Genomic DNA, 113,386 nt, shown 5'->3' with positions numbered 1-113,386 from the left:
GCGTACATCCCGGCGATGTGCAGGCTGAAGGTCAGGCCGATGAGGCTCAGGGCCGACCCGTGATCCCGCAGGTGGACGGGCGTCATGGACATCAGCGAGACCATGACCGCGTGGCTCAGCGCCACCGTGAAGATGGCCTTCCAGGGCCTGCCTGGGGCCGCCGCAGCTCGGCTCTCGCGCGGCGACTGAGGGCCCGATCCGGCGAGGTCCCGTGCCGCGAGCAGTGGATCGGGGCGCAGCCCCACTAGGTACACGATTGTCGCCAGCAGCTGCGCCGTCGCCGTGAACGCGAACGCTCCGGTCAGCGGCGGCATTCCCACGGCCTCGCCCACGACCTCACCGGGGCTGAGCAGGTTGGGTCCGGTGACGGCCCCGATCGTGGTCGACCAGACCACCAGAGAGAGATCCCGTCCCCGGCTGCGCGGATCGGCCAGGTCCGTGGCGGCGAAGCGCGACTGGAGGTTCACCGCCTGGGCCGCACCCAGCATCAGGATGCCCACCAGCAGGAGCAGCACCGAGCCCAGGGCGGCTGCCGTCACCGCGACGACCGCTCCCGAGGCGGCCGTGACGACTCCCCCGCTCAGGGAGATCCGGCGCCCGCGGGCCTGAGCGAGGCCTGCCAGGGGAAGTGCGAATAGGGCCGCGCCCAGGGTGCTCATGGTGGCCGCCATCCCCGACCACGCCGACGATCCGGCGAGATCGGTGATCAGCAGCGCCCCCAGGCTCAGCGTGGCGCCGGTGCCGAGCCCGGCGAGGACCTGCCCCAGCACGAGCACCAGCAGGATGCGGCGCTGAGCCCTCGACTCGGCTGTCTGCCCGGCGGCCGGATCCTGTGCTGCTGCCATCGCGAGTCCTCCTGACCGTCTTCGGCTGCGGGGTCCGCCGGCCGTCTCCATCCGCTGCATCGCCCGGTAACAGTCCGCGGTGCCGCAGGGCACCATCGTGCCCCGATCCCCCGCTCAGCAGGGCTCTGCGAGCAAATTCGACGGCCGCCGTCGAGCAGATCCTCCACCCCATCGGAACGGACGATCCCAGGTGCCGACGAAGGCCATGACGCACGGGATCGTGCCGCTCCAGCATCAGGAGGTGGACAGGGTGCGCATCGACAGGAAGGCACGGGCTGCCGCGCTCGGACGCCGCCCCGACCAGATGGCGCTCAGCGGACGGGGGATCGCGAGGCCCTCGACCGGCACCCGCACCAGCCGGCCCGCTCGCAGGTCCTCCGCCACGGCGATCGAGCTGAGGGCGCCCGGAGCCGTGCCGGCCATCGTCGCGCCGCGCACGCCCAGGGTCGTCGGCGAGACCACGGCAGGTTCGGCCGTGAGCGGATGACCCGCCCGCAGCAGCGCCTCCTCGAGCGCCCTGCGCGTTCCGCTGCCCGGTTCACGGAGCACGAGCGGCGTCCAGGCGAGCTCGTCAGCGCCCACGGCGGGCCGACGTGCCCACGGATGCGCGGCGTCGACCACGACCTCCACCGTGTCCGAGCCGATCTGCTCGCGACCCAGATCCTGCGGCAGATCGGGCGTCTCGATGAACCCGAGGTCCGCGGCTCCCTCGCGCACGGACTCGACGACGGCGCTGCTGTTGGCCGCGCGCAGCTGCACGAGAGGGCCCTCCTGGCCTCGCTGCGCGCGCCAGCGGGCCACCCACGGAGGAAGCAGATGCTCGGCGATGGTCAGGCTGGCCGCGATGCGCAGGGTGTCCGCTCGAGATTCGCGCAGGGACCGAGTGGCAGCCGCGAACTCGTCGGCTGCCGCCAGCAGAGGGGCGGCCCATCCCACCAGCAGCTCGCCCGACGGGGTGAGATGGGATCCCCTGGGCGAGCGCACCAGCAGGGCGAGGCCCAGCCGCCTCTCCAGGGCGCGGATCCGCAGGGACAGCGCCTGCTGGCTGACGTCCTGCTGCGCGGCTGCGGCCGAGATGCTTCCGTGCTGCGCGGCCAGCGTGAGGGCGCGCAGGGATTCCAGATCGGGCTCCTCCGCCATGCACCCTCCTCGGCTCGAGGCACAACGATAGCTTGTGGCCCGGCCCGCAGATGCCTCTACTGCCGATCACCCGGGGTCGCGACGATGGAGGGATGACCCCGCACCGGACCACCGCAGCACCGGCGCCCACCGGCGCCGTGCACGCGCTGGCACCCGGCATCCTGCTGTGCCTTGCCGCCGCCGGGCTGTCGCTCGGACTCGCAGCACTGATGCCGGGGCTTCCCGCTCTGCTGTGCGCCATCGTGCTGGGGATGAGCGCAGCCAACCTGGGTCTGCTCCCCGCTTCGGCCGCCACGGGCATCGCCTTCAGCTCTCACCACCTGCTGCGCGCGGGCATCGTGCTGCTGGGCCTGCAGCTGGTCCTGGGCGACATCCTGGCTCTGGGGGCGCCGCTGCTGGTCGTCGTGCTCGCCGTCGTCGTGGGCGGGATCGCCGGAACGCTGACCCTGGGGCGTGTGCTCGGCGTGCCGGGGCATCTGAGCCTGCTGGTGGCCTGCGGCTTCTCGATCTGCGGCGCCGCCGCGGTGGCCGGGGCCTCTGGGGCGACCGATCCCGACGGCGAGCGCGAGCAGGACACCGTCACCGCGATCGCCCTGGTGGTGCTGTTCGGAACGCTCATGATCGGCATCGTGCCCGTGCTCAGCTCCGCCCTGGGGCTGGAGCCGGAGACGACCGGGCAGTGGGCTGGTGCCTCGATCCACGAGATCGCGCAGGTGGTGGCCGTCGGAGGGATCGTCGGCGGCGGGGCCCTGAGCGCGGCCGTCGTGGTCAAGCTCGCCCGCGTGCTCCTGCTCGCCCCGGTCGTCGCGATCCTGAGCCTGCAGCGCCGCCGAGCCCTGAAGGCCGAGGATGCCGACGTGTCGCCCGGGGCGCTGCCGCCCGTCGTGCCCTTGTTCGTCGTCGGCTTCCTGGCCATGGTGCTTCTGCGCTCGCTGCTGTCCCTCCCGGAGTCCGTGCTGGCCGGCGCCCAGCTGCTGCAGACCCTTCTGCTGGCCGCGGCGATGTTCGGCCTGGGCTGCGGGGTCCGCTTCCGGGCGCTGGCCGCCGTGGGCGTCCGTCCGTTCGCACTGGCGGCTCTGTCCACCTTGCTGGTCGCCGGCATCGCCGCAGCGGGGATCGCCCTCGCCACCCCCTGACCCCACCCCGCCGAGTGGATACCCAGTTGCGCTCAGAGGCGGAACAGCGCAAGCAGCTATCCACTCGGCAGGGCGAGGGAGGCGGAATCGCTACATACCATACTTATGGTATGGCTTGAAGCATGACGACGAAGCCCCAGATCCTCGACGCCGCTCTCGACGTCCTGCGCGATGGCCGCTCCCTGACGATCGACGCCGTCGCACAGGGGGCGAAGCTGACCAAGCCCGGCGTCGTGCACCACTTCCCCACCAAGGAGGCGCTGGCCTTCGCGGTGCTGGAGCACGTGCTCGCCCGCTGGGAGACCGAGCTGTCGGAGCGGGCCGGCGCTGGCGCGAGTCCCGAGCAGCGGCTGCGCGCCTACGCGGAGCTCACGCTGCTCGGCGAGATGGACACCGCCGATCTCGCGCTGTTCGCCGACCCCCGACTGCGCGAGAAGCTCTCCGTGCGCTGGGGCGAGCGGATGGATGCCTGGTTCGGCTCGCTGAGCCACCCGCGCGCGGCCGCTGTGCGCTACCTCGCCGACGGCGCCTGGATCGACCGCTGCCTGGGGATCCTCCCGCAGGATCACGACCAGCGCGCGGCCGTGCTCGACGTCGCCCTGTCCCTGCTCGAGAAGGAGGCCGACTCATGAGGAAATGGCTCTTCCTGACCCTGGCGATCCTGGTGGAGGTGACCGCCACGCTGTCCCTGAAGGCGGCGCTCGAGGCGCCCGCGCTCTACGCCGTGGTGGTGATCGGTTACGCGAGCGCCTTCCTGTGCCTGTTCCAAGCCCTGCGCGAGGGCTTGAGCCTCGGCGTGGGCTACGGCATCTGGGCCGCCTGCGGCGTGGCCCTGACAGCGTTCCTGTCCGCCGCGATCTTCGACGAGCCCCTCACCCTGCCCATGGGCATCGGCATCGCCGCCGTGATGGGCGGCGTGCTGCTGGTCGAGCTCGGCTCCCAGGAGGCGCACGAGACCTCGTCGAGGGCCCCGCTGGACCTCCTGTCCCCTGACGATCAGCAGAAGGCGGCGACGACCCCGTGACCATGCTCGCGCTCGCATCCCTCGTCCTGGCGATCCTCTTCGAGGTCAGCGCCACGCTCTGCCTGCGCATGGCCGCCGGCGGCTCCCGACTGTGGTGGCTGGCGATCGGCCTCGGCTACGTCCTGGCCTTCTCCATGCTCTCGCTGACCCTCGCCGAGGGCACGCCGCTGGGCGTGGCCTACGGCGTGTGGGCCGCAGCCGGCGTGGCCCTCACCGCGATCCTCAGCCGCGTCCTGTTCAAGGAGCCGCTCACCCGGGTCATGAGCCTGGGGATCGCCCTGATCATCGGCGGCGTGCTGCTCATCGAACTCGGCGCCGCGCACTGAGGCCCTCTCCCGCCGAGTGGATACCCAGTTGCGCTATTGCGCCCGACAGCGCAACTGGGTATCCACTCGGCGGGAGAGGGATGGGGATCAGCTCCAGCCGGTGACCTGGGCGAAGATCAGGAAGCCGATCGAGATCAGCACCCAGACCCCCAGCAGCGGGGCATAGAAGCGCACCCACCGGTTCCACGGGATGCGCCCGACCACCAGCGCCGCCATGAAGTACCCGGAGGTCGGGTACAGCACGTTCGTCATGCCGTCGCCGGTCTGATACGCCAGCACCGCCGACTGGCGCGAGACGCCCAGGATGTCCGACAGCGGCGCCAGCACGGGCAGAGTCACGAGCGCCTGCCCGGAGCCGGACGGGACGATCAGGTTGAACACCGCCTGCATCAGGAACATCCCGACGACGAACAGCACGGGCGGCAGGAAGCCCACGGACTCCCCCAGCCCGTAGACGATCGTGTCCAGGATGTGCCCGTCCTCGAGGACGATGGCCACGCCGCGGGCCACACCGACGATGAGCGCGCCGGCGAGCACATCGCGCATGCCCTGGTCGAACCCCTCGGCCATCTCGCGGGTCTTCAGCCCCGCGACCAGCCCGACGACGATCGCGGTGAGGATGAACATGCCCGCGAACTCGGGGAAGAACCAGCCCTGGGTGAGGATCCCCCACACCAGCAGCCCGGCCAGCACGAGCAGGGCGACGGCCGCCGCGCGCTGGCGCCCGGTGAAGCGCGGGGTGGACTCCAGGTCCAGGCGATCGCGGTCGCGGATGGTGGTGTCCGCATGACCGTGCAGCACCGAGCGCGTGGGGTCGGCGGCCACGCGGCGGGCGTACCACATCACGTAGGCGATGCCCGTGGCCAGGTAGAAGACGTAGAGCACGATGCGCAGCCCGATGCCCGAGAAGGGCTCCAGCCCGGCGATCTGCTGGCCCAGCCCGGTGTTGATCGGGTTGAGGAAACCTGCGGCGAAGCCCGCGCCCGTGCCCAGCAGCGCGATCCCGGCGGCCACCACTCGGTCGTAGCCCAGGCTGAGGATCAGCGGCATGATCGCCGGGATGTAGACCAGCGAGAGCTCGGGCACGCCGATGAAGCTGGCGATCAGCGAGAAGACCGTCATCAGCACGGGGATCACCACGATCCCCCGCCCGGAGAAGGCCCGCGCCACGGCGGCCAGGGCGACGTCGACCAGCCCCGTGCGGCGGATGACCTCGAACATGCCGCCGATCGTGAAGACGAAGAACACGATGGCCCCGGCATCCACCAGACCCCGCGGGATGGCGGTGAGCAGCTGCATAGCGGTGACCGGCGACTGCTCGATGAACGAGAAGCTGTCCGGATCCACGACCTCCTGGCCGCCCGGTCCCGCCATCCGCTCGTACTGCCCTGCCGGGACGATCCAGCTGGCGACGGCGGCCAGCAGAGCGAAGACGATCAGGATGACGTAGACGTGCGGGAAGCGATCCCGCGGGGCGGTGGGATCGACCACAGGGGGCGTCGGCTCGGCGGAGGACGCGTCGCGCGAGACGGGTGGCTCTTCGGAGGATGCGGACGTGGACATGGGGGCTCCCTCGCGGGTCGGGCAGGTTCGTCGCACGCCAGCTGGCAGCGGAGGCGCGCCTGCTTTCGAACCTATGCACCCCGTCGCGGGCACCCCAAGAACGAAGACTCGGGCCGTAACCGGCCTCGCCGACGTGTCACCAACCCGCCGCCCCGGACTCCCGGCGACGAGCCTCCAGTCCCTGGGCGGCCTTCCGAACACGACGAGAAGCACCCCGAACCGAAGAGGGTTCGGGGTGCTTCCGATGCGCTGAGACATCACAGAGTGGGCCCTGTGGGGATCGAACCCACGACCCATGGATTACTGGGTCCGGACGCCACTGGTAGACCGCGCAGTCATCCTCACCTGGTTGTGGCTTGGCGCCGTTGGCATCTCCCCCACGGTTGAGGTTCGCCCCCAGCTTGCTGCGGCAAGCCTCAGCCTGCTGGAAGGCGAACAAAGGTCTGAGCAGGCCGGTCTCAATCCAGAGAGGCCAGCAGATCCGCGCAGGCGATCTCGCAGCGCCGGCACGCCTCCGCGCAGACCCGGCAATGCTCATGCATATCCACGTGCTTTTCGCACTCTTCGGCGCAGGACCGGCACGCCGTCCGGCACGTTTCGAGCGCGGCGCGGTTGACGTCGATGTTGTTGCCGGTCTGGCGGGAGAGCACCCTCCCGGTGGTCTCGCAGAGGTCGGCGCAGTCCAGGTTCAGACGGATGCACTGGGTCAGCTCCGCGACCATGTCCTCGGCCAGGCAGGCGTCGGCGCAGGCGGTGCAGGTCTGCGCGCACTCGAAGCAGGCCTCGATGCATTCGGCCAGTTTCTGGGTGTCGATGCCGCCGAGATCCTTCGGGTACGTCTCCAGCATCGAGCTCACGTGATGAGTCATGGTCTCGCTCTTTCTGTCGATCCGAACGGAGCGGGCTGGCAGGCACCAACCCGCTCCGTTGACCATAGACAGCGACCGGCAGGAGGCGGAAGGGCGAAGCCATGAAGAGTTCGTGAAGACGCGCGGGCCGGGACACCGCCCCTTTCACGCTTACTCGGCGGGCTGGAGCTCGCTTTCGACGAACCACTTGTGGTTGGCCATCTCCATGCCATCGATCGTGGTGTCGACCATGTACACGGTCTCCTCGGTCGAGCTCTCGATCGTCGCCTCGGCGCCCTCCATGCCGGGCATGTGATCGGCCTCCAGCACGACCTCGGTACCCGCCGGAAGAGGCGCCTCACCCGGATCTTCCAGCTCCTCGTGCACGACCCACTTGTGGTCGACGACGGGCTCGCCACCATCTGTGGGCGTGTAGCTCACCGAGTAGGCCGTCGTATCGAAGGCACCGGTGATCGTCGCCTCTGACCCCGCCATGCCGGGCATGTGGTCAGCGGTGAGAACCGCCGTCGAGTCGATCGGATAGGTGGGATCGGCTGCGGCCTCGATGCCCTCGGGCGGGGGCCCGCCCTCGGGATTGTGCCCGGCCATACCCCCGGAACCATGATCCATGCCCATGTCCATATTCGATGACTCGGACGATGTCGACGGCGCAGCCGCCGCCTCGGACGCCGTCTGCGACGGTGCGGGTTGTGCGTCTTCCTCCTCCGCGGTGCCTCCGCAGGCGGTCAGCGCGAGCATGCTCACCGCTGCGGTAGCGGCCATGCTGGTAGTCCAGATGGACTTCTTCATCTCGTCTCCTTCGTTGATGTTCCTTCAGGCGTGGATGGCCTGAAAGTCTCTATGCCAACCCTGCGACAACAGACTGGCGAAGAATTGATGGCCACGCTGACGACCCGGGTCAGGTCTGATTCTTTGCCCATTCGACCGACCCCTCAGCGGTGAGGTCGAGGCCGCGCAGCGTCTGCGCATTGAGCGCGACCACCACCGTAGAGGCGCCCATGAGCAGCGCGCCGATGGCCATGGGCATGACGAACCCGATGGGGGCCAGCACACCGGCTGCCAGCGGCACCGAGATCAGGTTGTAGCCGGCAGCCCACCAGAGGTTCTGCACCATCTTGCGGTAGGAGGCGCGCGAGAGCCGCACGACCGAGACCACCGCGCGCGGATCCTCGGAGGCGAGGATGATCCCGGCCGAGGCGATCGCGACGTCGGTTCCGGCGCCGATCGCGAGCCCGACATCGGCCTGGGCCAGAGCCGGAGCATCGTTCACACCATCGCCGACCATCGCGACCTTCTTGCCCTGTTCCTGCAACTGGCGGACCCGGGCGCTCTTCTCCTCGGGACGGACCTGAGCCTCGATGCGGTCGATGCCCAATTCGCGGCCAACGGCCTCGGCGACGTTGTGGGCATCGCCGGTCAGCATCGCCGTCTCGATCCCCAGGCGGTGCAGGGCCTCGATCGCCTCGCGGGCGGCCGGACGGACCTCGTCGGCCAAGGCTAGGGCCCCGGCAACTCGGCCCTCGACGAGGACGTGCAGAACGATCCGCCCGTCCTGAGCCCATTCGTCGGTGAACAGCGGCTCCGCACCGGCCTGGCTGAGCAGCGCGGGGCCACCGACGCGGATGTCGGTGCCCTCGACGGTGGCCGAGACGCCGACCGCGGTCGCGCTGTCGTGGCCGGTGGCCTGCGGCACGGCAAGGTTACGGTCTTGTGCGGCGGCCACGATCGCCCGCGCCAGAGGGTGCTGGCTCTGCGCTTCGGTCGCGGCCGCGAGGGCCACGAGACGGTCCTCGTTCATGCCCGCCGGGGCGTTTGGTGCCAGCTGCACGCCCAGCAGAGCGGGCTCGCCGAGGGTGAGGGTGCCGGTCTTGTCGAAGACGACGGTGTCGATGCTGCGCACGAGCTCAAGGGCCTTGCGGTCCGAGACGAGGATGCCCTGGCGGGCGGCCCGTCCGGTCGAGATCGAGACGACCAGCGGGATCGCAAGCCCCAGAGCGTGGGGACAGGCGATGACCAGGACGGTGACAACACGGACCAGCGCCATGCTGGGTGTGCCGAGGATCGCCCACACGACGGCGGTGATCGCGGCAGCGAGGAGGGCGAACCAGAACAGCAGGTTCGCCGCCTTGTCGGCCAGGCGCTGGGCGCGGGTCGAGGAGGACTGAGCGTCCTGGACCAGGCGCTGGATACCGGCCAGGGCCGTGTTCTCGCCGATCTCGGTGACCTCGAGGGTCAGCGGTCGATCGGTGGCCACGGTGCCGGCCACGACCCGGTCACCCCGCCCGCGCGTGACGGGCACCGACTCGCCGGTGACCATGGACTCGTCCACGTCGGCCGCACCCTCGACCACCTCACCGTCGGCGGGGATGCGTCCGCCCGGACGGACCAGCACGCGGTCGCCCACGGCGAGGTCCGAGGGCGCGACCGTTCGCGTCGAGCCGTCAGGGTCGAGCACCTCAGCCTCGTCGGGCAGCAGGGCCGCGAGCTCATCGAGCGCGTTGGAGGTGCGGGCCAGAGACGCCATCTCGACCCAGTGCCCCAGCAGCATGATCACGACCAGCAGTGCCAGCTCCCACCAGAACTCCAGGTCCGGTGGCAGCAGCCCGAGGTGGCTGCCCCAGGATGCGAAGAACGCCACCGAGATGCCCAGGGTGATCAGGGTCATCATGCCGGGTTTGCGCTGCCGGAGTTCGTCGACCGCACCGGTCAGGAACGGGCGGCCGCCCCAGACGTAGAGCACGGTGCCGAGGATCACGGGGACCCAGGTGATCAGTGCGTTGTCCGGCAACTGGTAGCCCAGCAGGTGCGCGAAGCTGCCGCTGAGAAAGATCGTGGGGATCGAGATGACCAGGGAGATCCAGAACAAGCGGCGGAACATGGCGACGTGGTCATGTCCACCATGGCCTCCATGGTCACCGTTTCCCTCGTGGCCGCCGTCACCCGAGTGCTCGTCCTGGGAATCGTGGGGGTGATCGGGGGTGGGGGCCTCGCGTAAGGGCGAGGCTCCACCATGGTGGTGGGCGTGCGAATCCGTCATAGTTGCCTCCTCATTCTCGACAGTACCCCCCGGGGGTATATTTGGCGAGGGGTTTCCGGGAAGTTGTGATGCTTCCTAAGCCCACCCCGGCCACCAGGGCGGGCAGGTAGTGGATAGCGGTCAACCCGATCAGAGCCAGCCCCCGAGCTGCGCCGATGCCGCTCAGCCGCTTCCGCGACAGAGCCGCGCCTTCGGCGCTCATCGCCGGGACCATCTCCTGGCGCTTAGAGGCCTCGCTCATGGTCGTCTCCCTGAAGTTGTCTTGTTGCGGTAAGTCCCGCCCGGTGGGCATTCTCGGCCCTGGTCAGCTCACAGCCCAGCTGTCACAGCAGCTGCTGTGTTGTCGCTCCCCCGTCGACCGTGCGCAGCACCTGGTTTTTTGCCATCAGCAGCGCTTCTACGTCACCGTCATCGGTGCGGCTGGCCCCCAGGGCGGTGATCTCCCCGAGGGGTTCTTCACTGGAGGTCCAGTTAGCACCGGCATCGGTGCTGGTCAGCAGGCGCCCGTCAATCCCTGTGGCGGCGATGGTGCGGTCGTCGGCCCAGGCCACCAGTGAGGCCAGCTGGGGGGTGTTCAGGGGGGACCAGCTGGCGCCGTCGTCAGTGGAGCGCAGCACGCCGTTTTCTGTGGCAGCCAGCACCGCTCCCGATTTCGGGGACACGGCCAAAGAAACCGGGGCCGAGGGAATGGCGCGCATCTGCCAGGTGCGCCCGTCGGGGCTGAACCGAAGTTGCCCATCGAAGGCGATGATCCCGGCGGGGCCGGCAGCCAGGGCGTGGAAATCCGATTCCCCGCCGCGAGAGAGCACACTCCAGCTCTGCCCGCCGTCGGCGGACTCGGCCAGCCCCAATGGCTCGGGTAGGTCCACGCCCAGGCCGGGGTGGCCTGAGGCCAGGTAGCGGCCGTCGGCGGCGATGGTGAAGCCCATCAGATCCACGATGGGCCCGGCTCTGGTCAGGTCCCCGTCCTCGAGACGGTAGAGGCCCTCGTGGGTGGCCAGCAGCACGGCCCCGTCGGCCGGAGCGCGCGTGATGGCATGGACATGAGTGATCGCCGTGGCCTCGCCGGCGCCCTCACCGGAGGGGGCCGATGTGGAGGTACCCGGCTGCGGGGAGCAAGCTGCGACCGCCAGCCCGGTCCCTGTGACCAGGCCCAAACCGAGGAGAGCCCGTCGGGGCATGAGCGTCATCGGCGGTATCTCATCTCGATCATCATTCCGGCCTCGCCGTGGTACAGGTTGTGGCAGTGGACCATCCAATCCCCGGGATTGTCGGCTTGCAGTTGCAGGGCCAGGGATTGCATCGGGGCGAGCATGACCGTGTCTTTGCGTAATCCGTTGGGCAGGGCGAAGGTGTGGCCGTGGACGTGCAGCGGGTGGGCCATCATGGTCTGGTTGGCCGCGTCCAGCTGGACGCGTTGGCCTTCTCGGATCATCAGCGGGTCATTCTTGCCGTATGGAGCGCCGTTGAACCCCCACTGGTAAGGGTCCATCTGTCCGGTCAGCGCCATAGGCAGGGCCACTTCGACGTCCCGGGTCTCCAACCGGGCGCTGTCGGCCGGCTCCAGTTCGGCGCCGATCAAGGCCGGGCAACGCAGTTCCTTCGGCGTCACCGTCGGGGCCGGTGCGGCGCCGGAGCCGGTGCGGATCAACGCCATGGCCTGGCCGTCCTTGCCCATGGGGGCGGCCACGAACGGGAAGACCCCGTCAGCTATGGTGACGATCGCGTCGTAACGTTCGCCCATGCCGATGGCCAGCGCGTCCGTCTCCTGCGGCTTCACGGGGAACCCATCGGTGTGGGTCACCTCCATGCGGTGCCCGCCGAGAGCGACGGTGAAGATGGTGTCGGCGGCGGCATTGATGATCCGCAACCGCACCCGATCCCCCGGTTTGGCGGCCAGCACATCCGGGGCCTCCGGCACCTTGCCGTTGACCAGGTAATGCGGGTAGGTCACGTCCCCGGCGTCCTCTCCGTAGGGCGAGTCTCCACCGCCCTTCATCGGCGCGTGATCCATACCGCCCATAGCCCCCGGGGAGCTCATGCCTATGTCCCCGTGGTCCATTCCGGTCATGCCCCCGTGGCCGGCCCCGCTCCCACTGGAGGAGGTGAGCGCCTGGAGCACGTCCTCGGGCGTGCGTCCCGTGCCGTCGAGCCAGTCATCGAGCACGAGCACCCATTCGTGGTCGTAGCACCCTGGTTCTTTCGGGTCATCGATGATCAGCGGGGCGTACAGAGCCCGGTCCAGCTGGAGCCCGACGTGGGGGTGGTAGAAATAGGTCCCCGGATCCGGTGCGGTGAAATCGTAGGTGTAGGTGCTCCCGGTGGCGATCGGGTCCTGGGTCAGCCCTGGCACCCCGTCGGCAGCGGCTTCCAGGGCGATGCCATGCCAATGCACGGTGGTCTCGGCCGGCAACTGGTTGTCGACGGTGATCCGTAACCGGTCCCCGGCCGTGGCCCGGATCAGCGGTCCAGGGACCGTGTCACCGTAGGCCCACGTATCGACCTGCAAGCCTCCCAAGTCCAGGGTCGCCGGCTGCGCGACAAGCGTCTTCTCCACCAGAGCCCGGCCGGGAAGTGACGGTGCCGCGGAGGAACCCGCGGCAGGTGCACCCCCTGCCAGGACACCAGCACCGAGCAGGCCGAAGCCACCAGTCAACATCCGTCTGCGGGAAACCTGATTCATGATTCCTTTCCGAGGCACAGCAGGGCACGAACGACGACAACCATTCTGGATCCGCGCACGGGCGAAGAGACCGGGATTATTGTGAAGATTCAGCGAAGATCACAGATGACCTGCGCTCTCGCGGTCACCCAGTCGCAGCGTGGGGACGACACTGGAGGCATGAACCCAGGCATCGATTCCCCGTCCCATCCGGGACGGGTGCTCGTGGTCGACGACGAGAAGGCCCTAGCGCAGATGATCGCGACGTATCTCTCCCGCGCCGGCTACACCGTGGACCAGGCCCACACCGGCCCCGCGGCCCTTGAAGCAGCCCGAAACCAGCACCCGGATGTGGTGGTCCTGGATCTGGGGCTGCCAGGTCTGGACGGGATCGAGGTGTGCCGTGCCCTTCGGTCTTTCTCCGAGTGCTATGTGCTCATACTCACCGCCCGTGGGGACGAGGACGACAAGCTGACCGGACTGGAGGTGGGCGCCGATGACTACATCACCAAGCCCTTCAGCGTGCGCGAACTCGTCGCACGGGTCCAGGCCGTGCTGCGACGCCCGCGCACCGTCACCGTTCGAGAGGCCCCATGGGTCTTCGGGGACCTGGTCATCGACCTCGCTGCCCACGAGGCCCGGGTGAGCGGGGCCGCGGTCGCACTGACGCGCACCGAGTTCGATCTTTTGGCCACACTCTCGGCCGGCCCCGGACGGGCCTACTCCCGCCGTCAGCTCATCGACATCGTGTGGGATCCGTCCTGGGTGGGCGACGAGCGGATCGTGGACGTGCACATCGGGCATCTGCGCCGCAAACTCATTGAGGCACACCCCGATCTTGACTGCATCAGCACGGTCCGAGGGGTCGGTTACCGCATGGCAAGCCGATGAGCAGGCACCGCCCACGAGGCTTGGCCTCCCGGTTCTTCCTGGCGCAAACCATCGTGGTGATCGCCAGCATCCTCGCCGCGGTCCTCGCCGCCTCCATAGTGGGCCCGGCGATCTTTCACGAGCACCTGCTGCGCGCTGGGGCCGGGCACGACGCCACCCAGCTGATGCATGTGGAACAGGCCTACCGCGACACCAACCTCTGGACCCTGGGGATGGCCCTGGCCACTGCCCTGGTATGCGCCCTGGGCGTCACCTTGGTGTTCACCCGCCGCCTCCAGCGCCCGATCGACGCACTCACCCACGCGGCCCAGGCCATGGCCCGCAGCCGCTACGACACCCGGGTCCCCGCCATGGGCGCCGGCGCTGAGGTGGACGCCCTCGCCGGGGCGTTCAACACCATGGCCGCCCAGCTGGAGCGCACCGAAGACACCCGCCGACGAATGCTCTCCGACCTGGCCCACGAGATGCGCACCCCCATCTCCGTGCTCACGGTCTACCTGGAGGCGCTCCAGGACGAGGTCGCCCACTGGGACGAGACCACCAGCGAGCTCATGGGTGAACAGCTCGCCCGCCTCACCCGTCTGGTGGAAGACATCAACGACGTCTCCCGCGCGGAGGAAGGCCGCATCATCCTGGACCGCACCGAACAACCTGTGGCCGAGCTGGTGCGCGCGGCCGCCGAGGCCTACCGGGAGGCCTACGCCGCCGAAGGTGTGGCCCTGAACATCGACGTCGACGAGACCGCCGGGGACATCGAGGCCGACCGGCAACGCATGGGCCAGGTGCTGGGCAACCTGCTCTCCAACGCCCTGCGCCACACCCCAGCCGGCGGACAGGTCACGCTCAGCGCCAACCGGCAGGGCCCAGGGCGGGTGGCCATCCGTGTCGCCGATACCGGCGACGGCATCAGCCTGGAGCAGATACCTCACCTTTTTGAACGTTTCTACCGCGGTGACACCGCCCGCGACCGCGACCATGGTGGCTCCGGGATCGGCCTGACCATTTCCAAGGCCCTGGCCGAAGCCCACGGCGGACGTCTCACAGCCACCTCCCCTGGTCGCGGGCAGGGCGCGGTCTTCACGGTGGAGCTACCCGCCCACCAGCGGACTGGGTCATCCCCGGCTACGGTGAGCGCACGAAACTGAAGCGCCCTGGGTTTCGTTCCGAGGTCAGGGCACCGCGGGCGCGGTCACCTCGAGGTCAGTGTAAGCAGCCTCGACCTCGACCGGGGTCCGGTACCCCAGTCGTTCGTGGAGCCGAGCCGTGTTCCACCAGTGGACCCAGTCCAACGTCGCGATCTCCACCGCAGTAGCCGAGGGCCAGACGCGCTTGGAGTAGATGATCTCGGTCTTATAGAGACCATTGACCGTTTCTGCCAGGGCATTGTCGTAAGAATCCCCGACCGTACCGACCGAAGCAGTCACACCTGCAGCAATCAGCGCATCCGAGTAGGCCAGCGACACATATTGAGACCCTCGATCCGAGTGATGCGTCAAGCCAGAAGAATCCCGACGGGCACCAGTCGTCAATAATGCGTGTTCCAGGGCCAGCAGCGGCAGGCGATCTGTGTGCAGCGTTGAAGCGACCGACCAGCCGACGATCTTGCGGGTGCAGACATCCGTGATGAATGCGGCATAGCAGAATCCCGACACGAGACGCACATAAGTGATGTCGGCGACCCAGAGCTGGTGCGGGGCCGCGGCCGTGAAGTCGCGCTGGACCAGGTCCGGGCGATGATCATCTGCCTGGGCTGGACGGGTGGTGTTGGGCTTGCGGCTCCGGCGGACCCCGTGCAGCCCGGCGCTGCGCATCAAACGAGCGACTTGATCGCGGCCCAGGTCCCAGCCTGCTCGGCGCATCGCATGCCACATCTTCCGCGCCCCGTAGACACCATAGTTCTGTTCATGGATGCGCTGTATTTCCGGGATCAAGGATTGATCACGCAGAGCACGAGCTGAGGCCGGCCGTGTTTTCGCAGCCCGGTAGGCTCGGGAGGTGATGAACCCACATTCTGTTTCTCGCATGAAGCGGCAGATGGCCTCGACCCCGAAATCGTCGCGGTTCATGTCGATGAACCGGATCATCTCGTCGTGGGGCGGTCGAGTTCCGCTGCGAAAAAAGCCGAGGCCTTTTTCAGGATCGGCGGATTCAAGCGGTGAGCGCAAGGAACTCTGCGAGCTTCTCTGATGGTGTCAGATAGCCCAATGTCTTCCGAGGGCGTCCGTTGAGACTGTCCTGGATCATGTCGAGTTCCCTGCGGCTGAGGCCGCTGAGGTCGGTGCCTTTGGGGAGGTACTGGCGCAGCAGGCCGTTGGTGTTCTCGTTGCTGCCGCGCTGCCAGGGCGAGTGAGGATCGCAGAAGTAGATCGGAATGCCCGTGGCGGTAGTGAACGCAGCATGCTTGGCCATCTCCGCGCCCTGGTCCCAGGTGATCGTTCGGGCCAAGGAGGACGGCAGCTTGCTGACCGCCTCGCGCATTGCTGCCTCGACCTGCTCGGCGCTCTTGCCATCGGGCAGGTGCAGCAGCAATGTCATCCGTGTCGAGCGCTCGACGAGCGTCCCGACAGCGCTGCGGCTGCCCTGACCAAGGATGAGGTCACCCTCCCAATGCCCGGGCACTGCACGGTCGTCGGCTTCGGCAGGGCGCTGGCTGAGCATCACCATGCCGGGGATGCGGCCACGACCCTCGATGGCCCCGCGAGGCTTGCGAGCCGTCCTTCCGGACCGCAGGCACCGGGCCAGTTCACGGCGCAACTCGCCTCTGCCCTGCACGAACAGCGACTGGTAGATCGTCTCGTGGCTCACACGCATCTGCGGATCATCGGCATGATCCAACCGTAGGCGCACCGCGATCTCGTCGGGCGACCACAACTGCTCCAGCCGACTGGCGACCTCCTCGAGCAGTCGGCCGGGCCTGAGCTTGAACGGCTTCGGCCGACGAGTCTGCTGGCGGGCACGTTCATGTGCGCGCCAAGCCGAGTATTCGCAGCGGCCTCCGCCGCGCTTGACCTCACGGCTGATGGTGGACACCGTTCGCCCCAGCTGCCCGGCGATCGCGGTGAATGTGTCGCCACGATTGATCCCCAGAAGGATCTGCTCGCGCTCATCGATCGTCAGGCAGCCCTGGCGTGGTTTCCAGCCGAGCGGTTTGGCATCGAGGTGCCTGCCGCTCCGGGCCATGACCCCGACCATCGGCGCGCTGCAGCCGATCTCCTTGGCGATATCGACCAGCCGCCAGCCCCTCGCGTGCAACCTGAGCGCCAGCTGCTTCTGCTCCCGGCTGAGATGACCGTGCTTGCCCTGCATCCGGATCCTCCTGTGGTCAGTGACTGTCCCATCTCACAGGAGATGTTGCGCTGACCGCTTGAATCCGCCATCTCATTGGCGCGGCGGGCTTCGGCGAGTTCTCGACGCAGCCTGCGATTCTCTTCGCTCAAGGTTTCGTCAGTGGCGGCGGGCGTGGCCTTGCTTGCTGTGATGGCTTGGTTGCACCAGGCGTGCAGGGTCTCGGGGCCGCAGCCCAGCGACTCGGCCACGACTCGGATGGAGGCCGCGCGTGGTCCGCCCTCGGTGGCTTGGCGGTCGAAGACCATCCGCACGGCGCGTTCGCGGAACTCGGGGGTGAACTTCTTGGGCATGATCCGATTCTCCTTCAGGAAGCTCGGAACCAAACCCAGGGCGCTTCACCAACGCCAAGAACCGACACGGCAACGTCTACTGCTACTTCGTGTGCTCCGGCCGGCACTCCAAACGCACCGACTGCACCCGCGGCGCGATCCTGATCGAAGACGTCGAGAAGCTGATCGAGGACTACTACACCCGCGTACAGATCAGCCCCGCCCAGCGCGACGCACTCTCCGGGATGCTCCACCACGAGTTCGACCGACTCATGGCCGCCGAGACCGACGAACTCGAACGCCTCACCACTCACCGAGACCGGCTCGAACACGAACAAGACCGGCTCATGCAAGCCCACTACGCCGACGCCATCCCGCTGCCCGTCCTCAAACGAGAACAAGACCGCATCCTGGGCGAACTCGACCGCCTCAACCGGCGTATCGACGCCCACCACGGCGACTACGCCGACGCCCGCGCTCACCTCGACGACGCCCTCGGACTCCTGGCCAACTGCGCCGACATCTACCAACGGTGCGACGACGCCAACCGGCGCCTGTGCAACCAAGCCTTCTTCACCAAGGTCTACATCGACGAAGACAACGAACTCCGCGTCGAGAACAACCGACCCTTCGAGATGCTCCTCGACCCCGAGGTCAACGCCAATGCCCCCAACTGGACCCAGAACGGCAACAAGGCCCGAACCCCAGCCAACGATTCCATTGGCAAGGGTTCGAGCCTTGTGCGCGGGGTGGGCCCTGTGGGGATCGAACCCACGACCCATGGATTAAAAGTCCCGCCGACACAAGGTGTCGCCGGCTCACGTCCACAGGGCAACCCGCTCGTGCCGTCTGGACGGAGGTCACCGCCGAACGCGAGCCACCACGTGCTCATCTCGCGGCCTGATCGGCTAGGGCGTGTCTCCTACGCGACGAGGCGCCCTTCCTGGAAGCCGGCATCACGCACACCCCCATGATCCTGCGGCGCTGAGCAGCTCTGCGGCCCCACCCTGCACCGGTGCGCGCCCAGATGAGAATCGACTGATGAACTGAGCGGACTCCCGGCGGATCCCTACCTGCGTTGCATCCGCCGTTCACACGCGCCTGCCTATAGTACCGAGATGCTCCCCCGCGCTCCCCGCCAGATCTACCGCTACGCCCAGCTACTCTCCGGCCCCCGCCGAACCCCGCTCTTCGACCGGCACCTGGCCTACCTGCTGGTGGTCATCGCCGGGGCTCTGAACTCCGTCGGCTTCGTGGCCGTGGGTCTCTACACGTCGCACATGACCGGGATGACGGCCTCGGGCGCCGATCACTTCATGACCGGCGACTGGCGCCTGGTGCTGGCGGCGGCCCTGGCCGTGTCCTCATTCATCGTCGGGGCGATCATGTGCACCGTGGTCTTCACCTGGGGCCGACGACGACGGCTCTCGAGCCGCTACGCCAACGTCCTGGCACTGGAGGGCGTACTGATGCTCGTGACCGGTCTGCTGGCCGGGCGATTCGAGGGCCCTGAAACGGAGCTGGTGCTCGTGGCGCCGCTGTGCTTCACCATGGGCCTGCAGAACGCCCTGATCACCAAGATCCGCGACTTCCCGGTGCGAACCACCCACGTCACGGGGATGGTGACCGATATCGCCGTGGAGCTCGGCCGCATCCTCTACCGCAGCCGGGACGCCGCCCCAGTGCGCGGTGACCGGGAGAAGCTGCGGGTGCTCACTGTGCTCGTGGGCCTGTTCTTCCTCGGCGGGATCGTGGGCACGCTGGGTTACTGGGGAATGGGCTTCGGCGCCCTGGTCTTCGGCGCCGCCCTGATCCTGACCGCATCCCTGCCGCCGATCGCGCGCGACTTTGCCGGGCCCGGCACCGGGCCGGCGCGGCGGGGCGGGGTCGCCGCGTGATCGAGTCGAACGGCGGTTGAGTCTGGACAAGCAATGGCGCGGGATCGCCACTAGCGGCCTCTGAGGCGCGTGCGATCGCGGCCAGCATCCACCGCTGGATCACCACCAAGTCCCGCATGTGGGCCGACGGCCCCGCCGTCTACGAAGCCACGTTGTCCACCATCCAAGCGGGACTGCCGCGGAGGCCACCCGCAGACCCAGGGCAAAGTCGAGCGCTTCCAGCAGACCCTGAAGAAGTGGCTGGCAGCCCAGCCCCCACCAGCAGACCTGCCGGGCCTGCAGGCCCTGCTCGATCAGTTCCGCGAGATCTACAACACTCAGCGGATCCACTCAGCGAAGAAGACCACCCCGTACGCCGCCTACATCGCCGCACCGAAGGACACCCCAGGGCCCCTGGCACCGGCCACGACCCGGTTCCGCACCGACAAGATCGACGCCACGGGCAAAGTCACGCTGCGCTACGACGGCCAGCTCTTCCACATCGGCATCGGCCGAGCCCACGCCCGAACCCACGTCGTTCTGATCGTTGAGGACCGCGAGATCACCATCGTGGCCAAGGCCACCGGAGAGATCCTCCGCGAGCTCACCCTGGACCCCACGCGGAAGTACCAGCCACAACGAAAAACACCCCGAACCTGAGGGTTCGGGGTGTTTCCCATGTACTGAGACATCACAATGGTGGGCCCTGTGGGGATCGAACCCACGACCCATGGATTAAAAGTCCACTGCTCTGCCAGCTGAGCTAAGGGCCCCACCGCCGCCCGGACGTGCGGACGACGCCCACCATCGTAGACCAGGCACCGCATGGGCCTCGGCTGAGAAATCGGCATCCGCCGCCCGACCCGGTACCGTCGTCCCGTGACCTCCCACGACAGGCAGCAGCGCCACGAGACCGCCCAGAACACCGACGACGATCAGAGCACCTCCTACCAGCTCGACGAGAACGGCGATCCACTGGGCTGGGCCGACACCCAGCGCCCGAGCCCCGAGTGGTCGGAGTCGGAGAAGCTCTTCGGCCCGTCGCCCATCGAGGGCGCCCTGGCGGCCGTGCTGGATGAGGTCCGCGAGCTGACCGAGGGCGAGCCGTCGTCGTCGATCCCGGCCCTGGCCAACGCGGATCCGGAGAAGCTGGCGGTCGTGGTCGCCACGGCCGGTGGCCACATCTACGAGGCCGGCGACAGCCGCGACTGCTTCTCCATCCAGTCGATCTCCAAGGCCTTCGTCTACGGGCTGGCGATCGAGGACCGCGGCTTCGGGGGCGTGGACGCCAAGATCGATGTGGAGCCCAGCGGCGAGTCCTTCAACCGCATCTCGCTGCATCCGGAGACCAACCGCCCGGCCAACGCCATGATCAATGCCGGGGCGATCACCGCCTCCTGGCTCGTGGACCCGCACCGCGGCATCACCCGCCGCGAGCGCGTCCGGCAGCTGTTCTCGGCCTTCGCCGGGCGCGAGCTGATGATGGATCCCGACGTCTACTCCCAGGAGCACAAGGAGGGCGACCGCAACCGCGCGCTGGGCTGGATGCTCAGCTCCGTCGGGATCATCGAGGAGGACCCCACCCAGGCGCTGGAGGACTACTTCGCCCAGTGCTCCGTCATGGTCGACACCCGGGACCTGGCGATCATGGGCGCCACCCTGGCCGCCGGCGGGCGCAATCCGTTCACCGACGAGCGCGTCATGGAGCCGGTCACGGTCGAGCGCGTGCTGTCGGTGATGAACTCCTGCGGCATGTACGACGACGCCGGCGAGTGGTTCGTGCGCGTGGGCCTGCCCGGCAAGTCCGGCGTGGGCGGCGGCATCATCGCGGTGGTCCCGGGCCAGCTGGCCGTGGCCACGTTCGCCCCGCCGCTGGATCAGCACGGCAACAGCGTGCGCGGCACGGCCGCCTGCGAGCGCATCTCCCAGGCCATGGACCTGCACTTCGCCCGCGGCCCGCGCCCGTCCAAGCGCACCGTGCGCTCCATCCATTCCCTGGCCGACGCCCGCTCCCTGACCCACCGCGATGAGGACTCGCGCCGGGCCCTCAGCGAGCTGGCTTCGGACGTCGCCGTGATCGAGGTCCAGGGCAACCTGCTCTTCCCCGGCACCGAGGAGACCGTGCGCGCCCTGCGCCAGTCGGCGCAGACGGCGAGCTCCGTGATCCTGGACCTGTCCGACGTCGATCAGATCGCCGGCTTCGGCCGCCACCTGATCGCCGTGACCGCCACAGAGCTGTGCGAGGCCGGCCGCGACGTCGCCCTGGTCGTGGGCGACCCCTGGACCGACGACTGGTACGACGCCTGGGACACCGTCTGGGAGGACATCTGGAAGGACGAGCCCGACGACGACTCCGATGGCCCGTCCAACCCCTATACCGACTCGCTGCCTGCCATCTCGGCGGCGCGCAAGATCCGCACCACGACCAAGCCGGAGAACCTCACGGTCTTCGCCACCCGCGAAGAGGCCCTGGCGCACGTGGAGGATCAGCTGATCGAGCAGCTGCGCCGACGCGACGACGACGCCACCGCCTCCGACGCCGACGAGATGCCCGATCTGGACGCCGAGTCCACCATCGAGGCCGCGCGCTCCACCGACCTGCTGCGCGACACCGACGACGAGATCGCCGAGACGATCTGGTCGCGCGCCCAGGAGCTGCGGGTCCGCGAGGGCGAGCCCGTGCTGGACCTGGAGCCCGGCGAGTCCGCGGTGGTCCTGGTGGTCGAGGGCCTCGTGGAGATGATCCCGCACGGCTCCCACGAGGACGGCTCGGTCGTGCGCCGCATGCGCCCGGGCACCGTCTTCCGCTCCTCGGGCGTCAGCGACGAGCGGCTGAGCGTGCAGGCCGTGGCCGGCACCGACCTGGTGGTGCGCGTGCTCGACGCCCCTGCCCTGCGGGCGCTGGAGCAGGAGGAGCCCGCCGCAGCTCTGGAGCTGTGGCGCTCGATGGCCCGGGCCGCCTCGGAGGACCTGGAGACCGCCCTGTGCGCAAACATCGGCTGGGAGCCCGGCGACCACTGGAACGAGACCCCGGTCGAGGCCTGAGCTCTGGTCTGCTCGCACGGGTCTTCGGCTGAGCGCTGATCGGACCCGTGCGGCCTGATGCGACCGGCAGCAGCGGTCGTACGCTGGAGGCATGTCTGCTCGTGATCATCACCGCCCGGTGAAGTTCGACCCCGCCCTCTTCGACCAGAGGATCGGCGGGGTCGATCCCGCCGTGCTCGCCGAGGCCGCCCACGTCACCGCTGCCGCCGTGCTGCACCGCGGTCGGGGGCACGAGGATCCCGAGGTCAGGCGCCGGCTCGTCGAGTTCACGGACACCGAGGGCCTCGACGGCCTGGCCGCCCTGTGGTCGGAGGCCCCTCCGGTCAGCCTTCCCGGGGCGCTGTGGCGGCTCTACGCCCTGCGCTCTGCCGTGCAGGCGGATCCGGTGCGCCTGAGCAGGTGGTTCGAGGCCGGGCGCGACACGGCGCAGGTCTCCTACGTGGTGGCCGGGGTGGCCGACCCGCCCCGGGCCGCGGAGATCCGGGAGATGGCCGACGCGATCCTCTCGGGCGCCTGGAACGGCGACTTCGACGTCGCCCTGGAGCGCTTCGCCGCCTTCTGCCGCGTCACAGCGCTCGGCCGCACCCGTTTGGGCGATCCCTGGGCCTCGGACGACGAGACCCGACGCACCACCGAGCGCCTTCCGAGCAGTCCCGCCGCAGGCGAGCTCGCCGTCGAGGCTGCGGCCGCCGAGCTGGACGGCGAGCGGATGGCGCGCCAGGAGATCGCCGGGGCCAAGCGCCTCGAGCGCACCGCTGATGATCTCGAGGCCGCCGCTCGGGCCTGGCGGGCCGGTTCGCTCGACTGAGGCGCTGCCGGACCGAGAGCCCGGCAGCGCCCGACCGGCGATGGGCCCTCGCCGCCAGGGCAGTGATCAGGACCCTGTCGTCGGGCTCGGACCCACGACGGGATCGCGCGGAGCCGGCGCGGACCCCGGCCCCGTCGGCGGCTTTGACCCATCACCGGGGGCGGCCTCTACAATGGATGCCAGGTGCCGGGCTGCGGCAGCCCCGGGCTCCATCATTCAGCCGCTTCGAGCGGCCACACGCCGAGAGGCGCTCCCGGTCCGGCACCCCCTAAACCATCGATCGGCCACGAGCCGGTCCTTGACCAGGTCCCGCAGCCGCCCCGCTGCGGGCTCATGCGCTCCATCGACCGAAGGCATGGCTCCATGGCACTGCGTGTCTTCCCCGAGGACAGCGGGGTGCTGCACACCCTGGCGCAGCTCAGCGATCAGGTGCAGGAAGCGGTGCGCTGCTGCTCCGAGATGCTTCCCGCCGAGGGTGATCGCGTGGCCGAGCTGCAGGCTCAGATCAGCAGCATCGGCACCCGGACCGCGGATCTGCACTTCGGGGCCATGACCTCGGCTCGCACCACCTACGCCCTGCCCCTGCCCCGTTCGGACATCTACATCCTCAGCAGCCACCTGGCGGAGGCCTCCGAGCACCTCCAGCTGTGCGTCGAGGCCCTTGCCGTCGACCCGCACCGTCTCTCCCACGGCGCCCACACCACGGAGCAGCTCTCCAGCATCAGCCGCATGGCCTCGCTCTCGCGCACTGCCGTGCTGCGGCTGCGCACGCTCGAGGGGCTCGACGAGTACTGGTTCGACATGCACCGCCTCCGCAAGCAGACCGAGCGGACCTTCCTGGTGCACCGGCAGCAGCTGTTCCGGGAGCTGGAGCCAGCAGAGGCCTTCGAGTCGCTGCAGACCGCCGATCAGCTGCACGAGGCCGCCCGCTCCATGACGGCGCTGGCCCACGAGGTCGGGCGCATCAGCATCTCCGAGGCCTGATCCGTGCTGCTCGCAGCCTCCGCCGCCGTCCTCGTCCTGGCTCTGGCCTTCGCCGTCATCAGCTCCGGGCACGACGTCTCCAACGCGATCGCCATGCCCGTGCGCCATCGGGCCCTGACTGCTCGCACGGCGCTGGTGATGGCCGCGGTGCTCAACGTCCTGGGCGTGGCGCTGGTGGCCCTGCTGGTGCCCATGCAGCAGGCCACCGAGAACCTGGAGACGCTGCTCCCGGATCCGCGCACGGGACTGCTGGTGGTCGCCAGCGCGCTCATCGTGAGCATCGCCTGGGCCCTTCTCACCTGGCAGCGCGGCCTGCCCGCCTCCATGGGCGCCACCCTGACCAGCTCCCTGCTCGCAGCCTCCCTGACCGCCGGGGCCCTGGGCCTGACCAGCTATCCCCCGAGCTCGGCCTGGCCCCTGGGCCTTCTGCTCCTGCCCGTGGTCCTGGGCCCGCTGGTCGCCTTCGCCCTGTCCTGGGTACTGCTGATCCCTGTGGTGCACCTGGCCAGTCGGTTCGAGGCCGACCAGGTCACCCTCTCGGCGCGCGTGGTCCTGGCCATCGGCGCCACCGCCATCAACCTCGGCCACGGCGTGATCCACGGACCGCGCATGATCGCCCTGGTCACCGCCGTCGCGGGGCTGTCAGGCCTCTCTGCTCTCGAAGCGCCCGAGGCCGCCGTCGCGATCGACGTCGTCGTGGCCCTGTGCCTGGCCGGCGGCAGCCTGCTGGGCGGCTGGCAGATCGCCCGCACGATCTCCTCCCGCATGGTCCGCCCCGATGCCGTGCGCGGGGCCACCGCCCAGGCCGTGGCCGGCGCCCTGCTGCTGCCCGTGGCGCTGGGCTCGGACGTGCAGATGTCCACCTCGCAGACGACCGCCGCCGCCGTGCTCGGCGCAGGCGTGAACCAGCGCTTCCGCTCCACGCACCACGTGGTCGTCGCCCAGGTCATCGGCTGCTGGATCATCACGATCCCCGCCTGCGCCGCCGCCAGCGCCGTGCTGGTCACTGCGGCCTCCCCCCTGCTGAGCCTCTGAAGGACCCCTGCCTTCCCCGGCTGTCGCCGCTGCGCTTCCTGCCCCCGACGCACGCCGCGGGACCGCTCGATCTGCGCCCGGGCACGCCGTCCGAGCACGACAGCGCCCCCGCTCGGATCCATCCGAGCGGGGGCGCTGAGTGGCGCTGAGGAGCCTGCGCGGGCAGGCCCTGCCGATCAGCCGAAGCGACCGGAGACGTAGTCCTCGGTGGCCTGCTGCTGCGGGTTCTGGAAGATGTTCGTGGTGTCGTTGTACTCCACGAGCTTGCCGGGCTTGCCGGTGGCCTCCAGGTTGAAGAAGGCGGTGCGGTCGGCCACGCGCTGGGCCTGCTGCATGTTGTGGGTCACGATCACGACCGTGAAGTCCTTCTTGAGGTCGTGGATCAGGTCCTCGATCGCGATGGTCGAGATCGGGTCCAGGGCCGAGCAGGGCTCGTCCATCAGGATGATCTCGGGCTTCACGGCGATCGCGCGGGCGATGCACAGACGCTGCTGCTGGCCGCCGGACAGGCCCGAGCCCGGGCGGTCCAGACGGTCCTTGACCTCGTTCCAGAGGTTGGAGCCGCGCAGGGACGACTCCACGAGCTCGTCGGCGTCCTTCTTGGAGATGGCCTTGTTGTTCAGCTTCACGCCGGCCAGCACGTTGTCGCGGATGGACATGGTGGGGAACGGGTTCGGGCGCTGGAAGACCATCCCGATCGTGGAGCGGACGGTCACCGGATCGACGCCGCGGCCGTACACGTCCTCGCCGTCGATCATGACCTTGCCCGTGGTGTAGGCGCCGGGGATGACCTCGTGCATGCGGTTCAGGGAGCGCAGCACCGTGGACTTGCCGCAGCCGGACGGGCCGATGAAGGCCGTCACGGTGTTGGGATCGATATCGATGTTCACGCCCTCGACGGCGCGGAAATCTCCGTAGAAGACATCGAGGTTCTCGACGTCGATTCGCTTCGACATGTGGTTCAGAGCTTCTTTCTCAGTCGGCGGAGGGTTCAGCGACCAGCGGTCTTGGGTGCGAAGGCGTTGGCGATCAGTCGTGCCGCCAGGTTCAGCAGCATGACGAAGACGATCAGCACGAGCGCGGCGGCCCACGCGCGATCCGTGGACGGATCCGGCGTGGTCGGCGAGATCGGGCGCATCAGCTGCTGGTAGATGAAGGTCGGCAGCGAGGACATCCAGTCGTGGAACGGATTCGCGTTCATGGAGTCCAGGAAGCCGATCGTCACCATCAGCGGTGCCGTCTCACCGATCACTCGGGCGATGGCCAGCGTGACACCGGCGGCGATGCCCGAGATCGCGGTGGGGATGACCACCTTCAGAATCGTACGCCACTTGCGCACTCCCAGGGCATATGAGGCTTCTCTCAGCTCATTGGGCACGACCTTCAGCATCTCCTCCGTGGACTTCACCACGGTGGGGATCATCAGCACGGTCAGCGCGACCGCGCCGACGATGCCCATGCGCACGCCCTGCTGACCCAGGATGATCGTGAAGAGGGCCGAGGCGAACAGGCCGGCGACGATCGACGGGATGCCGGTCATGACGTCCACCAGGAAGGTGATGATCTTCGACAGCGTGTTGCCGTTGGAGTACTCGACCTGGTAGATGGCCGTCAGCAGGCCGATCGGGACCGAGATGATCGTGGCGCACAGGGTCACGATCACGCTGCCCACGATGGCGTGCAGGATGCCGCCCTGCACGCCCGTGCCGTTCTCGACGCTCTGCTGATCGTCGATGGCGGTCACGCTGGACATGGTGGTGGTCAGCAGCTCCGGCGACAGGGTGGGGATGCCGCGGAAGAGCACGGTCCAGATCACCGAGATCAGCGGGATGACCGCCACGATGAAGGCGCCGTAGACCAGATAGGTCAGGGCCGCGTTCTTGCCCTGACGGGAGCCCTCGATCGAGGTGACCGCGATCGGAGCGGCGATCAGGAAGATCACGGCCGCGCACACGGCCCACAGTGCGACGCTGAAGCTCACGAGGGCGGCCAGTGCGGCTCCGACGACGATCGAGCCGACGAGGATGGCCGGGATCAGCCACTTGGGGCGCTGACCCGACGTGAGCGAGTTCTGATTCTTGGGGCTCCGGGTCTCGGAGCGCTGCTCAGTGGTGTTGGTCGACATCAGTTTGCCCCCGAGAATTCCTTGTAGCGGGCGGTGATCGCGCGTGCTGCGAGGTTCACGATCAGCGTGATGATGAAGAGCACGAAGCCGGCGGCGATGAGCTCGGTGAACCGGTTGCCGAAGGCCTCCGGGTAGTTCAGCGCGATCTCCGCGGCGATGGTGTTGTTGCCCGTGCGGATCAGCGACCACTGCAGGCCGCCGGTGGAGAGCACCAGCGCCACGGCCATGGTCTCGCCGAGTGCACGGCCCAGGGCCAGCATGACGGAGGAGACGATGCCCGCCCGGGCGAACGGCATGACGGCCTGGCCGATCATCTCGAGTCGGGTGGCGCCGAGGGCCAGCGAGGCCTCCTCGTGCAGCTTGGGCGTCTGGACGAACAGCTCTCGGGACATGGCGGTGATGATCGGCAGGATCATGATCGCCAGCACCACACCCGCGGTGAACATGGTGCGCCCGGTGTTCGAGGCCGGCCCCTCGAGCAGCGGGATCCACCCGAAGTTCTCGGCGAGCCAGTTGTAGAACGGCACCAGCGCCGGAGCCAGCACCGTCATGCCCCAGGCGCCGTAGACGACCGAGGGGATGGCCGCGAGCAGGTCGATCACGTAGCCGACCGGCTTGGCGACCTTGGGCGGGGCGAAGTGTGAGATGTACAGAGCCACGAGGATGCCCAGCGGGGTTGCGATCAGCAGCGCGATCACGGCCGCCATCAGGGTGCCCAGGACGATCGGGTAGACGTACGCGAAGAACCCCTCGCCGCCGGTGATGGCGGAGCCCGGGATCGTCAGGATGTCGGCGGACTTCCAGCCGAGGAAGGTGAAGACCGCAAGCAGGATCACGAAGATCAGGATGCCTGCGGCCAGGCTCAGACCGGAGAAGAGCTGGTCGCCGAAGCGGCCGCCCTTCGAGCCGGAATCGAAGGCCCGGGAGCCCTCCGGCATCTGCTCCGGCCGCCTCTTCTCAGAGACATTGGTGGACATTCTCGACCCCTTCGGGTGTAGATGCTTTCGTCGGCGGGCCGTCGGGCCGCTCGTGGTTGCGCGGCCAGCGGCCACAGCGACGGGCCCGCCCGTGCCCGGGATCTCTCCTCAGGGAGGCCCGGGCGGGCCCGTCGCGGGGCGCGCAGCGGATCAGCCGGCGGCGGTGATCTGGTCGATCGCGTCGTGCGCCTCCTGGCGCATCTCCTCGCTCATCGGAGCGGAGTGCGCGGCGTCGGCGGAGGCCTGCTGGCCCTCCTCCGAGACCACGTACTGGCCGAAGGCCTTGGCCGCGTCGGCGGCGTCCTGATCCTGGTACTCGTTGCAGTAGATGTGGTACGAGACCAGGATGATCGGGTAGGCCCCGTCGGCCTCGGTGTCGCGGTCGAGCTCGAGCGCCATGTTGTTCTCGGCGCCGCCCTCGACGCGCTGGGAGGCGTCGACGGCCGCAGCGGCAGCGTCGGGGCTGTACTTGACGTAGTCGTTGCCCACGCCCACGGCCACGGTGCCCAGATCGCCGACGGCGGAGGCATCGGCGTAGGTGATGGCGCCGTCCGTGTCAGAGGCGGTGGAGACCACGCCGGAGGTGCCCTGGGAGTTCTCCTGGCCGGAGATCGGCCAGGACTCGGAGGCCTCGTCCGACCAGGCCTCGGGAGCGGCCGCGTGCAGGTAGTCGGTGAAGTTCTCGGTGGTGCCGGACTCATCCGAGCGGTGCACCACGGTGATGTTCGTGTCCGGCAGATCGGCATCCGGGTTCTGCTGGGCGATGGCCGGATCGTTCCAGGTGGTGATCTCGCCGGAGAAGATGCCCGCGATGGTCTCGGCGTCGAGGTTCAGGGAGTCGATGCCCTCGAGGTTGAAGCCGACCGCGATCGGGGAGATATAGGCGGGGACGTTGAACGCGCCCTTGTCGCCGCACTGCTCCTTGGAGGACTCGAACTCCTCCTCGTCCATGGCGGCATCCGAGCCGGCGAAGCTCGCGCCGCCGGCCAGGAAGGCCTCGCGGCCGGCGCCGGAGCCGTCCGGCGAGTAGCGGACCTCGACGGCCGGATCCAGCTCGCCGGCGCCATCCGACCAGGCGTTCATGGCCGCCTCCTGCGAGGACGCGCCCGCGCCCTGCAGCGTGGTCGTGCCGCCGCCGCCGCAAGCGGTCAGTGCGATCGCGCCGATGGAGAGAATCGCGGCGCTCTGGCCGATGCGAGAAGCCTTCACGTGGTGCCCCTGTTCCTGTGGTTCTGCTGAAGCTGAAGTGCCGGTGAGGTCCGGCGGCGCTGGACGAAGGCCCCGAATTCCCGGCCAAGTCCACCCACCGCTCACCGACTCTAGGATCGGCACGTAGCCGGACCCCTCTCAGCCCATGAACGGAAGGTGAACTTCCACGGCCTCGCGCCCTTTTTCATGCATGCATTTGTGCATACTTCTGCGACCGTGCCGGAGATGTGAGCGCCGCCATACGGGTCCGGGGGCCTCCGCGCGGCGAGCATCGAGCCGCCTAGGATGGCTCGCATGAGCGAAGCCGAGCAGAGCCCCGGGCTGGTGCGTCGCGCCGGCAGCGAGCTCGGCGAGCGTGCCCGCTCCGGGGGGAGACGGCTGCGCGGCGACATCCTGCAGGCTCTGCAGCTCACGGTCGCCGCGATCGGCGCCTTCGTCTTCGCCGAGACGGTGCTGGGGCACACGGGGCCGATCTTCGCGGCCACGGCCGCCACCGTGGCGCTCGGCTTCTCCAAGGGCGGGCAGCGCTACCGGCGCGTGCTCGAGGTGGCCATCGGGTGCACTCTCGGCATCGCGCTGGCCGAGGCGCTGATCCACTTCATCGGGGTCGGAACCTGGCAGGGCGGCGTCGTCATGCTGGTCTCCATCCTGCTGGCCCGGTTCCTGGACAGCGGCGTCCTGTTCACCACGCAGATGGCTCTGCAGTCGATGCTGGTCGTCGTCCTGCCGCCCTCCTCCGACGGCGCGTTCGCCCGCTCGACCGATGCCATGGTGGGAGGGGTCTTCGCCCTGCTCATGGTCTACCTGGTCCCTTCGGACCCCCGGCGCCAGCCGCGTGAGCACGTGCGCCGGCTGACCGATGAGCTCTCCGCCGTGCTGCGCGAGGCCGCCGAGGCCATCGCCCAGGACGATTCCACGGCCGCATGGCACTGCCTGGTGCGCGCCCGGCGCACCCAGTCCGAGATCGATTCCGTGAAGACCGCGCTGCAGGCATCCCAGGAGATCGCCGCGGCAGCGCCCGTGCATCGGCGCCACCGCTCGGAGATCGAGCAGATCGCGATCTCGGCGCCCTACCTGGACCTGGCCGCGCGCGACAGCCGGGTGCTCGTGCGCCGGGTGGCCGGGGTCATCAACCACGTCACCCTGGCCCCGGCTGCCATCGAGTCGATCTCCGAATGCCTGAGGGACATGGCGGACTCGGCGGACACGGTGGGCAGGGCCCTGGCCGTCCCTCAGCGGGAGTCGCGCGAATCGTTCCTGCGCCAGGCGCGCAACGAGCTGATCACCGTGGCCGAACGCCTGAACCCCCAGGACATGGGCGTGCAGACCCTCGAGGGCCAGACCCTTGTGCTGCTCATGCGGCCGCTGGCGGTGGACCTCCTCGAGGCCACCAACATGGACCACGAGGACGCCATCGCCCACCTGCCGGCCCTCGACGACTGGGATCGCATGTGAGCACCCGCTGTGCTGTCGGACCCGGTTCCTAGCGTGTGGGCCATGAGGTCGACGGCATGAGCACCAGGTCCAAGCGCAGCTCCTCGGGATACCGCTGCACGGAATGCGGGTGGAGCACCGTCAAGTGGGTGGGCCGCTGCGCCGAATGCCAGGCCTGGGGGACCATGGAGGAGGTCGGCGAGCACAAGGCCCGCACCACCCCGGCCCGCTCGATCGCCGATCCCGCCAAGCCCATCGCCCAGGTGGATGCCACCCAGGCCACCAGCGTCCCCACCGGCGTCGGAGAGCTCGATCGCGTCCTGGGCGGCGGGCTCGTGCCCGGCGCGGTGATCCTGCTGGCCGGTGAGCCCGGCGTCGGCAAGTCCACCCTCCTGCTGGATGTCGCGGCTCGCGTGGCCCAGGGCACCGCACCGCGCGGTCCGCGCTCGGTCCTGTACATCACGGGAGAGGAATCCGCGGCCCAGGTGAAGCTGCGCGCCGACCGCGTGGGCGCGCTGGCTGATTCCCTCTACCTCACCTCGGAGACGGATCTGTCCACCGCACTGGGACAGGTGGAGGCCCTGTCGCCGGAGGTCCTGGTCGTGGACTCCGTCCAGACCCTGGCCAGCGCCGAGGTCGACGGCTCCGCCGGAGGCGTGACCCAGGTGCGGGAGGTCGCCGCCTCCCTGATCGCCGCGGCCAAGTCGCGGGGCATGACCGTGCTGCTCGTGGGGCACGTGACCAAGGAGGGGACCATCGCCGGGCCCAGGCTGCTCGAGCACCTGGTGGACGTCGTCTGCCAGTTCGAGGGCCAGAAGCACTCGAGCATCCGGCTGCTGCGCGCCGTCAAGAACCGCTACGGCCCCACCGACGACGTCGGCTGCTTCGAGCTCGTGGACAGCGGGATCCGCTCGGTGTCGGATCCCTCCGAGCTGTTCGTCTCGCGCACCGCGCATCCGGTGTCCGGGACCTGCCTCACCGTGACCATGGAGGGGCGGCGCCCGCTGCTGGCGGAGGTGCAGGCCCTGCTGGATCAGTCCTCGACCGCCCAGCCGCGCCGTGCCACCTCCGGGCTGGACGGCTCGCGGGTGGCCATGCTGCTGGCCGTCCTGCAGCGCCGCGCGGGGGTGGGTCTGGCCTCCATGGACGCCTACGTCTCGACCGTCGGCGGGGTGCGCCTCAGCGAGCCCGCCGCCGACCTGGCCACTGCGCTGGCCCTGGCCTCGGCCGCGCAGGACAAGCCCCTGCCCCAGCGCCTGGTGTGCTTTGGGGAGGTCGGGCTGGCCGGAGAGGTCCGGCCCGTTCCGGGGATCGAGCAGCGCATCCGGGAAGTCGCCAGGCTGGGCTTCACCCACGCCGTGGTCCCGGCCAGCCCGCAGGGGCTCAGCAGCATCCCCGACGGCTTCCGCGTCCGCGAGGTCACCAGCCTGGTGGAGGCCCTGCAGATCTTCTTCCCGCCGTCCTGACCTGTCTCACTTCAGGGTGAACTCGACCGGCTCCGCGGAGTCCTCGCCCAGCGAGACCTCCAGCTCATAGCCTCCGGCCGCGGCGTCCTCGAGATCCTCGGCGCAGCCTTCCGCCGAGCGCTGGCGGTTCCACTGCATCCGGGCGCTCTCCTTGCCCCCGGCCTCGAGCTCGATCGGACGGTCCTGGCCGTCGATCTGACAGTGCTTCGAGTCGAAGACCGTATCTGAGCCGGAGGTGACCGTGAAATCCATGCGCGCGGTGCCGGCATTGACCATGCAGGGGTCCTCGCCCGTGTTCTCGATGGTCATGATCAGAATCGGATCAGCGCCCTCGGCGTAGGTCTCGTGGTCCGTGGACCCCGTGATCTTCAGGGCATCGCCGCAGGCCTGTGCGGCCGGGCCGCTGGCGCCGTCGGTGGTCTCGTCCTGCGGGCGCGCGGAGAAGCCGTCGAAGGGATCCTCCGACTGCGCCGCCTCGGTGGCCACCGCATCGGGGTCCTCGGCCGTCTCCGAGCCGCCGGTGAGCGCGTTCACCGACCAGATGCCCACCGCGATCAGCAGCAGCACCACAGCCGCCGGGACCAGCAGGCGGGTCAGCCGCTGCGGATCACCGATCCAGCTGCGCCACCGCGGCTGCCGAGCCTCCGGTGCCTCCGCCCAGTCCTCGTCGTCCCAGTCTCCGGCATATCCGCGCTCGTCGTCCCAGTCCTCGGGATAGCCGTGCTCGTGGCCCCAGGTGTCGCGATCGTGGTCGTCGTGCCGCCTGCGGTCAGGGCGCGCACCGCCTGCGGGCTGGCCGTGACGACGTCCCGCTGAGCCGCGCCGCTCCTCACGGTCCAGGTCCCCGCCGCTCAGCTCCTCGACACGACCGCTCTGGGGTCGGCGCTGGCGCTCAAGCGCATCGCTGGGAGCGGCCTGCTCCCTCGATGAAGCCGCCCCGGCGGCGCGGCCCGGGCGCCGTCGCGCAGGCTTGCCGGTGGCCCAAGCAGGCAGCAGGTCGTCCTCCGGTGCGGAGGCTGCGCGCGAGGAGCGCGCGGCGGAAGAAGACGAAGCAGCCCCGTCGCGGGACCCTGCACCGGCTGAGCCGCGCGGAGCAGAGGGGTGCGGCTGAGGGGCCCCGAAGTCGTCGGGGACGTCATCGTCGTGCGGCAGCTGGGGACCGCGCGGGCCCGGGCCCACCGTGGACAGCTCCTCGGCGGAGTGCGGGATCAGGTGGTCGTCGTCCTGATCGATGGGGTCGTCGTCGAGGGCCTCGAAATCCAGCGGGTCCTCGGAGGACCGTCTGCGACCGGTGCGCTGCGGCGAAGGCCGCGTCGCGGGCTCGGAGCTCGAGCGCCTCCGGGGCTGCGATCGTTCCTCGGACGGGGTCTGCGGCGCCTCCTGCTGCTCGGCACGGCGGCGGCGCCGGTGATGCTCGGGAGTCGTGGAGGCTCCGAGATCCGGCAGATCGAAGTCCCAGGGGGCGTCCCTGCGCCCGTCATCCGCGTCGTCCCGTGCCATGGCCTCCAGGCTACAGTGGCGCGATGCCCAGCCCGCACATCGCCGATCCCTCACCTCAGGATGCTCAGCGACTCGCGCAGATCCACGACCGGATCGCCGCCTGGTACGCCAGCGACGGCCGCGGCCTCCCCTGGCGCTGCCCCGAGCGCACCGCTTGGGGCGTGCTGGTCTCGGAGATCATGCTCCAGCAGACTCCCGTGGTGCGCGTGCTGCCTCGCTGGCTCGACTGGATGCGGCGCTGGCCCTCCCCCACCGACCTTGCCGAGGCGCCGACCGCCGACGTCCTGCGCGCCTGGGACCGCCTGGGCTATCCCCGACGGGCCCTGCGGCTGCAGGCCGCCGCACAGGCGATCGTCGCGGACCACGGCGGCCGCGTGCCGCGCGAGCACGACCAGCTGCTGGCGTTGCCGGGCATCGGGGCCTACACGGCCGCGGCGGTCTCGGCCTTCGCCTTCGGCGAGCGCCAGTGCGTGATCGACACCAACATCCGACGCGTGCACGCTCGCCTCTTCTCCGGCAAGGGGCTGCCGAGCCGGTCCCTGACGGCAGCCGAGACCCGTCTGGCGCGCTCGCTGCTGCCCGGGCAGCGCGCGGCCTCGGTGGTGTGGAACCAGTCCGTGATGGAGCTCGGCGCCCTGATCTGCACGGCTCGGTCTCCGCGCTGCGACCAGTGCCCCGTGCAGGATCTCTGCGCCTGGATCGCAGCCGGTCGCCCAGAGCCGGAGGAGGCCCCGCGGGGACAGTCCTGGAAGGGCACCGACCGGCAGGTGCGCGGCGCGGTCATGGCGGTGCTGCGCGCCGCGGATCAGCCGGTCCCGGAGAGCTGGCTGACGCGGGACCAGCAGGTCACCCTGCCGCGCGGCGCGAGTGCGGATCTGGCCCGCCCCCTCGAGGCCCTGCTGACGCTGGAATCCCCCGTCGAGCAGCGACAGCGCGCGGTCGACGGCCTGGTCTCCGATGGCTTGGCCCACCGCCGCGGCGACAGGATCGCTCTGCCCGGCTGATCCCGACCGGTCTGCGCGGTCCCCGTCAGAGCGTGAGGATCATCCGGGTGTTGCCCAGCGTGTTGGGCTTCACCCGGGCGAGGTCCAGGAACTCGGCCACGCCCTCGTCATGGGACCGCAGCAGCTCCGCAAAGACGTCCGGGTCGATCGGGCGCTGATCGGCCATGACCCGGAAGCCCTGGCGCTGGAAGAACTCCACCTCGAAGGTCAGGCAGAAGACCCGGTCCACCCCCAGCCTGCGCGCCCGCTCCAGCAGGGCCTCCACGAGCCGCCACCCCACGCCCTGCCCGCGCACCCGTGGGTCGGCGGCCAGGGTGCGGATCTCGGCGAGGTCCTGCCACATCACGTGCAGGGCCCCGCAGCCCACGATCCGGGCCGAGGTCCCGCTGGGCGACGGCTGCCCGTAGGCGATCCCGGACTTGTCGACCAGGGCGGCGCCGGAGGGGTCGTCGTCCACGAGCTCGGCGATGAGGAACTCCTGGATGCCCTCGTAGTACGCGACGGTCTCCTTGATCACCAGCACGCCCTCCTGCGCCAGCGGACCCACGAGGGCCTTGATCGCGTGGACGTCGCCCGTGGTGGCAGGGCGCAGGCGCAGCTCGAGAGTCATCCGGAAAGTGTACGACCGCCCGCGACCCTCGCCCTCGCCGGGGCCCCGGCCGAGCCCGGAGAGCGCAGACGACGACGCCCTCCCCGAGCTGAGCTCGGGGAGGGCGTCGTCGCAGGGATCCAGGCGGATCCGCTCGTGACGGGCGATCAGACCGTGGTCGGGCCCGACTCCGGTCCGTGGCCGGGCTCGGGGGCCTCGGCGCCAGCCGAGCCGGTGTCGCCGTCGGTGCTGTGCGGGACGTTAGTCCCGGACGGCACCTCACCCGGCACCAGGTCGGGATCCTGAGCGGAGCCGTCCTGGTCGTCGTCGGAGAACTCCGTGTCCGGCAGCTCCGACATGGCCACCGACGAGAACGTCAGCTTGGCGTCGTCGCCGTCTCCGTCCACATCCACGGAGACGCGCTCGCCCTCCTTGATGTCGCCGAAGAGGATCTTCTCCGAGAGCGTGTCCTCGATCTCGCGCTGGATCGTGCGGCGCAGCGGACGGGCGCCCATGGTGGGGTCGTAGCCGCGCTTGGCCAGCACCTTCTTGGCGGCGTCCGAGACCACGATCGACATGTCCTGCTCGCGCAGGCGCTCCTGGAGACGGGCGACGAACAGATCGACGATCTGGACGATCTCCTTCTCCTCCAGCTGCGGGAACACGACGATCTCGTCCACGCGGTTGAGGAACTCGGGGCGGAAGTGCTCCTTGAGCTCGTCGTTGACGCGCTGCTGCATGCGCTCGTAGTTCGTGGTCGAGTCGTTGCCCGCCTGGAAGCCCATGGGGACGCTGCGCGAGATGTCCCTGGTGCCCAGGTTCGTGGTCATGATGATCACGGTGTTCTTGAAGTCCACCACGCGGCCCTGCGAGTCGGTCAGTCGACCGTCCTCGAGGATCTGCAGCAGCGAGTTGAACAGGTCCTGGTGCGCCTTCTCGACCTCGTCGAAGAGCACGACGGAGAACGGCTTGCGGCGGACCTTCTCGGTCAGCTGGCCGCCCTCCTCGAAGCCCACGTAGCCGGGAGGGGCGCCGAACAGCCGCGAGACCGTGTGCTTCTCCTGGTACTCGGACATGTCCAGCGTGATGAGGGAGTCCTCATCGCCGAACAGGAACTCCGCCAGCGACCTGGCCAGCTCCGTCTTGCCGACGCCCGTGGGGCCGGCGAAGATGAACGACCCGCCGGGGCGCTTGGGGTCCTTGAGGCCCGCACGCGTGCGTCGGATGGAGCGGGAGAGAGCCTTGATGGCCTCCTCCTGGCCCACGACGCGCTTGTGCAGCTCCTCCTCCATGCGGATGAGGCGGCCGGACTCCTCGTCGGTCAGGCGGTACAGCGGCACGCCCGTGGCCGCGGAGAGCACGTCCGAGATGACATCGGGGGTGACCTCGGCGACCTGGTCGCCGCCCTCGCGCCAAGCGGTGTCCTTGTCATCGCGCTCGGACAGCAGCTTCTGCTCCTGATCGCGCAGCGAGGCGGCCTTCTCGTAGTCCTGGCCCTCGATCGCCTCCTCCTTGGCCTGCTTGACCTTGGCGATGCGCTCGTCGAGCTCCTTGATCTCCGGCGGGGCCGTCATGCGCTTGATGCGCAGGCGGGCACCGGCCTCGTCGATCAGGTCGATCGCCTTGTCCGGCAGGAAGCGGTCCGAGATGTAGCGGGCCGACTGGTGCACGGCGGCCTCGAGGGCCTCATCCGAGATCGACACGCGGTGGTGCGCCTCGTACTTGTCGCGCAGGCCCTTGAGGATCTCGATCGAGTGCGCCTCGGAGGGCTCGTCGACCTGGATCGGCTGGAAGCGGCGCTCGAGCGCTGCGTCCTTCTCGATGTGCTTGCGGTACTCATCCAGCGTGGTGGCGCCGATGGTCTGCAGCTCGCCGCGGGCCAGCATGGGCTTGAGGATCGAGGCGGCGTCGATCGCGCCCTCTGCGGCACCCGCGCCGACGAGCGTGTGGATCTCGTCGATGAACAGGATGATGTCGCCGCGGGACTTGATCTCCTTGAGCACCTTCTTGAGGCGCTCCTCGAAATCGCCGCGGTAGCGCGAGCCGGCCACGAGCGAGCCGAGGTCCAGCGTGTAGAGGTGCTTGTCCTTGAGCGTCTCCGGGACGTCGCCGCGCACGATGGCCTGGGCCAGGCCCTCGACCACGGCGGTCTTGCCGACGCCCGGCTCGCCGATCAGCACCGGGTTGTTCTTGGTGCGCCGCGACAGGACCTGCATGACGCGCTCCATCTCGCGGGCGCGCCCGATCACGGGGTCGAGCTGGCTCTCGCGGGCCGCGGCCGTCAGGTTGCGCCCGAACTGGTCGAGCACAGCCGAACCCGCGGGGGTGCCCTCGCCGGAGGTGCGAGCGCCTGCGCCCGCGGTCTCCTTCTCCTCGCCGCCGGACTGGTAGCCCGAGATCAGGTCCAGGACGGTCGAGCGGACCTTCTGCGGCTCGGTGCCGAGCTTGGTGAGCACCTGGGCGGCCACGCCCTCGCCTGCGCGGATGATGCCCAGCAGGATGTGCTCGGTGCCGATGTAGTTGTGCCCGAGCTGCAGCGCCTCGCGCAGGGAGAGCTCCAGGACCTTCTTGGCCCGCGGCGTGAAGGGGATGTGCCCGGAGGGGGCCTGCTGGCCCGGGCCGATGATGTCCTGGACCTGCTCGCGGGCCCCGTTGAGGGTGATGCCCAGCGAGTCCAGGGCCTTGGCGGCGACGCCCTCGTTCTCGTGGATGAGGCCCAGCAGCAGGTGCTCGGTGCCGATGTAGTTGTGGTTGAGCATCCTGGCCTCCTCCTGGGCCAGGACCACGACCCGTCGGGCCCGATCGGTGAATCGTTCGAACATGGATACTCCTCAGTCGATGTTTGGCACCGATGCTACGCACGCCGGAGGGTCTCGCCGCCATTGTTCGCCACCGGCGAGACGACCCCGCACTGCCTCCCGCAGGATCCTTCTGACGGGCGCCGGAGGCAGCGGCGCTCAGGGCACGGCGGTCCCCGAATGAGGAATCCCCGCACGTCCGGAAGGACGAGCGGGGATCCGCACAGCGATGGAACGGCAATCTCAGATCGAATACCTGCGGGCATCCACCACGAGTTCGTTTCCGAAGCGACCTGAGATTCTCGATTCGGTGATGAATCCCTCAGGCCGCGCGCGCTCACTTGTGAGCGGCGTAGTACGCGTCCTGGACCTCCTGGTGGATGCGGCCGCGATCGGAGACGTTGTAGTTGTTCTCCTTCGCCCAGGCACGGATCTTGGGGGTGTCCGGATTGGCGCGGGTGCCCGAGGACTTCGCAGCGGGGCGGCCGGCCTGCTTGGCCTGAGCCCGGCGGGCCTTGCCCACGTACGGGCGGATGGCCGCGCGCAGCTTGTCCGCGTTGGCGGAGGAGAGGTCGATCTCGTACTGCGCGCCGTCCAGGCCGAAGCGGACGGTCTCGTCCGCGGGGCCGCCGTCCAGGTCGTCCTCGAGAATGATCTTCACGGTCTGCGCCATGTGTGGAGCTCCTTCAGCATCGATTCGATGTGCTCGTGCGGTCAGGAGATCCGCGGAGCCGATTCCGGGCCCGATCACAACGAATTGCGCACTCAGGATCCCCTATTGCCCGCAACTATAGATATCGGATGCCGCTGAAAGCAATTCCCCGGCTCGGAGAAGCCGGGGAATCGGAGAAGAATCAACTGCGCGGCGCATCCTGATGTTCATCGGATCCGCTCCGAGCGGAACCGCGTCCGCCGGATTGCCGTGCCTTCAGATCCTGATACCACTTCTCGGCATCGGCCTGATCGCGATTCACGGCCTCCTGCGCACGGCGCTCACCGCGATCGGCCCGGAACAGGGCCCGCATGGTGAACCAGAAGATCAGCCCCACCCCGATCGAGGGCAGGAGCACAGCGATGTATTCGCCCATGGCGGATCAGTCCTTCTCGGGCTTCATCAAGGGGAACAGGATCGTGTCGCGGATGCCCAGATCCGTGAAGAGCATGATCAGACGGTCCAGGCCCAGCCCCAGTCCGCCCATGGGCGGGGCGCCGTGCTCGAGGGCGCGCAGGAAGTCCTCATCGAGCTGCATGGCCTCGTCGTCGCCGGCCGCGGCCAGGCGGGACTGCTCGGTGAGCCGCTCACGCTGCACCACCGGGTCGATCAGCTCGGAGAACGCGGTGCCGCGCTCCATGCCGCCGATGATCAGGTCCCAGGCCTCGATGACGTCCGGCTTGTCGCGGTGCGGCCGGGCCAGCGGCTGGGCCGCCGGCGGGTAGTCGCACACGAACGTGGGCTGGATCAGCGTGGGCTCCACGATCTCTCCGAAGAGCTCGATCACGAGCTTCTCGGCACCCCAGGCGGGATCCACCGAGACGTCGTGCTCGGCGGCGATCGCCCGCAGCCCCTCGGCGGGGGTCTCGGGCGTGATCTCCTGTCCCACGGCCTCCGAGAGCCCCGGGTAGACGCTCAGCCACGGCCACTCGCCGCGCAGGTCGATCTCGCCCTTGGCGGTGCGCAGCGGACCGTCGACCCCCAGGGCGTCGGCGGCGGCCACGATCATGCGCTGCATGAGCTCGGCCTGCGAGAACTGATCGCCCCAGGCCTCGTAGACCTCCAGGGTGGTGAACTCCGGGGAGTGCGTGGAGTCCACGCCCTCGTTGCGGAACACCCGCCCGATCTCGAAGACCCGCTCCACCCCGCCCACGACGGCGCGCTTGAGGTAGAGCTCCGTGGCGATGCGCAGGGTCATGTCCTGATCGAACGCGTTGAGGTGCGTGGCGAACGGACGGGCCGTGGCGCCGCCGTGCACGAGCTGCAGCACGGGGGTCTCGATCTCGATGTACCCCTCGTCCTCGAGCGTGCGGCGCACCGCGGAGATGATCGCGGCCCGCTTGTGGACCACGTCGCGCGCCTCCTGGCGCACGAGCAGGTCCAGGTAGCGCTGCCGGACGCGGGTCTCCTCGCTGAGCTCGGACCCCTCGTAGAGATTGGGCAACGGCCGCAGGGCCTTGGAGGCCATCTGCCAGGAGGTCACCATGACGGAGAGCTCGCCGCGGCGGGAGCGGATCACGGTGCCGGTGGCGGCCACGAAGTCGCCCAGGTCCACCAGGGACTTCCACTCGGCCAGCGACTCCTCGCCCACGACCGCCTTGGAGAGCATGAGCTGCAGCTGGACGCCGTCGCCGTCCTGCAGGGCCGCGAAGCACAGCTTGCCGGTGTTGCGCACGAACACAACGCGCCCGGTCACGGAGACGACGTCCTCGGTCTCCTCGCCGGTCTCCAGATGCTCCCAGCCGTCGCGGACCTGGGGCAGCGTGTGGGTCCGGGGGACCTCGACCGGGTAGGCCTGGCGACCCGTCTCGAGCAGCGCGGCGCGCTTGTCCATGCGGAACTGCCGCTGCTCGTCGCTGCGGGCGGCCTCGACCGCGGCGGACGAGGACTCGGATGCGGGGCTGGCTGCGTTCTCGCGCGTCTGATCAGTGGTCACAGTCCCCCAGGATAGCCATCGGCCCGGGCGCCGTCGCATCGGCACCGGGCTCCGCACAGCGGTGAGAGCCGTCTCACGGACGCGGCGCCGCCTCGATCTCCCGGTTGTCGATCAGCCGCGTGGTCCCCACCCGCGCCGCCACCAGGGCCAGGGCTCCGGGGCGCGGCGGGATCTCGCTCAGGGTCTCAGGCTCCACGACCACGAGGTAGTCGAGCTCCACCGTGCGCCCGGTGCCGATCGGCTCCTCGTCGATCCGACGGCGGGCCTCCGGCAGGTCGATCTCCCCGAGGGCGAGCTCCCCCAGCGTGCGGGAGAGCACGAGCCCGGCCCGACGCTCGTCGTCGTCCAGGTACGCGTTGCGCGACGACAGCGCGAGCCCGTCCGGGGCCCGCACGATCGGGACCGGCCGGATCTCGACGTCCAGGTTCGTGTCGCGGACCATGCGCTGCACGATCAGCAGCTGCTGGGCGTCCTTCTGCCCGAAGTAAGCCCGCAGCGGCTGCTCCGTGCGTCCTGAGACCAGGCTCAGCAGCTTGTTGACGACGGTGACCACGCCGTCGAAGTGGCCGGGGCGCGAGGCTCCGTCCAGCACCGTCCCGAGCCGCCCCGAGCTCACGGTCACCAGCGGGTCCCCGCCCGGGTACATGTCCTGGAGGCCGGGAGCGAAGACCAGATCGACGCCCAGCCCCCCGAGCAGCTCCAGGTCTGCCTCCAGGTCCGACGGGTAGCGCTCGAAGTCCTCGTTCGGTCCGAACTGCAGCGGGTTCACGAAGATGGAGACGATCACCAGGTCGTTCTCCTCGCGGGCCCGGCGCACCAGGTGCGCGTGCCCCTCGTGCAGCGCGCCCATGGTCGGCACGAAGCCGATGGACAGCTGCGCTCCCCGCCGGGCGACCTCCCGCCGCACGGCGGCGCGCAGCTTCTCCGGCTCGCGCACCACGACGGGGTCCGACGATTCCGCGGAACCGCGCGGCGCCGAGGCATCGGCCGCGGGGAAGCCGCCGAGAGCGGCGGCGCCCTGCCCGACGGCCGCGTGGGCGCTGCCGGATCCCTCGCTCCGGCTCAGGTCCAGCGCCTCGAGGACCTGCGCGTGCTGGGCCTCGGTGAGCATGCCGCGGTCCCGGGCTCGGTCAGCCGTCAGGGCCGCAAGCGCCCGGTAGGCCCGGTCGATGTCCTGCTGACCGGTGCCCAGGGCGTGCTCGGCAAGGGTCTGGCGGTGCTCGGCCAATGTGCCGGCGTCGCCGCGGGCCACCGGGCCGGTCAGCGCCGACTCCCCTGCCGACAGCGCATTGTCCAGGGTGGCCCGCGCCAGGGGTCCGAGCACGCGCTCCGGCTGCTCGAGTCCCAGCTCGCCCAGCAGCTGCAGGGCCTGGCCGGTGATCGTGGTGAGGTGGTTGGCGCCGTGGGCGAGGGCCGCGTGGTAGATCGGGCGGTCGGCCTCGGCGATGACCACGGGCTCGCCGCCCATCTCCATGACCAGCGCCTGCGCGATGGGCAGCACCGCCGCCGGGGCGGTGACGCCGAACGCGCAGCCGCTGAGCCGCGGCAGGTCCAGACTCAGCCCGGTGAACGTCATGGACGGGTGGATCGCCAGCCCGATGGCTCCGGCCTGCCGCGCCGGCTCCAGGACCTCCACGCCCCAGCGGCCGGCGGTGTGGGCCACGAGCTGCCCGGCCTGCCAGTGCCCGGTGGCGGCCAGTCCGCTCACCAGGTCGGCCAGCTCATCGTCGGGAACGGCCAGCAGCACGAGCTCCGCGCGCTCCACGATCTGCTGCGGGGTGAGGATCGGGACCTCGGGCAGCAGCAGCTCGGCACGCTCCCGGGAGGCCTCCGAGACGGCGGCGACCCCCACCACCCCGTGCCCGGCGGCACGCAGCGCGGCTCCCAGCACCGCCCCCACTCGCCCGGCGCCGATCACGCCGACTCCCAGGCGCCCGGGGCGGTTGGCGGCTTCGCTCACGGTCTTCTCCTGTGTGCTCTCGGGTCTGCGGGTCTCTGGGCCGACGCCCGCTGCGGCGGTCCCGACGGCTCCTGCGACGGTGCTGCTGCGACGCTCCGGCGCAGCGCCACCACCCTAATGACGGGCGGTGGCGCTCGCGCGCACGCTCAGCCCCTGGCGCCCACGAGGGTGTGCCTCTCATGCGCCCGCAGCGACTGCTCGGACACGAAGCGCTCGGCGACCTCCCGGTCCATGGCCATGATCATGGGGCTGACCGGTCCCTGGATCGAATGCAGGCTGACGTCCGAGAGATCCAGCCAGCGCGCCAGCGGCCCTCGCGAGATCTCCATCGACTGGATCTTCCCGTGCGGGACCAGGCAGGCGGTGCGGGAGAGCCTGCCGTCGATCGTGACGACCTCACGCCGCGTCACCGCGAAGCCCCGACGACGGCGCACGACCCAGGAGATGCGCGCCGCTCGGCGCGGCGAGATCGTGAACCGGGACTCGGGATCCTCCACGAGATCGGCCGTGAGGCCGTAGCGCGCCGTCTCGAAGGCCTCGCGCGACTCGTCGGCGCCCAGCGCCTCGGCGAGCATGATCGCCAGGTGCTCGTCGGTCGCCACCGGGATCAGCGTGGTGCGCCCCGAGCCGTTCATCTCCTCGGCGGGATCGCCGTAACCGGCCACGTTGATCGCCACGCGGCTCCAGCCCGGGCGCCGCCACAGCATGGGGCGGTTCACCTTCAGCGCCTGGATCCGGCCCGTGGGCACGGTCTGGGAGACCGTGCTGAGCAGCCCGTAGCGCAGCCGCAGACCGCTGTCGGTGCGGTAGGCGCTGAAGCCCCAGGTCTTCTCGAGGCGCTGGAAAAGCGAGACCACCAGTCCCACGACGACCGGGATCCAGCCCGCGAAGGCCGCGCCCATGAACTCGGGGAAGAAGATCAGCGCCGCGAGCGCCGCCGCCCCGACGACCAGGAGCATCACCATGGACGGGCTCAGGGCCCAGGACAGCAGGACGCGGCTCACGGGAACGCGCAGCAGCAGCTGCTCTGCGCCGTGGTCCTGAGCCGCGGCCGGGACAGCGGCTCGCGCCCAGGGCAGCGCCGCCTCGGCATCGCCGGCCTCCGCAGGGGCCTCCGGCTGCGGACGGCTGCGCGAGAGCAGCTGGGAGCGCAGCCGTCGTGCGTGGGCATGGGTCAGGTAGCGCAGCACGACGGCCGACTCGCCGGCATCGGCGACCTCGAAGCTCAGCTCGGCCAGGCCGAAGATCCGCGCGCCCAGGGGCCGCCGGATGTCGAGGGCCTGGACGCGATCCAGGCGGGTCTGGCGCTCCTGGCGGGCCAGGGCGCCCTGGCGCAGGCGCACGTGGGTGTCGGTGATCTGATACGTGGTGAACCACCAGGCGACCAGCGAGAACAGTGCCACGACCACCAGCAGGCCCACGACGACGAGCGCACCCACCAGCAGCAGCACGAGCCACAGGACGGTGCCCTCGAGCATCGAGGCCCAGCCCGGCAGGCCCTCCGCGGAGTCGTTGAGACCGGGGCCGTCGCCGCGGAAGAAGCCGTCCATGACGTTGGACAGCAGCACTCCCAGGACCGCGAGCACCACGATCCAGCCGCGTATCAGCGGCGAGAGCGGGTGGAGGCGGTGCCAGTCCTCGGCCGAGTCCGGCTGATGCGCCTCCGCCGCCGGGGAGGCGCCCGTCGGCTGGGCCTCCGAATGCTGCGCAGGGCTGCGATCGGACATCTGCTCGCCCCTCACAGCTCGATCAGGCGGGCTTCCCCGCGCTCGGTGAGCCTCTCGCGCAGCCGCCTGGCCTCTTCGGCGGTGATCCCCGGCAGCTCGGCGTCGGTCTCCGCCGAGGCTGTGTGCAGGGTGATCGACGACAGCCCGAACATCCGCAGGATCGGTCCGCTGCTGACGTCCACGTACTGCATGCGGCCGTAGGGCACCACGACCAGCGTGCGGACCAGAAGGCCCTTGCGGACCATGAAGTCATCCGCGTCCTCGCGGTAGCCGTAGGAGCGTACGCGCCGCGGGGTCAGCAGGACCTGCACGAGGCACAGCACCGCGACCCCGAGGGGCCACGGCAGCACGGCCCACCACGAGGCCTCGCCCCACACGCCCACGAGTTTGAGCACGAGCGGCCAGCCCACCGCCGCCGCGAAGATCAGATAGCCGATCACCTCCGAGATCACGCGCACTCGGATGTACCTGGGGTCCAGCCCATTCCACTGTCCGTCCTGGGGGCCGGGGGCCGGCAGGGTGGCAGGATCATCAGCGCGCAGCCTCGGAGCGCCGTCGGGCTCATGGGTCATGATCGAGATGCTCCTGATCGAGAAGATGACGGATCAGCACCCCACAGTAAGGGGCCTGCCAGCGCACGCACATCCTCCGTGCGAGGGATCCCTGCCCTCCGGAGGCACGAGGCTCAGTCGCGCCAGCGGGCGAGCCCGCCCTCCTCGGCCGTGCGGCCCCGACCGCGCTCGGCGGCGCCGTCGGCCTCCGCGTCCGGGTCCTCCGGCGGGATGCGGCAGAAGCGCTCGACGATCCACCCGACGACGGCCAACGCGACCCCCACGCCCACCTGGAACAGGCAGCGCCACAGCGGCCCCTGATCCGTGCGCAGGGAGATCAGCGCGGCCTGGTCCACAGCGAGCATGGCGTGCCAGCCCAGGCACAGGGCGCCCAGCACGGCCACGGCCTGCGCCAGGGCGGCGATCACGGTGCCCCAGGTGCGGTCCATGCGGATCTCGCGGTCGCCGTCGCGCAGCCTGCGCACGCGCAGTCCGGCGACCAGCAGGATCGCGGCGAAGACCAGCAGCGCGATCCCGGAGGCCACCGGCAGGGCCAGCAGGGGCCCGTGCAGGCTCTCGGAGACCAGCTGGGCGATCCAGCCGCCCATGAAGGCGACCGCCGCGAGCACCGCGAGCAGCCGCACCGTCAGCCCCTTCACCATGTTCCTGCCTCCGTCCTCGATCCTGTCCGCCGCCGGCTCAGTCGTCCGCGGTCTCGTCCTCGCCGGGGGCGTCCTCCAGGCGGAAGGTCTGCGCCCGTACGCCCCGGGCATCCGAGGCCTGCGCCGCCAGCTCGGCGATCCTGCTCCCGGCGAGCTCGGCCTGGGGCTCGAGCAGCGCCCAGGGGAAGAGCACGAAGGCCCTCTCGTGGGCCCGCGGGTGCGGGATGGTCAGCTCGGGATCATCCATCACCGCGCCGTCGAAGTCGATGATGTCCAGATCCAGGGTGCGCGGACCCCACCGCTCCAGGCGCACGCGGTCGTGATCCGCCTCGATGCGCTGGCACAGTGCGAGCAGTTCCCTGGGCGAGAGCTCGGTGCTCAGCCGCACCACGCCGTTGAGGAACTGCGGCTGGCCGGGCGGCCCGCCCACCGGATCGGTGATCGCGATCGGGGAGACCGCCTCCACGCTCACCCCGGGGGCGGCGCGCAGCTGCTCGGCCGCCGAGCGCAGCAGCTGCCCGCGGTCCCCGAGGTTGGAGCCCATGCCGATCAGCGCCCGCGGCATCAGGACCGCCCCCTCAGCACCGTCACGGCCACGTCCCGGAAGGCCACCTCGATCGGGGCGTGCGGCTTGTGCACGGTGACCTCGACAGCCTCCAGAAGGGCCTGCTCCCGCAGCAGCCGGGCCGCGATCCGCTCGGCCAGAGCCTCGATGAGATCCACCGGCGGGCCGACGATCTCCTCGTGGACGGCCTCGGCGACCTCTCCGTAGTGCACGGTGCGGGTCAGCTCGTCCGAGCTGCCCGCAGGACGCAGGTCCAGGTGCAGCACCAGGTCGACCGAGAACTCCTGGCCGTCGCGGCGCTCGTGGTCGAACACCCCGTGATGGCCCACCGCGGTGAGTCCGCTCAGCGCGATCCGATCTGCGCTCATGCGATCCCCTCCTTGCCGACGGGGCGGTTCCAGGCCCCGGCCACGGCGATGGCGTCGACGCTCGAGGCAACGTCGTGCACGCGCACCGCCCACGCCCCGCGATCGGCCGACAGCGCCGAGATGGCCGCCGTGGCGATATCTCGCTGATCCGCTGGACGCGGCTCGGTGCCGTTGCCGAGCAGATGGCCGATGAAGCGCTTGCGCGAGGCCGCCACCAGGATCGGATAGCCGGTGGCCACGAACCGCGGCAGGGCCTCCAGCAGCTGCCAGTCCTGCCGCCCTCCCTTGGCGAAGCCGAGCCCCGGATCCAGCACGAGCTTGGAGGGATCCAACCCGGCATCGAGGAAGCGCTGGGCGACCTCATGGATCTCGCGCAGCACATCGCCCACGAGGTCGTCGTAGACCGCCAGCGAGTCCATGGTCCCGGGGGTGCCGCGGGAGTGCATGCAGATGTACGGTGCCTGCCGCTCGGCGACCAGCGGGACCATCCCGTCGCGCACAGCCACGCCGGAGACGTCGTTGACGCAGTGCGCCCCGGCGTCCAGGGCGGCCTCTGCGGTCGACGGGTTGAAGGTGTCCACGGACAGCACGATTCCGGCATCCGACAGCTCGCGGATCACCGGCAGGATGCGCCGGCGCTCCTCCTCCGGATCCACGCGCTGCGAACCGGGGCGGGTGGACTCGCCGCCGACGTCGATCAGATCCGCGCCCTGGGAGGCGAGCTCGTGCCCGTGGGCGATCGCGGCCTGGTGGGAGTCGTGCCGGCCGCCGTCGGAGAAGGAGTCCGGCGTGACGTTGAGGATGCCCATGACGAGCGTGCGACCGGAGGGCAGCCCCGCCCAGTCCCCCCAGCCCAGCTCGCGGCGGACGGCAGCGGGCTGCGGGGCGACGGCCTCCGGAGGGGTGGGCTGCATGGTCGTCTCAGCCTCCCAGGATCAGGCTCATGGCCTCGGAGCGGGTGGCGGGCTCGCGCAGCTGGCCGCGCACCGCGGAGGTCACGGTGGACGCGCCGGGCTTGCGCACGCCGCGCATGGACATGCACAGGTGCTCGCACTGCACCACCACGATCGCCCCGGCGGCGCTGAGCTCGTCCATGAGGGCGTCGGCGATCTGGGTGGTCAGCCGTTCCTGGACCTGCGGGCGGCGGGCGTAGACCTCCACGAGCCGGGCGATCTTGGACAGGCCCGTGACCCGGCCCGAGGGCCCTGGGATGTAGCCCACGTGCGCGCTGCCGTGGAAGGGCACGAGGTGGTGCTCGCAGGTCGAGTAGAACGAGATGTCCTTGACCAGCACCAGCTCGGAGTGCCCGATGTCGAAGGAGGCGCTGAGCACCTCCGACGGATCCTGGGCGAGCCCGGAGAACATCTCGGCATAGGCGCGGGCCACCCGGTCCGGGGTCTCTCTCAGGCCCTCGCGATCGGGGTCCTCCCCGATCGCGGACAGGATCTCCCGGACCGCGTCCCGGATGCGCGGCTGATCGACCGGGGCTAGATCGCCGGGGCCGCCGCCGACCTCGTGGTGGTCCTGCTGCTGCATCGCTCAGCCACGCTCCCTGTCATCGGGGGCGTCCTGGTCCCAGGGGGCGTCGTCCGAGCCCGCCGCGGTGGAGCCGGAGCGCCCGGAGGGCGCCTGCCCGTCGCCGGACTCGGAGCGGTCGTCGCGCCCGTCGCGATCGGGGTGCTCGGCGTCCGGCTCGTCGTCGTGGCGGCGCCTGGCCTGACGCTGCTCGGGGTCCTCGCCCTCGCCGGGCATGGCCTCGAAGCGCTCGCGCTCCTCGGGGGATGCCTCGGCCAGCTCCTCCTTCTCGCGGGAGGTGGTCACCGGGGGCAGGTCCGACTGCGGGCGGCCCTCGGCGGAGATCCACTGCTGCCGCTCGGGCTGGCGGACCAGATCGGCGAAGATCTCGGCGATGTCCGCCTCGAGGAGGGTCTCGCGCTCGAGCAGCTCCAGGGCCAGGCGGTCCAGGATCTCGCGGTTGGCCACCAGGATCTGATGGGCCTCGTTCTGCGCGTTCTCCAGCAGCGCGCGGACCTCGGCGTCGACGATCGCCGCCGTGGCCTCCGAGTAGCCGCGCACCTCCGAGCCGCCGCGGCCCATGAACGGCTGGCTGTCGTCGCCGCCGAGCTTCATGGAGCCCACGCGCGAGCTCATGCCGTACTGCGTGACCATCTTGCGGGCCGTGTCGGTGGCCTTCTGGATGTCGTTGGCCGCGCCCGAGGACGGGTCCTTGAACACGACCTCCTCCGCGGCGCGCCCGCCCATGGCATAGGCCATCTGATCGAGCAGCTCGTGGCGGGTGGTCGAGTACTTGTCGTCCGCCGGCATGACCATGGTGTAGCCCAGGGCCCGGCCGCGCGGCAGGATCGTGATCTTGGTGACCGGATCGGTGTTGCGAAGCGCCGCCGCCACCAGGGCGTGGCCGCCCTCGTGGTAGGCGGTGACCTTGCGCTCGTGCTCCTTCATGAGCCGCGAGTGCTTCTGCGGTCCGGCGATCACGCGGTCGATCGCCTCGTCCACGGCGCGGTCGTCGATCAGCTGGGCGTGCGAGCGCGCGGTGAGAAGCGCGGCCTCGTTCATGACGTTGGCGAGCTCGGCGCCGGTGAAGCCCGGCGTCCGCTTGGCCACCGAGCGCAGGTCGACCGACTCGTGCAGCGGCTTGTCCTGCGCGTGCACACGCAGGATCTGCTCGCGGCCCTTCATGTCCGGGGCGTCCACGCCGATCTGGCGGTCGAAGCGGCCCGGGCGCAGCAGGGCGGGGTCCAGTACGTCCGGGCGGTTGGTCGCGGCGATCAGGATGACGTTGGTCCCGGCCTCGAAGCCGTCCATCTCCACGAGCAGCTGGTTCAGGGTCTGCTCGCGCTCGTCGTTGCCGCCGCCCATGCCGGCCCCGCGCTGGCGGCCGACGGCGTCGATCTCGTCCACGAAGATGATCGCCGGCGCCGACTCCTTGGCGGTCTGGAACAGGTCGCGGACTCGCGAGGCGCCCACGCCCACGAACATCTCCACGAAGTCCGAGCCGGAGATCGAGAAGAACGGGACGCTGGCCTCCCCCGCCACGGCCTTGGCCAGCAGGGTCTTGCCTGTTCCGGGAGGGCCGTAGAGCAGCACGCCCTTGGGGACCTTGGCGCCCAGGGCGGTGTAGCGATCGCGGTCGACCAGGAACTGCTTGATCTCGTCGAGCTCCTGCACGGCCTCGTCCGCGCCGGCCACGTCCTTGAACGTGACCTGCGGGTTGTCCATATCGAACTTCTTGGCCTTGGAGCGGCCGAACTTCATGACCTGGGAGCCGCCGCCCTGCATGCGGGCGAACACGAACCAGAAGATCGCCAGGATGATCAGGAACGGCAGCAGGAACTGCAGCAGGGACAGGAACCAGTTGGTCTGCACCGGCTGATCGGTGTAACCCTCGAGCCCGGCGTCGTCGATGGCCTGCACGACCTGCTCGCCGCGCGGCTCGACGTAGAAGAACTCGACGTTGCGCCCGTAGTCGCGTCCGTCCGCGGAGTAGTCCTCCGCCAGCGTCAGCTCGACCTTCTGATCGCCGTCGTAGATCTTGGCCTCGGTGGCCTTGTCGTCCTGCAGCAGCTCCAGGCCCACGTTGGTGTCCACCCGATTGCCTCCGCCGGAGGTCAGTGTGGACAAGACGGGGATCAGGACGAGCAGAGCCAGCAGGACCCAGATGAAGGGTCCCCTCAGGAAGCTCTTCTTCTTCTTCTCAGTGGCCAAGGCCGTGGGTCCTCTCTTCGCATTTCCCGTCCGCGATGCGTCGCGAGGCCGCCGGACGTGCCGGAGCCTGATGTGCAAGGGTATCGCCCGGTCCGCTCGGCATCGTGCGGCTGACCGGGCGTTCACCCCTCGGCGGACACCCTCAGGAGTAGACGTCCGGGGAGAGCACCGCGATGCATTCCAGGTTGCGGTACTTCTCGTTCCAGTCCAGGCCGTAGCCGACCACGAACTCGTTCGGGATGTCCCACCCGACGTAGCGGACGTCGATCTCGACCTTGGCGGCCTCCGGCTTGCGCAGGAGGGTGCAGATCTCGACCGAGGCGGCGCCCCGGGACTTGAGGTTGGCAAGCAGCCAGGACAGGGTCAGCCCGGAGTCGATGACGTCCTCGACGATCAGGACGTGGCGGTCGGTGAGGTCGGTGTCGAGGTCCTTGAGGATCCGCACCACTCCCGAGGACTTGGTGCCGGAGCCGTAGGACGACACGGCCATCCAGTCCATGGGGTACTGCCCGGCCAGGGCGCGGGACAGATCGGCCATGATCATCACGGCGCCCTTGAGGACGCCCACGAGCAGGACGTCGCTATCTCCGTAGTCGGCATCGATCTGCGCGGCCAGCTCGGCCACCCGCTGATCGATCTCCTCCTTGGTGTGCAGGACCTCGGTGAGGTCCCCCTGCGCATGCTCGGGCTTCACGGCTCTCCTTGTCCGCCTCCGTGCCGCTGTCGTCGAGGAACGCAGCGGCAGGCCTGTGGCCGGGCCGTCGTGCGGTCGGGGCCGGTGCGGGAGACGCGGAAGCCTGCGGCTGCATGCCGCTCAGCGCGGCTGGAGGACCAGCTCGAGCGTCCCTGCTCGGCCGCCGCCGCAGCTGGGTCGGCGCCTGTACGCGGCCACCCTACCCGCCATCTGCACGGGCCCGGCCTCCCCGTGCCCCGAGGCGAGCTCGTGCAGGGCGGTGAGCCGCTCGTGCGTGGGCCGCTCCCCTCCGGCGCGCATGCAGGCCTGCGCCAGGACGCGGCGCACCAGCGGCTGCGGCTCGCAGCGCAGGACGTCCAGGGACAGCACGACGACGGCCCCGCCCCCCGCGCCGCTGGGCGCTTGCTCCGCCTGCCCGGCCTGCGGCACGCCTTCCGCATCACTGTCCGGGACGACGATCGCGCGCTCGAGCAGCTGCGCCGAGAGCCTCTCGAGCAGCTCGGCATCCGGGCCGAGGATGGCGGCGGTGCGGGCCAGGGCCTCGGCCACCCCGGGACCCAGCTGGCGCTCGAGCTCGGGAAGCACCGCGGCCCGGACGCGGGCGCGCAGCATCGTCTCGTCGGCGTTCGCGGGATCGTGCCAGGGCTCGAGCTGCTCGGCCGCGCAGATCGCCTCGGTCTGGCGGCGGCGCAGCTCGAGCAGCGGGCGCAGCACGGGGACGGGGCCGTCGTCGCGCACGCGAGGCATGCCGGACAGCGAGCGCGTCCCGGAGCCGCGGGCCAGCCCGAGCAGCACCGACTCGGCCTGGTCGTCGAGGGTGTGCCCCAGCAGGATCGCTCGGGCGCCGTGGGCGGCGGCGATCTCGTGCAGGGCCGTGTAGCGGGCCGCGCGCGCGGCGGCCTCGGGCCCCTCGCCGCGTTCGCGGACCTCGACCGCTCGGATCTCCACGGGATCCAGCCCGAGCTCGCGGGCCTGCTCAGCGGCGCGCTCGGCGACCAGGGCGGAGCCCTCCTGCATGCCGTGATCGATCACCGCGGCCCCCACGCGCAGTCGGCCCCTGCGCGCCCAGTGGGCGGCGGCGGCGGACAGGGCCAGCGAGTCGGGTCCGCCGGACAGGCCCACGAGCAGCAGGCCCGGGGCCTCCGCGCGATCCGGGCTCTGCGCTGCGACTGGGGCCGGCGCGGGCGGGAAGGCGGTCTCGACCGTGCTGAGCACGGCTCGGCGGGCGAGGGCGACGTCCTGCGACAGTCGGCCCCGCCGTCCCCTCTGGGTCAGTTCAGCCCCGCCGCCGACTCGTGGTGGCGGGCCTCCCGCAGGGCGAGCTCGAGCACCTTGGACAGCGTGGGCGTGGTCTCGCCGAGGGCGCTCAGCGCGGATTCGAGCTCGGCGACCGGAACCACCGAGGCCAGGGCGGACACGGCGTTGGACTCGCCGTGGATCCCGGTCTGGATCTGGGTGGTGGTCAGCACCGGCTGGGACTTCTCGACCGTGCTGAGCACCTCTTCGATGTCCGAGGTGCCGGCGCGCTGCTCGAGCATCACCAGGCGCTCGTAGACCGCCGGGTTGCCGATCTTGATGCGGCGTCCGGAGTTCAGCTGCGAGAGCATGGGAGCGGACAGCCCCAGGACCTCCGCGAGGCGGCGCTGGGTGATGCCGTACGCGCCCACGACCGCCCCGAATCGCTCGGAGAGCGGCTGGCCGTACAGCTTGATCTGCTGGTCGATGTTCTCGGTGCTCACTTTTGCAATTATGTCACAGTCAGGTCACGAACGGGACTCGATCGGCCTTCTGAGACCTCAGAAGGCGACCCGATCGACCCACTCCTGCGGGTGGCGGATCTCCCGAGCCGAGGGCAGGTTCTGCGAGCCGAGCCAGACCCGGTTGAAGCCGTCGCGGCCCACGGCCTCCACGACCTCCGTCACGAAGCGCTGGCCCTGCACGTACTGCGCGGCCTTGGCTTCCAGGCCCAGCAGCCGGCGCACGGCCCGGTCCAGGGGCCCGCGCAGATCGGCGCGGCGCTCGAAGCGCCGGCGGATGGTCTTCACCGACGAGACGATCGAGGAGTCCACCCCGTCCATGACCCAGTTGGCGTGGCCCTCGAGCAGGCTCATGACGGCGGTGGTCCGCTCGAGCATCTCCCGCTCCCGCTCATCCAGCGCCGCGCTGAGGGGACCGAGCAGCGAGTCCGGATCCTGCGCCTCCTGCCCGCGGCCACGGCGCATGCGCTTCACGGCGGCCCCGGCCGAGGAGCCCACGGCGGACAGCCTGCGCCCGAAGGCGTCGGCGTCCCCGGACAGCGAGACCGTCAGCTCCCGCATGTCCCGGATCATCTGCTCGCGCAGCCACGGGGCGGCCGCGAACTGGACCCGGTGCGTCTGCTCGTGCAGGCACACCCACAGGCGGAAGTCGTCGGGATCCACGTTCAGCTCCCGCTCGATCTGCAGCACGTTCGGGGCCACGACCATGAGCCGCCCGCCCGGGAAGCGCCGAGCGGCGTCCTCCGAGACCATCCCCGCATAGGGGTCGTACTGGCCCAGGACCTTGGTGGACAGGTAGGCCATCAGCCCGCCGGCCTCCGCCGCGGCCGCCCTGGCGGCGACCGACTGGATCAGCTCGGCGTTCATGCCCCGGTCCAGGCGGTCGGCCCGCGCCCGCCGCAGCTCGCTCAGCGCCGGCTCGAGCAGCAGCTCGAAGGTCGCCGTGTTCGCCCGGGACCAGCCGGCGCGGTCCACGACGACCACCGGGGCGTCACCCAGCCCGCGCGCCGCCGCCAGACCGGAGATCGCGTGGACGTGATCGACCGAGGCCTCGGCGTGCCCGCGGATCGAGGCCACCGCGGTCCGCAGCTGCTCGGGCCCCGGGGTGGGCCCCGGCGGGGCGGTGCGCGCCGCGATCCGGGCCGCGCTCGGCCAATCGATCAGCCCGGAGCGCTGCGTGCTCGACGACGACTCGGAGGTGCTCATAGCGCTATGGGATCACAGGCGCCCGACAGCGCAGGGCGCGGGGGCGGCGCGGCTCAGGAGCCGTCGGCGGCGACGATCGCGTGGATCCGGTCGGCGGCGTCGCGGGCGGCGTCTGTGTCCTCGACGTCGTCGAAGAGGACGACCACCACGGCCGGGCTGCCGTCCGCCCGGATCGTCTGCCCGGACAGCGCCGTGACCACGTTGAGGGTCCCGGTCTTGGCGCGGGTCACACCGCGGGCCTCGGACTCGTCGGGGTCGTCGAAGCGCTCGGCGAGCGTGCCGGTGGCCCCGCCCACGGGGAAGGCCTCGATCATGGGAGCGAACCGCCCCGAATCATCGGCGGCGGCCGTCAGCAGCAGGCGGCCCAGGACGTCGGCGCTCACGCGGTCGTCCATGGTCATCCCGGAGGCGTCGACGATGCGCAGACCGTCCGCTTTGGAGGCCTCCTCCTCCGGCAGCGTCTCGAGCACGGCCTCCCGAGCGGCCTGCTGGGCCCCCTCGATGCTGCCGTCGTGACCGGCCGAGCGGGCCGCCACCCGGCCCAGCACCTCCGCCAGGCGGTTGTCGGACTCGCCCATCATGCGCCCGGCCTGCTCCTGCACGGTGGCCGACTCCACGCGGCCCAGCTCCGTGACGCCCTCCTGCTTTTCGGACGGCAGCAGCGGGTCCGCGGATGTGTCCTGCTCCCCGGCCGACTCGACGCGGACCTCCTGGCCGACCTGCTCCTCGAGCTGCGAGCCGAGCTCGCGCTCGAAGGCCTCGGCCACCGAGGCGACCGGGTCCTCGTCGTAGACCCCTTCCTTCCCGGTCACCTGGTGGGAGCCGAAGGCCATGGGGCTGATCGGCCCGATCTCCTGGGACTCGATGTCCCCGTCCTCCCAGGCGGGGTTCAGGGACGGGCCCGAGAAGATGCTCGTGTCCACCGCCACCCGCACGGGCTTCTCGGGATCCACCTCCCCTGCCATGGCCTGCGCGGTGGACTCGGCGAGATCGGCGATCCCCGCCCGACCCGTGACGGCCTCCGGATCGCCGTCCCCGGGCGCCAGCAGGGTGTCCCCGCCGGCCACGAGGACCACTTCGTTGGGGCTCTGGCCGGCTACTGCGGTCGTGGCCAGGCGCTGGTCCGGACCGGTGTGGGCCAGCAGCGAGAAGTGGGTCAGGATCTTCTGGTTGGATGCCGGCACCAGTGCCTCGGCCTCCCCGTCCGAGAACAGGACGTCGTGCGAGCCGGGATCGATGACCATGACTCCTGCAGACCCCGCGGTGGAGTCCTCGATCGCCGCCCGGATCCCGTCCTCGGTATGCTGCGACAGATAGCCTCCCGGCTGGTCCTGCCGCGGCGCGGCCGGGTCCGGCACGGTCACATCTGCGCCGGCGTCGTCCTGGCCGCCGAAGGCCCCGGGGACGGAGACGATCAGCGAGGCCGCGATCGCCAGCACCACGAGGGCGGCGATCACCGCGGCGACGGGGCTGCGGCGTCGGGAGGGGCCGTCCTGGGGCTCGTCGCCGGGCACAGGGCGGTCGCGGCGGGGATCCTGTGGGGTGCTCACGCCCCCTATTGTGCCGATCCCGCCCGCGCGCCGCCGAGGCGCGACCTGCGCGGCGGGCGCACGGGCCGCTACCCTGAGAGGCGAACGAGTCAGAGAACCCGACGGAGCACGAGGAGCAGCCATGGAGCTGGACGTCACCATCGAGATCCCCAAGGGATCGCGCGTCAAGTACGAGATCGACCACGAGACGGGGCGCATCCGCCTGGACCGCGTGCTGTTCACGTCGATGGGATACCCGGAGCACTACGGCTACTTCGAGGACACCCTGGGCGAGGACGGCGATCCGCTGGACGCCATGGTCCTGCTCGACGTCGACATCATGCCCGGCGTGATCGTGGAGGCCCGCCCGGTCGCTGTGTTCAACATGAACGACGAGGCCGGCGGCGACGCCAAGATCCTGTGCGTGTCCACGGACAAGCGCTACGACCACATCCAGGGCCTGGACGACATCATGGATTTCAAGCAGAAGGAGATCCAGCACTTCTTCGAGCGCTACAAGGATCTCGAGCCCAACAAGTGGGTCAAGGGCGAGGGCTGGTCCGGCAAGGACGAGGCCGAGCGCCTGGTCCGCGAGGCGCAGGAGCGCTTCGAGGCCTCGCACTACGACTCCGCCGCCGAGGCCGAGCAGAACTGAGCCCATTCGCGCCCAGCGCACAGGCCCCGCCTCCCGTCGCGACGGGAGGCGGGGCCTGTCCTCTTGCTGAGGGAGCCCGACATCGGCCGTCGTCGCCCCTAGTGCTGTCGGTGCGCTGTGGTTGCATGAACCCGTGATGAGCCGATCGGATGAGGTCCCCCAGCGGGTGCCCTACGTGCTCGAGCACCAGGGCACCACGGTCGTGCTCGGCGAGCCGCTGCACCTGGCGGAGATCGATCGCATGCTCCAGCGGATGCACGTCCAGACCGCCACGACCGTCTCGGCCACCGGCGGCATGAACCTGGAGGGCGTCCTGCTCAACAGCGTGAGGGCGGACCTGCCCCTGCACCGCTTCTGGGAGACCCTGCACCTCGCCGCGTTCGACGACGACTCCGTCGACTGGCGCGACCAGGACGCGGACGTCCTGGTGCCCGAGCCCCCGCAGTGGCTGCGAGAGGCCCGGTGCTGGGAGTACGACCCCATCGCCCCGCTCATGGGCGGCTCGGCGCAGGACCCCCAGATGCCGCACTCCGGCGGGTGGGTGGCTCGACCCTCGTTCGGGGGGCTGGACTCCGCCCGCCACGGCGGTGCGGTGGGGCTGTTCCAGCTCATGGACCGGGAGAGCTTCTGGGTGCTCGCCGGACAGGACGCCCTGATCGAGATCGTGGAGCTGGCCAGGGACCTGCAGCGCTACCGGCGCGGCTTCCCGCAGATGCGCGTGTGCTTCGACGAGACCGACCGCATCGGCTCCCTGTGCCTGCCCCTAATCTGCCGGGAGGTGCTGGAGGACGAGCTGATCGCCCGCTCGATCGACATCGAGCCGCGGTTCTGGCCCCCCGGCGACGATTGAGCCGGTAGACCCGACCGCGCCACCGGCTCAGCCGGCCGGCTCGGAGATGAAGCCCTCGGAGACCATCCAGTCGAAGGCCACGTCGACCGGCTCGCGGCCCTCCACGTCCACCTGGGCGTTGAGCTCCTGCAGCGTCTCGTTGTCGAGCTCGGCCATGATGCTGTCCATGACCTCTGCCAGCTCCGGGGACTCCGCGAGCGTCTGCTCGTTGTAGACCGCCGAGCCGTTGTAGGCCGGGAAGTACTTCCGGTCGTCCTCGAGAACGGTGAGATCCAGCGAGAGGATTCGACCGTCGGTGGCGAACACCTCGCCCACGTTGCAGTCGCCGTGGTCCGTGGCCGTGTAGATCGCCCCGGTGTCGTAGAGGCCGATGTTGCCCTCGGGCATCTGGTCGCTGTCCCGTGCCAGGTCATAGTGCTCGAGCAGGGGATTCAGCCCGTCCGGACGGGAGTTGAACTCGGCCTCCACGCACAGCGTCCGGTCCTCGACGGGCAGGCTGCGCAGGTCGGAGATCGTCGTGAGCCCGTGCTCCTGCGCGAACTCCGAGCGCACCGCCAGGGCGTACGTGTTGTTGAACTCGGCCGGCGGGCCCCAGATCAGTTCGTTGCTCCGGTCCTCGTCGGCCACGGCCTGCCACTGCTCCTGGGGATCGGGGATCCCCTCCTCATGGCCCATGTAGGTGATCCAGGCGGTGCCGGTGTACTCGACGGTGAGATCGCCCTCGCCCTCCACCATCATGCGGCGCACCGGCTGCGAGCCCGGCACATTGGTCTGGTCGGTGACCTGGTACCCGGCGGCCTCCGCGGCCAGGACCATGATCTTGCCCAGAATGAGCTGCTCGGTGAAATTCTTGGAGACCACCGTGACCGGGACGTCCTCGGCGCCCTCGACCGGGGTGATGGAGCCCTCCTCGAACTGCGGGACGTAGGAGGCCGACGGGGACAGACCACAGCCGGACAGAGCCAGGGCGGCCGCCGCGGCCAGCGATGCCGCGGACAGGGCCCGACGGCGACGCGGCGAGCGGAGCCCGGCTCGCGTCCTCGATCCGCTGGTGGTGGTCGTGGTCATCCTGGCCTCCGTGCTCCGATTCTGGTGCTGCTTGCCGACATCGCCCACGGCGGCCTCACAGCCCCCCGGGACGGGCGATGTGCTCGACCACCCGTCCCAGCCAGTCGATGGCCAGCGCCAGCAGCGAGACGAGCACCGATCCAGTGATCAGGACTCGGGGCAGGTCCAGGTTCACACCGGTCGTGATCGCCACGCCCAGGCCGCCGGCGCTGACGAAGGTGGCGAGGGTGGCTGTGCCGACCACCAGCACGAGCGCGGTCCGGATACCGGCGAGCATCAGCGGCACCGCCAGCGGCAGCTCGATGCGCCACAGCACGGACAGCGCAGACATGCCCATCCCGCGACCCGCCTCGACCAGCGTCTGATCGACGGAGTCGAGCCCGACCATGGTGTTGCGCAGCACCGGCAGCACCGCGTAGACCACGAGCGCCACGATCGCGGCGGTGGAGCCGAAGCCCATCCACATGGCGAACAGCACGATCAGGCCCACGGCCGGGGCGGCCTGGCCGATATTGGCGATCGCCATGATCGCTCCGGTCCAGCGCCGCATGGGCCCGCGGGTCAGCAGGATGCCCAGCGGGATCGCGATCACGAGCACGACGACGGTGGCGATCGCGGTGAGCCGCAGATGCTCCAGGGTCGCGTTCAGCAGCGGTCCCGGTGCGAGCGTGACCAGCTCGGTCTCCGTGAGATCCGCCTGGCTCAGCCACAGGATCAGCACGCCCAGGGCCGCCAGCAGCACGACCGGGTAGATGATCAGCGAGCGCAGCCGGCCCCGGTCGGCCTGGATCCCGGAGGCGCTGCCCAGATCTGCCGCGGCCGTCATCGTCGGGCCTCCTCCGGCTCGGCCGCGCTCGAGCCGCCATCCGGGTCCTCCTCGGTGATGACCCGGATCTCGCCGGTGTCGTCGTCGCGCGAGACGCGGATGTCGGCGTCGTTCGAGCCCACGGGGGCCGCTCCCGAGCCGGTCGCGGTGCGCTGGGACTGCAGCGACTCCATGACCGCGTCCAGGTCGACGACGCCCTCGAAGCGCCCGCGGGCGCCGACCACCAGGCCCGCGCCCACCCGGGAGACGAGCATGGTGTTCAGTGCGTCCTCGAGGGTCGCGTCCTCGCCCACGATCGGCAGGTCCGGATCCAGGCGGCTGGGCAGCTGCTGAGCCCGGCTCAGCTGCTCGAGCGACGGCCAGGCCAGCGGGCGCCCGGAGCCGTCCACGATCACCACGTGCTCGTGGCCCGCGCTGCCGGCGCGCTCGAGAGCTCTCTGCACGGAGTCCTCGGGGGTCAGCGTCACGGCCTCGCGGCGCGGCATGTCCCGCACGCGCGACAGCCCCAGCGCCTTGAGACCGGCGCCGCGGCCCACGAAGTCGGCCACGAAGTCGTTGGCGGGCTCGGCCAGGATCCGCTCGGGGCGGTCGTACTGCTGGATGTGCGCACCCTCGTCGAACACGACCACCCAGTCGCCGAGCTTCACGGCCTCGTCGATGTCATGGGTGACGATCACGATCGTCTTGCGCAGCTCCCGCTGGATGGAGATCATCTCCTCCTGCAGACGAGCGCGCGTGATCGGATCGACCGCGCCGAACGGCTCGTCCATGAGCAGCACGGGCGGATCCGCGGCCAGGGCCCTGGCCACGCCCACGCGCTGCTGCTGCCCGCCGGAGAGCTGCTTGGGGTAGCGGTCCCGGTACAGCGCCGGGTCCAGGGAGACCAGATCGAGCAGCTCGTCCACGCGCTCGGCCACCCGCTGCTTGTCCCACCCCAGCATCTTGGGGACCAGTCCGATGTTCGCGGCCACGGTCATGTGCGGGAACAGGCCGCCGGCCTGGATGACGTAGCCCATGCGCCGACGCAGCTCATCGCCGTTCATGGTCGTGACGTCCTCGCCGTCGATCACGATCCGGCCCTGGCTGGGCTCGATCAGGCGGTTGATCATCTTCAGCGTCGTGGTCTTGCCGCAGCCGGACGGGCCCACGAACATCACGGTCGAGCCTGCCGGGATCTCGAGGGTCAGGTGGTCGACCGCCGGCTTGGCGCGCGAGCCGTACTGCTTGGTCACGCCGTCGAGCAGGATCGGGACGCCGGTGACCTCGGAGCGGGCTTCGGGGGCGGTGTTCTGGGCGGAGCTGCGCGGATCAGACACGGAGACCTCTCGAGGTGGTCAGGCGCCCCAGCAGGGCGAGGAGGAGATCGAGGATGAAGGCCACGACGATCACGGCGATGACGCCGGTGAGCACCGAGGCCAGAGCGTTGGCTCCGCCCAGCCGGGAGAGCCCTGAGAAGATGAAGCCGCCCAGGCCGGGGCCCAGGACCCAGGCCGCGATCGCGGCGACGCCCATGACCATCTGACCCGAGACGCGCATTCCGGTGAGGATGACCGGCCAGGCCATGGGCAGCTCGACGCGCAGCAGGGTGGACAGCCGGCTCATGCCGATGCCGCGGGCGGATTCCACGACGGTGTCCGGGACGCCGGCCAGGCCCACGACCGCGTTGCGCAGGATCGGCAGCGCGGCGTAGAAGGTGATCACGACGATGGCCGGGGCGATGCCGAAGCCCAGCGGGGCGACCAGCAGACCGATCAGGGCGAACGAGGGAATGGTCAGACCGATCGCGGTGACGCTGTTGGCCAGCTCGGACAGGCGCTGGGAGCGGTAGCACAGCAGCGCGATCGCGACGGCCAGCACGGTGGCCAGCGCCAGGCACTGGATCACCAGCCACAGGTGCTGCCAGCTGGAGAACAGGATCACCTGCCAGCGCTCAGCGAGATAGTCGGACACGGGTCGGTCCCTCCGGAGACTGGGAGCTGCCGGGGCGGAACCGGCAGATGGGCTGGGCCCCTCTGACCCGTTCACCATAGGCGGGTGAATGCTCATCTGCGCGGATTGGCTCATCAGCGCACTGACCTGTGATCCACATCTCAGAGCTTCGGGTACGATGCTGCGGCCGCCGGGCGCCCCGGCCCGCGCACCGTCTCCCGCCGCACCCGGCAGCGTGATCGCCGGACCCGGCATGCAGGCCGGCCTGGCCCCGCTGGCCTGGCGCGACGGCCGCGGCCCGGCGGTGATCAGCGCGAGATCGATGAGCGCACGGCTCGGCTCGGCGGCCCCCGGCGCCCCGAGACCGCCATGCGGGATGTCCTGGCCCGCCTGCTGCCGGAGCTGGCGCTTCCGGCGGCCGAGCCGTCGAGCTGATCCGGGGCCGCCGGCGAGCGGCAGCGCCAGCGCAGCGGCTCGTCCGGAGCCCGGGCTGCGGCTCAGCCCTGCGGCAGCAGGGAGCGCAGGATGCGGTCGGCGCCGTCCTGGTACACGCTCGTGGTGACCTCCCGCGCCGCCTCCACGACCTCGTCCGGGGCCTGGCCCATGGCCACTCCGCGGGCCGCCCACTCGAGCATCTCGATGTCGTTGTGCCCGTCGCCGATCGCGACCGTGTGGGCGGGATCGACGTCCAGGCGGCGACGAACCTGCTCCAGCGCGCTGGCCTTGGAGACGCCGTTGGCCGCCACATCCAGCCATGCGGTCCAGCCCACGGAGTAGGCCACGCCGTGCAGGCCCGAGCGGTCGATGGCCTCGGCGAAGTCCTCCGGCTCCTCCGCAGAGCTGCTGACCACGAGCCGCACGGCGTCGAGCTCGGCGAGCCCGCGCATGTCCGTGGGGATCGCCTCGATGCCGAAGGACCCGTCCTGGAAGCGCTCGGTCGAGTAGAAGCTGCCGTCGGCGGTCTCGATCGCGTACTTGGCCGAGGGCAGGACCTCCCGCAGCGCCTGCAGCGCCTTCTCGGGGTTGAAGGTCACCGCGTCGATCACGCGGTACCAGTCCTCGTGCTCGCTCGACAGGTGCATGGTGATGCCCCCGTTGGAGGACACGGCGTAGCCGGACTCCAGCCCGAGCTTCTCGCACACGGGCAGAGTGGCTCCGCGCGAGCGCCCGGTGGCGATCACCAGATGGTGCCCCGCTGCAGCCGCGGCGCGCGCCGAGTCCAGCACCGCCTGCGACATGCGTCCGTCGTGATCCACGAGCGTGCCGTCCACGTCCAGGCACACGAGGTAGCGCACGCCCTCCTGCAGCTGCCAGTCGCTGCCGACCGGCTCGCGGTCGGGCTCGGGGAACGGCGCCGTCCCGTGATCCGGGGCGTGGGGCGGATCCTGCTGAGGGTCCTGGGGCTGGGGAAGGGTGCCATCGGCGTCGTGCGGCTTGTCGTGAGCCCGATCGTCGGTGTCGGCGCGCTGCGTCTGAGTCATCCCCCGAGCCTGCCACAGCACGACGGCGGGCCGCCGTGGCCGACACCACGACGACCCGCCGCTTCACGGGACGTTCACCCAGCAGGCGCCTGAGGGGCTCAGCGCACCTGGATGACCTCCTGGCCGCGCATGTACGGGCGCAGCGGCTCCGGGATCACGACGGAGCCGTCGGCCTGCTGATGCGTCTCCAGGATCGCCACGAGCCAGCGCGTGGTGGCCAGCGTGCCGTTGAGGGTGGCGACCATCTGCGTCCCGCCCTTCTTCACCTTGCCGTCGGCGGTCGTGGTGTCGGCCAGCCGCTCGCGGATGTTCAGGCGGCGGGCCTGGTAGGTGGTGCAGTTCGAGGTCGAGGACAGCTCGCGGTAGCGGCCCTGGGTGGGGATCCAGGCCTCGCAGTCGAACTTGCGCGCAGCGGAGGTGCCGAGATCGCCGGCGGCGGTGTCGATCACCCGGTAGGACAGCCCGCAGGCCTGCAGCATCTGCTCCTCCCACTCGAGCAGGCGGGCGTGCTCCGCCTCGGCCTGATCCTGGGTGCAGTAGACGAACATCTCCAGCTTGTTGAACTGGTGGACGCGGATGATGCCGCGGGTGTCCTTGCCCGCCGAGCCGGCCTCCCGGCGGTAGCAGGTCGACCATCCGGCATAGCGCAGCGGGCCGTCGGACAGGTCGATGATCTCATCGGCGTGGTAGCCGGCGATCGCGACCTCGGAGGTGCCGACCAGGTAGAGGTCGTCCTTCTCGAGGCGGTAGATCTCGTCGTCGTGCTCGACGTCGAAGCCGGTGCCGGCCATGATCTCCGGGCGCACCAGGGTGGGGGTGGTCAGCGCGATGAAGTCGTTGTCCATGGCCAGGTCCTGGCCCATGCGCAGCAGCGCGGTCTCCAGACGCGCGATGTCGCGCTTGAGGAAGTAGAAGCGCGAGCCGCCGACCTTGGCGCCGCGGGCCATGTCGAGCCCGTCCACGAGCTCGCCGATCTCCAGGTGATCCCGCGCCTCGAAGCCCTCGGCTGCGAAGTCCCGAGGCTGACCCACGTGCTTGAGCACTGTGAAGTCGTCCTCGCCGCCGGCCGGGATGCCGTCGATGATCAGGTTCGGCAGGGCCTTGAGCAGCTCGTCGATCGTGGTCTGGGCGGCATCGGCGCGGGAGTCGGCGTCCTTGACGCGCTCGGCGAGCTCCTTGACCTCGGCCAGCAGGCGCTGCTTGTCCTCGCCCTGGGCCTGTGCCACCTGCTTGCCGAAGCTCTTCTGCTCGGCGCGCAGCGTCTCGTACTCGGTGATGGCCGAGCGGCGGGCGGAGTCCGCCTCCAGCACGCGGTCCACCACGGACTCGTCGGCGCCGCGGGCGGCCTGCGAGGCGCGGAACTTGTCGGGATTCTCGCGGAGCATGTTGATATCGATCACCCGGCCAGGGTAGCGGAGCTGGTCATCCCCGGCTCGCTGTCATGCGGGCGCGCTACGGTGGTCGTTCGCGGGCGATCCCGGGCTGCTGCGCAGCCCCGACCCGCCTCCCCGCCGAAGCCTCAGGAGCCGATCCGTGTCCGAAACCCTGGACCAGCCTCACGTCCAGCACGTGGCAGTCGTCGTCAACCCCATCAAGGCCGGGGCGGACGATGCCATCAACCACACCACGCTGGCCTGCCGCAAGGCGGGATGGCCGCAGCCGCGGTTCTTCGAGACCCGGGCCGATGACCCCGGCACGTCCATGACCCGCGAGGCCCTCGAATGGGGCGCCGATGTGGTGCTGGCCGCCGGCGGCGACGGCACTGTGCGCACCGTGGCCGAGGTCTTGGCCGGCACCGGGACGCCGCTGGGGCTGATCCCCATGGGCACCGGCAACCTTCTGGCCCGCAACCTGGGCGCCCACCTGAATGACATCCACCACTCCGTGGATATCGCGCTGTTCGGGGAGGACAAGGCCCTCGACATGGTCGCCTTCCGCACCGAATCGGAGGACGGAACCATGGACGAGAAGCTGCTGTGCGTCATGGGCGGGGTCGGGTTCGACGCCGAGATCATGGAGCACACGAGCGACCGCCTCAAGAAGAGGATCGGATGGATGGCCTACGGCGAGGCAGGGATGCGCCGGGTCCTCATGTCCCCGGCCTGGGCGCGCTTCAGCCTGGACGACGGCCCCTGGCAGTCGCGGCGCGTGCGCTCGATCATGGCCGCGAACTGCGGGACCCTGACCGGCGGGCTCGTGCTCGTCCCCGGCGCCAAGCTGGACGACGGCAAGATGGACGTCGTCGTGATCGCCCCGCGCCACCTGCTCGGCTGGGCGCGGCTGGCCGGCAAGGTGATCACCCAGCACCGCCACCCGCTGCCCGAGCTTGATCACTACGAGTGCCGGAAGATGCGCGCCGAGTTCGCCGAGCCCACCAGCGGCGAGCTCGACGGAGACACCGTGGGCCACGTGGTGGCCTTCGAGGCCGAGACCATCCCCGGCGCCCTGTCGCTGCGCGTCCCGCCCACGATGGCGCGGGAGTCCCTGGATCTGATCGACGACGCCACCCAGGCTCGCCACCCCGAGCATGAGCCTGCGATCCAGGCGGACTTCCACCGCCGCCGCAGCGCCGACGACGAGCGCTGAGCCTTCCGCAGAACGCCGGGGCGGGCTACAGGAGACCGGCCAGGCCGTAGACGGCCGCGGCGATCAGGAAGCCGACCACGGCGATGATCGTCTCCAGCACCGTCCAGGTCCTGAAGGTCGTGCGCACGTCCATCTCCAGGAAGCGGCCCACGAGCCAGAAGCCGGAGTCGTTGACGTGGGACAGCGCCACGGAGCCGGCGGCCACCGCTACCACGAGCGCTGCGACCTGCAGCCCGCCGAGTTCGGCGGCCATCACCGCGGGCGCGATGAGGCCCGCGGCGGTCGTCAGCGCGACGGTCGCGGAACCCTGGGCCACGCGCATGATCACGGCGATGATGAACCCGGCCAGGATGATCGGGATGCCGAGGTCGGTGAGGACGTCGGCCAGGGCGTCGCCGATGCCCGAGCTGCGCAGCACGCCGCCGAACATGCCGCCGGCTCCCGTGATGAGGATGACCGAGCAGACGGGGCCCAGAGCCGATTCGAAGGTCTTCTCGATCGCGCTGCCGCTGACGCCGCGCGCCTTGCCCACGAGCAGGGCCGCCACCAGCAGGGAGATCGTCAGCGCCACCGGGGTGGCACCCAGGGAGACCAGCAGCTGGAACCAGGCCTGCTCCCCCACGCCCTCGGGGATGGCCCCGGACTTCAGCAGGGTGGACAGCCCCGTGTTGAGGAAGATGAGCAGCATGGGCAGCAGGAGGATGAGGACCACGGTCCCCGTCTTCGGCGGGTTCTGCACCGCCTCGGCCTCACCCAGGATGCTGGGCACGGGCAGATCGATCCGCCGTCCCATGACCTTGCTGAAGAGGTACGACGACAGGTACCAGGCCGGAAGCGCAGCCACCAGCCCCACGAGCAGGACCAGGCCGACGTTCGCCTCGAAGAACGTGGAGGCGGTGACCGGCCCCGGATGCGGCGGCAGGAACACGTGCATCACGGAGAACGCGCCGACCGACGGCAGCGCGTAGATCAGCACGGAGCCGCCGAGTCGTCGGGCCACGGCGAAGACCACGGGCAGCATGACGACCAGGCCGGCGTCGAAGAAGATCGGGAAGCCGAACAGCAGGGAGGCCACTCCCAGCGCCAGCGGGGCCCGCTTCTCGCCGAAGATCGAGATCAGCTTCTCGGCCAGCACCTGGGCGCCGCCGGAGGTCTCGAGCAGCCGTCCGAGCATGGCACCCAGGCCCACCAGCAGCGCCACGCTGGCCAGCGTGCCGCCGAAGCCGTCGAGCATCACGGGCACGACCGCGCCGAACGGGATGCCCGCGGCGACCGCCGTGAGGAAGCTGATGACGATCAGCGCCACGAAGGCGTGCATCTTCAGCTTGATGATCAGCACCAGCAGGGCGGCGATCGCCGCGGCGGCGATCAGCAGCAGCGGACCTGCGGTGAGGGTCTGCTCCCAGCCCTCGAGCTCCTCGACCATGTCTCGGCTCCTTGCGTGTGTCGGGGCGCTCGTCATCGAGCACCGAAGGGCTCAGCGTATCCGCCTGCCGGCCGATGGAAGGGAGTCGACTCAGCGCCCTTCGCGCAGCTGCTGGACCCAGTCCCTCGCCTGGCGGAAGGCTCCGTCCGTGTGCCGGCCCTCGACCTCCGTCACGCCCTGCTCCGCCCTGGGGTACGAGCCCAGGAACCGGGTGGTCGGACAGATCCGCCGCAGGCCCACCACGGCCTCCGAGACCCGCTCGTCCAGGATGTGACCGTCCAGATCGACCGAGAAGAAGTAGTCCCCCAGCGAGGCGCCGGTGGGCCGGGACTCGATGCGCGAGAGGTTCACCCCGCGGGTGGAGAACTGCTCCAGGATCTCCAGCAGGGCGCCGGCGCGGTCGCTCCACAGCGGGATGACGAGCGTGGTGCGATCCGAGCCCGTGCGCTCCGGCAGCTGCTCGCCCGGCTCGGCCACCTGAACGAAGCGGGTGACGGCGGCCCGGTTGTCCCCGATGTCATCGGCCAGCACGGTCAGCTCGGGATGGGCCGCGAGGATCGCCGGGGAGCAGATCGCGGCGTCATAGCCCGCGGCCTCCCCCGAGGCCAGCAGCCCCAGGGCGCCGGCCGCGGTGGACGATGCCGGAATGTATTCCACCTCCGGCATGTTCTCTTGCACCCAGCCTCTGACCTGGGCCCACGCATGCGAGTGCGTGGCCACGGCCCGGACCTGGGACAGCTCCATGGGCCTCAGCGCCACGAGCGCGAAGCGGATCGGCACGAGCATCTCCGCGCAGATCCGCAGCTCGGTGCCCTCGGCGAGCGCATCCAGCGTGGCAGTCACGCCGCCCTCGACGGAGTTCTCGATCGGCACGACCGCCGAGGCGGCCCGCCCGTCGCGCACCGCCGCCAGGGCCGCAGGGACCGAGGCGACCGGCAGGTGATGGGCGGGATCCGGCTCGATCTGCCGCAGCGCCGATTCGGTGAAGGTCCCGGCGGGACCCAGGAACGCGATGCTCATGGTCTCCGGGGCGTCACTTCACCGAGGGGGTGTCGTCGGTCTCCGAGACCATGGGCTTGTCGGCATCCGCCCATGCGCCCATCCCGCCCAGGACGTTGATGGGGTCGAAGCCGCTCTGTGCCAGGAAGGCCGTGGCCTTCAGGGACCGGCCGCCGGAGCGGCAGATCACATAGACGTCCTCGTCCATGGGGACCTCGCCGTAGCGGGCCGAGAGCTCGCCCAGCGGGATGTGCTGCGCACCCTCGATGTGCCCGGCCTCCCACTCGAAGTCCTCGCGGACGTCGAGGACCTTGGCGTCCTCGGGAACCTCGGTGACATCGGCGCTGGGCAGGTTGTCCACGTTGTCCATGGCGATCCTCCAGTTCATCTCGGCGCCCGGGGCCGATCCCCTGCGGCGCGGTGGCTCGCGGGGCCGCGCACGGCCCCGTCGTCGTCCCCTCACCCTAATCGGGGTACACGACGCGGCAGCGGCCCCCGCCCGGCACGAGCCGGGCGGGGGCCGCAGTGAGGGCCGAGGGGATCAGGCCTTCGGCGTGTGCACCAGCTTGATGTTGGCGAACTCGCGCATGCCCCAGGGGCCGAGCTCGCGGCCCACGCCGGAGCGCTTCACGCCGCCGAAGGGCAGGTCAGGGGCGGTCTCGGCCTGGCCGTTGACGTAGACCATGCCGGACTCGATCTGCCGGGCGACCTCGGTGGCCTGCTCGACGTCGGATCCGAAGACGATGCCGCCCAGCCCGAACGAGGAGTCGTTGGCCAGCTCGATCGCGGCGTTGGCGTCCGGGACCTTGTAGACCACGCCGATCGGGCCGAAGAGCTCCTCGGAGTAAGCGCGCATGTCCGGGGTGACGCCGGTGAGGACGGTGGCCTCGATCCAGGCGCCGTCGCGGTCCGGGACCGTGCCGCCGGCCTCGACCTTGGCGCCCTTGTCCACGGCGTCCTTCAGCTGCTCGGCGAGCTCGTCGCGGTGCGAGGTGGTGACCAGCGGGCCCAGGAAGAAGCCCTCGTCCTGCGGATCGCCGAGCTCGATCTCCGACACCCGGCGGGCGAAGGCCTCCACGAAGGCGTCGTAGGCCTCCTCCACCACGATGAAGCGCTTGGAGTTCGTGCAGGCCTGGCCGTTGTTGCTCACGCGGGCGAACACGGCCTCCTTGGCCACGCGGTCGATATCCTTGTCGTCCAGGACGATGAAGGGATCGGAGCCGCCCAGCTCGAGCACGACCTTCTTGAGATTCGCGCCCGCGGTCGCGGCCACCGACTTGCCCGCCCGCTCGGAGCCGGTCACGGAGACGCCGTGGATGACCGGCGACGGGATGACGATCTCGGAGATCTGCTCATTCGAGGCGAAGACGTTCTGGTAGACGCCCTCCGGGAACCCGGCCTCCCGCATGAGGTCCTCCTGGACCTGGGCGGACTCGGGGACCATGGCCGCGTGCTTGAGCAGGATCGTGTTGCCCAGCATCAGGTTCGGCGCCGCCAGGCGGGCCACCTGGTAGTGCGGGTAGTTCCACGGCATGATGCCCAGGATCGTGCCCGTGGGCTGCAGCTCCACGCGGGCGGTGCCGCCGGTGCTGGCCTGGTACTCCTCGGGCTTCGTGAACGACTCCGCATTCTCGGCGTAGTAGTCGTAGATGCTCGCCACGAGCTCCATCTCCGCCATGCCCTGGCTCAGCGGCTTGCCCATCTCGCGGGCCTGGGTCGAGGCCAGGTCCCGGCTGCGGCTGCGGTAGAGCGAGGCCAGCGCGGCCATGGTCTCCGCGCGCTCGCGCATGGGGGTCTCTCGCCAGGCCTGCTGCGCCGCATGGGCGCGGTCGAGCATCTGGCGGATCTGATCGTCGGTGTGCGCCTCGAACTCGCGCACCTTCTGGTTGTCGGCCGGATTCACTACGGCGTAATCAGTCATGGTTCGACCCTAGGGAGCGGCCTGAGGCTCGGTCCATGGAGCCGCCCCAGGATTCGCAGTCGGCTGAACATAGGATGTGCTCCAGCTCATGATCACCCGAGTCCAGGAGGACGTCGATGACGAAGGACCAAGACGACGCCCCGGAGCAGGAGGGGGCCTTCGTCAAGGCGCTGGGCTCCCTGGATGCGCTGTTCATCGGCTTCGGCGCCATGATCGGTTTCGGCTGGATCACCCTGACGGGCGGCTGGATCGACAGCGCCGGCACGGTGGGCGCGCTGCTGGCCATGATCTGCGGCGGCATCCTGATGGCGCTCGTGGGGCTGGTCTACTCCGAGCTCGTCGCCGCCATGCCGCAGGCCGGGGGCGAGCACAACTACCTCCTGCGCGGCCTGGGCCCCCGAGCTTCGATGATCGGCTCCTGGGCCATCGCCGGGGGCTACATCGCCGTCGTGCTCTTCGAGGCCGTCTCGACCCCCACCACCGCGTCCTACATCTTCCCCGGGCTCGAGCAGATCCGCCTGTGGAGCATCACGGGCTTCGACGTCCACCTGACCTGGGCGCTGACCGGATCCATCGCAGCGCTCGTGATCATGTGGATCAACATCCGCGGGGTGAAGCTGGCCGGGCTGGTCCAGACCTGGGTCGTGTGCTTCCTGATCCTCATGGCGGTCCTGCTGCTGGGCGGCAGCGCGATCGGCGGCGACCCGGCCAACCTGCAGCCGCACTTCACCGGCGGGGCCGTCGGGTTCGTGGCCGTGCTGGGCGCGGTGCCGTTCCTGTTCGTGGGCTTCGACGTCATCCCCCAGTCCGCCGAGGAGATCGACATCCCGCCGCGGAAGATCGGCCGGCTCGTGGTGGTCTCGGTCTTCATGGCGGTCGCGTTCTACGTCGCGATCATCGTCAGCACGTCCATGGCGCTGCCGGCCTCCGAGCTCATGGGGCTGAAGCTGGTCACCGCCGATGCCTTCGCCGCCCTGACCGGCAGCGCCGTGTGGGGCAAGGTCGTGATCGCCGGGGGGCTGGCCGGGATCATCACCTCCTGGATCGCGTTCCTCATGGGCGCCTCGCGGCTGCTGTGGGCCATGGCGAACTCCGGGATGCTGCCCCGCTGGTTCGGGAAGATGCACCCCAGGCACCGCACTCCTGTCAACGCGCTGCTGTTCATCGGGGTGCTCTCGGCGATCGCGCCGTTCTTCGGGGCCCCCATGCTCAACTGGGCGGTCGATGCCAGCTCGCCCCTGATCGTGCTGACCTACGGTCTCGTGGCGGTCACGTTCGTGATCCTGCGGCGCACGCAGCCGCAGATGGACCGCCCGCTGCGCATCGGCGGCAAGGGGCGCGGCGGCGTGGTGATCGGGGCCGTGGCCGCCGTGCTGTGCGCGGCCCTGCTGCTGGTCTACATCCCCGGGCTCCCCCCGATCTCCGTGACGCTGGCCTGGCAGTCGTATCTCATGCTCGGCGTCTGGCTCCTCGCCGGCGTCGTGCTGATGCTGCGCCTGCCGCGCGGCATCCGCCCGGGCCCGGAGGCCGAGGAGGAGCTCAAGGCGGCCCTGCAGCGCCGCCGCGACGGCTGAGCCCGCGGCCGGGCCCGCTCCGTAGAGTGGAGACGACCACCGACGAGAGGACCCCGCCCGCCATGAGGCTCTACCTGATCCGCCACGGGCAGACCCCGTCCAACGTGCAGCGCCTGCTGGACACGAGCGAGCCCGGCCCGGGCCTGACCGAGCTCGGCCGGCAGCAGGCGGAGGCGCTGCCGGAGGCCCTGGCCGGCGCTGGGATCGAAGCCCTCTACGCCTCGAGCCTCGTGCGCACCCAGCTCACGGCTCGGCCGCTGGCCGACGCGCTGGGCCTCGAGCCCGCCATCCGCCCGGGCCTGCGCGAGATCGGAGCCGGGGACCTGGAGATGGCCGGCGACGACGCCTCCGTGCGCACCTACCTGAGCACGGTGTTCGGCTGGGGGCAGGGCCGGATGCACGAGGCAGTTCCCGGCTCCGGGGAGGACGGTCACGACGTCCTGCGCCGCTTCGACGAGGTCGTGCAGGAGGTCCTGGGCTCCGGTGTGCAGACGGCCGCCCTGTTCTCGCACGGCGCCATGATCCGCGCCTGGAGCGCCTCGCGATGCCGGAACCTCAGCCCCGCGTTCGTTGCGCGGGAGGGACTGGGCAACACCGGAGTGGTCGTGATCGAGGGCGATGGCAGCACCTGGACGGCGCTGAGCTGGCAGGACGCCTCATTGGGCCCCAAGGCCGTGGACTCCGACGACGACGGCCCCGCCGCCGAGCCCCTGGATCCTTCCGAGATCAAGGGCTGAGACCTCCTCCGGGGAGCCTTGTGCTGTCAGCGAGACCCCCTAGGCTGAGAGGCAGAACACAGCGATCAGCTGAATCCGCGCCCACCGGCTGACGACCCAGGGATCCTGCCCACGAACCGGCGCGCTCACTTTGTCGAAAGGCTGTACTCCATGACCGCTTCGCAGTCCCCCTTCGCCGATGCCTCGCCCGACCAGCGCCAGGAGATCATCCGCGATCTGCTCGAGCGCACCCCCAAGGGGATCCTGATCGAGGGCACCTGGCGCGATGCCTCCGGTGGCGAGACCTTCGACGTCGAGAACCCCGCCACCGGCGAGGTCCTGGCCTCCGTCGCCTCGGGCACCGAGAAGGACGCGCTGGCCGGGCTGGACGCGGCCTCGGCCGCACAGGAGGACTGGGCCCGCACCCCGGCCCGCGAGCGCTCGGAGATCCTGCGCCGCGCCTTCGACCTGGTCCAGGAGCGCCGGGAGGACCTGGCGCTGCTGATGACCCTGGAGATGGGCAAGCCCTTCGCGGAGGCCCTGGGAGAGGTCACCTACGGCGGCGAGTTCCTGCGGTGGTTCTCGGAGGAGGCCGTGCGCCACTACGGCCGCTACGCCGACACCCCGGAGGGGAACCTGCGGATGGTCGTGCGCCACAAGCCCGTGGGCCCGGCGCTGCTGATCACGCCCTGGAACTTCCCGCTGGCCATGGCCACGCGCAAGATCTCCCCGGCGGTCGCCGCCGGCTGCACCATGGTGCTCAAGCCCGCGCGCCTGACCCCGCTGACCTCGCTGTACTTCGCGCAGATCATGCTGGATGCTGGTCTGCCCGCCGGCGTGCTCAGCGTCGTGCCCTCGGCCTCGGCCTCCTCCATCTCCGAGCCGCTGATGCAGGACGAGCGCCTGCGCAAGGTCTCGTTCACCGGCTCCACCGGCGTGGGCAAGAACCTGCTCAAGGCCGCCGCGGACAACGTGCTTCGCACCTCCATGGAGCTCGGCGGCAACGGGCCCTTCCTGGTCTTCGAGGACGCCGACCTGGACAAGGCCGTGGCAGGTGCCCTGGCCGCCAAGATGCGCAACATGGGAGAGGCCTGCACCTCCGCCAACCGCATGCTGGTCCACGAGTCCGTGGCCGAGGAGTTCGGCCGCCGCCTGGCCGAGGCCATCGGCGCCAAGAAGGTCGGCGACGGCACCGAGGACGGCTCGGAGGTCGGTCCGCTGATCGAGAGGAAGGCGCTCGAGTCCATCTCCTCGTTCGTGGACGATGCCGTCGAGCGCGGCGCCACGGTGCTGACCGGCGGCGAGCGCATCGGCGAGAAGGGCTACTTCTACGCTCCCACCGTCCTGGCGAACGTCCCCCGCGACGCCCGTGCGGCCTGCGAGGAGATCTTCGGCCCCGTCGCCCCGATCCTCACCTTCACGGATGAGGACGACGCCGTGGCCCTGGCCAACTCGACCGAGTACGGCCTGGCCTCCTACGTCTTCACCGAGGACCTCAAGCGCGCCCATCGCATCGGCGATCGACTGGACTTCGGCCTGCTGGGGCTCAACGTCGGCGTGATCTCCAATGCCGCCACCCCGTTCGGCGGCATCAAGCACTCCGGCATGGGCCGCGAGGGCGGCGCCGAGGGCATCGAGGAGTACACGGAGGTCCAGTACATGGGCATGGAGAACCCGTGGAGCTGAGCCTCCCGCTCACCGACGCGACCGCCCTGCAGGATGCCCTGCAGGGCGGTCGCGCCTCTGCCCGGGACGTGGCCGCTGCCGCACTGCGTCGGGCGCGCGCCGCGGAGTCGGACCAGCGCGGCCCTACGCTGGGCGCCTTCGTGCACCTGGAGTCTGGGGAGGCGGCGGACGAGCGCGCCACCGCGCTGGACGCCCTGCCTGCCGCGCAGCGCGGACGCTGGCACGGTATGCCCATGCCGCTCAAGGACCTGCACGACGTCCAGGGCCAGCCCACGACCTCGGGCTCCCGCGCCGTGGCCGCGGAGGGGCGGGACTGCGCGCCGGTCGCGGAGGCCGACGACGAGACCGCGCAGCTGCATCGCGCCCTGGGCGCGCAGCTGCTGGGCAAGACCCAGGTGCCCGAGTTCGGGCTCAACTGCTACAGCCAGAACCTGCTGGGACCGGTGACCCGCAATCCGTGGGACCTGCAGGCCGATCCCGGGGGCTCCTCCGGCGGGCAGGCCGCCGCGGTGGCCGCCGGGATCATCCCCGCTGCCGTGGGCTCCGACGGTGGCGGCTCCATCCGCATCCCCGCGGCCGCCTGCGGGCTGATCGGGCTCAAGCCCGGCCGCGGCACGGTGCCCACGGGAGACGGTCTGCGCGATCACGGGATGCTCGCGGTCAACGGGCCGATCGCACGCACGGCCCTGGATGCCGCACTGGTCTTCGACGGCCTCACCCAGCCCGCACCCGGAGCCGTCGGGGACAATCGCAGCTTCCGACCCGTCTGCTCGCCGGGGGCTGCGGCTGCGCGGGATCCGTGGGGGCGGCCGTCGTCCGGGCCGCCGTCGGACCTTCCTGCCGGGCCGGGGCCGGCGGTGCAGGCCGTGCGGCTTGCACAGCAGGGCGAGCCGCCGTGGGGCAACCGGTCGCTGTCGATCGGCGTGAGCATCTCCTCGGCCTTCGAGGCCGCGCACCCCACGCCGGTGTCCCCGCAGGCCGCTGAGGCTCTGCAGGCGGGCGTCGACGTCCTGCGCGCAGCGGGCCACGACGTCCAGGACGCCGACATCCGCCACGACCCCGCCTACCCGGAGGCCTTCTTCCAGCTGTGGACCGCCTCCGTGGGCGCTGCGCCGCTGAGTCCCGAGCAGGAGCCGCTGCTCACCGGGCTGGCGCAGGAGTACCGCCGCCGCGCAGGCCAGCGCACGGCATCTGATCTGGTGAGAGCCATCCGCACGCTGCGGGACATGGAGCGCCGTGCGCTGCAGGACTGGGACCGCTGGGATGTCGTGATGACCCCGGCGCTGGCCCAGACGCCCAGGCCCCACGGCTGGTGGTGGGAGGGCTTCGAGCCCACCGATCCCGCCTCCGCCGATCAGGACTACGAGCGCCAGTGCCGCTACACCCCCTGGACCTCGCTGATCAATGTGATCGGACTGCCCGCCGTCGTCGTCCCCACGACGATCGTGCGCTCGGAGGTCACCGGCGCTCAGGTGCCCATGGGGATCCAGCTCATCGGCCGGCCCGGTGCGGAGATCGGACTGCTCGTGCTCGCCGACCGGATCACCTCCGGGCTCGACCCAGCCCTCCGCGAGTGCCTGGCCGCCCCGCCCCAGGAGCGCTTCCGTGCGATAGCGTGATCCCCGAACCCGTCCCACCGCAGAAGGAGACCCCCATGATCTTCATCGTCGTGAAGTTCCCCGTGAAGCCCGAGCACTCGGCCCAGTGGCCGGAGATCTCCCGCGAGTTCACCGAGGCCACCCGCGCCGAGCCCGGCAACCGGTTCTTCGACTGGTCGCGCTCGGTGGCGGACACCAACGAGTTCGTCCTGGTCGAGGGCTTCGACGACGACGCCGCCGAGGCCCACGTGAACTCCGAGCACTTCAAGAAGATGCAGCAGGAGTTCCCGCAGTACCTCACCGCCACCCCGCAGATCATCTCGGAGCAGATCAGCGCCGACGGCTGGGGCGAGATGGGCGAGATCAAGGTCGACTGACCCACGCCGTCATGCGGAGTGACGTGCATCACAGGGGCGTACTCTGAGCCTGCCGCGCTTCGGCCGCGCTCGTGCTCCTGCTCTGCGTGGTCCATGCCTTCCGCGGCTTCGGCATGATCGGCGGCGCCTGCTGAGCTGAGCCGACCCCGTCGCCTGCATCGGCTGGCCCCGTGGAGTGCGCTGCAGCATCTCCGTCGATCGAGTGGCCCGGGGTGTGCATCTCGCCGCTGAGACGCACGCCCCGGGCCACTCGACGTCGGCATGAAGGCTGACGCACACGCAGGGACCAGTCGACGGCGTCAGCGGCGGAATACCGGCGCTGAAGGACTCCGTTGTCCTGGACACACGCATCCTTGAGGAGGAGCCATGTCGAAGATCGTCATCCTGGGCGGCCACGGAGCCGTCGCCACGATCGCCGGGCGCAAGCTGGTCGAGGCAGGGCACCAGGTCACCTCGGTGATCCGCTCCGCCGACCAGAAGACGGAGATCGAGGCCATCGGCGCCACGCCGCTCGTCCTCGACCTGCAGGAGGCGAGCACCGAGCAGCTCGATGCCGCGATCGCCGGCCACGACGCCGTCGTGTGGGCCGCCGGAGCAGGCGGGGCTGGCCCGGAGACCACGTTCGCCGTGGACCGCGATGCCGCCCAGCGCTCGATCGACGCCGCGCAGCGCGCAGGCGTCAAGCGCTACGTGATGGTCTCCTACCAGGGCTCCACGCTCGAGCACGGCCTGAGCGAGGACCACGGGTTCTACCCCTACGTTCAGGCCAAGGCCGAGGCGGATGAGACCCTGCGCCGCTCCGACCTGGACTGGACCATCCTGGGCCCCGGCTTCCTCACCGACGACGAGCCGACCGGCACGATCGGACTCGGCCCCCTCGAGGAGTTCGGCGGCGACCGCGAGTCCGCCGGACCGAACGGGGAGCGGAACATCTCCCGCAGCGACGTCGCCCAGACGATCGTCGACGCCCTGAACATGACGGAGACCGTCGGGAAGTTCATCGAGTACGGCCGCGGGGACACCCCCATCCGCGAGGCGCTCGCGCGCTGATCGGGCTCGCCCCGGTCGATGAGGCTCGCCGAGCTTCCGTCAGGACCCGACGGCAGCCGGCGGGCCTCAGCTCACCTGCATGCCCGTGGCGATCATCGTCGCAGCGAACAATCCGAGTACTCCCAGGACCAGCCCGACGATGCCGCCGATCAGCAGGAACGGCGAGACGACGCCCGCCACGACCCACACCAATGATCCGATGACGGTGAACCATGCGGCGGGCCGAGCGGCACGGGAGACTGCGGCGGACATAGAAGGTGACAGGCCTCGCTGAGATCGGGACGGAGCCTCACTGCAGTGCCGCGACGTGGGACAGTATCCGCATGAGAATCCTGTCGACCCTGATCACCATCGTCATCACCCTGGTGGTGGCCAACCTCCTGCTCGGCGGAGTGCAGAACTCGTTCCTGCGCATCGCCGCCGTCATCGTGATCGCGCTGATCGTGGGCGCCATCGTGAACCGCGTGATCCCCAGCGGCCCGAGCCGCAGCCCCGAGCGCCGCCGCTGATCAGCGCTGACGGCTGGGGTCAGTCGTCGCACGCCGCCTCCGGGGTGGGGTGCCCCTCGAGCAGCCCCGCATCTCTGCCGCCCCCGAGAGGCCGATTCCGCACCTCTTCTTCATCGACTGGGAGATTCCCCACCGATTGCGCGTCGACGCGGTGCAGAAGCGGCCAGTCACGGCGCTTGCGGTGAGGAATCGGCCACTCGTCGAGTTGACGGTGGCAGGGACGGCGGGACCGGGACGACGGGGCTGTGGCCGCCTCGAAGGCGGTGCGCCCCGGTGCGGGCGTCGGTGTGACATTGGATACTGGGGACATGACTCGACGCGTGATCATCGACTGCGATCCGGGCGTGGATGACGCCCTGGCCCTCATGCTCGCCCACGGCAGCTCGGAGCTGGACGTGACCGCGGTGACCGTGGTGGGCGGCAACCAGACCCTCGAGAAGGTCACCCGCAACGCCCTGGCGCTGACGGAGGCCATCGGCCTGGACGCGCCGGTGGCAGCCGGGGCCGCGGACCCGCTCGAGCGCCAGCCGCAGACCGCCGGCCACGTGCACGGCGACACCGGCCTGGGACAGCTCGTACTGGCCGAGCCGCAGGCGCAGCTGTCGGACGAGCACGCGGTGGACCTCATCATCCGCGAGCTCCGGGCGGCCGAGCCGGGCACGCTGACGCTGATCGCCCTGGGCCCGCTGACGAACCTGGCGCTGGCGGCGCAGAAGGCCCCGGAGGTCGTCGAGCGCGTCCGCGAGGTCGTGCTCATGGGCGGGGCGATCGCCGACGGCAACATCACGCCCGCGGCCGAGTTCAACATCGCCGTGGATCCGGAGGCCGCGCGCATCGTCTTCGCCGCAGGCTGGCCGGTGACCATGGTGGGCCTGGACGTCACGCACCAGGCCGTGGCCACGCAGGACGTCGAACGATCGTTCGCGGATCTCGGCACCGACGCAGGACAGATCGCCGTGGACCTCATCTCCAGCTACCGGGCGGCCTATCAGGACAACCAGGACTTCTCGGATCCGCCCTGCCACGACCCCGTGGCCGTCGCCGCCGTGATCCGCCCCGAGCTGCTGACGCTGCGCCGCGCGCCGATCGACATCGAGTGCTCGGGCGAGCTGACCACCGGCATGACCGTCGTCGACCGGCGCGGCCCGGAGGACCCGGACCTGCTCACAGCCGCCGCCACGGGCCTGGACGTCGACGGCTTCTGGGAGCTCGTCCTGGAGGCCACGGCTCGGCTGCAGGTCCGCGAAGGCGCCCTGCCGGAAGCCCAGCGGCGCATCCCTGAGATGGTCGAGACCTCCGACGACGGAACGCAGGACACCGACGACAGCCACCAGCCAGGAGCCGCACGATGACCGACCGCTACCCCGCCACCGACGGCGACGTCGTCATCATCGGCTCGCTGAACGCCGATCTGGTGGTGCGCACCCAGCGCCATCCCGAGCCGGGCGAGACCGTCCAGGGCGGCCCGCTGAGCACGGCTCCCGGCGGCAAGTCGGCCAACCAGGCCGTCGCGGCGGCTCGGCTCGGCGCCCGTGTGCGGATGGTCGGCGCGGTGGGCGATGACCCCCACGGCCAGATGCTCCTGGAGTCGCTCGAGGGCCACGGCGTGGACACCGCCCACGTCGCATCCCTGTCAGACACCGCCACCGGCACCGCCGTCATCACCGTCTCCGAGGACGGCGAGAACACGATCGTCATCTCCCCCGGCGCCAACGGAGAGGTCGCCCCGGAGCGCATCACCCCGGAGCTCTTCGACGGTGTGCGCACGCTCGCGCTGACCTTCGAGATCCCGGCCGAGACCGTGATCGCCGCCGCCCGCGCAGCCCACGACGCCGGCGTGACGGTCGTGCTCAACCCCTCCCCCTTCCGCCAGCCCGAGCCCGAGCTGCTCGAGCGCACCGACCTGCTCGTGGTCAACGCCCACGAGATGGCGCAGCTCAGCGGCACCGAGATCCCCGACGACGACTCGCAGTGGCAGCGCGCCGGGCAGCGCCTGGCCGAGACCACCGGAGTGGCGGATGCCGTCGTGACCCTGGGCCCGGACGGCGCGGTCCTGATGCGCACCCGCGACGGGCGGACGCAGGCGCAGCGGGTCGCCGGTCATCGGGTGCAGGCGGTCGACACCACGGGCGCAGGCGACTCCGTGACGGGAACGCTGGCCGCGGCGCTGGCCGCCGGCACCGAGCTCCCGGCGGCCGTCGAGCTGGCCATGCGCGTGGGCGCGATCGCCACGCGCAGCGAGGGCGCGCAGCCGTCCTACCCGTCCCGGGCGCAGCTGGACGAGCTCTGAGCGGTACCGGACGAACTGACCACAACTCGGTCAATCGCGTGACCGGCCCCACGTGGGCTGACTACTCTGAGAGGCATGACTGATCGCGCGGGCACCGTCGCCCTTCCCGAAGACCTCGTCGACCTCTCCGAGCTGCTCGAGGCCTACGCCTCGCGCACCCCGGATCTCTCGGATCCCGGCCAGCGGGTCGCCTTCGGCACCTCCGGGCACCGCGGGTCCTCCCTGAAGTCCTCGTTCAACGACGCCCACATCGCCGCCATCACGCAGGCCATCGTGGAGTACCGCGCGCAGGAGGGCACCACCGGTCCGCTGTTCATGGGCCAGGACACGCATGCGCTCTCCGCCGTGGCCCAGGACACCGCCCTGCAGGTGCTGGCCGCCAACGGCGTGACCGTCCTGCTGGACTCCCGCGACGGCTACACGCCCACCCCGGCGCTGTCGCACGCGATCCTGACCTACAACAAGGACCGCGAGCGCGATCTCGCCGACGGCATCGTGATCACCCCGTCGCACAACCCGCCGGCCGACGGCGGCTTCAAGTACAACCCCACCCACGGCGGCCCCGCCGACACCGACGCCACCGGCTGGATCGCCGATCGCGCCAATGAGCTGCTCGAGGGCGGCAACGCAGACGTCAAGCGCATTCCGCTCGAGGAGGCGCGTGCCGCGGAGACCACCCAGTCGTTCGACTACCTGGGCAGCTACGTCTCCGCGCTGCCGGAGATCATCGACCTCGAGGCCATCAAGCGCGCCGGCGTGCGCATCGGCGCGGACCCCATGGGCTCGGCCTCGGTCGCCTACTGGAAGGAGATCGGCGAGCGCTTCGGACTGGACCTCACCGTGGTCAATCCGGAGGTCGACCCCCAGTGGGCGTTCATGACCCTGGACTGGGACGGCAAGATCCGCATGGACTGCTCCTCCCCCAGCGCCATGGCCTCGCTCATCCAGCAGCGCGACAAGTACGACATCGCCACCGGCAACGACGCCGACTCCGACCGTCACGGCATCGTCACCCCGGACGCCGGGCTGATGAACCCCAATCACTACCTGGCCGTGGCGATCGACTACCTCTTCGCCCACCGCGACGGCTGGCGGGAGGACGCCGGGATCGGCAAGACGCTGGTCTCGTCGTCGATCATCGACCGCGTGGCCGAGTCGCTGGGCCGCCGCCTGGTGGAGGTCCCCGTGGGCTTCAAGTGGTTCGTTCCGGGCCTGCTCGACGGCTCCCTGGGCTTCGGCGGCGAGGAGTCCGCCGGTGCGTCGTTCCTGCGCAAGGACGGCTCCGTGTGGACCACCGACAAGGACGGGATCATCCTGGCGCTGCTGGCCGCGGAGATCATCGCGGTGACCGGCAAGACCCCGTCGCAGCGCTACGCCGAGCTCACCGAGCAGTACGGCGCACCGGTCTACCAGCGCATCGACGCACCCGCCGATCGCGAGCAGAAGGCGGCGCTGAAGAAGCTGTCGCCCGAGCAGGTCACCGCCGAGACCCTGGCCGGCGACCCCATCACGGCCAAGCTCACCGAGGCTCCCGGCAACGGCGCGCCCATCGGCGGGCTCAAGGTCACCACGGACCGCGCCTGGTTCGCCGCACGCCCGTCGGGCACCGAGGACGTCTACAAGATCTACGCCGAGTCCTTCGTGGACGAGGAGCACCTCAAGCTCGTGCAGCGCGAGGCCAAGGCGCTGGTCGACGGCGTGATCGGCTGATCCTTCGGAACTGACGACGCAGCAGGGCGCCCCCTCGGTCTCGAGGGGGCGCCCATGTGCGTCCTGGACCTCGCATGCCCGGTTGGTGACGGATCTGCACCCCATCAGCGGTGATGGGGTGCAGATCTGTCACCAACCGCGTCCCCTGGAGGGATCCGCTGTCCGGGCGGCGTCCCTGCCGGCTGGACAGCGCTGAAGCCGCACCAGCGCAGCCCATCAGGTGCGATGGGGCGCGCTGGTGCGGCCTACACGGCGTCGCAGGGCGGCAGCGCCTCGACAGATCCGTCGGCGCCCGTGCGCGCGGGATACCTGCCGATCACCAACGCCACCCCGCTGCTGATCGGGCACGCCAACGGCTACTACGAGGAGGCCGGCGTCCCGGTCCAGGCCCCGGGGCTGTTCCGCAGCTGGTCCTCGCTGGCCGGGGAGTCGATCGCGATCCCGGCCTGGTGGTCCGTGCACAACGTGGTCGTGCAGCAGATGCTGCGCGGCGCCGGGCTCACCCCGATCATGCGCCGCACCCCGTCGGCGGACGAGGGCACTGTGCAGCTGCTGCCCATGGCGCCCTCGGACATGCTCCCCGCCCTGAACAACGGGGTGATCGGCGGATACACGGTGGTCGATCCCTTCAACGCGGCCGCGGCGGCGCAGTCCGTCGGCGGGATCCAGCGCTTCCTGGGCGATGCATGGCGCGATCACGTGTGCTGCGTGGTGCTGCAGGACGCTGCCACGAGCCTGTGGCGGCTGCTGTGCGGACTGGCGATCGCGGCGGTCTGGCCAGTCGCGCTGAACACCGCCTCCGGCGTGGCCCCGCTGGATCCGCTGCATGTGCGAGTGGCCCGGACTCTGGGGGCCACCCGCCCGGAGATCCTGCGCACCGTGGTGCTGCCGAGCATCCGCCCCTTCACCATGACGGGCGTGCGCCTGGCGCTGGGCATCGCGTGGGTCGTGATCGTCCCGGCCGAGATGCTCGGCGTGTCCTCGGGACTCGGCTATGAGATCCTCAATGCTCGCGATCGCCTGGCCTACGACGAGATGCTCGTGGTCATCCTCCTCATCGGGCTGATCGGCATCGCGCTGGACGCCCTGGCGCAGTGGCTGCTGCGCGAGCGCTCGAGAGGCTGATCGCATGGAGCTCGCCCAGCTGCCGGGCCTGGCACTGATCTGGATGGTCGCCGTGGCCGCACCCGGTCCGGACATGGTCCTGGTACTCCAGCAGTCCATCACGCGCTCGCGCCGGGCCGGTCTGCTGGCGGCGCTCGGCATCACAACGGGGGCGACCGTCTGGCTGCTCGGCGCCCTGTTCGGGCTCTCCGCGCTGCTGCAGGCTCTGCCCTGGCTGATGAGCTGGCTCGAGCTGCTGGGCGGGCTCATGCTGATCCTCATCGGCGCCACCGGTCTGCGGTCCTGGCGGGCCGCGCGCCGACGCGGCGCCTCCTCGGACGCCACGACCGCGCAGCAGCAGGCTGTCGGACGGGACCGCACGGCCGCTCCTGCCGGAACGGATGCCTATCTGCGTGGCCTGGCCACCAACCTGTCGAACCCCAAGGCGCTCGTGTTCTTCGGGGCGATCTTCTCCCCGTTCCTCACCAGCAGGATCGTCAGCCTCCAGACGGCGATCGTGGTCGGGACCCTGATCGTGCTCACCGTCGTGTGGTTCGGGCTCGTGGCGCTGGCGGCCTCGCAGCGGCGACTCGCCCCGGTGATCGACCGCTTCCGCTCGGGCTTCGACGTGATCGCCAGCTGCTTCTTCATCGCCGTCGGCCTGGGCTTCGTCCTCACCGCGCTCGTGCACCTGCTCGGCTGAGCCGCCTTCCCCTGACAGGCCGTGACGACGTCACGACTTCCCGACGGCCGCCGCATCGTCGCGGTCGGGGCCGTCGCGGGCCCCGGCCTGCGGCTACTCTGATCCGCGATCATCGCGCGTCCGCCTCCACGGCTCGCGCCCCCGCTCACTCCTCCAGGAGATCGCCCATGAGCAGCTCCGCTCCCCGGCCGGACCAGCACCGCTCCGGCCCCGACTCGTCCCCCAGCTCCGACTCGTCCCGTGACCCGGAGGCCTCCCGCCGCACAGGGGAGGCCACCGCCGAGCGCGGCTTCCTGGCCAGGGCCGGGCTGAGCTGGTCGCTGCACGGCGACGGCCGCAACGTGGCCGCCGGCGCCGTCGTGCACCCGCAGCAGCGGCTGTCCTGGCCGCGCACCATCGGCATCGGCGCCCAGCACGTGGTGGCCATGTTCGGGGCGACCTTCCTGGTCCCGCTGATCACGGGCTTCCCGCCGTCGACCACCCTGTTCTTCTCCGGGCTGGGCACGATCCTGTTCCTGGTGATCACGCGCGGGCTGGTCCCGTCGTACCTGGGCTCGTCGTTCGCGTTCATCGCCCCGATCTCTGCGGCCATCGGCCAGTACGGCCCCGGCGGCGCGCTGGGCGGCGTGGTCATGGCGGGCGCCGCCCTGTTCCTGATCGGCGTGATCGTGCAGGTGGCCGGCACCGGCTGGCTCTCAGCGCTGATGCCCCCGCTGGTCACGGGCACGATCGTGGCGCTGATCGGCTTCAACCTGGCCCCTGCGGCCAAGGACAACTTCATGCTCGCGCCCATCACGGCGCTGGTGACCCTGCTGGCGATCATCCTCACGTCCGTGCTCTTCCGCGGGATCCTGGGCCGGCTGTCCATCCTGGTGGGCGTGGTGATCGGGTATCTCACGGCGGTGGTGCGCGGGGAGGTCGACTTCTCAGCGATCAGCGCCGCCTGGGAGGCCGAGGGCCTGCTGGGGCTGCCGCAGTTCCACGCCCCGGAGTTCCACGTCTCGCTGATCGGGCTGTTCGTGCCGGTGATCCTGGTGCTCGTGGCCGAGAACATCGGGCACGTGAAGTCGGTGGCCCTGATGACCGGTCAGGACCTGGATCCCGTGCTGGGGCGCACGATCATGTCCGATGGCCTCGCGACCATCCTGGCCGGCTCCGGCGGCGGCTCCGGCACCACCACGTACGCCGAGAACATCGGCGTCATGGCCGCGACCAAGGTCTACTCGACGGCCGCCTACTGGGTCGCGGCGATCGTGGCGCTGCTGCTGTCGTTCTTCCCGGTCTTCGGCGCCGCGATCGCCACGGTTCCGCCGGGCGTGCTGGGCGGTGCCGCCACGGTGCTCTACGGCATGATCGGCATGCTCGGCGTGCGCATCTGGGTGCAGAACCGCGTGGACTTCTCCCACCCGGTGAACCTGACGACGGCCGCCGTGGCCATGATCATCGGCATCGCCGACTACACGTGGGATGCGTTCGGGATCCAGTTCGCGGGCATCGCCCTGGGCACCGCGGCCACCCTGGTGGTCTTCCACGGCATGCGCGGGATCGCCCTGTGGCGCGGCACCGCCGGCGGCGATCCGCTCACCCCGGACCGCGCGAGCACCCCGCACGACCAGGCCTCCCCGCTCGGCTGACCCTTCCCCGCACCGCCGAGTGGATCCCCAGTTGCGCTGTTCGCCCCGATAGCGCAACTGGGGATCCACTCGGCGCAGTGAGGGGGGGGTTAGGGGCGGGTGCGCAGCTGTCCGGGCTGATCGAGCACGCGGCGGATGGCCTCCACATCGACCTCGCTCACCGTGGCCGGCGACCACTGCGGCTCATCCTGCTTGTCGATCATGGTGCAGCGCACGCCCTCGGCGAAGTCCGGGGAGACGATCGTGTCCGCGGCCAGCGCCAGCTCGCGCTCCAGGCACTCCTGCAGCGACTCGGCCTCCGCCCCGCGCTCCAGCAGCTCCCACGTGCGCACCAGCGACGACGGCGACGCCCCCGCCAGGTCCTCGGCCGGGGCCTTGACCAGGATCTCGCCCAGCGTGTCCGCACCGTAGAGCTCCTCGATCTCGTCCCAGCGCTCGGGCAGCGAGGCCTCCGGGATGCCGTCGTTCTCCCCCGGGCCGGCCGAGTGCTCGGCGACGGCGGCGGCGACGCCATCACTGACCACGGCCTCCTTGAAGGCCTCGAGCCGCGACTCAGGCACGAAGTTGTCGGCCAGCCCGATCGCCAGCGCGTCCGGCCCGGAGATCCGAGCGCCGGTCAGGCCCATCCAGCGGCCCACGCCCAGCGACGGACCGCGGCCCAGCAGCGAGACCCGCGGCAGGAACCACGAGGCGCCGATGTCCGGGAAGAATCCGATCGCCGTCTCCGGCATGCACATCACGGTCGTGTCGGTGACGATGCGGTGCGAGCCGTGCACGGAGATGCCCATGCCGCCGCCCATCGTGTAGCCCTCCATGACCGCGACGTACGGCTTGGGGTACTGCGCGATCACCAGGTCGAGCGAGTACTCGTCGGTGAAGGCGGCCACGCCGTCCTCGAAGCGGTCGTCGAGCACGGCGTCGCGGATCTGCCGGATGTCGCCGCCGGAGCAGAAGGCGCGCGGGGCGGAGGTGGTCACGAGCACCTGGGTGACGGCGTCGTCGTCCCGCCAGGCCCACAGGGCTTTTAGCATGTCGCGGTACATGCGCGCCGTGAGCGCATTGAGGGCCTTGGGGCGGTCCAGGACGATGATCCCGGTGCCGTCCCGCACCTCGGTGCGCACGTAGGCCTCGGAATCGGGGGCGGGTTCGCTCGCTGCGTTCTGCGTCATGATCACCACAGTAGGAGCGCGCACCTGCCGGGAGGCAGAGCCCGACGGCGGTTGCCGCCGCAGTTCCCGTCGACGGCCCCCTCAGCCGATCAGGCGCCCTTTCATCTCCGGGAGCAGGAGCCCGGCGATCGCCGCGATCGCGAAGGCCGCCGAGAACACCCCGAAGACCACCGGCATGCCGCCGGCGACGAACAGCACGGGGACGATCAGGGGCGCTGCGATCGAGGCGATGCGCCCCACTCCTGCCGCCAGCCCGGTGCCGGTGCCGCGCAGGGACGTGGGGTAGAGCTCGGGGCCGATCGCGTAGAGCGTGCCCCAGGCCCCGAGGTTGAAGAACGACAGGCAGCACCCGGCCGCGATCACCGCGGCCTCCGAATCCGCCAGCCCGAAGCCGATGGCGGAAGCAGCCGAGCCCGCCAGGAAGACCACCAGCGTCACGCGCCGTCCCAGGACCTCGATCAGCCACGCGGCCATGGCATAGCCGGGCAGCTGGGCGAGCGTGATGATCAGCGTGAAGCCGAAGGAGCGCACCAGGCTGTAGCCCTGCTCGACCAGCAGCGACGGGATCCACGTGAAAGCCCCGTAGTAGGCCAGGTTGAGGCAGAACCACACCGTCCACAGCGCGAGCGTGCGCCGTCGCAGCCCAGCGGCGAAGATCGACGACGGCTGCCCCTGCTCGGGCTGTCCCTGCAGCGACGGATCTGCCGGTGCCTCGACCCTCGCGGAGTCGATCGCGGCTGCGGGCCGCTCGGCGGACCGGATCTCGGCCTCATCGCGCGCCGCCTCGACGGCCGCGGCGTCGTCGTGGTCGGAGCCCTCCCGGCGCCCGCCGCCGGTCTCGAAGTCGCGCACGACGCGCTCCGCCTCGTCATACCGACCGCGCGATTCCAGGAAGCGCACGGACTCCGGCAGCCCGAATCGGACCACCAGGGCGTAGAGGGCCGGCACCGCCCCGAGAGCCAGGGCCCAGCGCCAGCCGGAGTCCGAGGCCGCGACCACGAAGTACCCGATCGCCGCGGCGGCGATCCAGCCCAGCGCCCAGAACGCCTCGAGCCACACGACCACGCGGCCGCGGATGCGCCGCGGCGCGAACTCGGACACTAGCGTGGAGGCCACCGGCAGCTCCGAGCCCAGGCCGAGGCCCACGAGGAAGCGCAGGATGATCAGCGCCGTCACCGACATCGCCAGCGCGCTGGCCCCGGTCGCCAGGCCGTAGACCAGCAGCGTCAGGCTGAACACCGCTCGGCGTCCGATCCGATCCGCGAGCAGACCGCCCAGCGAGGCCCCCAGCGCCATGCCGAGGAAGCCCGCCGAGATGATCCAGGACCGGGTCTGCGCGTCGAGGCCCCACTGCTGCGCCAGGGCGGCGATCACGAAGGAGATCAGGCCCACGTCCATGGCATCCAGCGCCCAGCCGATGCCGGAGGCCCCGAGCAGCCGGCGATGCCGCCCGTTGAAGGGCAGCCGGTCGAGGCGCTCGGTGCGCGTGGGGCCATGGACGGTCTGCGTGTTCACGAGCCTGCTCTCTGTGGGGGCGTGCCGGGGTCGGCCGCACGGATGGGGTCCGCGCCGCCGGTCACAGCGTCAGCACGTGCTCCAGCAGATCGCGCGTGTACTCGCTGTCCGGACGGGCCAGGACGTCCTCGGTGAGCCCATGATCCACGATCCGGCCCTTCTGCAGCACCGCCAGGCGGTGAGCGATGTGCCGGGACAGCGTGATGTTGTGCGTCACGAACAGCATGGCCATGCCGGTCTCGTCCTGGATCTCGCGCAGCAGCTCGATCACCGCGGCCTGCACGGAGACGTCCAGCGCCGAGGTCACCTCATCGCACACCAGCACCGACGGGGCGCTGACCAGCGCGCGGGCAATCGCCGCGCGCTGCCGCTCGCCGCCGGAGAGGTCACCGGGTCGGCGGTCGATGTAGGAGCGGCCGAGCCGGACCTGATCCAGCGCCACGGAGACCGCCTCGCGACGCTGCGCCGAGGACATCCCGCCGCCCATCTGCAGCGGCACGGCCAGGGACTCGCTGATCGTGCGCCGGGGGTTCAGCGACGAGAAAGGCGACTGGAAGATGTACTGGATGCGCCGACGCTGCTCGGCCGTGCGCTTGCGGGTGGTCTCGGCCAGCGGCTCACCGTCCAGCAGCACCTGCCCGGTCCACGACGCCGCCGACAGTCCCGCGATGGCGCGGGCCAGGGTGGTCTTGCCGGAGCCCGACTCGCCCAGCAGCATCGTGGTCTGCCCCCAGTGCAGCTCCAGCCGCAGCCCGTCCAGCACCGTCTTGGGCCCGTACGACAGGCTCAGGTCCTCGACCGCCAGCAGGGGACGCGACGACGGCGTCGTCGCCTCCCGCTCGGACCGAGGCTCGGCCAAGGCCGCCGTCTCGGGCTCGGCCGTGGACGCCGAGGGGGCCGCGGTCCCCGCCGGGTCCTCGGTCGTGTCCGCGTCCTGCGCCCACGGGAGCGCGGCTGGGGCGCCGACCGCCGTTCCGGCTCCCGACGGTGCGTCCGAGGGCGCCTGCGCCGCGTCAGCCGCGCCCGCCCCGCCGCGCTGGCCGACCGGCAGGCCGCCGCCGATGCGCTTGTGGCCCTCGAGGTCCGGCACGGCCACCACCAGGCGGCGCGTGTAGTCGTGGGTCGGGGCGCGCAGCACCTGCTCTGCCGAGCCGGCCTCCACGATGCGGCCCTTGAGCATGACTGCGACCTCGTCGGCGATCTGGGCGACCACCGCGATGTCGTGGGTGATGTAGAGCCCTGCGGCGTCGTGGCGGCGGGTCAGGTCGATGACCGTGTCCAGGACCAGATCCTGAGTGGCCACGTCCAGGCCCGTGGTGGGCTCGTCCAGGATGATCACGGCCGGGCGGGTCGCGAACGCCATGGCGATGCCGATGCGCTGCTGCTGACCGCCCGAGAGCTGATGCGGGTAGCGGCGCTGGGAGGCGGCGTCCGAGGGCATGCCCACCTCCTCGAGCACCTCGGCCACGCGCGCCGTGCGGGAGGCGGGGCCGTCGCCGTAGTCGTGGATGCGCAGGACCTCGGCGATCTGCTCGCCCACGCGCATGGACCCGTTGAGCGACAGCGCAGGGTCCTGCGGGACGTAGGCGATCGTGGACCCGCGAAGCCGCCGCACCTGCGCCGAGCTCAGCTCCGGGAGCTGCGCGCCGTCCGGGTGGAAGCGCGAGGCGCCCGGATGCAGCGTGATCGAGCCGCCGCGCAGCTCCAGGCCCGGCCTGAGGTACGACATGCACGCCAGGGCTGCCGTCGTCTTGCCGGAGCCGGACTCCCCCACCAGCGCCAGGATGCGCCCGGGGTGCAGCTCGAAGCCGATGTCGTGCAGGATCTGGCGTCCGCCCGTCACGCCGAGATCCAGCCCGGACACGCTCAGGGCGGTCTCGACGGTGGCCGCCGACGACGGGTCCGCGGCGCGCCTGCCTTCTGCGCGCGATGCAGTGCTCGGGGTCATCGTCGTCCCTCCTCGGGGCTCGAGGCGGCATCGGATCCGGTGCCGGAGGCGGTGGCCGAGCCGGTGGAGGCCTCGGATTCGGGAACCGCCGGGCCGCCCGCTGGTGCCGCGCCCTGTGCGCCGGCTCGGATGCCCTCGAGATCCTCCTCGACCACGGAGCTGCCGCCGGCCGAGGCGGCCGCGATGCCGTCGGCGATCAGGTTGGTGCCCACCGTCAGCACGGCGATCGCCAGCACGGGAAGCAGCACGCCCCACGGCTGGACGGCCAGGGCGATGCGGTTCTCGTTGATCATCAGGCCCCAGTCGGCGGTGGGCGGCTGCATGCCCAGGCCCAGAAAGGACAGCGAGGCCAGCGCGCCGATCGAGTAGGTCATGCGCAGACCGAGCTCGACCATCAGCGGGCCCGTGACGTTCGGCAGGATGTCCTGGGCCAGGATCCGCCACTGCGGCACGGCGTACATGTGGGAGGCCAGGACGTAGTCCTCGCCCACCACGCCGACGGCGGCCGAGCGCATCACGCGCGCGGTGCGCGGCGCATGGGTCAGGCCGACGACCAGGATCAGCACCCAGCCCTTGGGGCCGAGCACGGTGACGGCCAGCATGGCGAACACGAGCTGCGGCAGCGCGAGTCCGATGTCGCCGATGCGCATGATCAGGGCATCGAGCCAGCCGCCGCGCATGGCCGCGACCATGCCCAGCACTGCGCCCAGGCCCACGCCCAGCACCGTGGCCGCCGCGGACCACAGCAGAAGGCGCCAGCCGCCTGCCAACCAGCGGGAGAGGACGTCGCGGCCCAGGTTGTCAGTGCCCAGCGCCGCGCCGTCGGCCACGAAGGGCCGCCCCACGAACTCGGTGGTGGTGTGCCCCGTCAGCGCGGCGGCCAGGAACGGCCCGAGGATCGCCACGAGCAGCACGGCCCCGGTCAGGATCAGACCCGCCTTGGACTCCGTGCGGGCCAGGAATCGGCGGGTCAGGCTGTCGCGGACCGGGCCGCCGCCGATCGCGCCGGTCGAGGGGGCCCTGGTGGTGGGAGCGCTCATCGTCCCGACTCCGTTCGCAGCTTGGGATTGGCAAGGATCCCGACGACGTCGGCCAGCAGGTTGACCACCACGTAGAAAGCGGCGATCAGCAGCGAGATCGTCTGCACGACCTGGACGTCGCGGTTGTTCACCGCATCGACCATGGCCTGCCCGATCCCGGGATACCGGAAGAGGACCTCGATGACCACGATGCCGCCGGCCAGCCAGGCCAGCTGCATGGCCACGACCTGGGCCACCGGACCGATCGCATGGGGCAGGGCGTGGCGCAGGATGACCTGCCGCTCCGGCACGCCCTTGAGCCGGGCCATCTCCACGTAGCCGCTGGAGAGGACCTCGGTCATGGTCTGGCGCATCATGCGCACCATGTAGGGCACCACCACGAGCACGAGCGCGGCCACCGGCAGCACGAGCTGGAGCGGGAACTCCCACACCCGCGTTCCGGGGGCGGCCATGGTCACGGAGGGCAGGATCTGCAGCACGGTCGTGGAGAACAGCGCCACGAGCACGATGCCGACCACGAACTCCGGCAGCGAGGCGAGGATCATGGACCCGGTGTTCAGCGCGGTGTCCGAGGCGCGGCCGCGGCGCAGGGCGGCCCAGGTGCCCAGGGCGAGCCCCAGGGGCACGGCGATCACGGCGGCGATGGCCATGAGCACGAGCGAGTTGACGATCCGCTCGCCCAGCAGCGCGCTGATCGAACCGCCCGTGGCGGCGGAGACGCCGAGGTCCCCGGTGAGGATGCCGCTCAGCCAGTCGAAGTAGCGCTGCCACCAGGGCTGATCCAGCCCCAGCTGCGAGCGCAGGGCCTCGAGCCGCTCGGGGGTCGCCTGCTGGCCCAGGATCGCCTGGGCGGGATCGCCCGGCAGCAGCAGGGTGAAGACGAAGACGACGAAGGACACCGCCAGCAGGACCAGCACGGAGACCGCCAGCCGCTTCAGGATCATGCTCAGCATCTCTCAGGCCTCCCCGTCCGCGGCGTCGCCGGTCTCGATCCACAGGTTCCGGAAGCGGAACGACGCGATCGGCATGCCCGATCGGTCGCTGGCCCCGCCGCCCACGTAGCGCTGATAGGCATCGGCCACGTCGAAGAAGCCGAAGATGATGTTGCCGCCCTCGTCGTGATGCAGCTGCATGGCCTGGCGGATCAGCTCGTCGCGATCGGCGTCGTCCAGGGTCTCGCGGGCCTGGGCCACGAGCTGCGTGAACTCGGGCTGGTCCCAGTGGGTCTCGTTGTACGGAGAGTCCGGCAGGGAGGTGTCCGCGGCCTGCGGCAGGAAGTTGCGCGTGTAGTAGAACGACTGCGCGAACGGGAACTCCAGGTAGCCCGAGCCGAAGAACGTGGTGGCATCGACCCTGCGCAGCGAGACCTCGATCCCGGCGTCTGCGGCCTGCTCGACGAAGACCGTGGCGGCCTCGACCGCACCGGCCTGGATCGGGGCGGTCACCAGCTCGATGCTCAGCCCGTCCGGGTGCCCGGCCTCGCTCAGCAGCTGCTTGGCGCGCTCGATATCGCGCTCGCGCTGCGGCAGGTCCTGCGGGTAGGCGGAGTCGAACGGCGAGTACATGTCGTTGCCGACCCTCCCCTGCCCGGCGAAGGCGACCTCGATCATCTGCTCGCGGTCGATCACGAGCTTGAAGGCCTCCCGCACCCGGGGGTCGTCGAACGGCGCCATGTCGGTGCGCATGGTGAACGGGACCCAGTTGCCGGTCTCGGAGGTGATCACCTGGATGCGGGGGTCCTCCGAGATCACGTGGACCAGCGGCAGCGGCACCTGCGCGATCACGTCCACCTGCGAGGACAGCAGCGAGTTCATCAGCGCGTCCTCGTCGTCGAAGTTCATCAGCAGGACCTCGTCCAGATGCGGACGGCCCTGCCAGTAGTCGTCGAAGGCCGTCAGCTGCGTGGTCCCGCCCGGTTCGAAGTCCGTGAGCCGGAACGGACCGGTGCCGATCGGGTCGGCGGGGTCGTAGTCCTGCGGCACGATGCCCATGACGTACTGGGCCAGCGCATCCGTGAGCACCGCGTCCGGGGAGCCCAGCACGAAGCGCACGGTGCGCTCGTCGACCTCCTCGACGGACTCGAGCGTGGCCAGCTTGCTGGACCCGCTCTTGGGATCCTCCGGGTTCATGATCCGTTCGAAGGTGAAGCGCACGTCCGCCGAGGTCAGCGGCCTGCCGTCGTGGAAGCGCACCCCTTCGCGCAGCGTGACCGTCCACTGATCGCCGGTCTCGTTCGGCTCGGCCGACTCGGCCAGCGACGGCACCACCTGGTAGTCCGCGTCATAGGCGAACAGGGTGTCGTAGAGGTTGAACATGCGGGCGGCGTCGCCGGTGCCCAGGGGAACGTGGGCGTCGACGGTGTCCGAGGCGCCGCCTCCGGTGATCCCCACGCGCAGCGTCCCGCCCTCCACGGGGGTGTCGCCGGCCTCGAGCACCGAGGCCTCCGTTCCGCCGCAGCCGCTGAGCACGAGCCCGGCACCGCCGGCAGCCACGGCCAGCAGCCCTCGACGGCTCAGCCGAGGGGGTATCAGGCGAGCGGAGAGCGCAGACGAGGACAGGGGGACAGAGCGGAGCTGAGGGTCTGAAGCCATGGAGTCATCCGAGTGTCGAGCCCCGAGACGTGACGGGGCACTGCGCCCGGGCGATCGCAGCGGACCTGACCGGGTCGTGGGCAGAAGGATGCTCAGCTACGGGATGCTGCCGGAGCTGCGCTCATGGAAGCTCCAGTCGCGGCGGCGGGCCTGGAGGGTGGATCCGCTCACTGTCGTCATGATCCGCCTCCTCCAGGTGCGCGCGACCGCGGCACCGGGGTGGTGCCAGACCCATGAGGTCTCCTGCCGAGTCGCACGTCACACACTAGGCCCCGGGATGGACCGCGGCCAGGGCGGAGGGCTTGATTGCAGGCCTTGTCATGAGCGGGTGCTGCGGAGCCGAGGGCTCGGGTCGGGCGTCGCGGGCCTGCACGTCAGGCCCGGGCGGCCTCCTCGGCCAGCACGTCCATGGCCAGATCGGCGCGGTTCGTGACGATCGCGTCCGCCCCCTCATGCAGGAGGGTCCTCATGTCCTGCGGCTCGTCGACGGTCCAGACGTGCACCTGGACTCCGACCGCGTGGGCGCGCTCGATCAGCCGCTCGGTGATCAGGCGGCGATCGCGCAGGCGAGGACCGATCACCGGCAGCCCGATCAGCTCGGGGGCGAACCAGCGCCAGAACATGGGCAGCTGCACGGCCTCGAACGGCGGGACCCAGCGCCCCGCCAGCCGGAGCACCACCGGCCACAGCCGCGGCACCAGGCTCAGGCAGATGATCATCAGCGCGGAGCCGAGGGATCCGGCCGACGAGCTCGGCACGGCCAGCCCGCGCTCGCGCAGGTGCTGAAGGGTCCGGCGCCGGCGGCAGTCCGAGAAGGACGCGATCCGTACACGGTCCACGGCACCGGCGCGCTCCAGCAGCTCGGGCAGCGCCGCCACGGAGGCCTCGTCCTTCACATCGATGTTGAACCGGGCCTCCGGCATCTCCTCGAGCAGGTGCGCCAGCGTCAGCGGGGGCTCTCCCCCTGCCACGCTGAGCTCCATCATCTGGGCGTGGGTGTGATCGCCGACCTGCCCCGAGCCGTCGGTGACGCGGTCCAGCGAGCCGTCGTGGAAGACCATCACCACGCCGTCGCTGGTGGTGTTGACGTCGAGCTCGAGCCACAGGCAGCCGAGGTCCCAGGCGGCCTGGAAGGCGGTGAGGGTGTTCTCCGCTCCCGCGAGGGAGAAGCCGCGGTGGGCCATGACCGACGGCGTGGAGCCGTCCCTGTTGGTGTCGACGGCCGAAGGCGCCGTGCGGGATTCCATGCGCCGATAGTACGCACTTAGTTACCGACGAGTCACCAGAGTTCCGGGCAGTTGCCACGTGATTCCCGCGACGTGGTTCACAGGTCGGCGCGCACCGCCAGCAGCTGCTCGATGACCTGGGCGACGCCGTCGTCGTCGAAACCGGGCGCGGTGCGCTCGACGGCCGCCACGACCGCCGGGTCCCCGGAGCTCAGGGCATAGCCGTACCCCGCCCACTGCAGCATCCGCAGATCGTTCGGCATGTCACCGAAGGCCAGGACCTCATGGGCCTCGATGCCCCTCTGGCGGCAGTGCTCGGCCAGCGCCTCCGCTTTGGAGAGCCCGGTGCGCGCGATCTCTGCCAGGGGGGCCTGCGCCACGGAGTGCGTGACCGAGACCAGATCGGAGACCTCCTCGCTGACCGCGGCCACGAACTGCTGCGGATCGGCTCCGGGCAGGCGGGCGAGGAGCTTCACGACGCGGTCATCGGGCTCGAGCACCTGGGGCAGCGGGCCGATCCGAGCTCCCCTGATCCGAGTGCGGTCACCGACCAGCCAGTCCGGCTCGGCCGCCACGCCGCGCAGCGTCTCGGCGCTGAACACGGCCTGCGGGAAGAGTCGGCGCAGGCGCGCATGGACCTCGAGCGCCGTCTGGGCGCTGAGGGTCCTGCTGGAGACCACGGCCTCCTGGGCGAAGTCGTAGACGAGCGCCCCGTTGGAGCAGATGACGGCCCCGATGGGTGCCTGGTCCTCCCCGTCCGCACCCGGGGCGATCGACTCCCCCAGCTCATGGAGATCGCGCAGAGGGTCCAGCCAGCGCCACGGGCGCCCCGTGACGAAGATGATCGGGATTCCGGCCGCCTCGAGCTGTCTCAGGGCCTGCTGGGTCCGAGGCCGGAAGCGGAAGTCGTGGCCGATCAGCGTGCCGTCGAGGTCGCTGGCCACGAGACGGACCTCCCGGGCCATCCGCTGCGGATCCGGGCCCAGGAGGTCGGTCCGACTCACTTCTCCTCGTGGGTCCCGGTCAGGAAGGCCCGGCCGATGCCGTGGAAGAACAGGTTGAAGTTCAGCACGGCGGGCGAGGCGCCCTCCACGTCCAGGTGATCGGTGTCCACCGCGGTGACGCAGAAGATGTAGCGGTGAGGGCCGTGGCCGGGAGGTGGAGCCGCGCCCTCGAAGGCCTCGGAGCCGCCGTCGGCGCGGTGGCGCGTGGAGCCCTCCGGCGGGCTGGCGGCCGCACCGGTCTCCAGGGAGGTCACGTCCGCGGGGATGTTGGACAGCGCCCAGTGCCAGTAGCCCGAGGGCGTGGGGGCATCCGGGTCGAAGGCCGTCACCACGTAGGAGCGGGTGCCCTCCGGGGCGCCGGACCAGCTCAGCTGCGGCGAGACGTCCTGCCCCGCGACCTGTGCCTGGGGCAGCGGCTGGCCGTCGGCGATGTCCTGCGAGCTCAGCTCGAAGACGGGCAGCTCGGGAAGTCCTGCATAGGGTTCGCGATCGAGCATGGGATCCTCCTAGATCCGTCGTGTCGTCCTTGCGATGGTGTCCCGGTGCCGCCGGACCTGTGCGCGGCGGCGCCCGGGGAGCTCAGTCATCCAGCGTCCGGTCGAGCCCGGCACGCTCGGCTCCGTCCGGCTCGGCTGGAGCGGCCGGCTCCGCGGCGACGCCCGCCAGGGCCTCGAGCTCGCTGCGGCGCGGGAGATCCGCACCGGCGCGCGAGACGGTGATGGCCGCAGCATCCGCCGCCCGGGTCAGGATCTCCCGGACCTCGTCCTCGCCGAGCGCCGCCAGGCGCTGGGCGGCTCCGGGACCGGTGATCCCGCGATCGGCGGCCTGCGAGATCAGCGCGGCCATGAAGGTGTCGCCGGCGCCGACGGTGTCCACGACATCCGTGCGGCGGGCGGGGACCTCGATGCCCACGGGGCCGGTGGCCTCGGTCACCGCCCAGGGTCCCATCTCCCCGCGGGTCACGACCACCATGCCGGCGCCCTTGCGCAGCCACGCGCGGGCCGACTCCTGGAGGGTCGAGCCGGGGTAGAGCCACAGCAGGTCCTCGTCCGAGGCTTTGATGAGATCCGAGCGCTCGGCCAGCTCCTCCACGCGGGCGCGGACGCGCTCCACGTCCGGGGTGATCGACGGGCGGCAGTTGGGGTCCAGGCTGATCAGGGCTCGGCCCCGCGCCGCCTCGATGAGCCGACGCACCGTGTCCGCGCCCGGCTCGAGCGCGGCTGCGATGGAGCCGGTGTGCACAGCCTCCGAGGTCTCGGCGATGCGCTCCAGGTCCTCGTCCGACAGCGGCGGATCCCAGGTCAGCGCGAACTCGTACTCGGCCGAGCCGTTCTCGGCCAGGATGGCCTCCGCGGTGGAGGTCGGCTGAGCCTGGCGCGGCAGCGGCAGCTCGATCCCCTCTGCCGAGAGGCTCTGCTCCAGGAGGCGGCCGTCGTCGTCCTCGCCCCAGGTGCCCAGGAAGGTCACTGGGTGCCCCAGTCGGGCCAGGCCCACCGCGACGTTGAAGGGGCTTCCGCCAGGGTGCCTCACGGCCTCTCCGCCCGGGCGTGAGACGACGTCCACGAGTGCCTCACCGATGACTGTCAGCATGGCGCCACAGTAGCAGTGGGCCACGCCGCGGCTGCGTGGTGCACCGGCTAGGATCTAGCCCGGATCCAGGCCTCCGTGCCTGCGCCACACACACTCCGGAGCACCGGCCCACCGCGGGCCAGCGGTGCGAGTCGTGCGACGACGCACGCAGCCAAGGCCCCGACAGCGTCGTCGGAGCCAGGAAGCAGGTCATCTGTGAACTCCGTCGAGCCCTGGAACGAGCGCGAGGCCCGCGCCGAGGCCATGGTGCCCGTGATCGGCCGTCTCTACCGCGAGAACAAGGTCGTCCTGAGCATCCACGGCCGGTCGCTGGTCCACAAGTCCGTCCTGGACATCCTCAAGGCGCACCGCTTCGCTCGGCGCATCGTCGGCGAGGAGCTGCCCACGGAGGTCACCGAACAGCTCATCGGCATCATCGACTCCCTCGATCTGGGCGCCAGCCGCATCGACCTGGGCCGTCTGGCCGCCGGGCTGCAGGAGTCCCAGCGCGAGGACGTGCAGCAGTACGTCCGCGAGCAGCTGGCCGCCGTCGTCCAGCGCAAGGGCCAGAACATCGCCAAGACGCAGGACGTCGTGCTCTACGGCTTCGGGCGCATCGGCCGCCTGCTGACCCGCATCCTGGTGGAGCGCAACGACGGCACCGGCATGGTGCTGCGCGCCGTCGTGGTCCGCAAGAAGCCCGGCAACGACCTGGTCAAGCGCGCGTCCCTGCTGCGCCGCGACTCGATCCACGGCAAGTTCAACGGCTCGATCGTGGTGGATGAGCAGCGCAACGTGATCACCGCCAACGGCGTGGACATCCAGGTGATCTACGCCGACAGCCCCTCCGAGGTCGACTACACCGCCTACGGGATCCACGACGCCATCCTGATCGACAACACCGGCGTCTGGCGCGATGTCGACGGCCTCTCCCGGCACCTGCAGTCCCAGGGCATCGCCAAGGTCCTGCTGACCGCGCCGGGCAAGGGCGGGATGAAGAACATCGTCTGCGGCGTCAACGACTCGGACATCTCCGCAGAGGACCGGATCGTCTCCGCCGCCTCCTGCACCACCAACGCCATCACCCCGGTGGTCAAGGTGATCGACGACGAGTACGGCATCTCCCAGGGACATGTGGAGACCGTCCATGCCTTCACCAACGACCAGAACCTCACGGACAACTACCACAACGGCCCCCGCCGCGGCCGTGCCGCTGGTCTGAACATGGTGCTCACCGAGACCGGCGCCGCCAAGGCCGTCGCCAAGGCGCTGCCCAAGATGGAGGGCCGCCTCACCGGCAACGCCATCCGCGTCCCCGTTCCCGACGTCTCCATGGCCGTGCTGACCCTGCAGCTCGATCGTGCCCCGGCCGATGCCGCCGAGCTCAACGCCTTCCTGCGCGGCATCTCCCTGGACTCCCCGCTGAGCCGCCAGATCGACTACACCGACTCCCCGGAGACGGTGTCCTCCGACCTCGTGGGCTCCCGCTACGCCTCCGTGGTGGACGGCCTGGCCACCGTCGTGAACGGCAAGACCGTGGTGGTCTACGTCTGGTACGACAACGAGTTCGGCTACTCCTCGCAGGTGGTGCGCGTGGCCGCCAAGATGGCGAACATCCAGCAGCCCACCTTCCCCTCGGACTGGACCGGCGCCAGCGCCATCCCGGCGAACTGAGGCTTAGGGGCCGCGTCGAGCGGCCTCCGGGTGTCGCCTTCCCCGTCGAGTAGCCCCGTGGTGTGTGTCTGAGGCTCTCAGCGCACACCACGGGGCCACTCGTCTGTGCCGGAGTCGAATGCTCACACCACAGCGCCACTCGTCTGCGTGGGAGCCGAATGCTCACACCGCGGCGCCGTTCGACGCAGGTGAAGGCCGACGTGCGGAATCGAGAGCTCAGACGGTGCGAGCGGTGACGACCAGGTTGTACTCGTAGCTCCAGGCGCCGCCGGTGCTGATGGAGGCGCCGGAGCAGGTCACGAGCACCAGCTCATCCGGACCGGTGCTCTGCAGCACGTCCTCGGGAAGCGCCTGCTGCTCGTAGACCTGCAGCGATTCGACGACGTACTCGTGGACCTCGCCCTCGTCGTCGGTGACCAGGACCGGGGCGCCCGTCTCGAGTCCGGCGATCAGCGACGCTCCGGGCGCACCGATCTGCGCGGACTGGTCGTACCAGACGGTGCCCGGCGCCTCGGGCAGCACGAGCGCTCCGTCCACCGCCCGCGACGGCGAGCAGCCCACGCTGAGGCTCCGGGTCGGGGCCTCGAGGCGATCGGGCTGACCGGCCAGGGAGGCGGCTGCCGCGGAGGTGTCCACGGAGCCGTCGTACGTGTCTGCGGCCTCGGGGCCGTAGGGCCGCTCGGGCATGGGCGCCTCGACCACGCGGGCCTCGGGCTCGCGCCCGGCTGCGCGGTCGAGGAGATCGGAGCCTTCGCGCTGCGCCCCCGCCTGCATGCGATCCCACGCACTGGATCCCGGCGGGGTGCCGACGGCGGCGTCGGGCTGAGCGGCGTAGTGCACCGCCGTGCCGATCACCGCAGCCACCACCAGCAGCGCACCGAGCAGCGCCAGGACGGCGGCCACAGGCCTGCGGCGATCAACGCTCATGGGGCCCAGCATCTCAGGATCCAGGGACGACGAAGCCCCCGACCGACGGCAGCTCCCTCAGGGCTGCCGCCGACCAGGGGCTCCGAGGGCTCACCCGCCGCGCGAGCGCCGCAGGCGCGGCACGGCGAAGACGGCTGCGGCCAGAAGCAGGAGCACGCCGTCGCCCAGGGCGAGGGGCGTCCAGCCGCTCGTGCCGACCAGACCGGCGCCCTCGCCCGAGTGGACCTCCACCTGATCGGGGCCGCCGTGGTCGCCGCCGCCCGAAGCCGGGACCACCGGCTGCTCGGAAGGCTGCTCGCTCGGGGCTGCCGGGGTCTCGGGCACGGCAGAGGGCGTCGCCGTGGGCTCCGGGGTCGGCTCCGGGGTCGGCTCGTCCGGCACCGCGACGATGCCAGCGTCCAGCGAGCGCAGGTGACGAGCCCCGGGTCCGAAGGCCACCGTGGAGGTGGTGACGGCTGCGACGACGGCCAGAGCCGCCGTGCGACGCGGACGAGTGCTGCGGCCGAGGACGGCAGACGGATGCTGGGACATGGGTCTCCTCATGGTCGTGGGGGCGCCACCCGGTGCACCCGCTCACTTTCCCCCATGAGGCCAGGCACAGCACCTTGTGCCGTTGGCCACGTCGTAGACCTGAAACTGCAGGTCAGAACGGTTTTCCGGGGAAAATTCCCGCGCCCGTCTCCAAAGAAGCACCAGACGATCCCTCAGCCCAGCAGCCACTCCTGCATGGCCTGGCCCAGCCCGTGCAGATCCTCGAGATGGACCATCTCCCGCGCCGAGTGCATGGACAGCAGCCCGACGCCCACGTCCAGGGTGCGCATGCCCAGTCGTCCCGCTGTGATGGGACCGATGGTGGAGCCGCACGGCACGGCGTTGTGGGAGACGAACTCCTGGACCGGCACATCGGCGCTGCGGCAGGCCAGCCGCCACTGGGCAGCGCCATCGGCGTCGGTCGTGTAGTGCTGATCCGCGTTGATCTTCAGCAGCGGACCGCCTCCCGGCATCGGCCGCACGGCGGGGTCGTGGTGGCCGGGGTAGTTGGGGTGCACCAGGTGCCCGGCATCGGAGGACAGACACGAGGACGAGGCGATCGCCGCCCGTCGACGGTCCTCGTCCCAGCCCAGCGCCGCCCCCACGCGCACCAGCACATCCTCGAGGAACGGCCCGGCGGCCCCGGAGCGGGTGCGCGAGCCGACCTCCTCGTGGTCGAAGGCCGCAAGCATCGCGATGTGCCGACCGCCGCGCAGGTCATCGAGCCGGCCGGTCAGCGCCTCGAGACCCGCGTGCACGGAGGTGAGGTTGTCGAGCCGCCCCGAGGCCAGCAGCTCCTGGTGCGCGCCGAAAAGGCGCGGCTGCTGCGTATCGGCCAGCACGATGTCCCAGCCCAGCAGGTCCTCGGCGCGCACCCGCAGGCCGCCCCGGGATGCCGCCTCGGCCAGCAGCGCCAGGACATCCCCGGGTTCGTCGCCGCAGCCCCAGATCGGCTGGGTGTGCTGCTGCGGATCCAGGCTCAGCGCCTTGTTGGCCCCGCGGTCCAGGTGAATCGCCAGCTGCGGGATCCGCGCCACGGGCGCCGTCGCCACCAGGCGGGACTCCGCCCCCTGCTCGGTGCGCACGGTGATCCGCCCGGCCAGGCGAAGCTCTCGATCCAGCCACGAGTTCACGAGCGGGCCGCCGTAGATCTCCACCCCGGCCTGCCACCAGCCTGAATGCCCCGTGCTGGGGCGCGGCTTGAGCTTGAACGACGGCGAGTCCGTGTGGGCCCCGACGACCCGGAATCCCGCCCGCTCCCCCAAGGCCTCCGGGGTCACCCAGGCGATCAGGGCGCCGTCGCGCACCACGTACGACGGCTGCCGGACGTCGTCGCCGGACCAGGCGTCGCGCTCGTCGAGCTGATGGAAGCCGGCGGCTTCGAGCCGTCGCGCGCCCTCTGCGGCAGCGTGAAAGGAGCTCGGCGAGGCCATGACGAGCTCCGCGAGATCCTGGGCGTTCCGCGCGGCCGGCGACTGCGGCCAGTCGGGATCGGCGGGGATCTGGGGACTGGGCTGAGCGGGCGTGTCGACCATGTGCTCCAGTGTAGGGACGGCCCACGGAAGCAGCTGCGTGCGATAGCGGGACCCCGGGGCACATCCATCGACTCGAGTCCATGCCGTGCCGTCGGGCTCTGCTCCTTAGAACTTCGAGATGTAGGGCATTCCGAACCTCAGAACCTGTATGTTCTCTGTATGACACACGCGGCGTCGGACGCCCCTCCGAAGCCCGCCTCCCCCCAGATCCTCTCTGACGGCACGGGGCGGGGCCCCACCATGGGCATGACCGCCCTGGCCCTGGCCCTGACCGCCATCGTGCTCTCGACGATCTGCGCGGCCTTCGTGGGCGTGGTGCTGATCGAGGCGCAGCAGTTCGGCGACGGCACCTGGGCAGGCATGCCGCGCGACTCCCAGATCAAGGCCTCCGTGCTGCTGGCCGCACAGGCGGTCTGCGGTCTCATGGGCCTGGCCGCCATGGCCATGGGCGCGACCGCCTTCCTGCGCCGACGCGGACGCGGCGCGGGCCGCATGGCCATGATCGTGGCGGCGCTGGGCCCCGTCGTGGCCTGGGGGACCTGGAGCGCCGCCTCGAGCGTCGCAGCCTGAAGCCCCGCGCCTGACGGGGCCTCCCGCCGGAGCCCTGCTCTGCCGCACCGCGCCACTCGACCAGGCAGCGCCGCGGCACCGATCACGGTGAGGGCCGCTGGCCCTAGGGGCGCGGCGGAGCCGCCGGGGGCCCCATGGGGGCGGGCTGCTCCGGCTGCCCGGGGACGGGCGCTCCGGGCCGTCCGACGGGAACGGCCGGGCCCGCCTGCCAGGAGGTCGCGCCCGGACCGGCCTGACCACCGGCACGCCAGGCGCCGAGCATGTCCGCGATCTCCGCAGCTGCGGGCAGCTCGCGCACCCCGGCGGCGTCGAGCCCCGTGAAGCGCTCCCAGTCGCGGCGGGCGCGGGCCGGCCACACGGCGCTGCGTCGGGTCACGGCCAGGCCGCTTCGCTTGGCGATCCAGATCGCCAGGAGGCCGAAGGACACCTGCATGACCGCCGTGACGAGGAAGCCGAACCAGCCCACGGACTCTGCCTGCGCCTCCGGGTCGAACGGCACGAACAGCACCGTCAAGGAGGCGAAGATGTTGTTGACGACGTGCAGAGCGATGGCGGCCTCGAGCCCGCCGGTGCGCCAGACGACCCAGCCGGCCACGAGCGCCATCATGCCGACGGAGAGCTGACCCCAGATGTCGTAGAGGTGCCCGAGCATGAACAGCGGGACGGGCAGCAGGATCGCGAACAGGGGGTGACGCAGCCAGCGTCCCAGCATCTGCGCCAGGTAGCCGCGGAACACGACCTCTTCAGCGGTGCACTGGATGGGCACGATCAGCAGCATCAGGATCAGGCTCAGCCACCACCACGGCTGCGGCTCGAACTCGAGGCCCTGCTCCTGCGGGGCCAGCGCGCTCAGCAGCAGGCTGAGCCCCACCTGGATCACCAGGTAGATCGCGGCGGCCACGCCCAGGGTGATGAAGAGGTACTTCCAGCGGATCCATCCGGTCACCGACCAGATCAGTCCCGTCGGCCGAGGCCGCATGACCCAGCGGGCGAACAGCGCGATGGGCAGCCAGATCGCGACCGATCCGAACAGCAGCACGAGCAGCCACGGATCCGCCATGTTCATCTGGTTGGGATCGCCCGTCATGAACGTGTCCGTGAGCTCGGGGCGGAAGACGAGCATGCCCAGCAGGAGCGCAACGGTGAAGAAGATGCTCGCCCCGAGATATATCCCGCCGCTCAGCGCGCCCTCGATCAGCGGGGCCCACGGGCGATGCCGGTGGTCGGCGAGGCCGAGCCGGTGATAGGGCAGGTCGCGGACCTCCGCGCCCAGCGGAAGACGTCGCGTCCCGGAGGGAGCCCCGGTCCCGCGCGCGGGAGGACCGCCGACGGGCCCCGGCGCTGCGGCACCGCCCCAGGGCACGGGCTCAGAAGGGGAAGCCGTGGGCGACGACTGGGCGGAGGCGGCGGTGCTCATGGTCTCCACCGTATCCGCGCGGGACGACGACGCCCTCCCTCCCGAGGGTGGTTCCGGACAGCGCCGCGGTCCCTCTCACGGACGACGACGGCCCCCGATCGCTCGCCCGCCGCACCGGATCCGACCGGAGCCAAGCCGTCCCCGCAGGCTCTGGCCCTCAGCGGGCGAAGACCTCCGCGAAGCGAGCCAGCAGGCGCCGCGGCTGATCGGCCTGGGGGCCGTCGATCACGCGACGGCGCACCTCCTCGGCGTCCTCCGGACGGAAGTACCCATGGTGCTTGTAGGCATCGATCCGGCTCAGCAGCGCGGTGTCGTCGAGCTCCGGATGGAACTGCGTGGCCCAGGCCCGCTCGCCGATGCGGAACATCTGCACCGGGCACTCCTCCCCCGTGGCCAGCAGCACGGCATTGGACGGCAGAGCGCGCACGGCCTCCTGGTGCCCCACGTACCCCCAGAAGGTCTCCGGCATCCCCTCGAGCAGGACGTCCCGGGAGCCTTCGTCGGTCACGGTGATCCGGATGGGACCCACGCCCTCGGCGTAGGTGCCGTCCACGACCCCGCCCTGATGCACGCCGAGCGTGCCCACGCCGTAGCAGGCCCCGAAGAAGGGGGTGCCGCGGTCCATGACGCGGTCGAGCAGCTCGCCGAGGTCCTTCTCCACACGGACCTGCACCTCGGTCTTCTCCTCCTGCGGCGTGGAGGTGGTGAACGGCGAGCCGCCCACGAAGATCCCGGAGATCTCGTCCAGGTCCAGATCCTGCAGCTCGCGGGCGACCTCCGGACCCTTCTCCAGGCGCAGCTGGCGCAGCTGATCCGGCTCCAGCCCCGTGAAGCGCAGGAAGGTATCGAGCTCCTCCTCGGCGATCGAGTCCTCCGGCCGGGTGGAGATCAGCAGGAACGGCTTCACCTGCGCCGCCTCAGGCCCGAGCGTCGGACAGCGCGGCCGAGGCGGCCTCGCAGGCGGCCTCCGGCGACGGGGCCTGCACGGCGGCCTCCGCGGCGCGCTTCATCTGCTCGTCCGTGGCCTCGCCGAGCTTCACGCCGACGGCTGCCAGAGCCGGGGCGGCCGCGGACAGCGAGGTGATGCCCAGGCCGATCAGCACGCAGGCCAGCAGCGGGTCGGCTGCGGCCTCTCCGCACACTCCCACGGGCTTGCCGGCGCGCTGGCCCGCCTGCGCGGCCATCTGCACGAGCTTGAGCACGGCGGGCTGCCAGGGATCCGTGAGCTGGGCCAGACCCGAGGCCATGCGGTCGGCGGCCATGGCGTACTGGGTGAGGTCGTTCGTGCCGATCGAGAAGAAGTCGACGTGCTCGATCAGCTGATCGGCCAGCAGAGCGGCCGACGGGACCTCGATCATGACGCCGGGCTTGAGGTCGCGCTCGCGGCACAGATCGCCGAACCACTTGGCCTCATCGACCGTGGCGATCATGGGGGCCATGACCCAGGGCTCCGCCCCGGATCCCTCGGCCGCAGCGGCGATGGCGTCGAGCTGACGGGTCAGCACGCCGTCGTCCTCGAAGGCGATGCGCACGCCGCGCACGCCCAGCGACGGGTTGGGCTCATCCGGCATGGTCGCGAAGGCCAGGGGCTTGTCCGAGCCGGCGTCGAGGGTGCGCACGACCACCTTGAAGCCGTCGAAGGCGTCGAAAACCTCGCGGTAGAGGGCGGTCTGCTCGGCCACGGAGGGCTCGGCCGTGGCGTTGAGGAAGGACAGCTCGGTGCGGAAGAGGCCCACACCCTCCGGCAGGCCGGTGGCCACGGCGGTGCGGGCGCCCGCTCCGTCCTGGACGTTGGCCAGCAGCTGGATGCGGGTGCCGTCGGCGGAGACGGCGGGGCCGGTCCAGGTGCGGATGCGCGCCAGCGTCTCGGCGGACTCGGCGGCCCGGGAGGCGGCGGAATCGGCCTCCGGCTCGAGCTCGATCACACCGGACTCGCCGTCGACCAGGATCAGCTGGCCGTCCTCGATCTGACGCAGCGCGGAGCCTGCACCCACCACGCAGGGGATGCCGAACTGGCGGGCGATGATGGCGGTGTGGCTGGTCTTGCCGCCGAGCTCGGTGACGATGCCCTGCACGAGCTCGGGCTTGAGCCCCGCGGTGTCCGCGGGGGCGAGGTCGTCGGCCAGCAGGATGATCGGCTCGGCCGGATCCGGGACGCCGGGCTCCGGCTCCCCGCGCAGCTCGGCGATGACGCGGTCGCGGATGTCCTTCAGATCCGTCGTGCGCTCGGCCATGAGGCCGCCGATCTTCTCGAACTTGGCCACGAAGGTGTCCGTGGCCCGCGCCGCGGCGAGCTCGGCGGAGGCGCCGGAGTCGATCTGCTTGCCGACGGCGCGGCGCCAGCCCTTGTCCGTGACGAGCGCGGCGGTGGCGCCGAGGACCTCGGCCGCGTGGCCCTCCGCACGCTGCGCGCGGGCGTCCAGGCGTCCGGCGACGGTGGCGGCGGCGATGTCGAAGCGCTCCTTCTGCGACTCGCGATCCGACTCCGGGATCTCCGGCCCGTCGGTCGGCAGGGCCGGGCGGGGCCGGACCCACATGGCGGGACGAGCCGCGACGCCGGCTACGACGCCGATGCCCGTCAGGTCGGCCTGCGGGGCAGCAGCGGCGGCAGTGTTCAAACGGGCATCTTCGGACATGAAGAGCGCTCCTCATCATCGAGTCGCTGAAACCGCGCGGACATGCGCGGGCGAGCGTTGCTTGCAGGTATTCTAGTGAAGCGGGACACAGATTGACAATCAACGCATCCGGGCATGATCATGTACAAATGGGCGTAATGAACATCACAGAGCAGCCTCTCTCGGGGGACGCGGCGGGCTCGGATCCGGACACCGGGCAGGGCCTCTTCGCGCCCGAGCGGCGGCAGGCCATCTCGCAGCAGGCCGCCGTCCAGGGGCGCGTCTCCGTGGCGGAGCTGGCAGTCCAGTTCTCGGTCGCCCCGGAGACCATCCGCCGCGACCTCGACGTCCTGGAGCGGCAGGGCCGCATCCAGCGCGTGCACGGCGGTGCCATCCCGCCGCTGGGGCGCAACGGCCGCGAGGCCGCCGTCGATGACCGCAGAGCCACCCGGATCGGGGCCAAGGCCGCGATCGCCCGGGCCGCCATGGGCCATCTTCCGCCGGCGCACGGCTCGGTACTGCTCGACGGCGGCAGCACCACCGGCTGCCTCGCCGCCGCCATGTCCGCCGCAGCGCGGGAGGGGGCCCTCGAGCCCGTCACGGTCGTGACGAACTCCCCCAGCGCCGGCGTGGAGCTCTCCCACGCCCGCGATGTCGAGGTCCTCCTGCTGGGCGGACGACTCCGCCCGGTCACGGAGACGGTCGTGGGAGCCCAGACCAATGCCCTGCTGAGCTCGATCTCCGCGGACGTCGCCTTCCTGGGCTCCAACGGCCTGTCCGCCGTGCTCGGACTGACCACCCCGGACGCCGAGGAGGCCGCCGCCAAGCGCCTGATCGCCGCCCGCTCCCAGCGCGTGATCGCGCTGGTCGACTCCACCAAGTTCGGCGCCGAGCACCTGTGCACGTTCGCCGACCTCAGCGCGATCGACGTCCTCATCACGGACGCCGTCCCGCCCAGCTCCCTTGCCGAAGCCCTGAACCGAGCAGAGATCGAGGTCGTGATCGCATGATCGTCACCTTCACCGCCAGCCCCAGCATCGACCGCACCGCCGCCCTGACCGCCCCGCTGGAGCGCGGCGGCGTCAACCGCATCGCGTCCGTGGACGACGGCCCCGGCGGCAAGGGCATCAACGTCTCCCGCGCCCTGGCCCTGGCGGGCGCACCCACCCTGGCCGTACTGCCCGCATCCAGCGGCGACCCGCTGCTGTCGGCCCTCGCCCAGGCGGACGTGGCCCACCGTGCGGTGGACCTGCCCGGACGCGTGCGCACCAACATCACCCTGACCGAGCCCGACGGCACCACCACCAAGATCAACGAGCCCGGGGCGCTGCTGGATGACGATGCCCAGCTGGCCTGCCTGGCCGCGGTCCGCGACGCCGTCTCGCCCGGCGACTGGGTGGCCCTGTGCGGCTCGCTGCCCCCGGGCCCGTCGGAGGACTGGTACGCACAGCTGATCACGCAGCTGCGCGGCAGCGGTGTGCAGATCGCCGTGGACACCTCGGACGCCCCGCTCGTGGCGCTGTCCGAGCGCCTCGAGACCGCAGCTCCGGACATCCTCAAGCCGAACGGGCTCGAGCTCGGCCAGCTCGTGGGCGATGACGGCCTGGCCATCGAGGCCGCCGCCGACGACGGCGACTTCCTGCCCGCCGCGCGTGCGGCCCGGCGGCTCGTGGAGCGCGGGGTCCGGGAGGTGCTGGCCACCCTCGGCGGTGCCGGGGCCGTGCTGGTCACCGCCGAGGGCGCCTGGTCCGCGACTCCCCCGCCCATCACACCGGTCTCCACCGTGGGCGCCGGCGACTCGTCGCTGTCCGGGCTGCTGATCGCCCACACGGAGGGCCTGGCCCCGGCCGAGCGGCTGCGCCGCGCGGTGGCCTACGGCTCCGGCGCCACCGCGCTGCCCGGCACCGGCGTCCCCTCCCCCGAGCAGATCGACCTCGACGGCACCACGGTGTCCGAGCTGCCGCTCGACTGAGCGGCCCCACCAGATCTCCCCCTGCATCCGCAGCGGATGCAGGCTCCCCGCGGTCGCCACCGGGACTCCCCCGGAGGCGAGCACCACCGAGCGGCCGCCGGCCGCCGCATCGAAGGACAGGACATGTCAGAGAACGCACCGCTGATCACAGCTGACCTGGTCTCGCTCGACCAGGATCTCGGCTCCGAGAAGACCAAGGTCATCACCAAGCTGGCCGGGATCGTCGCCGCCACGGGCCGGGCGGACTCCGCCAAGGGCCTGGCCGGCGACGCCCTGGCTCGCGAGCAGCAATCCGCGACCGGCCAGCCCGGCGGCATCGGCATCCCGCACTGCCGCTCGGCGCACGTGCAGACCACGTCGCTGGCCTTCGCCCGCCTGCCCAAGCCCGTGGACTTCGGCGCCAAGGACGGCCCGGCCGATCTGATCTTCCTGATCGCCGCCGCCGACGGCGAGGGCCAGGCGCACCTGAAGCTGCTGTCCAAGCTGGCTCGGGCCATGGCCCGCAAGACCTTCCTAGCCTCCCTGCGGGAGGCCCAGTCAGCCGAGGAGGTCGTGGCGATCGTCGAGGAGGTCCTGGCCCCCAAGCCCAAGCCGGCCACGGATCAGCTCGAGGCCGCTCCGGCACCGAGCGGCAGCACCGCCACCGGGTCCTCCGATGCCCAGTACGGGGGCGCCGCAGCGGGCGCCGCAGCCGGAGCAGGTGCGGCGGGCGCGGCAGCGGCCGACGACGGGGCCCGAGCGGCCCCCGCCAAGCGCCACCTCGTGGCCGTGACGTCGTGCCCCACGGGCATCGCGCACACCTACATGGCGGCCGAGGCGCTCGAGCAGAAGGCCGCGGAGATGGGCCACGAGCTCGTCGTGGAGACCCAGGGCTCCTCCGGCGGCACGCCGCTGACGCAGGAGCAGATCGATGCGGCGGATGCCGTCGTCTTCGCCGTGGGCGTGGGCGTGCGCGACCGCGAGCGCTTCGCCGGCAAGCCGGGCGTGGAGGCCGGCGTGAACGTGGGCGTCTCGGATCCCGAGGGCCTGATCACCAAGGCGCTGGCCGCGGCCGATGACCCCAATGGGCACCGGATCGCCGGCGGCGGCGGCTCGGGCGGCGAGTCCGCTGGCGCGGGCCAGGGCGGCACGAGCTGGCCGAGGCGCATCCAGCAGGCGCTGATGACCGGCGTGTCCTACATGATCCCGTTCGTCTCCGCGGGCGGTCTGCTGGTCGCGATCAGCTTCCTCATGGGCGACGCCGGCATCGCCAACGTGTCCGCCGACATCGTCGCGAACAGCAGTCTCGCCAATCTGCCTAGCGCAGCCGACTACTCGGACGCCGCCATCCGCGGCGACGGTCTGCTGCTCTATCTGGCGGCCGTGCTCAGCGTCGTCGGCGGTCTGGCCATGACGTTCCTGGTCCCGGCGCTGTCGGGCTACATCGCCTACGCCCTGGCCGGTCGCCCCGGCATCGCCCCGGGCTTCGTGGGCGGCGCGATCGCCGTGGCCCTGAACGCCGGCTTCATCGGCGGCCTGGTCACCGGCCTGATCGCCGGTCTGATCGCCATGTGGATCGCCTCGATCAAGGTGCCGCGCTGGCTGGCCGGGCTCATGCCCGTGGTCATCATCCCGCTGGTCACCACGCTGATCGTGGGCCTGCTGATGTACCTGCTGCTCGGCGCCCCGCTGGCCGCGCTCATGACGGCCCTGCAGAACGGGCTGTCGTCGATGTCCGGCTCCTCCGCGGTGCTGCTCGGCGTGATCATCGGCCTGATGATGTGCTTCGACCTCGGCGGGCCGGTCAACAAGGCCGCCTACCTCTTCGGCACCGCGGGCCTGTCCGCCGGCGGCGAGGCGAACCAGATGATCATGGCCGCTGTCATGGCCTCCGGCATGGTGCCGCCGCTGGCGCTGGCCCTGTCCACCACGGTGCGCGGCAAGCTCTACAGCGAGGCCGAGCGCGAGAACGGCCGCTCCGCGTGGCTGCTCGGCGCGGCCTTCATCTCCGAGGGCGCCATCCCGTTCGCCGCGGCCGACCCGCTGCGCGTCATTCCGTCGATGATGGCGGGCGGTGCCGTGACCGGCGGACTCATCGCGGCGCTGAACGTCACGCAGAACGCCCCGCACGGCGGCATCTTCGTCATCGGCACGATCGGCAACCCGGTAGGCTTCCTGATCGCGCTGGTCGCCGGTGTGGTGGTCTCCGCGGTGATCGTCACGGTGCTGAAGAGCCAGCGCCAGCGCGCGCTGATGGCCCGCGCCCAGCGCGACGCCGAGTCCGCAGATGCGCCCACGGCGCAGACAGCCGCGGCCTGAACCGCATAGGCTGAAGACGCCACTAGCAGCGGTGCGATGAAGCACCCGTCAGGAGGAAGCATGCCCAGCAAGAAGGTCATCGTCGGCTCGGCCGTCGGACTGCACGCCCGTCCCGCAGCCATCATCTCCGAGGCCGCCGGGGAGTACGACGACGAGATCCTGATCGGTCTCGTCAACGACCCGGACGAGGAGCCGGCGGACGCGTCGTCGTCGTTGCTGATCATGGCCCTGGGTGCCGAGAAGGGCACCGAGGTCGAGGTCTCCTCGGACAACGCCGAGGCCGTCGAGAAGATCGCCGGGCTCATCGAGCAGGATCTCGACGCCAGCTGATCCGCCTCCTCCCGGAGGCCGGGAGCGCACAGCACGGGACCCCCGCAGCCGCCTGGCCGCGGGGGTCCCGTCGTGTCTCCGCCCTCCCCGCGGCTGGCCGATTCCCCACCCCATCTCAGTCGACGGGCCGATCCCTCACCGGTTCAGCCGCGAAACGGTGAGGGATCGGCCCGTCGACGGCGGGGAGGGCCGGAGTCGGCCTCTCGAGGCGGAGGCGTCGAGGCAGGCGGCGGGCGTCGGTGCGTCGGGGCGACGGGTCAGGCAGCGGGGGCCGGGGTGCCGGACCCCGCGCGGCGATCGCGTCGGGCAGCGACGACGACGGCCGCGGACCAGGTCAGCAGCAGGACGAAGAGCACCAGGTAGGGGATGACCCAGATCGTCTCCGCGGCATGCAGGTGCACGCCGAACAGGTCCACGATCCACAGCCCGCGCATGGGCCCGATGTAGGCGCCCACGAGCCAGATCCACGCCATGATCTGCGCTGGCAGCCGGAAGCCCCCGCGCAGAACGTGCGGGAAGGCCTCGGTGAACAGCGCTACTGCGATCACCGGGTAGTAGACCTGGTGGTGCGACCAGGAGATCGGCGACATGAACAGCATGACCAGCGCGTTCATGGAGATCGCCGACAGCGTCATCCCGCGGCGCAGCAGCAGTGGCAGCGCCACGGCCACCGCGATCAGCATGATCAGCACCAGCACGTAGCGGATCGGGTCCACCGCATCGGCCTGGACGCCGGTCTTGATCAGCACGCCGGTCAGGGCGGTGTTGTCGATGTACTTGATCGAGCCCACGCGGTCGGACGACGAGACGGCGTCGGTCCAGAACTGGATCGAGTCCTGGTACAGGACCAGGAAGCCCAGCCCGACGGTCGCGGCGAACGTGACGCCCATGGCCAGGATCGCCTTGAAGTTCTTCCCCATGAGGAAGATGAGGCCGAAGGCCAGCGGGGTCAGCTTGATGCCGGCGGCGATGCCGATCAGCACGCCGCGCGGGATGAAGGCCACGGCGTTCTCGAGCCGCGAGCCGGTGCCGTCGGTGCGGCGCACCAGATCCAGGAAGATCAGCGCGAAGAGCAGGATGTTGACCTGCCCCAGCGAGATCGTGCGGATCCAGGGGCCGCAGAACAGGATCAGCGCGGTGATCAGGGCCAGCGACGCCGACGAGCCCAGCGCCCGCGTCCACGGCAGCGGACGGCCGCGCCGCTCGGCGACGGCCAGCAGGCCGCGGCCCAGCACGACGGCACCGATGATGTCCAGAGCCAGCAGCAGGAAGCGCGTGAGGTCGAACGGGATCCAGGCCAGCAGCCCGAACAGCAGGGCGGCGAACGGCGGGTAGGTGAACGGCAGCGTGTCCGGGCCGCCCCACGGGACGGGGAACTCGAGGTCGTACAGCGGCTGCGCCCGGGTCGCGGGGTGGGCGACCCACTGCGCACCCATGTTGTAGACCATGAGGTCCAGAGACCCCTCGATCACGAGCTTGACGGCCCAGGCCAGCACGGCGACCAGGGCGATCCAGGCGAGGGCCCTGCCCCACGCGGGGCCGTCGCCCGAGCGAGGCGCGGGCGCTGCGCGATCTGCGGCCTGCGCGGCGGCGGAGCTGGAGCGGGCAGAGGAAGACAACCGGACCTCCTGGACGGTGGGTGCGGCCCCGGGCGGGACCGGACCAGGGTAGCCCTCAGGCACCAAGGACTTCGACGGCAGTCTCAGCGCCGACGCAGGCCGCGCAGCACCACGGCCAGGGCCAGCGACCCCGCAGCCCCGAGCACCGTCCCCCACCGGTCCGGGCGCACCAGTCCGTGGGCGTCCTGGGAGGCGGTGAGGCCGTGCTCGGCGCTCGACGGGTGATCGTCGTCTTCAGGGGTCGATTCCATGCTCAGTCTCCTGTCGTGGGCAGGCCCGCCCCGCTCCATGACGACATGCCTCCGGCCAGGTGCCGGACGCGCCGCGTCCGTCCGGCCACGATATCCGCCTCGCGCAATCGGTTGAGGGCCTGGGCTGAGCGCACTCCGGCCTGGCAGAGGAGGATGACGTCATCCGGGCCGTCCAGCTGGCCAGCCGCGCCGTCGGCGATCTCCGGCGCATCGGGTTGCCCGAGGAGCTCTCCCAGCGGGATGAGCTGCGCGCCGTCGATCCGCTCGAGCCGGTGCTCCCAGGGCTCGCGCACGTCGATCAGCTCGAACGACGCGCGCCCCGCCGCCCGTTCGGCCAGCAGGTCGGACAGCTGCTCGGGGGTCACCAGCTCCGGATCCGAGGCCATCGGGTCCGACGACGGAGGCCCCGGCTCGCTCGCGACGCAGCTGGCGCCGCCCCCGCTGGTCCCGGTGGCTCCGGCGAGGAGCCGCTCGGAGTCCTCGGCCCCCGGATAGCCGTCGCGGGCCGGGTCCGCGAAGGGCGACATGTGCGTGACGGCCGCGGCTCCGGCGGCTCGCCGCAGGGGGATCTGGGTCCAGCTGCCGTCGAGGGCGTCGCAGATCGACAGCCTCCCCAGCAGCGTGACGCCGGTGCCCATGATCAGCTTCATGGCCTCCATGGCCAGGGTGGAGCCGAGCATCCCCGGCAGCGCTCCGAGCACTCCGGCCTCGGCGCAGCTGGGCACCGAGCCGGGCTGCGGCGGCACGGGGTGCAGATCGCGGTAGGTGGGCCCGTGCTGCGCCCAGAACACCGAGGCCTGGCCGTCGAACCGCAGGATCGAGGCCCACACATGGGGGATCCCGGTGATCTCGCAGGCATCGGAGACGAGGTAGCGGGTGGCGAAGTTGTCCGAGCCGTCGAGCACCAGATCGCACCCGGACACGAGCTCCAGGGCGCTTCCGGCGTCCAGGCGCCGCCGGTGCTCGACGACCTGCACGTCCGGATTCAGCTCCCGGATCCGCGCGGCGGCAGATGCCGTCTTGGCCCGCCCCACCGCCTCGGAGCCGTGGATGACCTGGCGCTGGAGGTTGGACAGCTCCACGTCGTCGTCGTCGACGATCGCCAGGGTCCCGACCCCCGCGGCGGCGAGGTAGAGCAGCGCCGGGGAGCCGAGCGCCCCGGCGCCTACGCACAGCACCGTGGCCGCGCGCAGGCGGCGCTGGCCGAGCTCGCCGATCTGCGGGACGCGCAGGTTGCGCGCGTAGCGGCGCAGCTGCTCCGGACTCAGCTGAGGGCCGGGCTCGACCAGCGGCGGCAGGCCGGCGGCGCTCAAAGGTTCACCCACTGCCTGCCTCCATCGTCCAGGTGCTGCTCCTTCCAGATGGGCACGCGGGCCTTGATGCAGTCCACGAGCTCGTCGCAGGCCTGGAAGGCGATCTTGCGGTGAGAGGCCCCCACGGCGACCTCCATGGCCGAGTCCCCCACCCTCAGATGCCCGATCCGGTGGGCCGCCGCCATCCGCAGGCCCGGGTGGGCGTCGGCGATCTCCTGGCAGGCGG

General features: G+C 70.8%; 104 protein-coding genes, 1 tRNA gene and 1 other annotated feature (2 of these 106 cut by a window edge). Of the genes, 38 read left to right on the top strand and 67 right to left on the bottom strand.

Annotated elements, in window-relative coordinates:
• A protein-coding gene (locus JOE55_RS09180; protein ID WP_204782705.1) for an MFS transporter crosses the window boundary here: on the bottom strand, positions 1-845 show its 5' portion. It extends 409 nt beyond the left edge of the window; only the first 845 of its 1,254 coding nucleotides appear in the window; its start codon is at positions 843-845; its stop codon lies off the left edge, out of view.
• A gap of 234 nt (positions 846-1,079) precedes the next feature.
• Positions 1,080-1,985: a LysR family transcriptional regulator gene (locus JOE55_RS09175; protein WP_204782704.1), complete on the bottom strand. Its 906-nt coding sequence runs from the start codon at positions 1,983-1,985 to the stop codon at positions 1,080-1,082.
• Between the two features lie 92 nt (positions 1,986-2,077).
• Between JOE55_RS09175 and JOE55_RS09170 the strand changes: the two genes are divergently transcribed.
• The 4 genes from JOE55_RS09170 to JOE55_RS09155 all read left to right on the top strand — a co-directional run bounded on the left by JOE55_RS09170 (position 2,078) and on the right by JOE55_RS09155 (position 4,471).
• Entirely contained in the window at positions 2,078-3,121 is a 1,044-nt protein-coding gene (locus tag JOE55_RS09170) for a YeiH family protein (RefSeq protein WP_239546574.1), read from the top strand.
• A gap of 122 nt (positions 3,122-3,243) precedes the next feature.
• Positions 3,244-3,753, top strand: coding sequence for a TetR/AcrR family transcriptional regulator (locus JOE55_RS09165; protein WP_204782703.1), 510 nt, complete (start codon positions 3,244-3,246; stop codon positions 3,751-3,753).
• Complete coding sequence (locus tag JOE55_RS09160; protein ID WP_204782702.1) at positions 3,750-4,145, top strand: DMT family transporter; 396 nt, start codon at positions 3,750-3,752, stop codon at positions 4,143-4,145. The genes JOE55_RS09165 and JOE55_RS09160 overlap by 4 nt, the downstream gene beginning before the upstream one ends.
• Positions 4,146-4,147: 2 nt before the next feature.
• Complete coding sequence (locus JOE55_RS09155) at positions 4,148-4,471, top strand: DMT family transporter (protein ID WP_029643401.1); 324 nt, start codon at positions 4,148-4,150, stop codon at positions 4,469-4,471.
• A gap of 87 nt (positions 4,472-4,558) precedes the next feature.
• On the opposite strand, the gene JOE55_RS09150 is transcribed toward JOE55_RS09155, so the two are convergent.
• The 6 genes from JOE55_RS09150 to JOE55_RS09125 form a co-directional block, all read right to left on the bottom strand.
• Entirely contained in the window at positions 4,559-6,034 is a 1,476-nt protein-coding gene (locus tag JOE55_RS09150) for a YfcC family protein (protein WP_204782701.1), read from the bottom strand.
• Between the two features lie 458 nt (positions 6,035-6,492).
• Positions 6,493-6,903 (bottom strand): four-helix bundle copper-binding protein, encoded by a 411-nt coding sequence (locus JOE55_RS09145; RefSeq protein WP_006214730.1) that lies wholly within the window; start codon positions 6,901-6,903, stop codon positions 6,493-6,495.
• Positions 6,904-7,053: 150 nt separating this feature from the next.
• Positions 7,054-7,692 carry a YdhK family protein gene (locus JOE55_RS09140; RefSeq protein WP_053446845.1) on the bottom strand — a complete coding sequence of 213 codons (639 nt, stop codon included), beginning with the start codon at positions 7,690-7,692 and terminating at the stop codon, positions 7,054-7,056.
• A 109-nt stretch (positions 7,693-7,801) separates the two neighbouring features.
• Positions 7,802-9,940: a heavy metal translocating P-type ATPase gene (locus JOE55_RS09135; protein WP_204782700.1), complete on the bottom strand. Its 2,139-nt coding sequence runs from the start codon at positions 9,938-9,940 to the stop codon at positions 7,802-7,804.
• A gap of 323 nt (positions 9,941-10,263) precedes the next feature.
• Positions 10,264-11,121 (bottom strand): F510_1955 family glycosylhydrolase, encoded by an 858-nt coding sequence (locus tag JOE55_RS09130; protein WP_338125492.1) that lies wholly within the window; start codon positions 11,119-11,121, stop codon positions 10,264-10,266.
• A 5-nt stretch (positions 11,122-11,126) separates the two neighbouring features.
• Entirely contained in the window at positions 11,127-12,623 is a 1,497-nt protein-coding gene (locus tag JOE55_RS09125; RefSeq protein ID WP_204782699.1) for a multicopper oxidase family protein, read from the bottom strand.
• Between the two features lie 159 nt (positions 12,624-12,782).
• Here JOE55_RS09125 and JOE55_RS09120 point away from each other — a divergent pair, with 159 nt between their 5' ends.
• Together JOE55_RS09120 and JOE55_RS09115 are read left to right on the top strand one after the other, a co-directional pair.
• On the top strand, positions 12,783-13,493 hold the full coding sequence (locus JOE55_RS09120) for a response regulator transcription factor (RefSeq protein ID WP_040561645.1): 711 nt from the start codon (positions 12,783-12,785) through the stop codon (positions 13,491-13,493).
• Positions 13,490-14,638, top strand: coding sequence for a sensor histidine kinase (locus tag JOE55_RS09115; RefSeq protein ID WP_053446840.1), 1,149 nt, complete (start codon positions 13,490-13,492; stop codon positions 14,636-14,638). Before JOE55_RS09120 ends, JOE55_RS09115 begins: the two co-directional genes overlap by 4 nt.
• Before the next feature lie 24 nt (positions 14,639-14,662).
• On the opposite strand, the gene JOE55_RS09110 is transcribed toward JOE55_RS09115, so the two are convergent.
• The 3 genes from JOE55_RS09110 to JOE55_RS13600 all read right to left on the bottom strand — a co-directional run bounded on the left by JOE55_RS09110 (position 14,663) and on the right by JOE55_RS13600 (position 17,131).
• Positions 14,663-15,658 (bottom strand): IS3 family transposase, encoded by a 996-nt coding sequence (locus tag JOE55_RS09110; protein WP_204782698.1) that lies wholly within the window; start codon positions 15,656-15,658, stop codon positions 14,663-14,665.
• Positions 15,483-15,616: a sequence feature (AL1L pseudoknot), on the bottom strand. (Overlaps the previous gene by 134 nt.)
• Positions 15,642-16,715, bottom strand: coding sequence for an IS30 family transposase (locus JOE55_RS09105; protein WP_420870999.1), 1,074 nt, complete (start codon positions 16,713-16,715; stop codon positions 15,642-15,644). The genes JOE55_RS09110 and JOE55_RS09105 overlap by 17 nt, the downstream gene beginning before the upstream one ends.
• A complete protein-coding gene (locus JOE55_RS13600; RefSeq protein WP_420870992.1) occupies positions 16,607-17,131 on the bottom strand; it encodes a transposase in 525 nt (174 codons plus the stop codon). Before JOE55_RS13600 ends, JOE55_RS09105 begins: the two co-directional genes overlap by 109 nt.
• A gap of 89 nt (positions 17,132-17,220) precedes the next feature.
• Here JOE55_RS13600 and JOE55_RS09100 point away from each other — a divergent pair, with 89 nt between their 5' ends.
• The 3 genes from JOE55_RS09100 to JOE55_RS09090 all read left to right on the top strand — a co-directional run bounded on the left by JOE55_RS09100 (position 17,221) and on the right by JOE55_RS09090 (position 19,647).
• On the top strand, positions 17,221-18,084 hold the full coding sequence (locus JOE55_RS09100) for a hypothetical protein (RefSeq protein ID WP_204782697.1): 864 nt from the start codon (positions 17,221-17,223) through the stop codon (positions 18,082-18,084).
• A gap of 144 nt (positions 18,085-18,228) precedes the next feature.
• Positions 18,229-19,008, top strand: coding sequence for a YoaK family protein (locus JOE55_RS09095; protein WP_053446847.1), 780 nt, complete (start codon positions 18,229-18,231; stop codon positions 19,006-19,008).
• Between the two features lie 69 nt (positions 19,009-19,077).
• Positions 19,078-19,647, top strand: a complete 570-nt coding sequence (locus tag JOE55_RS09090) for an integrase core domain-containing protein (protein ID WP_006214729.1) — start codon at positions 19,078-19,080, stop codon at positions 19,645-19,647.
• A gap of 37 nt (positions 19,648-19,684) precedes the next feature.
• On the opposite strand, the gene JOE55_RS09085 is transcribed toward JOE55_RS09090, so the two are convergent.
• Positions 19,685-19,760: transfer RNA gene (locus tag JOE55_RS09085), tRNA-Lys, on the bottom strand.
• 106 nt (positions 19,761-19,866) lie between these two features.
• Between JOE55_RS09085 and glsA the strand changes: the two genes are divergently transcribed.
• From glsA to JOE55_RS09065, 4 genes are all read left to right on the top strand, one after another.
• On the top strand, positions 19,867-22,032 hold the full coding sequence (gene glsA, locus JOE55_RS09080; RefSeq protein ID WP_204782696.1) for a glutaminase A: 2,166 nt from the start codon (positions 19,867-19,869) through the stop codon (positions 22,030-22,032).
• Between the two features lie 91 nt (positions 22,033-22,123).
• Entirely contained in the window at positions 22,124-22,840 is a 717-nt protein-coding gene (locus tag JOE55_RS09075; protein WP_006213574.1) for a hypothetical protein, read from the top strand.
• A gap of 363 nt (positions 22,841-23,203) precedes the next feature.
• A complete protein-coding gene (locus tag JOE55_RS09070) occupies positions 23,204-23,824 on the top strand; it encodes a hypothetical protein (RefSeq protein WP_040560387.1) in 621 nt (206 codons plus the stop codon).
• 3 nt (positions 23,825-23,827) lie between these two features.
• On the top strand, positions 23,828-24,859 hold the full coding sequence (locus JOE55_RS09065) for an inorganic phosphate transporter (protein ID WP_053446834.1): 1,032 nt from the start codon (positions 23,828-23,830) through the stop codon (positions 24,857-24,859).
• A 176-nt stretch (positions 24,860-25,035) separates the two neighbouring features.
• Here JOE55_RS09065 and pstB read toward each other — a convergent pair whose 3' ends face one another.
• The 4 genes from pstB to pstS all read right to left on the bottom strand — a co-directional run bounded on the left by pstB (position 25,036) and on the right by pstS (position 29,170).
• Complete coding sequence (gene pstB, locus JOE55_RS09060) at positions 25,036-25,815, bottom strand: phosphate ABC transporter ATP-binding protein PstB (protein ID WP_006213580.1); 780 nt, start codon at positions 25,813-25,815, stop codon at positions 25,036-25,038.
• Positions 25,816-25,850: 35 nt separating this feature from the next.
• Positions 25,851-26,984: a phosphate ABC transporter permease PstA gene (gene pstA, locus JOE55_RS09055; RefSeq protein ID WP_204782695.1), complete on the bottom strand. Its 1,134-nt coding sequence runs from the start codon at positions 26,982-26,984 to the stop codon at positions 25,851-25,853.
• The gene (pstC, locus tag JOE55_RS09050; RefSeq protein ID WP_204783262.1) at positions 26,984-27,922 is read right to left on the bottom strand and encodes a phosphate ABC transporter permease subunit PstC; all 939 of its coding nucleotides are present in this window, start codon (positions 27,920-27,922) and stop codon (positions 26,984-26,986) included. The genes pstA and pstC overlap by 1 nt, the downstream gene beginning before the upstream one ends.
• A gap of 189 nt (positions 27,923-28,111) precedes the next feature.
• Positions 28,112-29,170 (bottom strand): phosphate ABC transporter substrate-binding protein PstS, encoded by a 1,059-nt coding sequence (pstS, locus tag JOE55_RS09045; RefSeq protein WP_204782694.1) that lies wholly within the window; start codon positions 29,168-29,170, stop codon positions 28,112-28,114.
• Positions 29,171-29,464: 294 nt separating this feature from the next.
• On the opposite strand from pstS, the gene JOE55_RS09040 reads away from it, so the two are divergent.
• Both JOE55_RS09040 and radA read left to right on the top strand, forming a co-directional pair.
• Positions 29,465-30,625 carry an FUSC family protein gene (locus JOE55_RS09040; protein WP_204782693.1) on the top strand — a complete coding sequence of 387 codons (1,161 nt, stop codon included), beginning with the start codon at positions 29,465-29,467 and terminating at the stop codon, positions 30,623-30,625.
• A 56-nt stretch (positions 30,626-30,681) separates the two neighbouring features.
• Positions 30,682-32,070: a DNA repair protein RadA gene (gene radA, locus JOE55_RS09035; protein WP_204782692.1), complete on the top strand. Its 1,389-nt coding sequence runs from the start codon at positions 30,682-30,684 to the stop codon at positions 32,068-32,070.
• 6 nt (positions 32,071-32,076) lie between these two features.
• On the opposite strand, the gene JOE55_RS13155 is transcribed toward radA, so the two are convergent.
• The gene (locus JOE55_RS13155; protein WP_239546572.1) at positions 32,077-33,570 is read right to left on the bottom strand and encodes a hypothetical protein; all 1,494 of its coding nucleotides are present in this window, start codon (positions 33,568-33,570) and stop codon (positions 32,077-32,079) included.
• A 23-nt stretch (positions 33,571-33,593) separates the two neighbouring features.
• On the opposite strand from JOE55_RS13155, the gene JOE55_RS09025 reads away from it, so the two are divergent.
• Positions 33,594-34,574 carry an A/G-specific adenine glycosylase gene (locus tag JOE55_RS09025; protein WP_204782691.1) on the top strand — a complete coding sequence of 327 codons (981 nt, stop codon included), beginning with the start codon at positions 33,594-33,596 and terminating at the stop codon, positions 34,572-34,574.
• 25 nt (positions 34,575-34,599) lie between these two features.
• Here JOE55_RS09025 and JOE55_RS09020 read toward each other — a convergent pair whose 3' ends face one another.
• The 19 genes from JOE55_RS09020 to JOE55_RS08930 form a co-directional block, all read right to left on the bottom strand.
• Complete coding sequence (locus tag JOE55_RS09020; protein WP_053446829.1) at positions 34,600-35,184, bottom strand: amino-acid N-acetyltransferase; 585 nt, start codon at positions 35,182-35,184, stop codon at positions 34,600-34,602.
• A 146-nt stretch (positions 35,185-35,330) separates the two neighbouring features.
• Positions 35,331-37,985, bottom strand: a complete 2,655-nt coding sequence (locus JOE55_RS09015) for an ATP-dependent Clp protease ATP-binding subunit (RefSeq protein WP_204782690.1) — start codon at positions 37,983-37,985, stop codon at positions 35,331-35,333.
• Between the two features lie 313 nt (positions 37,986-38,298).
• Positions 38,299-38,634, bottom strand: a complete 336-nt coding sequence (locus JOE55_RS09010; RefSeq protein WP_006213592.1) for a histone-like nucleoid-structuring protein Lsr2 — start codon at positions 38,632-38,634, stop codon at positions 38,299-38,301.
• A gap of 181 nt (positions 38,635-38,815) precedes the next feature.
• A complete protein-coding gene (locus JOE55_RS09005) occupies positions 38,816-39,049 on the bottom strand; it encodes a hypothetical protein (RefSeq protein WP_006213593.1) in 234 nt (77 codons plus the stop codon).
• Positions 39,050-39,055: 6 nt separating this feature from the next.
• Positions 39,056-40,648 carry a lysine--tRNA ligase gene (gene lysS, locus JOE55_RS09000; protein WP_239546570.1) on the bottom strand — a complete coding sequence of 531 codons (1,593 nt, stop codon included), beginning with the start codon at positions 40,646-40,648 and terminating at the stop codon, positions 39,056-39,058.
• 34 nt (positions 40,649-40,682) lie between these two features.
• Positions 40,683-42,569 (bottom strand): pantoate--beta-alanine ligase, encoded by a 1,887-nt coding sequence (gene panC / locus JOE55_RS13595; RefSeq protein ID WP_420870991.1) that lies wholly within the window; start codon positions 42,567-42,569, stop codon positions 40,683-40,685.
• Positions 42,570-42,715: 146 nt separating this feature from the next.
• Positions 42,716-44,296 (bottom strand): PH domain-containing protein, encoded by a 1,581-nt coding sequence (locus JOE55_RS08990; protein WP_204782688.1) that lies wholly within the window; start codon positions 44,294-44,296, stop codon positions 42,716-42,718.
• Between the two features lie 11 nt (positions 44,297-44,307).
• Entirely contained in the window at positions 44,308-44,868 is a 561-nt protein-coding gene (locus JOE55_RS08985) for a PH domain-containing protein (protein WP_204782687.1), read from the bottom strand.
• 113 nt (positions 44,869-44,981) lie between these two features.
• A complete protein-coding gene (locus JOE55_RS08980) occupies positions 44,982-45,509 on the bottom strand; it encodes a DUF3180 domain-containing protein (protein ID WP_051990391.1) in 528 nt (175 codons plus the stop codon).
• 37 nt (positions 45,510-45,546) lie between these two features.
• Positions 45,547-46,074: a 2-amino-4-hydroxy-6-hydroxymethyldihydropteridine diphosphokinase gene (folK, locus tag JOE55_RS08975; protein ID WP_204782686.1), complete on the bottom strand. Its 528-nt coding sequence runs from the start codon at positions 46,072-46,074 to the stop codon at positions 45,547-45,549.
• Positions 46,074-46,442, bottom strand: coding sequence for a dihydroneopterin aldolase (gene folB / locus JOE55_RS08970; protein WP_006213600.1), 369 nt, complete (start codon positions 46,440-46,442; stop codon positions 46,074-46,076). The genes folK and folB overlap by 1 nt, the downstream gene beginning before the upstream one ends.
• Complete coding sequence (gene folP, locus JOE55_RS08965) at positions 46,439-47,356, bottom strand: dihydropteroate synthase (protein ID WP_204782685.1); 918 nt, start codon at positions 47,354-47,356, stop codon at positions 46,439-46,441. Before folP ends, folB begins: the two co-directional genes overlap by 4 nt.
• A 7-nt stretch (positions 47,357-47,363) precedes the next feature.
• Complete coding sequence (gene folE / locus JOE55_RS08960) at positions 47,364-47,978, bottom strand: GTP cyclohydrolase I FolE (RefSeq protein WP_061710971.1); 615 nt, start codon at positions 47,976-47,978, stop codon at positions 47,364-47,366.
• A 3-nt stretch (positions 47,979-47,981) separates the two neighbouring features.
• Positions 47,982-50,168 (bottom strand): ATP-dependent zinc metalloprotease FtsH, encoded by a 2,187-nt coding sequence (ftsH, locus tag JOE55_RS08955; protein WP_204782684.1) that lies wholly within the window; start codon positions 50,166-50,168, stop codon positions 47,982-47,984.
• Positions 50,169-50,310: 142 nt separating this feature from the next.
• Positions 50,311-50,862: a hypoxanthine phosphoribosyltransferase gene (hpt, locus tag JOE55_RS08950; RefSeq protein WP_006213604.1), complete on the bottom strand. Its 552-nt coding sequence runs from the start codon at positions 50,860-50,862 to the stop codon at positions 50,311-50,313.
• 120 nt (positions 50,863-50,982) lie between these two features.
• On the bottom strand, positions 50,983-52,077 hold the full coding sequence (gene tilS, locus JOE55_RS08945) for a tRNA lysidine(34) synthetase TilS (protein WP_204782683.1): 1,095 nt from the start codon (positions 52,075-52,077) through the stop codon (positions 50,983-50,985).
• A 56-nt stretch (positions 52,078-52,133) separates the two neighbouring features.
• Entirely contained in the window at positions 52,134-52,601 is a 468-nt protein-coding gene (locus JOE55_RS08940; RefSeq protein ID WP_006213606.1) for a hypothetical protein, read from the bottom strand.
• Positions 52,602-52,658: 57 nt separating this feature from the next.
• Positions 52,659-53,825: a zinc-dependent metalloprotease gene (locus JOE55_RS08935; protein WP_204782682.1), complete on the bottom strand. Its 1,167-nt coding sequence runs from the start codon at positions 53,823-53,825 to the stop codon at positions 52,659-52,661.
• Positions 53,826-53,878: 53 nt separating this feature from the next.
• A complete protein-coding gene (locus tag JOE55_RS08930; protein WP_204782681.1) occupies positions 53,879-55,375 on the bottom strand; it encodes a D-alanyl-D-alanine carboxypeptidase in 1,497 nt (498 codons plus the stop codon).
• Positions 55,376-55,496: 121 nt separating this feature from the next.
• Between JOE55_RS08930 and JOE55_RS08925 the strand changes: the two genes are divergently transcribed.
• Together JOE55_RS08925 and JOE55_RS08920 are read left to right on the top strand one after the other, a co-directional pair.
• Positions 55,497-56,009 (top strand): inorganic diphosphatase, encoded by a 513-nt coding sequence (locus tag JOE55_RS08925; protein ID WP_006213610.1) that lies wholly within the window; start codon positions 55,497-55,499, stop codon positions 56,007-56,009.
• A 136-nt stretch (positions 56,010-56,145) separates the two neighbouring features.
• Positions 56,146-56,859: a hypothetical protein gene (locus JOE55_RS08920; RefSeq protein WP_024289217.1), complete on the top strand. Its 714-nt coding sequence runs from the start codon at positions 56,146-56,148 to the stop codon at positions 56,857-56,859.
• A gap of 27 nt (positions 56,860-56,886) precedes the next feature.
• Here the strand turns inward: JOE55_RS08920 and JOE55_RS08915 are convergent, their stop codons facing one another.
• The 6 genes from JOE55_RS08915 to serS all read right to left on the bottom strand — a co-directional run bounded on the left by JOE55_RS08915 (position 56,887) and on the right by serS (position 63,563).
• Complete coding sequence (locus JOE55_RS08915) at positions 56,887-57,927, bottom strand: glycine betaine ABC transporter substrate-binding protein (protein ID WP_239546568.1); 1,041 nt, start codon at positions 57,925-57,927, stop codon at positions 56,887-56,889.
• Between the two features lie 55 nt (positions 57,928-57,982).
• The gene (locus tag JOE55_RS08910) at positions 57,983-58,753 is read right to left on the bottom strand and encodes an ABC transporter permease (RefSeq protein ID WP_024289219.1); all 771 of its coding nucleotides are present in this window, start codon (positions 58,751-58,753) and stop codon (positions 57,983-57,985) included.
• Positions 58,750-60,069: an ATP-binding cassette domain-containing protein gene (locus JOE55_RS08905; protein ID WP_204782679.1), complete on the bottom strand. Its 1,320-nt coding sequence runs from the start codon at positions 60,067-60,069 to the stop codon at positions 58,750-58,752. The genes JOE55_RS08910 and JOE55_RS08905 overlap by 4 nt, the downstream gene beginning before the upstream one ends.
• Complete coding sequence (locus JOE55_RS08900) at positions 60,062-60,703, bottom strand: ABC transporter permease (RefSeq protein WP_006213616.1); 642 nt, start codon at positions 60,701-60,703, stop codon at positions 60,062-60,064. The genes JOE55_RS08905 and JOE55_RS08900 overlap by 8 nt, the downstream gene beginning before the upstream one ends.
• Positions 60,704-61,179: 476 nt before the next feature.
• A complete protein-coding gene (locus tag JOE55_RS08895) occupies positions 61,180-62,163 on the bottom strand; it encodes an HAD family hydrolase (RefSeq protein WP_204782678.1) in 984 nt (327 codons plus the stop codon).
• Between the two features lie 98 nt (positions 62,164-62,261).
• A complete protein-coding gene (gene serS, locus JOE55_RS08890; protein ID WP_204782677.1) occupies positions 62,262-63,563 on the bottom strand; it encodes a serine--tRNA ligase in 1,302 nt (433 codons plus the stop codon).
• A gap of 133 nt (positions 63,564-63,696) precedes the next feature.
• On the opposite strand from serS, the gene JOE55_RS08885 reads away from it, so the two are divergent.
• Entirely contained in the window at positions 63,697-64,749 is a 1,053-nt protein-coding gene (locus tag JOE55_RS08885; protein ID WP_024289224.1) for a diacylglycerol/lipid kinase family protein, read from the top strand.
• A gap of 25 nt (positions 64,750-64,774) precedes the next feature.
• Here the strand turns inward: JOE55_RS08885 and JOE55_RS08880 are convergent, their stop codons facing one another.
• The 4 genes from JOE55_RS08880 to JOE55_RS08865 all read right to left on the bottom strand — a co-directional run bounded on the left by JOE55_RS08880 (position 64,775) and on the right by JOE55_RS08865 (position 69,095).
• A complete protein-coding gene (locus tag JOE55_RS08880) occupies positions 64,775-66,175 on the bottom strand; it encodes a GntP family permease (RefSeq protein ID WP_204782676.1) in 1,401 nt (466 codons plus the stop codon).
• A gap of 90 nt (positions 66,176-66,265) precedes the next feature.
• Positions 66,266-67,195 (bottom strand): prephenate dehydratase, encoded by a 930-nt coding sequence (gene pheA / locus JOE55_RS08875; RefSeq protein ID WP_024289226.1) that lies wholly within the window; start codon positions 67,193-67,195, stop codon positions 66,266-66,268.
• A 13-nt stretch (positions 67,196-67,208) separates the two neighbouring features.
• Positions 67,209-67,544 carry a rhodanese-like domain-containing protein gene (locus tag JOE55_RS08870; protein WP_024289227.1) on the bottom strand — a complete coding sequence of 112 codons (336 nt, stop codon included), beginning with the start codon at positions 67,542-67,544 and terminating at the stop codon, positions 67,209-67,211.
• A 171-nt stretch (positions 67,545-67,715) separates the two neighbouring features.
• Positions 67,716-69,095 (bottom strand): NAD-dependent succinate-semialdehyde dehydrogenase, encoded by a 1,380-nt coding sequence (locus tag JOE55_RS08865; protein WP_204782675.1) that lies wholly within the window; start codon positions 69,093-69,095, stop codon positions 67,716-67,718.
• A 116-nt stretch (positions 69,096-69,211) separates the two neighbouring features.
• Here JOE55_RS08865 and JOE55_RS08860 point away from each other — a divergent pair, with 116 nt between their 5' ends.
• The 6 genes from JOE55_RS08860 (at position 69,212) to JOE55_RS08835 (ending at position 76,096) form a co-directional block, all read left to right on the top strand.
• Positions 69,212-70,669 carry an APC family permease gene (locus JOE55_RS08860; protein WP_204782674.1) on the top strand — a complete coding sequence of 486 codons (1,458 nt, stop codon included), beginning with the start codon at positions 69,212-69,214 and terminating at the stop codon, positions 70,667-70,669.
• Between the two features lie 62 nt (positions 70,670-70,731).
• A complete protein-coding gene (locus tag JOE55_RS08855) occupies positions 70,732-71,406 on the top strand; it encodes a histidine phosphatase family protein (protein WP_204782673.1) in 675 nt (224 codons plus the stop codon).
• Positions 71,407-71,556: 150 nt separating this feature from the next.
• The gene (locus tag JOE55_RS08850; RefSeq protein WP_204782672.1) at positions 71,557-73,071 is read left to right on the top strand and encodes an NAD-dependent succinate-semialdehyde dehydrogenase; all 1,515 of its coding nucleotides are present in this window, start codon (positions 71,557-71,559) and stop codon (positions 73,069-73,071) included.
• Positions 73,062-74,690 (top strand): amidase family protein, encoded by a 1,629-nt coding sequence (locus tag JOE55_RS08845; RefSeq protein WP_204782671.1) that lies wholly within the window; start codon positions 73,062-73,064, stop codon positions 74,688-74,690. Before JOE55_RS08850 ends, JOE55_RS08845 begins: the two co-directional genes overlap by 10 nt.
• 35 nt (positions 74,691-74,725) lie before the next feature.
• A complete protein-coding gene (locus JOE55_RS08840; protein ID WP_024289233.1) occupies positions 74,726-75,046 on the top strand; it encodes a putative quinol monooxygenase in 321 nt (106 codons plus the stop codon).
• Positions 75,047-75,412: 366 nt separating this feature from the next.
• Positions 75,413-76,096: an SDR family oxidoreductase gene (locus JOE55_RS08835; RefSeq protein ID WP_204782670.1), complete on the top strand. Its 684-nt coding sequence runs from the start codon at positions 75,413-75,415 to the stop codon at positions 76,094-76,096.
• Positions 76,097-76,162: 66 nt separating this feature from the next.
• Here JOE55_RS08835 and JOE55_RS08830 read toward each other — a convergent pair whose 3' ends face one another.
• Positions 76,163-76,348 carry a hypothetical protein gene (locus JOE55_RS08830; protein ID WP_006213635.1) on the bottom strand — a complete coding sequence of 62 codons (186 nt, stop codon included), beginning with the start codon at positions 76,346-76,348 and terminating at the stop codon, positions 76,163-76,165.
• A 71-nt stretch (positions 76,349-76,419) separates the two neighbouring features.
• Between JOE55_RS08830 and JOE55_RS08825 the strand changes: the two genes are divergently transcribed.
• The 7 genes from JOE55_RS08825 (at position 76,420) to JOE55_RS08795 (ending at position 84,046) form a co-directional block, all read left to right on the top strand.
• On the top strand, positions 76,420-76,605 hold the full coding sequence (locus JOE55_RS08825; RefSeq protein ID WP_006213637.1) for a hypothetical protein: 186 nt from the start codon (positions 76,420-76,422) through the stop codon (positions 76,603-76,605).
• Between the two features lie 308 nt (positions 76,606-76,913).
• Positions 76,914-77,957: a nucleoside hydrolase gene (locus JOE55_RS08820; RefSeq protein WP_204782669.1), complete on the top strand. Its 1,044-nt coding sequence runs from the start codon at positions 76,914-76,916 to the stop codon at positions 77,955-77,957.
• Positions 77,954-78,895: a ribokinase gene (locus tag JOE55_RS08815; RefSeq protein WP_204782668.1), complete on the top strand. Its 942-nt coding sequence runs from the start codon at positions 77,954-77,956 to the stop codon at positions 78,893-78,895. Before JOE55_RS08820 ends, JOE55_RS08815 begins: the two co-directional genes overlap by 4 nt.
• A 75-nt stretch (positions 78,896-78,970) precedes the next feature.
• A complete protein-coding gene (gene pgm / locus JOE55_RS08810; protein ID WP_204782667.1) occupies positions 78,971-80,605 on the top strand; it encodes a phosphoglucomutase (alpha-D-glucose-1,6-bisphosphate-dependent) in 1,635 nt (544 codons plus the stop codon).
• Between the two features lie 225 nt (positions 80,606-80,830).
• Entirely contained in the window at positions 80,831-81,730 is a 900-nt protein-coding gene (locus tag JOE55_RS13145; RefSeq protein ID WP_239546566.1) for an ABC transporter permease subunit, read from the top strand.
• A gap of 4 nt (positions 81,731-81,734) precedes the next feature.
• Complete coding sequence (locus JOE55_RS08800) at positions 81,735-82,412, top strand: LysE family translocator (RefSeq protein WP_204782666.1); 678 nt, start codon at positions 81,735-81,737, stop codon at positions 82,410-82,412.
• A gap of 293 nt (positions 82,413-82,705) precedes the next feature.
• Positions 82,706-84,046, top strand: coding sequence for a uracil-xanthine permease family protein (locus JOE55_RS08795; RefSeq protein ID WP_204783258.1), 1,341 nt, complete (start codon positions 82,706-82,708; stop codon positions 84,044-84,046).
• A gap of 89 nt (positions 84,047-84,135) precedes the next feature.
• On the opposite strand, the gene JOE55_RS08790 is transcribed toward JOE55_RS08795, so the two are convergent.
• From JOE55_RS08790 to JOE55_RS08745, 10 genes are all read right to left on the bottom strand, one after another.
• On the bottom strand, positions 84,136-85,215 hold the full coding sequence (locus JOE55_RS08790; RefSeq protein WP_058872146.1) for an enoyl-CoA hydratase/isomerase family protein: 1,080 nt from the start codon (positions 85,213-85,215) through the stop codon (positions 84,136-84,138).
• Positions 85,216-85,296: 81 nt separating this feature from the next.
• Entirely contained in the window at positions 85,297-86,730 is a 1,434-nt protein-coding gene (locus JOE55_RS08785) for an MFS transporter (protein WP_204782665.1), read from the bottom strand.
• 61 nt (positions 86,731-86,791) lie between these two features.
• Entirely contained in the window at positions 86,792-88,678 is a 1,887-nt protein-coding gene (locus JOE55_RS08780; RefSeq protein WP_204782664.1) for an ATP-binding cassette domain-containing protein, read from the bottom strand.
• Positions 88,675-89,718 (bottom strand): ABC transporter permease, encoded by a 1,044-nt coding sequence (locus JOE55_RS08775; RefSeq protein ID WP_239546564.1) that lies wholly within the window; start codon positions 89,716-89,718, stop codon positions 88,675-88,677. Before JOE55_RS08775 ends, JOE55_RS08780 begins: the two co-directional genes overlap by 4 nt.
• Entirely contained in the window at positions 89,715-90,671 is a 957-nt protein-coding gene (locus JOE55_RS08770; protein WP_204782663.1) for an ABC transporter permease, read from the bottom strand. Before JOE55_RS08770 ends, JOE55_RS08775 begins: the two co-directional genes overlap by 4 nt.
• Positions 90,672-90,674: 3 nt before the next feature.
• The gene (locus tag JOE55_RS08765) at positions 90,675-92,309 is read right to left on the bottom strand and encodes an ABC transporter substrate-binding protein (protein WP_239546562.1); all 1,635 of its coding nucleotides are present in this window, start codon (positions 92,307-92,309) and stop codon (positions 90,675-90,677) included.
• A gap of 374 nt (positions 92,310-92,683) precedes the next feature.
• Complete coding sequence (locus JOE55_RS08760; protein WP_204782662.1) at positions 92,684-93,556, bottom strand: glycerophosphodiester phosphodiesterase family protein; 873 nt, start codon at positions 93,554-93,556, stop codon at positions 92,684-92,686.
• 77 nt (positions 93,557-93,633) lie between these two features.
• A complete protein-coding gene (locus JOE55_RS08755; RefSeq protein WP_204782661.1) occupies positions 93,634-94,539 on the bottom strand; it encodes an HAD family hydrolase in 906 nt (301 codons plus the stop codon).
• Positions 94,536-95,036 carry a YbhB/YbcL family Raf kinase inhibitor-like protein gene (locus tag JOE55_RS08750; RefSeq protein ID WP_204782660.1) on the bottom strand — a complete coding sequence of 167 codons (501 nt, stop codon included), beginning with the start codon at positions 95,034-95,036 and terminating at the stop codon, positions 94,536-94,538. Before JOE55_RS08750 ends, JOE55_RS08755 begins: the two co-directional genes overlap by 4 nt.
• An 82-nt stretch (positions 95,037-95,118) precedes the next feature.
• Positions 95,119-96,129, bottom strand: coding sequence for a carbohydrate kinase family protein (locus JOE55_RS08745; protein WP_204782659.1), 1,011 nt, complete (start codon positions 96,127-96,129; stop codon positions 95,119-95,121).
• A 195-nt stretch (positions 96,130-96,324) separates the two neighbouring features.
• Between JOE55_RS08745 and JOE55_RS08740 the strand changes: the two genes are divergently transcribed.
• The gene (locus JOE55_RS08740; protein ID WP_006213656.1) at positions 96,325-97,782 is read left to right on the top strand and encodes a glyceraldehyde-3-phosphate dehydrogenase; all 1,458 of its coding nucleotides are present in this window, start codon (positions 96,325-96,327) and stop codon (positions 97,780-97,782) included.
• A 216-nt stretch (positions 97,783-97,998) separates the two neighbouring features.
• Here the strand turns inward: JOE55_RS08740 and JOE55_RS08735 are convergent, their stop codons facing one another.
• From JOE55_RS08735 to JOE55_RS08725, 3 genes are all read right to left on the bottom strand, one after another.
• Complete coding sequence (locus JOE55_RS08735; protein ID WP_204782658.1) at positions 97,999-98,709, bottom strand: class F sortase; 711 nt, start codon at positions 98,707-98,709, stop codon at positions 97,999-98,001.
• A gap of 90 nt (positions 98,710-98,799) precedes the next feature.
• Entirely contained in the window at positions 98,800-99,240 is a 441-nt protein-coding gene (locus JOE55_RS08730) for a hypothetical protein (protein WP_204782657.1), read from the bottom strand.
• A 173-nt stretch (positions 99,241-99,413) separates the two neighbouring features.
• Entirely contained in the window at positions 99,414-100,775 is a 1,362-nt protein-coding gene (locus JOE55_RS08725; RefSeq protein WP_204782656.1) for a M18 family aminopeptidase, read from the bottom strand.
• A 159-nt stretch (positions 100,776-100,934) separates the two neighbouring features.
• Here JOE55_RS08725 and JOE55_RS08720 point away from each other — a divergent pair, with 159 nt between their 5' ends.
• On the top strand, positions 100,935-101,345 hold the full coding sequence (locus JOE55_RS08720) for a hypothetical protein (protein ID WP_040560389.1): 411 nt from the start codon (positions 100,935-100,937) through the stop codon (positions 101,343-101,345).
• Positions 101,346-101,448: 103 nt separating this feature from the next.
• Here the strand turns inward: JOE55_RS08720 and JOE55_RS08715 are convergent, their stop codons facing one another.
• The 3 genes from JOE55_RS08715 to ptsP form a co-directional block, all read right to left on the bottom strand.
• Positions 101,449-102,762, bottom strand: a complete 1,314-nt coding sequence (locus JOE55_RS08715) for a CPBP family intramembrane glutamic endopeptidase (RefSeq protein WP_204782655.1) — start codon at positions 102,760-102,762, stop codon at positions 101,449-101,451.
• A 157-nt stretch (positions 102,763-102,919) separates the two neighbouring features.
• Positions 102,920-103,669: a glutamine amidotransferase gene (locus tag JOE55_RS08710; protein WP_024289255.1), complete on the bottom strand. Its 750-nt coding sequence runs from the start codon at positions 103,667-103,669 to the stop codon at positions 102,920-102,922.
• A 10-nt stretch (positions 103,670-103,679) separates the two neighbouring features.
• Positions 103,680-105,398 carry a phosphoenolpyruvate--protein phosphotransferase gene (gene ptsP, locus JOE55_RS08705; RefSeq protein WP_204782654.1) on the bottom strand — a complete coding sequence of 573 codons (1,719 nt, stop codon included), beginning with the start codon at positions 105,396-105,398 and terminating at the stop codon, positions 103,680-103,682.
• Positions 105,399-105,535: 137 nt separating this feature from the next.
• Between ptsP and JOE55_RS08700 the strand changes: the two genes are divergently transcribed.
• The 4 genes from JOE55_RS08700 (at position 105,536) to JOE55_RS08685 (ending at position 109,977) form a co-directional block, all read left to right on the top strand.
• Entirely contained in the window at positions 105,536-106,387 is an 852-nt protein-coding gene (locus JOE55_RS08700; RefSeq protein WP_006213667.1) for a DeoR/GlpR family DNA-binding transcription regulator, read from the top strand.
• Positions 106,384-107,349, top strand: coding sequence for a 1-phosphofructokinase family hexose kinase (locus JOE55_RS08695; protein ID WP_204782653.1), 966 nt, complete (start codon positions 106,384-106,386; stop codon positions 107,347-107,349). Before JOE55_RS08700 ends, JOE55_RS08695 begins: the two co-directional genes overlap by 4 nt.
• A gap of 123 nt (positions 107,350-107,472) precedes the next feature.
• Positions 107,473-109,647, top strand: a complete 2,175-nt coding sequence (locus JOE55_RS08690) for a PTS fructose transporter subunit IIABC (protein WP_204782652.1) — start codon at positions 107,473-107,475, stop codon at positions 109,645-109,647.
• A gap of 60 nt (positions 109,648-109,707) precedes the next feature.
• A complete protein-coding gene (locus JOE55_RS08685; protein ID WP_006213670.1) occupies positions 109,708-109,977 on the top strand; it encodes an HPr family phosphocarrier protein in 270 nt (89 codons plus the stop codon).
• A 257-nt stretch (positions 109,978-110,234) separates the two neighbouring features.
• Here the strand turns inward: JOE55_RS08685 and JOE55_RS08680 are convergent, their stop codons facing one another.
• The 4 genes from JOE55_RS08680 to JOE55_RS13140 form a co-directional block, all read right to left on the bottom strand.
• On the bottom strand, positions 110,235-111,596 hold the full coding sequence (locus JOE55_RS08680) for a glycosyltransferase 87 family protein (RefSeq protein ID WP_204782651.1): 1,362 nt from the start codon (positions 111,594-111,596) through the stop codon (positions 110,235-110,237).
• Between the two features lie 83 nt (positions 111,597-111,679).
• Positions 111,680-111,847, bottom strand: a complete 168-nt coding sequence (locus JOE55_RS08675) for a hypothetical protein (RefSeq protein WP_006213672.1) — start codon at positions 111,845-111,847, stop codon at positions 111,680-111,682.
• Positions 111,848-111,849: 2 nt separating this feature from the next.
• Positions 111,850-113,172, bottom strand: a complete 1,323-nt coding sequence (locus JOE55_RS08670) for a ThiF family adenylyltransferase (protein WP_204782650.1) — start codon at positions 113,170-113,172, stop codon at positions 111,850-111,852.
• On the bottom strand, positions 113,157-113,386 hold the 3' portion of the coding sequence (locus JOE55_RS13140) for a molybdenum cofactor biosynthesis protein MoaE (protein ID WP_239546560.1). The gene runs 970 nt beyond the window's last position; 230 of the gene's 1,200 nt are visible here — the last part of the coding sequence; its start codon lies beyond the right edge, outside the window; its stop codon occupies positions 113,157-113,159. Before JOE55_RS13140 ends, JOE55_RS08670 begins: the two co-directional genes overlap by 16 nt.

Origin of the sequence: Kocuria palustris, from assembly GCF_016907795.1 — a bacterium.
GTDB lineage: Bacteria > Actinomycetota > Actinomycetes > Actinomycetales > Micrococcaceae > Kocuria > Kocuria palustris.
The sequence above is the reverse complement of the archived record's forward strand: the minus strand, read 5'-3'. Positions and strand labels throughout refer to the sequence as shown.

Bases quoted from the DNA above. Each gene is read 5' to 3' on its own strand.
- JOE55_RS09175 (WP_204782704.1), bottom strand. From the start codon at position 1,985: ATGGCGGAGGAGCCCGATCTGGAATCCCTGCGCGCCCTCACGCTGGCC.
- JOE55_RS09170 (WP_239546574.1), top strand. From the start codon at position 2,078: ATGACCCCGCACCGGACCACCGCAGCACCGGCGCCCACCGGCGCCGTG.
- JOE55_RS09165 (WP_204782703.1), top strand. From the start codon at position 3,244: ATGACGACGAAGCCCCAGATCCTCGACGCCGCTCTCGACGTCCTGCGC.
- JOE55_RS09160 (WP_204782702.1), top strand. From the start codon at position 3,750: ATGAGGAAATGGCTCTTCCTGACCCTGGCGATCCTGGTGGAGGTGACC.
- JOE55_RS09155 (WP_029643401.1), top strand. From the start codon at position 4,148: ATGCTCGCGCTCGCATCCCTCGTCCTGGCGATCCTCTTCGAGGTCAGC.
- JOE55_RS09150 (WP_204782701.1), bottom strand. From the start codon at position 6,034: ATGTCCACGTCCGCATCCTCCGAAGAGCCACCCGTCTCGCGCGACGCG.
- JOE55_RS09145 (WP_006214730.1), bottom strand. From the start codon at position 6,903: ATGACTCATCACGTGAGCTCGATGCTGGAGACGTACCCGAAGGATCTC.
- JOE55_RS09140 (WP_053446845.1), bottom strand. From the start codon at position 7,692: ATGAAGAAGTCCATCTGGACTACCAGCATGGCCGCTACCGCAGCGGTG.
- JOE55_RS09135 (WP_204782700.1), bottom strand. From the start codon at position 9,940: ATGACGGATTCGCACGCCCACCACCATGGTGGAGCCTCGCCCTTACGC.
- JOE55_RS09130 (WP_338125492.1), bottom strand. From the start codon at position 11,121: ATGCCCCGACGGGCTCTCCTCGGTTTGGGCCTGGTCACAGGGACCGGG.
- JOE55_RS09125 (WP_204782699.1), bottom strand. From the start codon at position 12,623: ATGAATCAGGTTTCCCGCAGACGGATGTTGACTGGTGGCTTCGGCCTG.
- JOE55_RS09120 (WP_040561645.1), top strand. From the start codon at position 12,783: ATGAACCCAGGCATCGATTCCCCGTCCCATCCGGGACGGGTGCTCGTG.
- JOE55_RS09115 (WP_053446840.1), top strand. From the start codon at position 13,490: ATGAGCAGGCACCGCCCACGAGGCTTGGCCTCCCGGTTCTTCCTGGCG.
- JOE55_RS13600 (WP_420870992.1), bottom strand. From the start codon at position 17,131: ATGCCCAAGAAGTTCACCCCCGAGTTCCGCGAACGCGCCGTGCGGATG.
- JOE55_RS09095 (WP_053446847.1), top strand. From the start codon at position 18,229: ATGCTCCCCCGCGCTCCCCGCCAGATCTACCGCTACGCCCAGCTACTC.
- JOE55_RS09075 (WP_006213574.1), top strand. From the start codon at position 22,124: ATGTCTGCTCGTGATCATCACCGCCCGGTGAAGTTCGACCCCGCCCTC.
- JOE55_RS09070 (WP_040560387.1), top strand. From the start codon at position 23,204: ATGGCACTGCGTGTCTTCCCCGAGGACAGCGGGGTGCTGCACACCCTG.
- pstB (WP_006213580.1), bottom strand. From the start codon at position 25,815: ATGTCGAAGCGAATCGACGTCGAGAACCTCGATGTCTTCTACGGAGAT.
- pstA (WP_204782695.1), bottom strand. From the start codon at position 26,984: ATGTCGACCAACACCACTGAGCAGCGCTCCGAGACCCGGAGCCCCAAG.
- pstC (WP_204783262.1), bottom strand. From the start codon at position 27,922: ATGCCGGAGGGCTCCCGGGCCTTCGATTCCGGCTCGAAGGGCGGCCGC.
- JOE55_RS09040 (WP_204782693.1), top strand. From the start codon at position 29,465: ATGAGCGAAGCCGAGCAGAGCCCCGGGCTGGTGCGTCGCGCCGGCAGC.
- radA (WP_204782692.1), top strand. From the start codon at position 30,682: ATGAGCACCAGGTCCAAGCGCAGCTCCTCGGGATACCGCTGCACGGAA.
- JOE55_RS13155 (WP_239546572.1), bottom strand. From the start codon at position 33,570: ATGGCACGGGACGACGCGGATGACGGGCGCAGGGACGCCCCCTGGGAC.
- JOE55_RS09025 (WP_204782691.1), top strand. From the start codon at position 33,594: ATGCCCAGCCCGCACATCGCCGATCCCTCACCTCAGGATGCTCAGCGA.
- JOE55_RS09020 (WP_053446829.1), bottom strand. From the start codon at position 35,184: ATGACTCTCGAGCTGCGCCTGCGCCCTGCCACCACGGGCGACGTCCAC.
- JOE55_RS09015 (WP_204782690.1), bottom strand. From the start codon at position 37,985: ATGTTCGAACGATTCACCGATCGGGCCCGACGGGTCGTGGTCCTGGCC.
- JOE55_RS09010 (WP_006213592.1), bottom strand. From the start codon at position 38,634: ATGGCGCAGACCGTGAAGATCATTCTCGAGGACGACCTGGACGGCGGC.
- JOE55_RS09005 (WP_006213593.1), bottom strand. From the start codon at position 39,049: ATGGGCGAATACATCGCTGTGCTCCTGCCCTCGATCGGGGTGGGGCTG.
- lysS (WP_239546570.1), bottom strand. From the start codon at position 40,648: ATGCGACGGCGCCCGGGCCGATGGCTATCCTGGGGGACTGTGACCACT.
- JOE55_RS08990 (WP_204782688.1), bottom strand. From the start codon at position 44,296: ATGTCCGATCGCAGCCCTGCGCAGCATTCGGAGGCCCAGCCGACGGGC.
- JOE55_RS08985 (WP_204782687.1), bottom strand. From the start codon at position 44,868: ATGACCCATGAGCCCGACGGCGCTCCGAGGCTGCGCGCTGATGATCCT.
- JOE55_RS08980 (WP_051990391.1), bottom strand. From the start codon at position 45,509: ATGGTGAAGGGGCTGACGGTGCGGCTGCTCGCGGTGCTCGCGGCGGTC.
- folK (WP_204782686.1), bottom strand. From the start codon at position 46,074: ATGCCGCGGGCGCTGATCGGCATGGGCTCCAACCTCGGGGACCGCGGG.
- folB (WP_006213600.1), bottom strand. From the start codon at position 46,442: ATGAGCGCAGATCGGATCGCGCTGAGCGGACTCACCGCGGTGGGCCAT.
- folP (WP_204782685.1), bottom strand. From the start codon at position 47,356: ATGCAGCCCACCCCTCCGGAGGCCGTCGCCCCGCAGCCCGCTGCCGTC.
- folE (WP_061710971.1), bottom strand. From the start codon at position 47,978: ATGCAGCAGCAGGACCACCACGAGGTCGGCGGCGGCCCCGGCGATCTA.
- JOE55_RS08935 (WP_204782682.1), bottom strand. From the start codon at position 53,825: ATGAGCACCTCCGAGTCGTCGTCGAGCACGCAGCGCTCCGGGCTGATC.
- JOE55_RS08925 (WP_006213610.1), top strand. From the start codon at position 55,497: ATGGAGCTGGACGTCACCATCGAGATCCCCAAGGGATCGCGCGTCAAG.
- JOE55_RS08920 (WP_024289217.1), top strand. From the start codon at position 56,146: ATGAGCCGATCGGATGAGGTCCCCCAGCGGGTGCCCTACGTGCTCGAG.
- JOE55_RS08915 (WP_239546568.1), bottom strand. From the start codon at position 57,927: ATGACCACGACCACCACCAGCGGATCGAGGACGCGAGCCGGGCTCCGC.
- JOE55_RS08910 (WP_024289219.1), bottom strand. From the start codon at position 58,753: ATGACGGCCGCGGCAGATCTGGGCAGCGCCTCCGGGATCCAGGCCGAC.
- JOE55_RS08895 (WP_204782678.1), bottom strand. From the start codon at position 62,163: ATGACTCAGACGCAGCGCGCCGACACCGACGATCGGGCTCACGACAAG.
- JOE55_RS08880 (WP_204782676.1), bottom strand. From the start codon at position 66,175: ATGGTCGAGGAGCTCGAGGGCTGGGAGCAGACCCTCACCGCAGGTCCG.
- pheA (WP_024289226.1), bottom strand. From the start codon at position 67,195: ATGAGCATCGCGTTCCTGGGTCCCGCCGGGACCTTCACCGAATCGGCG.
- JOE55_RS08870 (WP_024289227.1), bottom strand. From the start codon at position 67,544: ATGGACAACGTGGACAACCTGCCCAGCGCCGATGTCACCGAGGTTCCC.
- JOE55_RS08865 (WP_204782675.1), bottom strand. From the start codon at position 69,095: ATGACTGATTACGCCGTAGTGAATCCGGCCGACAACCAGAAGGTGCGC.
- JOE55_RS08860 (WP_204782674.1), top strand. From the start codon at position 69,212: ATGACGAAGGACCAAGACGACGCCCCGGAGCAGGAGGGGGCCTTCGTC.
- JOE55_RS08855 (WP_204782673.1), top strand. From the start codon at position 70,732: ATGAGGCTCTACCTGATCCGCCACGGGCAGACCCCGTCCAACGTGCAG.
- JOE55_RS08850 (WP_204782672.1), top strand. From the start codon at position 71,557: ATGACCGCTTCGCAGTCCCCCTTCGCCGATGCCTCGCCCGACCAGCGC.
- JOE55_RS08840 (WP_024289233.1), top strand. From the start codon at position 74,726: ATGATCTTCATCGTCGTGAAGTTCCCCGTGAAGCCCGAGCACTCGGCC.
- JOE55_RS08835 (WP_204782670.1), top strand. From the start codon at position 75,413: ATGTCGAAGATCGTCATCCTGGGCGGCCACGGAGCCGTCGCCACGATC.
- JOE55_RS08830 (WP_006213635.1), bottom strand. From the start codon at position 76,348: ATGTCCGCCGCAGTCTCCCGTGCCGCTCGGCCCGCCGCATGGTTCACC.
- JOE55_RS08825 (WP_006213637.1), top strand. From the start codon at position 76,420: ATGAGAATCCTGTCGACCCTGATCACCATCGTCATCACCCTGGTGGTG.
- JOE55_RS08820 (WP_204782669.1), top strand. From the start codon at position 76,914: ATGACTCGACGCGTGATCATCGACTGCGATCCGGGCGTGGATGACGCC.
- JOE55_RS08815 (WP_204782668.1), top strand. From the start codon at position 77,954: ATGACCGACCGCTACCCCGCCACCGACGGCGACGTCGTCATCATCGGC.
- pgm (WP_204782667.1), top strand. From the start codon at position 78,971: ATGACTGATCGCGCGGGCACCGTCGCCCTTCCCGAAGACCTCGTCGAC.
- JOE55_RS13145 (WP_239546566.1), top strand. From the start codon at position 80,831: ATGGGGCGCGCTGGTGCGGCCTACACGGCGTCGCAGGGCGGCAGCGCC.
- JOE55_RS08800 (WP_204782666.1), top strand. From the start codon at position 81,735: ATGGAGCTCGCCCAGCTGCCGGGCCTGGCACTGATCTGGATGGTCGCC.
- JOE55_RS08790 (WP_058872146.1), bottom strand. From the start codon at position 85,215: ATGACGCAGAACGCAGCGAGCGAACCCGCCCCCGATTCCGAGGCCTAC.
- JOE55_RS08780 (WP_204782664.1), bottom strand. From the start codon at position 88,678: ATGACCCCGAGCACTGCATCGCGCGCAGAAGGCAGGCGCGCCGCGGAC.
- JOE55_RS08775 (WP_239546564.1), bottom strand. From the start codon at position 89,718: ATGAGCGCTCCCACCACCAGGGCCCCCTCGACCGGCGCGATCGGCGGC.
- JOE55_RS08770 (WP_204782663.1), bottom strand. From the start codon at position 90,671: ATGCTGAGCATGATCCTGAAGCGGCTGGCGGTCTCCGTGCTGGTCCTG.
- JOE55_RS08765 (WP_239546562.1), bottom strand. From the start codon at position 92,309: ATGGCTTCAGACCCTCAGCTCCGCTCTGTCCCCCTGTCCTCGTCTGCG.
- JOE55_RS08760 (WP_204782662.1), bottom strand. From the start codon at position 93,556: ATGGAATCCCGCACGGCGCCTTCGGCCGTCGACACCAACAGGGACGGC.
- JOE55_RS08750 (WP_204782660.1), bottom strand. From the start codon at position 95,036: ATGCTCGATCGCGAACCCTATGCAGGACTTCCCGAGCTGCCCGTCTTC.
- JOE55_RS08745 (WP_204782659.1), bottom strand. From the start codon at position 96,129: ATGCTGACAGTCATCGGTGAGGCACTCGTGGACGTCGTCTCACGCCCG.
- JOE55_RS08735 (WP_204782658.1), bottom strand. From the start codon at position 98,709: ATGAGCGTTGATCGCCGCAGGCCTGTGGCCGCCGTCCTGGCGCTGCTC.
- JOE55_RS08730 (WP_204782657.1), bottom strand. From the start codon at position 99,240: ATGTCCCAGCATCCGTCTGCCGTCCTCGGCCGCAGCACTCGTCCGCGT.
- JOE55_RS08725 (WP_204782656.1), bottom strand. From the start codon at position 100,775: ATGGTCGACACGCCCGCTCAGCCCAGTCCCCAGATCCCCGCCGATCCC.
- JOE55_RS08720 (WP_040560389.1), top strand. From the start codon at position 100,935: ATGACACACGCGGCGTCGGACGCCCCTCCGAAGCCCGCCTCCCCCCAG.
- JOE55_RS08715 (WP_204782655.1), bottom strand. From the start codon at position 102,762: ATGAGCACCGCCGCCTCCGCCCAGTCGTCGCCCACGGCTTCCCCTTCT.
- ptsP (WP_204782654.1), bottom strand. From the start codon at position 105,398: ATGTCCGAAGATGCCCGTTTGAACACTGCCGCCGCTGCTGCCCCGCAG.
- JOE55_RS08700 (WP_006213667.1), top strand. From the start codon at position 105,536: ATGAACATCACAGAGCAGCCTCTCTCGGGGGACGCGGCGGGCTCGGAT.
- JOE55_RS08695 (WP_204782653.1), top strand. From the start codon at position 106,384: ATGATCGTCACCTTCACCGCCAGCCCCAGCATCGACCGCACCGCCGCC.
- JOE55_RS08690 (WP_204782652.1), top strand. From the start codon at position 107,473: ATGTCAGAGAACGCACCGCTGATCACAGCTGACCTGGTCTCGCTCGAC.
- JOE55_RS08685 (WP_006213670.1), top strand. From the start codon at position 109,708: ATGCCCAGCAAGAAGGTCATCGTCGGCTCGGCCGTCGGACTGCACGCC.
- JOE55_RS08675 (WP_006213672.1), bottom strand. From the start codon at position 111,847: ATGGAATCGACCCCTGAAGACGACGATCACCCGTCGAGCGCCGAGCAC.